The 115,343-nt window shown below is 67.7% G+C and carries 95 protein-coding genes, 1 tRNA gene and 1 pseudogene (1 of these 97 running past the window's edge); 53 read left to right on the plus strand and 44 right to left on the minus strand.

All coding sequences use genetic code 11. From position 1 onward, the window contains the following. Both KIK15_RS11605 and KIK15_RS11610 read right to left on the minus strand, forming a co-directional pair. Nucleotides 1-659 (minus strand): annotated as a pseudogene (locus KIK15_RS11605) (HNH endonuclease); the annotation flags it as partial. Between the two features lie 357 nt (nucleotides 660-1,016). After that, nucleotides 1,017-2,057, minus strand: coding sequence for a PHP domain-containing protein (locus KIK15_RS11610; protein WP_214244642.1), 1,041 nt, complete (start codon nucleotides 2,055-2,057; stop codon nucleotides 1,017-1,019). A gap of 73 nt (nucleotides 2,058-2,130) precedes the next feature. On the opposite strand from KIK15_RS11610, the gene KIK15_RS11615 reads away from it, so the two are divergent. Then, nucleotides 2,131-2,201: transfer RNA gene (locus KIK15_RS11615), tRNA-Gly, on the plus strand. 225 nt (nucleotides 2,202-2,426) lie between these two features. Here the strand turns inward: KIK15_RS11615 and KIK15_RS11620 are convergent. After that, nucleotides 2,427-2,834 carry a hypothetical protein gene (locus KIK15_RS11620; RefSeq protein ID WP_214244644.1) on the minus strand — a complete coding sequence of 136 codons (408 nt, stop codon included), beginning with the start codon at nucleotides 2,832-2,834 and terminating at the stop codon, nucleotides 2,427-2,429. A gap of 176 nt (nucleotides 2,835-3,010) precedes the next feature. Here KIK15_RS11620 and KIK15_RS11625 point away from each other — a divergent pair, with 176 nt between their 5' ends. Genes KIK15_RS11625 through KIK15_RS11635 form a run of 3 tightly spaced genes read left to right on the plus strand, consistent with a single transcriptional unit; the run spans nucleotide 3,011 to nucleotide 5,995 of the window. Further along, nucleotides 3,011-3,349 carry a CD225/dispanin family protein gene (locus KIK15_RS11625; protein ID WP_214244646.1) on the plus strand — a complete coding sequence of 113 codons (339 nt, stop codon included), beginning with the start codon at nucleotides 3,011-3,013 and terminating at the stop codon, nucleotides 3,347-3,349. A gap of 45 nt (nucleotides 3,350-3,394) precedes the next feature. Then, nucleotides 3,395-4,222 carry a hypothetical protein gene (locus tag KIK15_RS11630; RefSeq protein WP_214244648.1) on the plus strand — a complete coding sequence of 276 codons (828 nt, stop codon included), beginning with the start codon at nucleotides 3,395-3,397 and terminating at the stop codon, nucleotides 4,220-4,222. A gap of 48 nt (nucleotides 4,223-4,270) precedes the next feature. Beyond that, nucleotides 4,271-5,995, plus strand: coding sequence for an L-lactate permease (locus tag KIK15_RS11635; protein WP_214244649.1), 1,725 nt, complete (start codon nucleotides 4,271-4,273; stop codon nucleotides 5,993-5,995). A 24-nt stretch (nucleotides 5,996-6,019) separates the two neighbouring features. Here KIK15_RS11635 and KIK15_RS11640 read toward each other — a convergent pair whose 3' ends face one another. From KIK15_RS11640 to KIK15_RS11655, 4 genes are read right to left on the minus strand one after another with little or no spacing between them, the layout of a single operon-like run. After that, entirely contained in the window at nucleotides 6,020-6,772 is a 753-nt protein-coding gene (locus tag KIK15_RS11640) for a class I SAM-dependent methyltransferase (protein ID WP_214244651.1), read from the minus strand. Continuing rightward, nucleotides 6,773-7,849 carry a hypothetical protein gene (locus KIK15_RS11645; RefSeq protein WP_214244654.1) on the minus strand — a complete coding sequence of 359 codons (1,077 nt, stop codon included), beginning with the start codon at nucleotides 7,847-7,849 and terminating at the stop codon, nucleotides 6,773-6,775. A gap of 54 nt (nucleotides 7,850-7,903) precedes the next feature. Then, nucleotides 7,904-8,221 (minus strand): hypothetical protein, encoded by a 318-nt coding sequence (locus KIK15_RS11650; protein WP_214245271.1) that lies wholly within the window; start codon nucleotides 8,219-8,221, stop codon nucleotides 7,904-7,906. A gap of 56 nt (nucleotides 8,222-8,277) precedes the next feature. Further along, nucleotides 8,278-9,852: an amino acid permease gene (locus KIK15_RS11655; RefSeq protein ID WP_214244656.1), complete on the minus strand. Its 1,575-nt coding sequence runs from the start codon at nucleotides 9,850-9,852 to the stop codon at nucleotides 8,278-8,280. A 373-nt stretch (nucleotides 9,853-10,225) separates the two neighbouring features. Between KIK15_RS11655 and KIK15_RS11660 the strand changes: the two genes are divergently transcribed. Beyond that, a complete protein-coding gene (locus KIK15_RS11660) occupies nucleotides 10,226-11,857 on the plus strand; it encodes a GMC oxidoreductase (RefSeq protein ID WP_214244657.1) in 1,632 nt (543 codons plus the stop codon). A 26-nt stretch (nucleotides 11,858-11,883) separates the two neighbouring features. On the opposite strand, the gene KIK15_RS11665 is transcribed toward KIK15_RS11660, so the two are convergent. Beyond that, on the minus strand, nucleotides 11,884-12,459 hold the full coding sequence (locus KIK15_RS11665) for an NTP transferase domain-containing protein (protein WP_307851856.1): 576 nt from the start codon (nucleotides 12,457-12,459) through the stop codon (nucleotides 11,884-11,886). 57 nt (nucleotides 12,460-12,516) lie between these two features. On the opposite strand from KIK15_RS11665, the gene uraD reads away from it, so the two are divergent. From uraD to KIK15_RS11700, 7 genes are all read left to right on the plus strand, one after another. Next, nucleotides 12,517-13,044, plus strand: coding sequence for a 2-oxo-4-hydroxy-4-carboxy-5-ureidoimidazoline decarboxylase (gene uraD, locus KIK15_RS11670; protein ID WP_214244659.1), 528 nt, complete (start codon nucleotides 12,517-12,519; stop codon nucleotides 13,042-13,044). Next, nucleotides 13,041-13,364, plus strand: coding sequence for a hydroxyisourate hydrolase (gene uraH, locus KIK15_RS11675; protein WP_214244661.1), 324 nt, complete (start codon nucleotides 13,041-13,043; stop codon nucleotides 13,362-13,364). Before uraD ends, uraH begins: the two co-directional genes overlap by 4 nt. 7 nt (nucleotides 13,365-13,371) lie before the next feature. Then, nucleotides 13,372-14,280 carry a factor-independent urate hydroxylase gene (gene pucL, locus KIK15_RS11680; RefSeq protein ID WP_214244663.1) on the plus strand — a complete coding sequence of 303 codons (909 nt, stop codon included), beginning with the start codon at nucleotides 13,372-13,374 and terminating at the stop codon, nucleotides 14,278-14,280. A gap of 124 nt (nucleotides 14,281-14,404) precedes the next feature. Further along, on the plus strand, nucleotides 14,405-15,772 hold the full coding sequence (locus KIK15_RS11685; RefSeq protein WP_214244665.1) for an 8-oxoguanine deaminase: 1,368 nt from the start codon (nucleotides 14,405-14,407) through the stop codon (nucleotides 15,770-15,772). Further along, nucleotides 15,772-16,599 (plus strand): FAD binding domain-containing protein, encoded by an 828-nt coding sequence (locus KIK15_RS11690; RefSeq protein WP_214244667.1) that lies wholly within the window; start codon nucleotides 15,772-15,774, stop codon nucleotides 16,597-16,599. The genes KIK15_RS11685 and KIK15_RS11690 overlap by 1 nt, the downstream gene beginning before the upstream one ends. Continuing rightward, complete coding sequence (locus KIK15_RS11695) at nucleotides 16,599-19,325, plus strand: molybdopterin cofactor-binding domain-containing protein (RefSeq protein WP_214244670.1); 2,727 nt, start codon at nucleotides 16,599-16,601, stop codon at nucleotides 19,323-19,325. Before KIK15_RS11690 ends, KIK15_RS11695 begins: the two co-directional genes overlap by 1 nt. 67 nt (nucleotides 19,326-19,392) lie before the next feature. Beyond that, nucleotides 19,393-19,743 (plus strand): DUF732 domain-containing protein, encoded by a 351-nt coding sequence (locus KIK15_RS11700; RefSeq protein ID WP_214244672.1) that lies wholly within the window; start codon nucleotides 19,393-19,395, stop codon nucleotides 19,741-19,743. Here the strand turns inward: KIK15_RS11700 and KIK15_RS11705 are convergent. The 4 genes from KIK15_RS11705 to KIK15_RS11720 all read right to left on the minus strand — a co-directional run bounded on the left by KIK15_RS11705 (nucleotide 19,730) and on the right by KIK15_RS11720 (nucleotide 23,203). Then, nucleotides 19,730-20,281 carry an HdeD family acid-resistance protein gene (locus KIK15_RS11705; protein ID WP_214244674.1) on the minus strand — a complete coding sequence of 184 codons (552 nt, stop codon included), beginning with the start codon at nucleotides 20,279-20,281 and terminating at the stop codon, nucleotides 19,730-19,732. The genes KIK15_RS11700 and KIK15_RS11705 overlap by 14 nt on opposite strands. A 97-nt stretch (nucleotides 20,282-20,378) precedes the next feature. Beyond that, nucleotides 20,379-20,885: an SRPBCC family protein gene (locus KIK15_RS11710; RefSeq protein ID WP_214244676.1), complete on the minus strand. Its 507-nt coding sequence runs from the start codon at nucleotides 20,883-20,885 to the stop codon at nucleotides 20,379-20,381. 7 nt (nucleotides 20,886-20,892) lie between these two features. Continuing rightward, nucleotides 20,893-21,600 (minus strand): response regulator, encoded by a 708-nt coding sequence (locus tag KIK15_RS11715; RefSeq protein ID WP_214244678.1) that lies wholly within the window; start codon nucleotides 21,598-21,600, stop codon nucleotides 20,893-20,895. A gap of 19 nt (nucleotides 21,601-21,619) precedes the next feature. After that, nucleotides 21,620-23,203, minus strand: coding sequence for a sensor histidine kinase (locus KIK15_RS11720; protein ID WP_214244680.1), 1,584 nt, complete (start codon nucleotides 23,201-23,203; stop codon nucleotides 21,620-21,622). Between the two features lie 104 nt (nucleotides 23,204-23,307). Here KIK15_RS11720 and KIK15_RS11725 point away from each other — a divergent pair, with 104 nt between their 5' ends. Further along, nucleotides 23,308-24,672, plus strand: a complete 1,365-nt coding sequence (locus tag KIK15_RS11725) for a cation:dicarboxylate symporter family transporter (RefSeq protein ID WP_214244682.1) — start codon at nucleotides 23,308-23,310, stop codon at nucleotides 24,670-24,672. A 55-nt stretch (nucleotides 24,673-24,727) separates the two neighbouring features. Next, complete coding sequence (locus tag KIK15_RS11730; protein WP_214244683.1) at nucleotides 24,728-25,114, plus strand: PPOX class F420-dependent oxidoreductase; 387 nt, start codon at nucleotides 24,728-24,730, stop codon at nucleotides 25,112-25,114. 22 nt (nucleotides 25,115-25,136) lie between these two features. Here KIK15_RS11730 and KIK15_RS11735 read toward each other — a convergent pair whose 3' ends face one another. Continuing rightward, on the minus strand, nucleotides 25,137-26,282 hold the full coding sequence (locus KIK15_RS11735) for a beta-ketoacyl synthase N-terminal-like domain-containing protein (protein ID WP_307851857.1): 1,146 nt from the start codon (nucleotides 26,280-26,282) through the stop codon (nucleotides 25,137-25,139). Nucleotides 26,283-26,524: 242 nt separating this feature from the next. Between KIK15_RS11735 and KIK15_RS11740 the strand changes: the two genes are divergently transcribed. Beyond that, nucleotides 26,525-28,237 carry a bifunctional diguanylate cyclase/phosphodiesterase gene (locus KIK15_RS11740; RefSeq protein ID WP_214244687.1) on the plus strand — a complete coding sequence of 571 codons (1,713 nt, stop codon included), beginning with the start codon at nucleotides 26,525-26,527 and terminating at the stop codon, nucleotides 28,235-28,237. 10 nt (nucleotides 28,238-28,247) lie between these two features. Here KIK15_RS11740 and KIK15_RS11745 read toward each other — a convergent pair whose 3' ends face one another. After that, nucleotides 28,248-29,627 (minus strand): YibE/F family protein, encoded by a 1,380-nt coding sequence (locus KIK15_RS11745; protein WP_214244689.1) that lies wholly within the window; start codon nucleotides 29,625-29,627, stop codon nucleotides 28,248-28,250. A gap of 86 nt (nucleotides 29,628-29,713) precedes the next feature. Between KIK15_RS11745 and KIK15_RS11750 the strand changes: the two genes are divergently transcribed. Then, nucleotides 29,714-30,274 (plus strand): hypothetical protein, encoded by a 561-nt coding sequence (locus KIK15_RS11750; RefSeq protein WP_214244691.1) that lies wholly within the window; start codon nucleotides 29,714-29,716, stop codon nucleotides 30,272-30,274. Between the two features lie 108 nt (nucleotides 30,275-30,382). Beyond that, complete coding sequence (locus tag KIK15_RS11755) at nucleotides 30,383-31,168, plus strand: acyl-CoA thioesterase domain-containing protein (RefSeq protein WP_214244693.1); 786 nt, start codon at nucleotides 30,383-30,385, stop codon at nucleotides 31,166-31,168. On the opposite strand, the gene KIK15_RS11760 is transcribed toward KIK15_RS11755, so the two are convergent. Beyond that, entirely contained in the window at nucleotides 31,158-32,246 is a 1,089-nt protein-coding gene (locus KIK15_RS11760; protein ID WP_307851892.1) for a phosphatase PAP2 family protein, read from the minus strand. The two genes, KIK15_RS11755 and KIK15_RS11760, sit on opposite strands and share 11 nt — an antisense overlap. 255 nt (nucleotides 32,247-32,501) lie before the next feature. Here KIK15_RS11760 and KIK15_RS11765 point away from each other — a divergent pair, with 255 nt between their 5' ends. The 4 genes from KIK15_RS11765 (at nucleotide 32,502) to KIK15_RS11780 (ending at nucleotide 37,612) form a co-directional block, all read left to right on the plus strand. Beyond that, nucleotides 32,502-34,079 (plus strand): GMC family oxidoreductase, encoded by a 1,578-nt coding sequence (locus tag KIK15_RS11765; protein ID WP_214244695.1) that lies wholly within the window; start codon nucleotides 32,502-32,504, stop codon nucleotides 34,077-34,079. Nucleotides 34,080-34,101: 22 nt separating this feature from the next. Then, a complete protein-coding gene (locus tag KIK15_RS11770; protein ID WP_214244697.1) occupies nucleotides 34,102-34,881 on the plus strand; it encodes a deoxyribonuclease IV in 780 nt (259 codons plus the stop codon). 203 nt (nucleotides 34,882-35,084) lie between these two features. Further along, complete coding sequence (locus KIK15_RS11775) at nucleotides 35,085-36,917, plus strand: acyl-CoA dehydrogenase (RefSeq protein WP_214244699.1); 1,833 nt, start codon at nucleotides 35,085-35,087, stop codon at nucleotides 36,915-36,917. A 44-nt stretch (nucleotides 36,918-36,961) separates the two neighbouring features. Beyond that, complete coding sequence (locus KIK15_RS11780; protein WP_214244701.1) at nucleotides 36,962-37,612, plus strand: SGNH/GDSL hydrolase family protein; 651 nt, start codon at nucleotides 36,962-36,964, stop codon at nucleotides 37,610-37,612. Here the strand turns inward: KIK15_RS11780 and KIK15_RS11785 are convergent. From KIK15_RS11785 to KIK15_RS11800, 4 genes are read right to left on the minus strand one after another with little or no spacing between them, the layout of a single operon-like run. Further along, nucleotides 37,555-39,330: an ABC transporter permease subunit gene (locus tag KIK15_RS11785; RefSeq protein ID WP_307851858.1), complete on the minus strand. Its 1,776-nt coding sequence runs from the start codon at nucleotides 39,328-39,330 to the stop codon at nucleotides 37,555-37,557. The genes KIK15_RS11780 and KIK15_RS11785 overlap by 58 nt on opposite strands. A gap of 2 nt (nucleotides 39,331-39,332) precedes the next feature. After that, nucleotides 39,333-40,805, minus strand: a complete 1,473-nt coding sequence (locus tag KIK15_RS11790) for an ABC transporter substrate-binding protein (protein WP_307851859.1) — start codon at nucleotides 40,803-40,805, stop codon at nucleotides 39,333-39,335. After that, nucleotides 40,802-41,551, minus strand: coding sequence for an ABC transporter ATP-binding protein (locus tag KIK15_RS11795; protein WP_214244703.1), 750 nt, complete (start codon nucleotides 41,549-41,551; stop codon nucleotides 40,802-40,804). The genes KIK15_RS11790 and KIK15_RS11795 overlap by 4 nt, the downstream gene beginning before the upstream one ends. A 59-nt stretch (nucleotides 41,552-41,610) precedes the next feature. After that, a complete protein-coding gene (locus tag KIK15_RS11800) occupies nucleotides 41,611-42,354 on the minus strand; it encodes a dipeptide/oligopeptide/nickel ABC transporter ATP-binding protein (RefSeq protein WP_214244705.1) in 744 nt (247 codons plus the stop codon). Between the two features lie 166 nt (nucleotides 42,355-42,520). On the opposite strand from KIK15_RS11800, the gene KIK15_RS11805 reads away from it, so the two are divergent. From KIK15_RS11805 to KIK15_RS11815, 3 genes are read left to right on the plus strand one after another with little or no spacing between them, the layout of a single operon-like run. Further along, the gene (locus KIK15_RS11805) at nucleotides 42,521-43,564 is read left to right on the plus strand and encodes an iron ABC transporter substrate-binding protein (RefSeq protein ID WP_214244707.1); all 1,044 of its coding nucleotides are present in this window, start codon (nucleotides 42,521-42,523) and stop codon (nucleotides 43,562-43,564) included. Between the two features lie 4 nt (nucleotides 43,565-43,568). Continuing rightward, on the plus strand, nucleotides 43,569-45,098 hold the full coding sequence (locus tag KIK15_RS11810; RefSeq protein WP_214244709.1) for an iron ABC transporter permease: 1,530 nt from the start codon (nucleotides 43,569-43,571) through the stop codon (nucleotides 45,096-45,098). After that, complete coding sequence (locus KIK15_RS11815) at nucleotides 45,095-46,147, plus strand: ABC transporter ATP-binding protein (protein ID WP_214244711.1); 1,053 nt, start codon at nucleotides 45,095-45,097, stop codon at nucleotides 46,145-46,147. Before KIK15_RS11810 ends, KIK15_RS11815 begins: the two co-directional genes overlap by 4 nt. Before the next feature lie 16 nt (nucleotides 46,148-46,163). On the opposite strand, the gene KIK15_RS11820 is transcribed toward KIK15_RS11815, so the two are convergent. Together KIK15_RS11820 and KIK15_RS11825 are read right to left on the minus strand one after the other, a co-directional pair. Further along, on the minus strand, nucleotides 46,164-46,940 hold the full coding sequence (locus tag KIK15_RS11820; protein WP_214244714.1) for an SDR family NAD(P)-dependent oxidoreductase: 777 nt from the start codon (nucleotides 46,938-46,940) through the stop codon (nucleotides 46,164-46,166). 29 nt (nucleotides 46,941-46,969) lie between these two features. Continuing rightward, on the minus strand, nucleotides 46,970-47,785 hold the full coding sequence (locus tag KIK15_RS11825) for an S-methyl-5'-thioadenosine phosphorylase (protein WP_214244716.1): 816 nt from the start codon (nucleotides 47,783-47,785) through the stop codon (nucleotides 46,970-46,972). A gap of 112 nt (nucleotides 47,786-47,897) precedes the next feature. Here KIK15_RS11825 and rutA point away from each other — a divergent pair, with 112 nt between their 5' ends. Genes rutA through add form a run of 3 tightly spaced genes read left to right on the plus strand, consistent with a single transcriptional unit; the run spans nucleotide 47,898 to nucleotide 50,637 of the window. Next, a complete protein-coding gene (gene rutA / locus KIK15_RS11830; RefSeq protein WP_214244717.1) occupies nucleotides 47,898-48,977 on the plus strand; it encodes a pyrimidine utilization protein A in 1,080 nt (359 codons plus the stop codon). A 4-nt stretch (nucleotides 48,978-48,981) separates the two neighbouring features. Next, nucleotides 48,982-49,620 carry an isochorismatase family protein gene (locus tag KIK15_RS11835; RefSeq protein WP_214244719.1) on the plus strand — a complete coding sequence of 213 codons (639 nt, stop codon included), beginning with the start codon at nucleotides 48,982-48,984 and terminating at the stop codon, nucleotides 49,618-49,620. Between the two features lie 9 nt (nucleotides 49,621-49,629). After that, complete coding sequence (gene add / locus KIK15_RS11840) at nucleotides 49,630-50,637, plus strand: adenosine deaminase (RefSeq protein ID WP_214244721.1); 1,008 nt, start codon at nucleotides 49,630-49,632, stop codon at nucleotides 50,635-50,637. Nucleotides 50,638-50,773: 136 nt separating this feature from the next. Here the strand turns inward: add and KIK15_RS11845 are convergent, their stop codons facing one another. Both KIK15_RS11845 and KIK15_RS11850 read right to left on the minus strand, forming a co-directional pair. Further along, nucleotides 50,774-51,604 (minus strand): siderophore-interacting protein, encoded by an 831-nt coding sequence (locus KIK15_RS11845; RefSeq protein WP_214244723.1) that lies wholly within the window; start codon nucleotides 51,602-51,604, stop codon nucleotides 50,774-50,776. A gap of 46 nt (nucleotides 51,605-51,650) precedes the next feature. Beyond that, on the minus strand, nucleotides 51,651-52,955 hold the full coding sequence (locus tag KIK15_RS11850; protein ID WP_214244725.1) for an acetyl-CoA C-acetyltransferase: 1,305 nt from the start codon (nucleotides 52,953-52,955) through the stop codon (nucleotides 51,651-51,653). Nucleotides 52,956-53,087: 132 nt separating this feature from the next. Here KIK15_RS11850 and KIK15_RS11855 point away from each other — a divergent pair, with 132 nt between their 5' ends. The 5 genes from KIK15_RS11855 (at nucleotide 53,088) to KIK15_RS11875 (ending at nucleotide 59,203) form a co-directional block, all read left to right on the plus strand. Next, nucleotides 53,088-54,452, plus strand: a complete 1,365-nt coding sequence (locus tag KIK15_RS11855; protein WP_214244727.1) for a 3-oxoacyl-ACP reductase — start codon at nucleotides 53,088-53,090, stop codon at nucleotides 54,450-54,452. 1 nt (nucleotide 54,453) lies between these two features. Next, nucleotides 54,454-55,338, plus strand: coding sequence for a MaoC/PaaZ C-terminal domain-containing protein (locus KIK15_RS11860; RefSeq protein ID WP_214244729.1), 885 nt, complete (start codon nucleotides 54,454-54,456; stop codon nucleotides 55,336-55,338). Nucleotides 55,339-55,474: 136 nt separating this feature from the next. Next, nucleotides 55,475-56,068 (plus strand): hypothetical protein, encoded by a 594-nt coding sequence (locus KIK15_RS11865; RefSeq protein ID WP_214244731.1) that lies wholly within the window; start codon nucleotides 55,475-55,477, stop codon nucleotides 56,066-56,068. Nucleotides 56,069-56,086: 18 nt separating this feature from the next. Next, entirely contained in the window at nucleotides 56,087-56,998 is a 912-nt protein-coding gene (locus tag KIK15_RS11870; RefSeq protein WP_214244733.1) for an alpha/beta fold hydrolase, read from the plus strand. Nucleotides 56,999-57,145: 147 nt separating this feature from the next. After that, complete coding sequence (locus KIK15_RS11875) at nucleotides 57,146-59,203, plus strand: NAD(+) synthase (protein WP_214245276.1); 2,058 nt, start codon at nucleotides 57,146-57,148, stop codon at nucleotides 59,201-59,203. 16 nt (nucleotides 59,204-59,219) lie between these two features. Here KIK15_RS11875 and KIK15_RS11880 read toward each other — a convergent pair whose 3' ends face one another. Further along, complete coding sequence (locus KIK15_RS11880) at nucleotides 59,220-59,687, minus strand: MarR family winged helix-turn-helix transcriptional regulator (RefSeq protein ID WP_307851860.1); 468 nt, start codon at nucleotides 59,685-59,687, stop codon at nucleotides 59,220-59,222. Nucleotides 59,688-59,769: 82 nt separating this feature from the next. Here KIK15_RS11880 and KIK15_RS11885 point away from each other — a divergent pair, with 82 nt between their 5' ends. Further along, a complete protein-coding gene (locus KIK15_RS11885) occupies nucleotides 59,770-61,866 on the plus strand; it encodes an MMPL family transporter (protein WP_214245278.1) in 2,097 nt (698 codons plus the stop codon). 192 nt (nucleotides 61,867-62,058) lie between these two features. Here the strand turns inward: KIK15_RS11885 and KIK15_RS11890 are convergent, their stop codons facing one another. The 3 genes from KIK15_RS11890 to KIK15_RS11900 all read right to left on the minus strand — a co-directional run bounded on the left by KIK15_RS11890 (nucleotide 62,059) and on the right by KIK15_RS11900 (nucleotide 65,075). Further along, nucleotides 62,059-62,673, minus strand: a complete 615-nt coding sequence (locus KIK15_RS11890; RefSeq protein WP_214244735.1) for a TetR/AcrR family transcriptional regulator — start codon at nucleotides 62,671-62,673, stop codon at nucleotides 62,059-62,061. Nucleotides 62,674-62,728: 55 nt separating this feature from the next. After that, on the minus strand, nucleotides 62,729-63,328 hold the full coding sequence (locus KIK15_RS11895) for a TetR/AcrR family transcriptional regulator (RefSeq protein WP_214244737.1): 600 nt from the start codon (nucleotides 63,326-63,328) through the stop codon (nucleotides 62,729-62,731). Between the two features lie 541 nt (nucleotides 63,329-63,869). Beyond that, complete coding sequence (locus KIK15_RS11900; RefSeq protein ID WP_214244739.1) at nucleotides 63,870-65,075, minus strand: glycoside hydrolase family 3 N-terminal domain-containing protein; 1,206 nt, start codon at nucleotides 65,073-65,075, stop codon at nucleotides 63,870-63,872. A 23-nt stretch (nucleotides 65,076-65,098) separates the two neighbouring features. Here KIK15_RS11900 and KIK15_RS11905 point away from each other — a divergent pair, with 23 nt between their 5' ends. Both KIK15_RS11905 and KIK15_RS11910 read left to right on the plus strand, forming a co-directional pair. Beyond that, nucleotides 65,099-65,299 (plus strand): DUF2613 domain-containing protein, encoded by a 201-nt coding sequence (locus tag KIK15_RS11905; protein WP_214244741.1) that lies wholly within the window; start codon nucleotides 65,099-65,101, stop codon nucleotides 65,297-65,299. Nucleotides 65,300-65,309: 10 nt separating this feature from the next. Further along, nucleotides 65,310-69,533, plus strand: coding sequence for an alpha-(1->3)-arabinofuranosyltransferase (locus tag KIK15_RS11910; protein WP_214244743.1), 4,224 nt, complete (start codon nucleotides 65,310-65,312; stop codon nucleotides 69,531-69,533). Here KIK15_RS11910 and KIK15_RS11915 read toward each other — a convergent pair. Further along, nucleotides 69,449-70,639, minus strand: coding sequence for an acyltransferase (locus KIK15_RS11915; protein WP_214244745.1), 1,191 nt, complete (start codon nucleotides 70,637-70,639; stop codon nucleotides 69,449-69,451). The two genes, KIK15_RS11910 and KIK15_RS11915, sit on opposite strands and share 85 nt — an antisense overlap. A gap of 128 nt (nucleotides 70,640-70,767) precedes the next feature. Between KIK15_RS11915 and KIK15_RS11920 the strand changes: the two genes are divergently transcribed. Continuing rightward, a complete protein-coding gene (locus tag KIK15_RS11920; RefSeq protein WP_214244747.1) occupies nucleotides 70,768-72,105 on the plus strand; it encodes a DUF3068 domain-containing protein in 1,338 nt (445 codons plus the stop codon). A gap of 14 nt (nucleotides 72,106-72,119) precedes the next feature. Continuing rightward, nucleotides 72,120-72,704 carry a hypothetical protein gene (locus KIK15_RS11925; RefSeq protein WP_214244748.1) on the plus strand — a complete coding sequence of 195 codons (585 nt, stop codon included), beginning with the start codon at nucleotides 72,120-72,122 and terminating at the stop codon, nucleotides 72,702-72,704. Here KIK15_RS11925 and KIK15_RS11930 read toward each other — a convergent pair. After that, entirely contained in the window at nucleotides 72,701-73,933 is a 1,233-nt protein-coding gene (locus KIK15_RS11930; protein WP_214244750.1) for a polysaccharide biosynthesis protein, read from the minus strand. The genes KIK15_RS11925 and KIK15_RS11930 overlap by 4 nt on opposite strands. 88 nt (nucleotides 73,934-74,021) lie before the next feature. Between KIK15_RS11930 and KIK15_RS11935 the strand changes: the two genes are divergently transcribed. Beyond that, nucleotides 74,022-75,071, plus strand: a complete 1,050-nt coding sequence (locus KIK15_RS11935) for a DUF3068 domain-containing protein (protein ID WP_214244752.1) — start codon at nucleotides 74,022-74,024, stop codon at nucleotides 75,069-75,071. A gap of 58 nt (nucleotides 75,072-75,129) precedes the next feature. After that, nucleotides 75,130-76,839 carry a hypothetical protein gene (locus KIK15_RS11940; RefSeq protein WP_214244754.1) on the plus strand — a complete coding sequence of 570 codons (1,710 nt, stop codon included), beginning with the start codon at nucleotides 75,130-75,132 and terminating at the stop codon, nucleotides 76,837-76,839. Here KIK15_RS11940 and KIK15_RS11945 read toward each other — a convergent pair. Next, nucleotides 76,796-77,989: a glycosyltransferase family 4 protein gene (locus KIK15_RS11945; RefSeq protein ID WP_214244756.1), complete on the minus strand. Its 1,194-nt coding sequence runs from the start codon at nucleotides 77,987-77,989 to the stop codon at nucleotides 76,796-76,798. The two genes, KIK15_RS11940 and KIK15_RS11945, sit on opposite strands and share 44 nt — an antisense overlap. A 51-nt stretch (nucleotides 77,990-78,040) precedes the next feature. Between KIK15_RS11945 and KIK15_RS11950 the strand changes: the two genes are divergently transcribed. Continuing rightward, on the plus strand, nucleotides 78,041-78,820 hold the full coding sequence (locus tag KIK15_RS11950; protein ID WP_307851862.1) for a class I SAM-dependent methyltransferase: 780 nt from the start codon (nucleotides 78,041-78,043) through the stop codon (nucleotides 78,818-78,820). A 1,149-nt stretch (nucleotides 78,821-79,969) separates the two neighbouring features. After that, the gene (locus KIK15_RS11955) at nucleotides 79,970-81,496 is read left to right on the plus strand and encodes a DUF222 domain-containing protein (protein ID WP_214244758.1); all 1,527 of its coding nucleotides are present in this window, start codon (nucleotides 79,970-79,972) and stop codon (nucleotides 81,494-81,496) included. A 19-nt stretch (nucleotides 81,497-81,515) separates the two neighbouring features. On the opposite strand, the gene KIK15_RS11960 is transcribed toward KIK15_RS11955, so the two are convergent. From KIK15_RS11960 to KIK15_RS11995, 8 genes are all read right to left on the minus strand, one after another. Continuing rightward, complete coding sequence (locus tag KIK15_RS11960; protein ID WP_214244760.1) at nucleotides 81,516-82,223, minus strand: hypothetical protein; 708 nt, start codon at nucleotides 82,221-82,223, stop codon at nucleotides 81,516-81,518. Further along, the gene (locus KIK15_RS11965) at nucleotides 82,216-84,765 is read right to left on the minus strand and encodes an ABC transporter permease (protein ID WP_250324571.1); all 2,550 of its coding nucleotides are present in this window, start codon (nucleotides 84,763-84,765) and stop codon (nucleotides 82,216-82,218) included. Before KIK15_RS11965 ends, KIK15_RS11960 begins: the two co-directional genes overlap by 8 nt. After that, nucleotides 84,765-85,577, minus strand: a complete 813-nt coding sequence (locus KIK15_RS11970; RefSeq protein ID WP_214244762.1) for an ABC transporter ATP-binding protein — start codon at nucleotides 85,575-85,577, stop codon at nucleotides 84,765-84,767. Before KIK15_RS11970 ends, KIK15_RS11965 begins: the two co-directional genes overlap by 1 nt. 58 nt (nucleotides 85,578-85,635) lie before the next feature. After that, on the minus strand, nucleotides 85,636-86,733 hold the full coding sequence (locus tag KIK15_RS11975; protein WP_214244764.1) for an esterase-like activity of phytase family protein: 1,098 nt from the start codon (nucleotides 86,731-86,733) through the stop codon (nucleotides 85,636-85,638). 33 nt (nucleotides 86,734-86,766) lie between these two features. Further along, the gene (locus KIK15_RS11980; protein WP_214244766.1) at nucleotides 86,767-88,590 is read right to left on the minus strand and encodes a phosphoenolpyruvate carboxykinase (GTP); all 1,824 of its coding nucleotides are present in this window, start codon (nucleotides 88,588-88,590) and stop codon (nucleotides 86,767-86,769) included. Nucleotides 88,591-88,732: 142 nt separating this feature from the next. Next, nucleotides 88,733-89,110 (minus strand): DUF6802 family protein, encoded by a 378-nt coding sequence (locus tag KIK15_RS11985; RefSeq protein WP_307851863.1) that lies wholly within the window; start codon nucleotides 89,108-89,110, stop codon nucleotides 88,733-88,735. A gap of 59 nt (nucleotides 89,111-89,169) precedes the next feature. Then, nucleotides 89,170-90,504, minus strand: a complete 1,335-nt coding sequence (locus KIK15_RS11990) for a hypothetical protein (protein ID WP_214244767.1) — start codon at nucleotides 90,502-90,504, stop codon at nucleotides 89,170-89,172. Then, entirely contained in the window at nucleotides 90,501-91,280 is a 780-nt protein-coding gene (locus tag KIK15_RS11995) for a hypothetical protein (RefSeq protein ID WP_214244769.1), read from the minus strand. The genes KIK15_RS11990 and KIK15_RS11995 overlap by 4 nt, the downstream gene beginning before the upstream one ends. A 49-nt stretch (nucleotides 91,281-91,329) precedes the next feature. On the opposite strand from KIK15_RS11995, the gene trmB reads away from it, so the two are divergent. The 3 genes from trmB (at nucleotide 91,330) to KIK15_RS12010 (ending at nucleotide 95,932) form a co-directional block, all read left to right on the plus strand. Next, entirely contained in the window at nucleotides 91,330-92,133 is an 804-nt protein-coding gene (gene trmB, locus KIK15_RS12000) for a tRNA (guanosine(46)-N7)-methyltransferase TrmB (RefSeq protein ID WP_214244771.1), read from the plus strand. Then, a complete protein-coding gene (locus KIK15_RS12005) occupies nucleotides 92,130-92,834 on the plus strand; it encodes an NYN domain-containing protein (RefSeq protein WP_214244773.1) in 705 nt (234 codons plus the stop codon). The genes trmB and KIK15_RS12005 overlap by 4 nt, the downstream gene beginning before the upstream one ends. 122 nt (nucleotides 92,835-92,956) lie before the next feature. Beyond that, nucleotides 92,957-95,932, plus strand: coding sequence for an MMPL family transporter (locus KIK15_RS12010; RefSeq protein ID WP_214244775.1), 2,976 nt, complete (start codon nucleotides 92,957-92,959; stop codon nucleotides 95,930-95,932). A gap of 5 nt (nucleotides 95,933-95,937) precedes the next feature. Here the strand turns inward: KIK15_RS12010 and KIK15_RS12015 are convergent, their stop codons facing one another. From KIK15_RS12015 to KIK15_RS12030, 4 genes are all read right to left on the minus strand, one after another. Further along, a complete protein-coding gene (locus KIK15_RS12015; RefSeq protein WP_214244777.1) occupies nucleotides 95,938-97,890 on the minus strand; it encodes a DUF2339 domain-containing protein in 1,953 nt (650 codons plus the stop codon). Between the two features lie 108 nt (nucleotides 97,891-97,998). Beyond that, nucleotides 97,999-98,643: a response regulator transcription factor gene (locus tag KIK15_RS12020; RefSeq protein WP_214245282.1), complete on the minus strand. Its 645-nt coding sequence runs from the start codon at nucleotides 98,641-98,643 to the stop codon at nucleotides 97,999-98,001. Next, a complete protein-coding gene (macS, locus tag KIK15_RS12025; protein WP_214244779.1) occupies nucleotides 98,640-99,791 on the minus strand; it encodes a MacS family sensor histidine kinase in 1,152 nt (383 codons plus the stop codon). The genes KIK15_RS12020 and macS overlap by 4 nt, the downstream gene beginning before the upstream one ends. A gap of 6 nt (nucleotides 99,792-99,797) precedes the next feature. Beyond that, nucleotides 99,798-101,048 (minus strand): AI-2E family transporter, encoded by a 1,251-nt coding sequence (locus KIK15_RS12030; RefSeq protein ID WP_214244781.1) that lies wholly within the window; start codon nucleotides 101,046-101,048, stop codon nucleotides 99,798-99,800. Between the two features lie 79 nt (nucleotides 101,049-101,127). On the opposite strand from KIK15_RS12030, the gene KIK15_RS12035 reads away from it, so the two are divergent. Then, nucleotides 101,128-102,282, plus strand: coding sequence for a YbhN family protein (locus KIK15_RS12035; protein WP_214244783.1), 1,155 nt, complete (start codon nucleotides 101,128-101,130; stop codon nucleotides 102,280-102,282). After that, entirely contained in the window at nucleotides 102,279-102,692 is a 414-nt protein-coding gene (locus KIK15_RS12040) for a DUF3054 domain-containing protein (protein ID WP_214244785.1), read from the plus strand. The genes KIK15_RS12035 and KIK15_RS12040 overlap by 4 nt, the downstream gene beginning before the upstream one ends. 12 nt (nucleotides 102,693-102,704) lie before the next feature. Here KIK15_RS12040 and KIK15_RS12045 read toward each other — a convergent pair whose 3' ends face one another. Continuing rightward, entirely contained in the window at nucleotides 102,705-104,318 is a 1,614-nt protein-coding gene (locus KIK15_RS12045) for an NTF2-like N-terminal transpeptidase domain-containing protein (protein ID WP_307851864.1), read from the minus strand. Between the two features lie 201 nt (nucleotides 104,319-104,519). Between KIK15_RS12045 and KIK15_RS12050 the strand changes: the two genes are divergently transcribed. The 6 genes from KIK15_RS12050 (at nucleotide 104,520) to KIK15_RS12075 (ending at nucleotide 112,004) form a co-directional block, all read left to right on the plus strand. Then, complete coding sequence (locus KIK15_RS12050) at nucleotides 104,520-106,670, plus strand: MMPL family transporter (RefSeq protein ID WP_214244789.1); 2,151 nt, start codon at nucleotides 104,520-104,522, stop codon at nucleotides 106,668-106,670. Between the two features lie 37 nt (nucleotides 106,671-106,707). Continuing rightward, nucleotides 106,708-107,118, plus strand: coding sequence for a DUF302 domain-containing protein (locus KIK15_RS12055; RefSeq protein WP_214244791.1), 411 nt, complete (start codon nucleotides 106,708-106,710; stop codon nucleotides 107,116-107,118). Further along, complete coding sequence (locus KIK15_RS12060) at nucleotides 107,115-107,384, plus strand: metal-sensitive transcriptional regulator (RefSeq protein ID WP_214244793.1); 270 nt, start codon at nucleotides 107,115-107,117, stop codon at nucleotides 107,382-107,384. The genes KIK15_RS12055 and KIK15_RS12060 overlap by 4 nt, the downstream gene beginning before the upstream one ends. Before the next feature lie 66 nt (nucleotides 107,385-107,450). Continuing rightward, nucleotides 107,451-109,223, plus strand: coding sequence for a hypothetical protein (locus tag KIK15_RS12065; RefSeq protein ID WP_214244795.1), 1,773 nt, complete (start codon nucleotides 107,451-107,453; stop codon nucleotides 109,221-109,223). A gap of 289 nt (nucleotides 109,224-109,512) precedes the next feature. Continuing rightward, nucleotides 109,513-109,962: a hypothetical protein gene (locus tag KIK15_RS12070; protein WP_214244797.1), complete on the plus strand. Its 450-nt coding sequence runs from the start codon at nucleotides 109,513-109,515 to the stop codon at nucleotides 109,960-109,962. Nucleotides 109,963-109,997: 35 nt separating this feature from the next. Next, on the plus strand, nucleotides 109,998-112,004 hold the full coding sequence (locus tag KIK15_RS12075) for a M13 family metallopeptidase (protein ID WP_214244798.1): 2,007 nt from the start codon (nucleotides 109,998-110,000) through the stop codon (nucleotides 112,002-112,004). 1 nt (nucleotide 112,005) lies between these two features. Here the strand turns inward: KIK15_RS12075 and KIK15_RS12080 are convergent, their stop codons facing one another. Next, on the minus strand, nucleotides 112,006-113,322 hold the full coding sequence (locus KIK15_RS12080; protein WP_214244800.1) for a DUF222 domain-containing protein: 1,317 nt from the start codon (nucleotides 113,320-113,322) through the stop codon (nucleotides 112,006-112,008). An 81-nt stretch (nucleotides 113,323-113,403) separates the two neighbouring features. Here KIK15_RS12080 and KIK15_RS12085 point away from each other — a divergent pair, with 81 nt between their 5' ends. Then, nucleotides 113,404-115,343: the 5' portion of a M13-type metalloendopeptidase gene (locus tag KIK15_RS12085; RefSeq protein WP_307851865.1), read on the plus strand. Its footprint extends 31 nt past the window's final position; 1,940 of the gene's 1,971 nt are visible here — the first part of the coding sequence; the start codon lies at nucleotides 113,404-113,406; its stop codon lies beyond the right edge, outside the window.

The following is a 115,343-nucleotide window of genomic DNA, read 5'->3' on the forward strand; positions in this document are numbered from 1 at the left end:
CGGGACCCGGCGTCGAGTCCAGCGATCAATCGTTCCCCGGTGAGGATGTCGAGGTCGAAGTGGCCGTGGAGGCGACCGTCCTCGCCCGGGGTGTAGGTGAACTGGTTCAACGATGAGTCTTCGGCGACCGGAACCGATGCGGGGTCGGTGTCGTCGGCGGGTGGTGTGTGGTCGATGGCGTAGCCGCGGGCGGTGTTGCTGATTTCCGATGGGGTGGCACCTGATAGTGCTGCGGCGACCAGGCGGGATTCGAGGTCGGTGATCAGGTCGGAGCCGATCGGGGCGCGACACCGTGTGGCCGCGTGCCCAACCCCGGAGACCACCGCGGCAACGTGTTCACCGGACAGTAGTGCGTCGCGGGAGTAGCGGGCGGTCATGTCCAGGACATCGATGCCTCGCCCCACACGCATGGCTCGGGCGGCGACAGTGGGTGCACATCCGTTGCGGGTCAACAACTCTGCGGTCCGCATCCCCCACCGTTGAGCAGTCCCGAGGCGTTCACAGTGGCCGGCCGTCGCCGCGAGGAGATGATCACTGACCGAGCGCAACCGGATGGCGGCGCGGATCGTGGTGATCACCTCGTCATCGGTGTCGATGACCAGGCTGGTGGTGATGTCGATCAGGTCGTCGACAGTTGTGATGAACGCTCCCCCGTGCATGTGTACAAGTATACATGCACGGTTCGAACATGCAAGCGAACATTTGGGCCTCTGCCCTGAAACGTGCGCGTCCCGTGCGTCGGCAGGTCAACGCTCTTGTCGGGTGGGACGAAAGCACGTAGTGCGCTTCGGCCCAGCCGACGTAGTAGGGGGTGAGCTGCGCTGTTGACGTGAGCCAGGCGTGGGTGTGTGCCCTGTCTCAGGCGTGGACCCGTCGTCTACTGCGTCGACTGTGCGGAAATCGCCGTCGACTGGGCAGCAGAAAGCGCCGCCCAGTCGACGGCGCTGTTCCACCCACTCGACAAAGTCCCGTTCGGCGGCTGTTCCACCCACTCGACACAACCCATCACCGTCGGGTCAGGTGCGCGCCCAATCGAGTACTCGGTCGACCGGCCAGGTGGTGATGATGCGGTCGGCGGGGATGCCGAGGCGTTGTGCGCGTTCGCATCCCAGAGCTTTGAAGTCGAGTTGGCCGGGCGCGTGGGCGTCGGAGTCGATGGCGAACAGGCAGCCAAGGTCGCGGGCGATCTCGATGAGTTCATCGGGCGGGTCGACACGTTCAGGCCGCGAGTTGATCTCCACGGCCGTGTTGGTTTCCAGGCATGCGGTGAACACGGCTTTCGCGTTGAACGTCGATGGCGGTCGGGTGCGGTTGCCCTCGACGCGCCGGCCGGTGCAGTGACCGAGCACGTTGATCTCGGGGTGGGCAATGGCGGCGATCATCCGTTTTGTCATCGCCAACGATTCCATCCGGAGGTTGGAATGCACTGAGGCCGTGACGATGTCGAGCCGACCGAGCATCTCGTCGGTCTGGTCGAGGGCGCCGTCGTCGAGGATGTCGACCTCGATACCGGCCAGCAACCGAAATCCATCGGTGCGGCCGGTGTTGATGGAGCCGATGACGTCGAGTTGGCGGGTGAGCCGCTCAGCCGACAACCCATTGGCCACTTTCAGCCGGGGCGAGTGGTCGGTGAGTGCCATCCACTGCTGACCCAGCGCGACGGCAGCGGCCACCATCTCCTCGATCGGAGCGCCGCCGTCGCTCCAGTTGGAGTGGGTGTGTAGGTCACCGATCACCGCGGCGTACAACTCGGTGCCGCCGCTGGTCAACGGCGCCTGGGCGTCCTGCAGTGTGGCCAGGTAGCCCGGCAGTTGGCCGCGCACTGCCTCGGTGATGACACCGGCGGTGGTCTTTCCGATGCCGTTGACCGCTCCGATCGACCCTGCGTTCACCCGGGCCCGGACCTCGTCGGCGCCCAGTCCGGCCACGGCGGTGGCAGCCTTGCGAAACGCTTCCACCCGGTAGCTGCCCTCGCGGGCCCGTTCAAGCAGGAACGCGATGCGCAGCAACGCGTCGACGGGGTCGACCGGGGCGCGCAGCGCAGCTACCGACTTCACCCACTCAGTCTCCCACCCGCACACGGGCACCCGCCCGGTCTTGCTAGGCTGACGGACGCGGGCCATCCCGCACGCCGATGTAGTTCAATGGCAGAACATCAGCTTCCCAAGCTGAATACGCGGGTTCGATTCCCGTCATCGGCTCCCTAGCGACTCACGTCGCATCCGAGGCGGCGAGCCTCTACGACGTCACCTATCCGACGGCGAACAATGCTATCGCCCGACTGGTGCGGCTCGGCATTCTGGAGGAGACGACTGGGCGCGGATACGGCCGCGTCTTCCGCTGCCCCCGGGTGTACAACCTGATCGCTGACACGTGAGGTAGATCGACTCCCGCCACCGGCCCCGGACACCCGAAGCACTTCGCGATCAGCACATCGCGAAGCTGAAGTACTCGCTGTCATCGTCGGATTGCGCCACCTTGCGGCCGTTGACGTAGATCGCACAGTAGACGTAGCCACCGCTGTCGGAGCTGATGTGGGTTCCAACGAATCCGCCGTACTCGCCGGTCGAGGTGTCCAACGAGATGCACGTTCGGCCACCGCCGATTGCTTTGCCGCGCAACGTGACACTGCTTCGCGTCGAGGTGTTCCCGTAGGAGTTGGTGTAGGTCAAGTCCACCACTCGACCGATGTCGGTACACACCACCTGCCGCACCGACGCGTAACCATCGGTGATCACCGCGCCAGCCACACCCCCACCGAACAGTGTCGCGACTCCGACCAGCACCGTGGCAACCACCAGGCCCACCACACGTCCCACCTGAATGCGCTTCATCAGATCCTCCGCTCTCGTCTGCGAACGTCGCCGGAATGCGACGTTCGATCTGCGGGGGACGCTACAGATGGGGTCGGACATTTCAGACACCTGGGAACATCGGTGGCCCGAGGCGCATCTGAACGAAGGTCAGCGCACGACAGCGTGCGACCGTTGATCTTCGAGAGCGAGTTCTCATGTCCTACTACGACACCCAGTACGACCGCACCCCCGGCGCCGGTTCGCTCTACGGGCCGCCCGCGTCGGCCCCCAAGACGAACGGTGGCTGGGCCGCGGCCACCCTCATCTTCTTCTGGCCGTTGGCGTTCATGGCTTTCAGCCGGGCCCTCTCGGTGCCGATGTTGTGGTCGCAGGGCCGATACGCCGAGGCTGAGGCCGCTTCACACAGCGTCGCTCGTCTGGGCAAGATCGCCCTGACGCTATGGATCATCCTGGTGGCAGCGTTCATCGTGCTGTACGTGGTCGCCTTCGCCGCGATGCTCAGCATCGGCTCGACGCTGCCCGATCAGCAGTAGGACATCACTCCTACCCGCCGCCCCCAGGCCGTACACTCGTCCACTGTGACCTATCCCCCAGGGCCGCCCCAGCCCCCATCCGGCTCCTCCCCCTACGGTTCCAACCCGTATCCGCCGGGCCAGCCCCAGTACTCGAATCAACCCCAGTACGCCGGTCAGCCCCAGTACTCGGGCCAACCCCAGTACCCCGGTCAGCCCCAGTACTCGAATCAACCCCAGTACCCGAATCAACCGCAGTACCAGGCCCAGTTCGCGGGCCAGGCGCAGCAATACGGCGGGTACTCGACACCGAGCGCGAGCGGATCGAATCTGGTGCGCATCCTCGGTGGCGTGGCCATCGCGCTGCAGCTTGTCATCGCCGGCCTCTGTTTCGGCACCTGGCTCAGCGTCGATGTCAGTCTGTTCAATTCGTCGGGAAGCAAGGCGACCGGGACGTTCAGCGGGTTCGGTCGAGTCGAGTTGGACGGGAAGAAGGTCCCCGGGGCCGACGCAGATTCACCTGCGATCGGCACCATCATCGTCGCCTTCCTTGTGCTCGTGGTGGCAATCGTGCTGGTGATCAGCCGCTCGCCGATGTGGAGCAGGGCGATGGGAGCGGTGGGAGCAGTTCTTGGCCTGGGATCGTTGGGCTGGCTGATCGTCGTCTGGTCCGATCTGCCTAAATACGTTGCTGGCGTATCGAACTCGTCAGGCCCTGGACCGCGCGACTACTCGGCAGGCTGGGGTCTGATCGGATGCGTTGTGTGCCTTGTGCTCACGATCGGACTGTTCGCCTACGCTGCGATCTCGAGCTTCACATCGGCCAAGAAAGCCCCGCCGACACAGCAGCCGCCGCAGTCCGGTTACCCCTACCCGGGACAGCCCTCCTGCTGAACACCAGTTCGTTGACACCGTGATGTGAGTCACACTAACGTTCGGCAGATGTACGTACCCGACATCGCGCCGATCGGCGACAGCCTCGGATTCTCCGCGGCGGTGGCCACGCTCCCGCTCCTGACCGTGTTCGTGACGCTGGGAATCCTGCGCTGGAAGGCATATTGGGCAGGTCTGTCCGGCCTCGCGGTGGCGCTGGTGGTGGCCATCGCCGCGTACTCGATGCCGGTGCATCTCGCATTGCTTTCGGGCACACAGGGTTTCGTGTTCGGCCTGTTCCCCATCATCTGGATCGTCATCAACGCCATCTGGTTGTTCGAGATGACCGTCGCCAGTGGACGTTTCGACGACCTACGCCGCGTGATCAACAACGTCTCCGACGACCCACGCATCCAGGCGGTCATCATCGCGTTCTGTTTCGGCGGCCTGCTGGAGGCGCTGGCCGGGTTCGGCGCGCCGGTGGCCATCACCGGGGTGATGTTGATGGCGGTGGGCTTCACTGCCATGCGGGCGGCGGCAATCGTGTTGTTGGCCAACACCGCTCCAGTCGCATTCGGCGCCATCGCCACCCCGATCCTCACCGCCGGCAAGCTCACCGGCATCGACTACCGCGACATCGGCGCCTACGTCGGACACCAGACACCGCTGCTGGCCCTGTTCGTCCCAGCCTTTCTCGTCATCATCGCCGACGGTCGCCGCGGGCTACGCGAGGTGTGGCCGGTGGTCCTCGCCGTGGGCGTCACCTTCGCCATAACCCAGTGGGTGGCCGCCACCTACATCTCCGTCGAGCTCACCGACATCATCGCCTCGCTGGCATCGCTGGCCGCAGCAGTGGTGATGCTGCGGTTCTGGCAACCGTCCGCGGGCGGTGCGGCCACCGAACGGCTGGTGGGCGAACGTGAGCGGGAACTCCAAACCGTCGGCGCCGTAGACGGACCCGTCGCCGTCGGGGGATCGGGTGACGAACCACCGAAGCCTGCCGAGGCGGGCACCGCCGGCACCTCGAACGACACCGGCCCGATCGGCGTCGGACGCACACTGGCCGCCCTGTTCCCCTACCTGCTGATCATCGCGGCCTTCGCCATCGCCAAGCTGATCGATCCGGTCAAGCAGCTCCTCGCCCGCACCGACATCGTCTTCGGGTGGCCCGGACTCGACGGCAACATCGCCGGTGCGTCGGGAAAGCAATCCACGGCAACCCAATTCGTGTTCGGGTGGCTGTCCACCCCGGGATCCATCCTGCTCATCTGCGGGCTGGGTGTGGCTCTGGCGTTCGGCATCAATCCTGTTCGGGCGGGTGAGATCTGGATTGCGACCATCGTCAAGATGCGGTTCTCCATCCTGACCGTGGCCTCGGTGCTGGCCCTGGCGTATGTGATGAACCTGTCCGGGCAGACCATCACCATCGGCACCTGGATCGCCGGGGCCGGTGCAGCATTCGCCTACTTCTCACCGATTCTGGGTTGGCTGGGCACCGCGGTCACCGGCTCGGACACCAGCGCCAACGCCCTGTTCGCCACCCTGCAACAGACCGCCGGGCAGAAAGCCGGCATCGACCCGACCCTGCTGGTGGCGGCCAACACCTCCGGCGGGGTAATGGGCAAGATGATCAGCCCGCAGAACCTCACCATCGCCGCCACCGCCGTCGGGTTGCTGGGCCGCGAGGCCGACATCCTGCGTCGTGTCCTCGGATGGAGCATCGGCCTGCTATTGGTGTTGTGCCTGCTGATCGGCCTGCAGTCGTCGGTCCTGGAATGGATGTTGCCCTCCTAGCCGACCACGCTTGCCCAGAACCGCTCACCGGTCGGGCAGCACACACTCCAACAACAGGAACAGCGGACGGGTGAAGTTCTCCTGCCACCACCGATCGGCGAACTGCTCAGGCGTGGGCCGGGGTTCCTCCAGCGCGGTCACCACGAACCCGGCCCCGGTGATCATCGCGAAGTAGTCGCTCAACGACGGGATGGGCTGCACCGACGGGGCCGGTGATCGCCGTCCCGCGACCGAGAAGTGTTGCCGTACAACACGCCCGGCAAAGTATTCGTTTACCGGAAGAGCCGCCCGGCCGTCTACCAGGTGCTCGCTACCCGCATAGAAGCACGGGTGCTGCGACAGTGCGATCAGTCGACCGCCGGGACGCAGCACTCGGGCGAACTCGACGAATCGGGCACCGGGATCGGTCGTGGCGTGCGGAATCCGGTTGGCCACCACCAGATCCGCCGTGGCCGAGTCGATGGGCATGGCTGCCGCATCGGCCACCGCGTGGGTGATTGGCGCATCCGCAGGCACCGCCGCCAGCGCCGCGTCGATCAGCGGGGCACAGTTGTCGACCGCGTACACCCTCCCCGCGCCGGCGGCGGCGAGCGATCTGGCCAGACGCCCCTCCCCACAACCCACATCGACGATCACCTGTCCGGGCACGTCGCCGATGCGGCGCAGCAGGGCAGGTTCGGTGATGTCGCGGTGATATGGGTCGAGGTCGCCGCGCACGATCTCCACCCAGTACTCGGCGTTGGCCTCGTAGCCTGCGACGATCGGATCACCACTCACTCACAACAACCTCTCGATCGAGTCGTCCCGCAGACGGGTGGCCAAAAGGTCTGCGGCACTTCGGGTTCGCATCGTCAACGAGTCCCGATGGCGGATCGCGCACAGGCGTGACCACAGCGCCGCCGCCCGACCGCCGAAGGTCGGATCGGTGCGCAACAACTGCGGGATGGCCACCTCCAAAAGGTAGTACACGTAGGCGTCGGCCCGGGTTCCGAGATCGGACAACACATCGGTGGCCGTGCGCTCCAGCGCTGGGATCGCCGAGGGACTTCCCCACGCCGCCGCCACCCCCAGGTCACCGCTGAACGTGCTCAGCGACAACACCTCTGACCGAGCCAGGTCAGGCTGGGCGGCCACGCGCGAGCCGTAGAACTTCACCAGGTCGGCATCCTCGGTGCTGAACAGTGTCCCGATCACGCGGCTGCGGAACTCGAACGGATCGATTCCCTCGGCCGACAACGGCGTCGCCACATCCAGCCAGCCGTTGCGAATACCCTTGTGCACCAGGATGCTGTGGCCCACCACATCGGTCATCTCACCCGATTCGGGGCGCCCGGCATGAACAGCGGCGGCAGCAGCGGTCACCACCGAGTCACAGTCGAGGAACAATCGGGCCGGGCCGCAATCCAACAGGGCATCGACCACCACGTCGCCGCGCACACCCCAGCACTGCCCCAGCCAGCGGTAGGCCTCGGGGAAGCGACCCTGGCGTAGGTGTACCGCGGCATCGATCACGGCCGCGATCGCACTGTTGCCCACGGTTTCTCGCAGCAGCGGTAGCGCGGCGTCGTTGACGGCCAGTCCGACCTGCTGGGCACGGTCCCACGACCGGTCGAGTCGGCGCCGACCAAGCCGTCGGACGACGTGCTGGGCCACCGGGTCGAAGGTGGCCATCAACGCCCGCAGGGTGGGTGCGTCACAGCAGTCCAGCCAGTCCGGGCGATGCCAGACCGGGCTGATGGCCGAGACCGGGACGTCGAGCATGGCCGCGACATCCTCGGCGGACAACCCTGAACCGACCAGCCGGCACAGCGAGATGTCCCGGTCACCCGGGTGCTGCGGGTCGCTGTGGTCCACGCCACAAGGATAGCCACCCGGCGCCCGGTGGCCGGGTCATCCCGACAGCCCAGGTCAGACCCGGTAGTTGCCGTCCTCGAGGCCCGCCTCGATCTCGAACCGATTGGCCGCGCCGGGGTGGCGTCGCTCCTCGAGCAGGTAGCGCACCATGAAGCCCAGACCGTACCGGGCCCACTGCTCGGCATGCACCGACTCGTGTTGCAGCACCCGCCGGGTCGCGGCGCCACCGGTCAGATACACCCCGCCCACACAGGTGCCGCCGCGGGCGAACCCACCGCGCATGTGTTCACACACGATGAGGTTCACCCACGGTTCGAACCGGATCCGGCCACCCCACAGGCGGCCCCACAGCAGCGCGAGCACCGTGACCATCGCCGACTGCAGCCGTCGGCGCGAGGCCGTCCACACCGGGAGCCGTCGACGGTCGGTCACGACGTGGCGACCTCCACCGACCCGACCTTGACCTGAGCGACCGGCCCGGTGAACCACTTCTTCACCGACACATGCCAATACACCCACAGCAGGATCAGCACGCCGCCCACCAGCAACGGGGTGTAGTTGACGAACTTCCACTCGAAGCCGTCGTTCCACGGCACGCCGCCCGGCGAGGTGGGAAACAGTGCCACCACCGACGTCACCAGGATCTCGACGATCGCGACCGGCGCCATCCACCGATGGTGTCCACGCAGGTTCCAGCTGCCGACGGGAAACGAGTCACCGGCGCGCCAGCGGAAATAGATGGGCACCGCGAACGCGAGATAGAGGCCCACCACGCCGATCGAGACCACCGCGTAGAACGCCACCGGCACCGGGGCCCCGTTGATGTCGACCTTGACCAGGGCCGGCAGCGTGATCAGTACCGCGATCACAGCCGACAGGATGACGCCGTTGGCGGGCACCTTGCGCGTGGACAGGGTGGCCCACCATCGATGGCCGGGCACCGCACGGTCTCGACTGAACGCGAACAGCATCCGCGACGAGCTGGTCATGCACGCCACCCCGCAGAAGAACTGCCCGGCGGTGGAGATGAGCAGCACCGTGCCCGCCCACCCCGAGCTCATGGCCTGATCGAAGATGCCTGCCACCGCACCGCCTCCCTTGGAGACGCCGTCGGCGTCTTGAACCGCGAACAGGAAGGACAACAACAAGATCCAGCCGCCGATCGCCGAGTAGAAGATGGATCGCCAGATGCCTTTGGCCGCGCCGTCGGCGGCACTCTTGGTCTCCTCCGACAGGTGCGCGGACGCGTCGTAACCGGTGATCGTGTACTGGGTGAGGATGGCCGAGATGGGCAGCACGAAGAACAACCAGCCCCAGCCGGAGGTCTCGCCGCCGAACAGTCCCGAGTTGTTGATGGTCGTGGCGAACACGTCGGAGAAGCTGGCGTGGCGGTCGGGCACGACGATGAGGATGGCGATCACTGCGGCAGCACCGAACACGTGCCACCACACGGAGATGTTGTTGATGATGGCCAGCAGCTGACTGGAGAAGATGTTGACCAGTGCCGCGATCGCCAGGATGGCCAGGAACAACAGGAACACTCGGTTGAGGCTGTAGCCCTTGAGCCAGCTCTCACTGAAGGTGCTCAGCGTGAGATCGAGGAAGGTCGCACAGCCGTAGGCCACCGACGCCACGATGGCCATGAGTCCGATGAGGTTGAGCCAGCCGGTGTAGTAGCCCGCCTTGGGACCACCCAATCGGGCGGCCCACCAGTAGATGCCACCGGAGGTGGGAAACGCCGAGACCAGTTCGGACAGGCACAGCCCGATGACCAGGATCAGTGCGGCGACGATCGGCCACCCCCAGGCGATGGCCGCCGGCCCACCGTTGTTCCAGCCCAAGCCGAACGAGGTGAAGCAGCCGGCGAGGATGGAGATGATCGAGAACGAGATGGCGAAGTTGGAGAATCCCGACCAGGTGCGGTCCAGTTCCTGGGTGTAGCCCAACGACGCGAGGTGCCGCTCGTCGTCGGTCAACTCCGGCAGATCGTGACCCTCCGGCATGTGCGTCCTCCTCATCGGTGCATGTGAGGGCAAACGCTAAAGCACCCTCGTGGCCACCGAGTCGTTTGTGAATGACGGCTGTGTAACGGAAAGAGCCACCTGCGCACCCCGTTGGTGGACACGCTCGCATGTCAGATGGCCCACAACTGGGAAAGCCTTGTGGCGCAGGCAACTCAGCGCCGGGCCGAGCCGGCCGCCCCGGACTGCGATCGCCAAGGCCTGATCAACGCTGGTTTTGCCCTGTCCGCCCCAGAGGTGACGACGGATTCCGTCGTCACCGCCCGATGCACGGAAGCGGATTGTCGATTTTGCGTAACCGCCTCACCTGACCTTGGATTAAGCTCAGCAAATCAACCCGGGGGGGGTATCGGTAATGGATCGACGTCAATTCTTGGTGCGCGCAGGGGCGGCGAGCGCCGCCATCGCAGGCTCGGCAGCCGTGGGGGCACTGCCTTTCGGTGCGGGCACCGCATCTGCGACCTGGGACGCGGTATCGCGGTACAAGCGACTGGTACCCGAGATCTTCGCGCCGCTGAAGAGTGCACCCGACTTCATCGACTCGGTGGTCATCGGCTCCGGTTTCGGAGGCGCCATCTCGGCGTACCGTCTGGCCAAGGCGGGCGTGGATGTTGCTGTGCTGGAGCGTGGTTCACGCTGGCCCAACCATCCCACCCGGGAGATCTTCGCCAACGACGCGTTCCCCGACGGCCGCGGTTTCTGGCGGCGGACCCAGTTCACCGGCGTCACCGGAATCCCACAGTCAGTGGACAGCTTCGGCGGCGTGCTCGACGCCACCGACTTCGACGGCATCTCGGTGTGGCGTGGTGCGGCGGTGGGCGGCGGGTCGGTGGTCTACACCGGTGTCTCCATCGAGCCGGAGAAGCGGTTCTTCGACCGGGTGTTCGCGGGCACCGGTGTGGACCACGCCGAGATGCACAACGTCTTCTACCCGCGGGCGCGCACCAACCTGGCCGTGAGCCCCATGCCCGACGACATCTACAACTCGCAGGCGTTCCACCACTCGCGAGCCTGGGACGACCACGTGCGCCGGGCCGGTTACACACCACAGAAGATCGACGGCATCTGGCGTTGGTCGGTGGTGCGCGACGAGCTGGCCGGACGTTCACGCGCGTCGGCCACGGCCAGCCTGAGCAACCTGGGCAACTCCAACGGCGCCAAGTATGACCTGGGCCAGAACTACCTCAAGTGGGCGGAGGCCACCGGCCGGGCCACGGTGTACCCGGGCCATGAGGTGCTTGACATCGGCCAGGATGCGGGCGGCCGCTACACGATTCACGTCAACAAGGTGGCTCCCACCGGTGAGGTGCTGTCCACCCGCACCATCTCGTGCAACCGCTTGTTCCTGGCCGCGGGTTCGGTGGGCACCACCGAGCTGCTGCTGAAGGCGCAGGCCACCACCATGTTGAAGAACCTCAACGAGCACGTCGGTCACGGGTGGGGCACCAACGGTGACGCCGCCATCGTGCGCAAGTTCGACTTCGGTGGCCTCACCCAGGGTGCACCGTCACGCAGCCGCATCCTCGACGAGCGCGGCATGCCGGTCACTCTCGAAAACTGGTATGTCCCTGGACTTCCCGCCGATCTCGGCCTCATCGGCTCGCTGGGCATGGTGCTCGACGACACCCGCGGGTCGTTCTACTACGACCGCGCGAGCGCGAAGATGAAGCTGCGTTGGCCTGGTCAGCGCGAGGCGAACGAGGCGATGCGCGCGGTGAACAACCGCATCGCGGCAGCCACGCCCTTCCAAAGCGTCGGCTTCGCCCCGTTCTCGCCCGATGTCAACACCAGCTTCACCGCACACCCGTTGGGCGGCGCGGTGATCGGCAAGGCCACCGACGCCTACGGGCGCGTGGTGGGTCATCGGGGCCTCTATGTCATGGACGGCGCCGCCATCCCGGGCAGCACCGGGACGGTCAACCCGTCGCTGACGATCGCAGCGCTGGCGGAGCGCAACATCGAGGCCATCATCTCTGCCGCCGGCTGAGCCGGCAGAACCAGCGGGCGCGCAATTCATCGTGTATCGCGGTCGCGTCCGACGGCCAGATCGCCGCATTCCACCGCGATCACGTCGCTCCGATTCGCCAGCCAGCCACCTGCGCCTCGGTCCCCCACCAGCGACTGCTGCACCGCATCGAGATGGGCGCCACCGAGGTACACCGGGTGCCCACGACGTCGGTCGAACACCGCTCGCGCCAGCGCGTTCGGGTCACCGCCGACCCGGTCCAGCACGCGCCGCACCACCGATGCGACCATGTCCGGGATGTCGACCGGCAGCAGCAGCACGCCGGTCATCGCCGGGAACCGGCGAGCAGCGGTGATCCCGGCGCGCACCGATGCGCTGAGCCCCTCGGCCCAGTCGGCGACCACCACCGTGGTGGCCGGCGGCGGGACCTCCACCACGGCCGCACCCAGCGTGACCATCACGGCACGGCAGCCGCCGTCGGCCAAGGCGCCGACCGCGGTCCGCAACCAGTCACCGGACTCGGCCGCGACCTTGGGGCCGCCGTAGCGGCGGCCGGCGCCGGCGGCCAACACCACACCGACCACAGCCGAGTCGGGGTGCTCGAGTCGCGCGGCGGCGTCCACGGGTTCATTCTGCTGTCATGGCCGCGACCACCGCACCCGAACCGCTCCGGTGATGTGATGCTGCGCCCCCATTGGCGAGGCATCACGAGCTTCGACGAGCTGACCCCGCAACAGGCGATCCATTCGCTCTACGCGTGCTGCTCGTCGTCGATCTGGGCGCTGCGGGTGGCTGCGGCCCGCCCGTTCGGCGACCCCGAGCGCCTCTACGCCACCGCCGACCGCATCCTCGCCGAGCTGACCGAGGCCGACCTCGACGAAGCCCTCGAGGGTCATCCCCGGATCGGAGAACGTCCCACCAGCGCAGCGTCGATGCGGGAACAGTCCGGGGTGACCGGCGCCGACGAGTCGGTGCTCGCGGATCTGCGCACCTACAACGCGCAGTACGAGGATCGGTTCGGCCACGTGTACCTGGTGTTCGCAGGCGGTCGCCCGGCCGCTGAACTGTTGGCGATCCTGCGCCAGCGCCTGGACAACGACGCCGAGACCGAACGCCGCATCATGCGTGCGGAATTGGCCAAGATCAACCGCAGTCGGCTGGAACGGATGCTCGAACCACGCGGTGAGCCCTACCCTGAGCAGACATGAGCAGCTTGAGCACGCACGTCCTCGACGCCGCCACCGGCACCCCGGCGGTGGGCATGTCGGTGGTGGTGACCGATGCCGACGGGGCCGAGCTCGGGGCCGCGCGCACCGACTCCGACGGCCGAATCGGTTCGCTGGCAACTGATCTCGACGCAGCCACCTACCGCATCCGTTTCGACACCGGGGCCTGGTTCGCCGCCTCGGGCACCGACGGCTTCTATCCCGAGATCGTCATCTGCTTCGAGATCACCGATCGGAGTGCACACCATCACGTCCCGGTGTTGTTGAGCCCGTTCGCATATTCCACCTATCGCGGTAGCTGAGGAGACCATGGCGATCATCCTGGGAGACAACCAGTACGGCAAAGCCGAGAACCGGGTGGTGCGGATCTATCGGGACACCCCACGCCACGAGATCAAAGACGTCAACGTGGGCACCACCCTGCGCGGCGACTTCGCCGCCGCCTACACCGTGGGCGATCAGGCCACCGTGTTGCCCACCGACACCCAGAAGCAGACCGCCTACGCCTTCGCCAAGGAAAAGGGCATCGAGACCATTGAGCGCTACGGCCTGGAACTGGCGTACCACTTCGTGGACAACCATGAACCGGTGCACGGCGCCCGCATCGAGATCGAGGAATACGCCTGGCAACGGGTGTCGATCAACGGGACCGAACACGACCACACCTGGGTGCGCAGCGGACAGGAGGTGCGCACCGCCGAGATCACCGTCGAGGGCACCGGCGCGCAGCAGCAGACGTGGGTGATCGGTGGGCTCAAGGACCTCACCATCCTCAAGTCCACGGGATCAGAGTTCCACGGGTTCCCCACCGACCGCTACACCGTGTTGCAGCCGACAAGCGATCGCGTGATGGCGACGTCACTGGTGGCCAAGTGGCGCTTCTGCACCACCGACATCGATTGGGACAGTGTGTATGTCGGGGTGAAGGCATTGATGGTCGAGCAGTTCGCCACCCTGCAGTCGCTGGCGCTGCAGCAGACGCTGTACGCCATGGGTGCGGCGGTGCTCGAGGCCTACGACACGATCGCCGAGATCCGGCTGTCGGCACCCAACAAGCACCATTTCGTCTACGACCTGTCGCCGTTCGGCCTGGACAATCCCAACGAGGTGTTCAACGCCGACGACCGCCCCTACGGCCTGATCCAGGCCACGGTCACCCGCGACGACGCCCCCGACGCCGGTCCGGCGTGGACGATGCACCGCGGCTGGCTGGGGTAGTCCCGCTGGGCCTGCGGTGACGAGGAACTCGGCCCGCCTGGCCCACGTCGCTGTGGTCGACGGCAGCCTCACGGTCTGATGCGTTCATCCTGCCGCGCCCAGAGCACGGACGTACGGTGAGCAGATGAGCGTCCGCATCGACCACGCCCAGGTGATCACCTGCGACGGCGCCGGCACCGAGTACTCCGATGCGACGGTGGTGATCGACGGCAACCGCATCGCCATCGTCGAACCAGGGGCCGCGGGTACGGCTGCTGCTGCGGCCTTTCCCGACGCCACCGTGATCGACGGCCGGGGCTGCGTGTTGACCCCCGGCCTGATCAACACCCACCACCATCTGTATCAGTGGCTGACCCGCGGGCTGGCCGCCGATCACACCCTGTTCGAATGGTTGACCACCCTGTATCCGGTGTGGGCGGGCATCGACGCCGACGGCGTGCACACCGGCGCCACCGCGGCCCTGGCCACGTTGGCCGCCTCCGGCTGCACCTTCTCCACCGATCATCACTATGTGTTTCCCAGCGGCGCAGGCGATCTGCTGGAGGCCGAGATCGCCGCTGCGACGTCGGTGGGCATCCGGTTCGCCGCCACGCGGGGTTCGATGGACCTCGGCCGTAGTGCCGGCGGGCTACCACCGGACTCGGTGGTGGAGACCATCGACGCCATCCTCGACCACAGTGCCACCGCGATCGACCGATGGCATGACCCCGCCGGTGACGCGATGGTGACGATGGCTTTGGCGCCGTGCTCACCGTTCTCGGTGACCGGCGAACTGCTGCGCGCCAGCGCGGAACTGGCGCGGGAACGCGGTGTCCGTCTGCACACCCACCTCGCCGAGACCACCGACGAGGACGCCTTCTGCGCCGAGAAGTTCGGCTGCACCCCGATGCAATACATGGAGTCGCTGGGCTGGTTGGGTGCGGACGTGTGGTTTGCCCACGGCATCCACTTCGGTGACGCCGACATCGCCACCCTGGCGCGCACCGGTAGCGCGGTGGCGCACTGCCCCACCTCCAACGGACGGTTGGGCGCCGGGATCGCCCGCAGCCGTGACCTGTTGGCCGCCGGGGTGCCGGTGGGACTCGGGGTGGACGGCTCGGCCTCCAACGAGTCGGCCCGCATGCTCGACGAGGCCCACCAGTCGGTGTTGTTCGCCCGCGCCATCGGCGGACCCACCGCATTGAGCACCCGAGATGCGTTGCGGATGGCCACCATCGGCGGGGCCAGGGTGCTGGGCCGGGATGGCGATCTCGGGTCCATCGAGGTGGGCAAGCTGGCCGACCTGGTGCTGTGGGATCTGACCACGTTGGGCCACAGCGGAATCGACGATCCGGTGGCGGCGCTGGTGCTCGGCTCACAACCTCCGATCCGCCACTCCTGGGTCGACGGCGTCTCGGTGATGGCCGACAACACGCTGGTCACGGTCGATGCCGACATCGTGGCCCGCGACGTGGCGCGGGAGCGCGCTGCGCTGGTGGCCCGGGCGGGCTGATGGACCAACACTTCGTCGACGAGGTCGTCCGGCCGCAGAGCCGGGCCGAGCTGGCCGGTCTCACCGCGTTTGACGGTCTGCTGGCCGGGGGTACATCGCTGATGGGCGAACCCAATCCACGGTTGCGGCGGCTGGTCGACCTGACCGCGCTGGGCTGGCCTGACCTCGAGATCAGCGCTGCGGGTCTGACGATCGGGGCCACCTGCACCATCGACCGCCTGATCACCGCGGACTACCCGAGTGATTGGCGCGCAACGCATCTGTTCGCCGAGTGCGCCAATGCCCTGCTGGCGTCGTACAAGATCTGGTACGCAGCCACCGTCGGCGGCAACATCTGCGCCGGATTGGCCGCCGGATCGATGATCTCGCTGTGCTCGGCGCTGGACGCGCAGCTGCTGGTGTGGCGCGCCGACGGCTCCGATGACGTCGTCTCGATCGAGGACGTGGTGATCGACGCCGGGATGATCAGCCTCGCTGTGGGAGATGTGTTGCGCTCCATAATGATTCCGGCCGAGGCCCTGATCGCACCAACCGAGTTGCGCACGGCGTCCTATGCGCGGTTGGGGCGTTCGGGGTCATTGGTGATCGGCCGGGTGACCAAGAGCGGTCTGCTGATCTCGGTGAGCGCGGCGACGCGACGCCCGTACGCGATCACCACCGATCGATCCGATCCGGCGACGGTGGCCGCCGTGGTGGACGCCGCCCTGCCCGAGAGCGCCTTCCACGCCGACGCCCACGGAACCCCGGACTGGCGGCGCGGTGTCACCCGACACCTCGTCGCCGAGGTCGTGACCGCACTGGGCAGGCATCTGGGGGCGCACCGCTGATGAAGGTGAACGGTCGGTCTCTCGACGCCACCCCGCGAGCGGGGCAGTGCCTGCGCACCTACCTGCGCGAACACGGGTGCGTCGAGGTGAAGAAGGGATGCGACTCCGGCGACTGTGGCGCGTGCACGGTGGTGATCGACGGCCGCGCCCAACACTCGTGTCTCGTCCCGGCGTTTCGGGCGCTGGACGCCCAGATCAGCACCGTCGCCGCGGTGGGCACCCCCGAGAACCTGCACCCGCTGCAGCAACGCTTCTGTGCGGCCGCGGGCTTTCAGTGCGGCTTCTGCACAGCCGGATTCATCACCACCGCAGCCACGTTCACCGATGCGCAACGCCTCGACCTCGACCACAGCCTCAAGGGCAACCTGTGTCGCTGCACCGGTTACCGGGCGATCACCCAAGCGATCACCCAGGACGCACAGCCGGAAGAGTCTCCTCGGGCGCCTGCCGGAGCCGCGGTGGTCACCGGCCGGCAGCGCTACACGATGGACGAACTGCCCAGCGACACAGGCCATATCGCGGTGCTGCGCAGCCCGCACGCGCACGCCGACATCGTCGCGATCGACACCACCACCGCGCAGGCGCTACCCGGGGTGCGGGCGGTGCTCACCCACCTGGACGATCCCGGGGTCCTGTTCTCCACCGCACGCCACCACAACCGGGACGACGACCCCGACGACACCCGGGTCTTCGACACCACCGTGCGGTTCGTCGGCCAGCGGGTGGCTGCCGTGGTGGCTGACTCCCCCGACATCGCAGCTCGCGCAATCGAATCCATCGCCGTCACCTATCGGGTGCGGCCGGCGGTGTTCGATCCGGCCGAGGCCCTGGCGCCAGGGGCGCCGCTGGTGCACGGCGACAAGGACGCCGCCGTGCACCGCATCGCCGACCCGCAGCGCAACCTCGTCGCCGAGGTGCACGGCGAGGTGGGTGATGTCGACGCCGGTGTCGCGCAAGCCCGGGCCGTCGGCGGCGCGGTGGTCACCGGCACGTGGAGCAACGCTCGCGTGCAGCACACGCACCTGGAAACGCATGCCGCCGTGGGATGGCGCGACGCGGCCGGTCGGTACGTGGTGCGCAGCAGCACCCAGGTGCCGTTCCTGGTGCGTGACGAGCTGTGCCACGTCTTCGGCCTCGATCCCGATCAGGTGCGAGTGCTGGCACCCCGGGTGGGCGGCGGGTTCGGTGGCAAGCAGGAACTCCTCACCGAGGACCTGGTGCTGTTGGCGCTCATCCGTACCGGCCGGCCGGCCGCCTACGAGTTCAGCCGCACCGACCAGTTCATCGCCGCGCCCAGCCGACACCCCATGCGGGTGAAGGTGACCGCTGCCGCACGCCCCGACGGCACCCTGACCGCCATGGCCGTCGACGTGCTGAACAACGCCGGCGCGTACGGAAACCACAGCGGCAGTGTGATGTTCCACGGCTGCAGCGAATCGGTGGCGCTGTACCGGGTACCCAACAAGCGGGTGGATGCCCGCACCGCCTACACCCACACCCTGCCGGCGGGTGCCTTCCGCGGCTACGGGCTGGGCCAGGTGATCTTCGGGATCGAATGCGCTTTGGACGAATTGGCCCGCGAACTCGGGGTCGACCCGTTCGCGTTGCGGCGGCGCAACGTGATCGTGCCTGGCGACGACTTCGTCACCTGGACGGTCGAGGACGACGACCTCGGCTTCGGCAGCTACGGCCTGGACCAGTGTCTGGATCTGGTGCAGTCCGCCCTCACCGACGGGGCCGCCGATCCGGTCCGCAGCGGCGCCGAGGTGGCCGGTCACCCGGACTGGCGCATCGGGCAGGGAGTGGCGGTGGCGATGATCGCCAGCGTGCCACCGCGCGGACATGTCGCCGAAGCGAGCGTCGAGTTGCGCAGCGACGGAACCTATCTGGTCTCAGTGGGGACCGCCGAGTTCGGCAACGGGACCACCACTGTGCACACCCAGTTGGCGGCCCGAGCCCTGCACACCAGTCCGTCGGCGATCACGGTGTACCAGTCCGACACCGACGCGGTGGGGCACGACACCGGCGCGTTCGGATCGGCGGGCACCCTGGTGGCGGGGACCGCGGTTCACCGCGCGGCAACTGCGCTGGCGGCGCAGGTCATCGCCACAGCCGCGCCCATGCTGGGCGGCGACCCAACGGCCTGCACACTGGATTCCGACGGAGTGCATTGCGGCGCAGCATCATCGACCCTGACCCAGATCGCGCAGACAGCCGGTGGCGGCCTGATCGCCACCGGACGACACGACGGCACCCCGCGCACCGTGGTGTTCAACGTCCACGGGTTCCGGGTGGCCGTGCACACGCCCACCGGCCGGGTGCGCATCCTGCAGTCGGTCCACGCCGCCGACGCCGGGACCGTGCTGAACCCGCAGCAGTGTCGCGGACAGATCGAAGGTGGTGTGGCCCAGGGGATCGGGTCGGCCCTCTACGAACAGATGATGCTCGACGAGTCCGGCGCGGTGAGCACCACCGTTCTGCGCAACTACCACATCCCACGCCTGTCCGACGTGCCCACCAGCGAGGTCTACTTCGCCGACACCCACGACAGCATCGGCCCGTTGGGGGCCAAGTCGATGAGCGAGGCGCCCTACAACCCGGTGGCGCCGGCGCTGGCCAATGCCATCCGGGACGCCATCGACATCCGCCTGTACGAGATCCCGATGAACGCGGCTCGCGTGTGGGCAGCCGCACAGCGCACACCCGACGGTGCCGATCGAACCTGACCGATGGGTCAGCTATATTCCCACAGCCCGTACCCGCGTACGGATCACCCATCGAACAGGGAGACCCATGTCCATCACCTCACGTCGCGTCGCGCTGGCCGCTGCCGCCGCTGTTCTGTACATCGGAGCTGTCGCCGGATGCTCCGACTCAGCCAAATCGGGAGCCAAGGACACCGCGTTCTTGACGACCATCAAAAACGTCGGTGTCTCCCTCGGCAGCGATTCGGAGAACATCTCGAAGGGCAAGCAGGTCTGCGCCGACCTCAAGGCCGGCAAGAGCGTCACGTCGATCACCGCCGACCTGTCGAGCGCATTCTCCGGCGATGCCAGCAAGCCGCTGAGTTTCGCTGCCGCAGCCACCGGTGCCTATTGCAGCGATCAGACGAGCAAGCTCACCTCCGGCGTCACCGGCGGCTGACGCTGGGCAACGTGAACAAGCTGACCACGCTGACCACGATCAGCAGGATCGCACCGAAGATGAGGAAGGTGCCGATCGCCAGACCGGGCAGCGCGATGACGACGACGCCGGCGAGGATCGACACGATGCCGGAGAGGATGATCAGCCATCGCGGTGCGTGGTACCAGCCGGAACGGTCGGTCACCAGGTCGTAGACGCCATCGAAGATCCAGCCGATGCCGATCATCAGCGCGAGCAGGGTGAGCGAAGATCCCGGGTGCACCAGCGCCACGAAGCCGGCCACGAAGATGATCGTGCCGAAGATGGCGAACAGCACTCGGGTCCAGCCGGACACACCGGTAGCTGCGAACGCGCTGACCAGTCGGTAGACGCCCAAGAACAGCAGCGCGACACCGAAGGTGATGGCGACGACGAGAAGGGTGGGCCCGGGCCACACCAGCGCGATGATCCCGAGGACGATTCCGATCACGGCGTTGACGATGAGCCCGGTGCGCACGGCCGAGCGGTATTGGTCTGTGATTGAGGGTGCGTTAGTCATGACCCGATGCTATCTGTGGTCAGATGACCTAGAATCGGCATCGTGCCTGGTCAAGGACACGTCGGCCCGATTTGGGCCCTGAATCGGCACCCGACCGTTACCTGGCCGAAGCTCCCGGCTCGAACTCGGCCGCGATCCCGGCCAGGTTGGCCAGAATCCCCTGCCGCCACACCCCCAGCCGGTAGGCGACGATGCGGCCCTCGCGTTCGGGGGCGTCGTCGATGGCCATGGTGATGCCGGAGAACCCGGTGCCCATCTTGGCGAACTGCCGGACCACGGTGCCGCGACTCGACGGCTCCACCTCGAACCCCCAGTGGGCCAGCGGCTCGGGCTCCGAGCGCACCGCCCACACCCAGCGGCGACCGGGCTCGAGGTCGACCACCTCACACTCGGTGGTCCAGGTGCCCATCTGTTCGCTGGTGTTGGTGCCGCGAAAGCGGGCGCCCAGCGCCACCCGATCGAAACCCGGAACCCACTGCACCCGTTGCAGTTCCCCGTCGAAGCGGGTGGGCAACTCGATGTCGGTCACCAGCTGCCACACCGCCTGCGGGTCGGCAGGCACCAGCACCGTCTCCTCGACGGTGGGTCGATCTCGCAGTCGCATCACATGATCATCGCACCGAACGTCGGTGCTGCCAGCGATAACGCACCTGCGGGCGGCCGGCTCGCCCGTACTCGGTGTGTCGCCCGGCCACCCCGTCCTCGGCCAACCGCTCCAGGTAACGCCACGCGGTGACCCGCGAGACGCCCAACCCGGTGGCCACCTCCCCCGCGGTCAGCCCGTCGGCACTGTCACGGACCAGCCGCGCGATCTGCTCGGCGGTGTGCGGCGCAGTCCCGCTTGGAGCCGACGCACGCTGATCTGAGCCACGCAGCACCGCCATCGCCCGGTCCACCTCAGCCTGCCCGGCCGCGTCGGTTCCCGCGGTCAGGGCGGCGCGGTACCCGCGGTAGCGCTCGAGCTTCTCGGCGAACGCGGCGAAGGTGAAGGGCTTGAGCAGGTACAGCAACACCCCGTGCGCCACGGCGTCACGCACCACCGCGAGGTCACGTTCGGAGGTGATGGCCACGATGTCGGGGACCGGCCGTTGGCCTGAGAGCGCCGAGGCCAACTCCAGCCCGCTGGCGTCGGGCAACCCGATGTCGAGGAGCACCACGTCGATGGGGGCGCCCTCGGCCGCGGCGGACGCGACCTGGCGCAACGCAGCCTGCGCGGTGTGCGCCACCCCGGCCACACCGAACCCGGTCAGCCGTTCGACATAGGTCTGATGTGTCTGGGCGATCAACGGCTCGTCCTCGACGATGAGCACGCGGATCATCGGGGCACCCGTGCCCGGATCACCGGGGCACCCGTACCGTGACCACCGATCCATAGGTCATCTCCGCGCCGATGCTGCCCCCATGGCGGCTGACCACCTGCGACACCAACGCCAGCCCGAGACCTCGACCACCATGCGGCCCTGCCGCTTTGGTGGAGTAGCCGCGTCGACGAGCCCGGTCCAACTCGGCCGGATCCATCCCGGGGCCGCTGTCGGCCACCCGGATCACCAGCTCGGTGGCGTCCTGCCGCACGGTCACCTCCACCCACGGGTCGGCACGGTCACAGGCGTCGAGGGCGTTGTCGATGAGATTGCCTGCGACGGTGACCAACTCCGACCCCGACAGCGCGGGCTCGGCTTCGCTGTCCGACGGCGGGTCCAGCTGGGTCTCTTCGGTGATGGCCAGGGCGATACCTCGCTCGTGGGCTTGTGCGCTCTTGCCCAGCAACAACGCCACCAGGGCCGGTTCGGCCACCGCCGCGGTCAGCCGGTCGACGAGATGTTGCGACAGTTGCAGTTCGGTGGTGGCGAACCGGACGGCGTCGGCAGGCCGACCCATCTCCACGAGACCGACCACGGTGTGCAGCCGGTTGGCGGATTCGTGGGCTTGGGACCGCAGTGACTCTGCGAACACTCGCAGCGAGTCCAATTCGCCGAGTGCACCCTGCAATTCGGTGCGGTCGCGCACCGTGATGACCGCGCTGCGGGTTCCGCGTGGCCCGTGCACCGAGGATCGGTTGACCACCAACACCCGTTCGCCGGTCACGTGCACCTCGTCCCGGATCGACTCGGGGTCGACATCGGGATCGGCTGCAGCCGAGACGAACTCGGGCACATCAGCCAGGCGCACCGGACCGTCACCGAGGCCCAACAGCCGGCGCGCCTCGTCGTTGACCAGCGCCACCGCGCCGTCGTCGACGACGACGAGACCTTCGTTGACCGCGTGCAGCACCGCGTCGTGGTGTTCGTACATGACCCGCAACTCCTCGGGGGCCAGGCCGTGGGTCTGCCGCAGCAGCCGACGACGCATGGCCCAGACACCCACCAGCGAGGCCACCAGCGCCGCGACGGTGATCGCGACGATCACCGGCAGCTGACCCAGCCACCGTTGGGCCAGGGTGGAGGTGGTGATGCCGGCGGCCACCAACCCGATGACGCGGCCGGAGCGGTCACGTACCGGGGCCACCGCCCGCACCGAGGGACCCAGTGTGCCGGTGTAGGTCTCGGTGAACACCCGCCCCGCCAACGCCGGGGCGATGGTGCCGACGAACCGGCCGCCGATCATGGCGGGGTTGGTGTGGGTGAAACGCACCCGGTCGGGACTCATGATGGTGATGAACGCCAGGCTGGTCTCGTCGCGCACCTGCTCGGTGACCGGTTGCAGTTGGGCTGTGGCGGTTCCGGATTCGATGGCCGCAGCGGTCGAGGGTGCGTCGGCCAGCGCCACCGCCACCGCTCGCACCTGATCGCGCGCGGAACGATCGCCGTCGCGTCGCGCGTCGTAGGCCGCCAGCGATCCGGCCGTCACCACCAGCACCAGCACCGCGACGACGTGCACCGTGAACACCTGCCCGGCCAGGCTGCGTGGCCACCACCGCTTCATGCCATGAACGTAATGCAAACAACCGTGACCACCATCACAGCCGGGTCCATGCTGTTCGACAGACCCATCGCCGGGCGCACTCCGGCGTGACGTGAAGGAGCATCATGACCGCAACCGACAACCGACCGACCCACCCCGGAGGGGGCGACGCCGGTGGTCCACCGGCCACCCGCCCGGCGCACCGCGACCGCACCCACTGGCTCTACATCGCGGTGATCATCGCGGTGGTGGCCGGTGCCGCACTGGGCCTGCTGGCGCCGTCCGCGGGCAAGGAGATGGCGGTCATCGGCACGCTGTTCGTGAGCCTGATCAAGATGATGATCTCGCCGATCATCTTCTGCACCATCGTCTTGGGCATCGGATCGGTACGCAAGGCCGCCACCGTGGGCAAGGTGGGTGGGCTGTCGTTCATCTACTTCCTGGCGATGTCGACCGCAGCTTTGGCGATCGGTCTGGTGGTGGGCAACCTGATCCAGCCCGGCAACGGCCTCAACCTCACCTCCGGCCTGGCCGAGAAGGGGCAGGACCTGGCCAAGAACGCCGAGAAGGGCAGTGGCACCTGGGATTTCATCAAGTCGATCATCCCTGACACGCTGGTGTCGTCGCTGACCGCGGGCAGCGTGCTGCAGACGCTGTTCGTGGCGCTGCTGGTGGGTTTTGCCATCCAGGCGTTGGGCACCCAGGGCGAGCCGGTGCTGCGTGGGGTGGAGGCCATCCAGAAGGTGGTCTTCAAGGTGCTCTCGATGGTGTTGTGGCTGGCCCCGATCGGCGCATTCGGCGCCATCGCCGGCGTGGTCGGTCAGACCGGCTGGAACGCCATCACCCATCTGCTGGCTCTGATGCTGGCCTTCTACCTCACGTGCGTGGTGTTCGTGTTCGGCGTTCTGGGTGCGCTGCTGCGCTTCTCGGCGGGCATGTCGATCTTCAAGCTGGTGCGCTACCTGGCGCGTGAGTACCTGTTGATCGTGGCCACCTCGTCTTCGGAGTCGGCACTGCCGCGGTTGATCGCAAAGATGGAGCACCTCGGCGTGGACCGCTCCACCGTGGGTGTCGTTGTGCCGACCGGATATTCGTTCAACCTCGACGGCACCGCGATCTACCTCACCATGGCGTCGCTGTTCATCGCCGAAGCCACCGGCGACCCGCTGAGCATGGGTGAACAGATCAGCCTGCTGGTGTTCATGATCATCGCTTCCAAGGGGGCCGCAGGGGTCTCGGGGGCCGGGTTGGCCACCCTGGCTGGTGGTCTGCAGGCGCATCGACCTGAACTGGTCGACGGTGTGGGGTTGATCGTGGGCATCGACCGGTTCATGTCCGAGGCCCGCGCGTTGACCAATTTCTCGGGCAACGCGGTGGCCACCCTGTTGGTGGGTACCTGGACCAAGACCGTCGACGCCGAGCAGGTGCACCGGGTGCTCGACGGCAAGCAGCCCTTCGACGAGTCGACCATGGTCGGAGACCGGCACTGATCCACCGGTCGGAGACCGGCACTGATCACCAGCCCCCGCAGGTAGTCTGCCCAGCATGACTGCCAACCCGTTCGGCGAGATCGGTACAGCCACATATGTTCTGCTGACCACGTTCACCAAGGATGGGCGGCCCAAGCCGACCGCGATCTGGGCCGCGCTCGATGCGGGCGAACTGCTGGTGTGGACCCAGGCGAAGTCGTGGAAGGTCAAGCGCATCAACAACACCCCGCGGGTCACCCTTGCCGTGTGCGACCGGGCCGGCAACAATGCCGGACCGGCCGTCGAGGCGACGGCGCGGGTGCTCGACGACGCAGGCACCGCTCGCACCCGGTCGGCGATCATCGCCAAGTACGGGCTCGTCGGCCGGGTCGCGGTGACCGCGAGCAGCCTGTTCCGCGGTAAGTCATCGACCGTCGGGATCGCCGTCAGCCCGGTGAGCTGACGGCGATCCCAGCGCTCACGCGTCAGATCTCACCGAGCACCACGGCGGCGTTGTGGCCGCCCATCCCCAGTGAGGTCTTCATCGTCAGACCCGGCTGCCGGGTGGTCACCCCGTCGAGCAGCCGCGGATGACCCGGTGCCACCTGAGGTGATGCCGGGATCACCCCGGCGTCGTAACTCATCGCGGCCACCGCGATCTCTACGCCTGCGGCCGCGCCCTGGCAGTGTCCGACCAGCGGCTTCACCGAGTACACCTGCGGACGGTCACCGAACGACCGCGCCAACACCTCGGTCTCGGCGGCCGTGCACTGCGCGGTGCCCGGCCCGTGTGCGTTGAGGTACCGGATCTCCTCGGGCGCCACCCCCGATGACTCCAAGGCCGAGGAGACGCAGCCGAGGACCTGCTCGTGCGACGGGTCGATGGACACGACGTGGAACGCGTCGTGGGTCATCGCGCCGCCCCACATGCGGGCGTATCGACCGTCGGTGGGTCGGTTGGTGACCACCATCGCCACCGATGCCTCCCCCAGACCGAACCCTCGGCTGCCCTCCTGGAACGGCCGCGAGGCGTCGAGCGGGTCGGTGTCGGCCACCGCCACGCCCATCCGGATGAAGGACTCGATGGTGTCGGGTGTGAGCGACAGATCGGTCGAGACCAAGAGCACATCGTCGACAACGCCGGCGTCGAGCCACATCTTCGCTGTGATCAATCCCGCATTGCCCGATGAACACATGGCGGCCACCGACATCGACGGCCCGTGGAAACCGAATTCCTTCATCATCAGCGCGATGGAGGTGGACGGCATCTGGGTGATGAACCCCCGCGCGGTGTGCAGCGACCGGTCACTGCGGTGGAAGTCCCGCCACGCCTCCACCTCGGGGTAGACCGTGGCGTGCAGCACGCCCACCCGAGCCCCTGGTCGCCAGCCGCGGGCGTGTGCATCGGCCACCGCCTCACGGCAGGCGGCACGCAAAGCCCTGGTGAAGAGGCTGTCGCCGTCGGCGGGGTCGCCGCCGGACGGCACACGCGCCACCCAGCCCTCGTCCCGTCCGTCGGGGCCCAGACCGCCGGTGAGTTCGGCGGCCGGTTTGCCGCTGAGCAACCCGTCCCACAGTTCGGTCGTGGACCAGCCGTAGCCGGTGACCGTCCCGATGCCCGTGATGGACACGGGTGGGGCAGGTGAGTGTTCTGAGGTTCGCGCGATCTTCGATCCTGAAATCATTTCCTTTTCCTTCTGTGCGGCGAGACATCACGGGTTGATGCCCCGTTCGATTAAGCGCTCTTGATCACGGTTGTGTCAGCACTGATCGCGCCGACCGCGACGGAATGCTGTAATGAGAGCCACGGTTTCTTCGGGGGAATCCAGGCTGCGGGCGAGGGTCGGCGGCCACCCATGCGCAAGGAGGCGCCATGACCGAGGACAGGGACGAGCATTGGCTCGACGACCTGCCGGTCAACGACGGTTCCTACGGTCGGCTCGTCGACTACCCCGACGTGATCGTGGTGCACTCCGACGGGGTGATCGTGGCCGTCAACGCGGCGTGTGTGCAGTGGGCCGGCGCACGCAGCGAACGTGAGCTCGTCGGCCGCCCCATCACCGACTTCGTCCACCCCGACTCGATTCCCTCCATGCTGCAGCGCATCTCCACCCTGGTCGGCGAAGGCGATGCGTCGCTGCCCTCGGAGGCCACGATGGTGCGGGTGGACGGTTCGACCATCGACGTCGACGCCACCTCCATCCGCGTCTCGTGGAACGACCGACCCGCATTCCTGGTGATCCTGCGTGACGTGGGCGCCCGCGTGGCCGTGCGCGATGCCCTGCGGTACCAGGAGGCGGTGGTCTCGCACGTGACCGACGCGGTGATCGCCATCAGCCTCGACGGCGAGGTGGCCAGCTGGAATCCCGCCGCCGAGACCATCTACCGCCGCGCGATCATCGACGTGATCGGCCGCCCCCTTTCGTCGGTCATCGGTGTGGAGTTCGATCCGGTGGCGGTACTCGCCGCCGGCGGCACCACTGCCCAGATCCATTGTGCGGCAGATGGTTCCGAGCTATCGGTGGATGTCGCGGTGACCGAGCTCGACGACGGGTACGTGGTGGTCTGTTCGGACAAGACCGCACTGCGCCAAGCCGAACGGCACTTCCGCACCGTGGTGGAGACCATCGCCGAGGGCATCCTGGTGGTGGAGCGTGACCGCGAGATCAGCTCGTTCAACCCGGCAGCCGAACGCATCATCGGCATCGAGCTCAGCTCCATCCTCGACCCCGACTCGGGGCTGCGTGACGCACGTTTCGGACCCGACGGCAACCAGCTGAACTACCTGGGTCTGCGCACGTTCGACGAGGAGGGGCGACCGGTTCCGTTCTCCGAGCACCCGATCACCCGGGTGCTGACCACCGGCAAGCCCGTCGAATGGTGCATCCTCGGCGTCGACCTGCCCAGCGGACGCCGCATCTGGGTGTCGATGAGCGTGCGGCCGATGGATCCCGAGTCGCCACTCACCTCACCGGTGGTGTGTTCGTTCTCCGACATCGGCGAGCAGCGGGCCATCCGGGAGCGCCTGGAGTTCGCCGCCACGCACGATCAGCTGACGCGCCTGCCCAACCGCGACATCGTGGTGGCCCGCTTGACCGAACTGCTCACCGCCAACCCGCGTCCCACCTCGATCGCCACGCTGTTCATCGACATCGACCGCTTGAAGCTGATCAACGATTCGCTGGGCCACAGCGCAGGCGACCGGGTGATCCAGGTGGCCGCGCGGCGGCTGCGGTCGCTGCTGGGCGGGTCGGACGTGATCGGCCGGGTGGGTGGCGACGAGTTCGTTGCGGTGGTGGCCGGGCGGACCGGTCAGGCGGCCATCGAGGAGCTGACCACCGAACTGCATCGCACCCTCAACAAACCCTTCGTGGTCGACGGCGAACTGGTGGAGATCGACGCCAGCATCGGCGTCTCGGTGATCGGGAGTCACGACGACCGCACCGCCGACGACATCCTGCGTGACGCCGACATCGCCATGTACGCGGCCAAGATCGGCGGTCGAGGCTGCACCCAGTTCTACGTCCCGGGGCTGCGCGAACGGATGCGGGTGCGGTTGCGTTCGGTCGATCCGACCACCCGCTGACCCGATCGCCTCACTCGGCGCGGCGGGCGTGGCGACCGGCAACCCCGATCTTGGTGGGGTCCAACGGTGCTCGCAGGTTGTCGGGTCGCTCGTGGCGATGCACCAGCAGCACCGCAATACCGGTGGTCAGCGGTACCGATGCGGCGATGGCGATACCGCCCACGAAGGCCCGCGCCAGCTCGACGGCGACGGTATCGGTGGTGGCCAGATCGGAAAAGGACTGCCCCGCAACGGAGAACAGCAACAGCAGCGGTAGCGCACTGCCGGCGTAGGCGAACACCAGGGTGTAGACGGTGCTGGCGATGTGGTCGCGACCGACTCGCATGGCGGCGGTGAACGATTCGCGCCGGCTGCGCCCACCCGAGGCCAGCTCGAACACGGCCGACGCCTGGGTGATGGTCACATCGTTGAGCACGCCGAGAGCACCGATGATGAAGCCCGCCAACAGGATTCCGTCGGTGGAGATGCCGTTCTGGTACACCTGCAGGTTGGTGGTCTGCTCGCCGGACAGTCCGGTGAGTTTCATGGTGGCCACGGCCAGGTACGACAGGACGGCTGCGGCGGCCAGCGAGGTCAGCGTCCCCAGCAGCGCCGCCGACGTGCGCAGGCTGACCCCGTGGGCGAGGTAGATGACCACCAGCAGGATGGCCGCTGACGCCGTGAGCGCCACGGCCACCGGCGATTCGCCGTCCAAGATGGCCGGCAGCGCGAAGTACAGCAGCACCACGAAGGCCAAGACCAATCCGATCACCGACCGCAGACCGCGCCAGGCGGCCACCAACACCACGGCCAACACGAACAGCACCGCCCAGACGATGGTGGACCTACCGCGGCTGAAGTCATAGAAGGTGTACGACGTCGAACTGCCGTCGGCGCCTGGGGATGCGATGAGGCGCACCTTGTCCCCGATCTGCAGATCAGGTTGTCCGGGTTGAGGTTTGTCCAGCTGCGACCTCGACAGCTCCTGGCGCACCTGCCCGGGCGCGGTGCCCGACTGGGCCCGGTTGGTGGCCACCTCCAGCAGCGTGTAAGCGTCCTTGTCCTTGCCGGAGGTGATGCGCACGGTGCTGTCGATGCACGGACCGTCGGCGGTGGGGGCAACGGCGGCCGCCTCGGCGAGCACCATGCCGGCCTGCTTGTTGAGACAGGCCGCCCGCGACTGGGCCACCACCTCACCGGTGACGAAGTCGATGCGCCCACCCGGGGCCGCCGACTGGAACTGCACCGGGACCTCGTGTTGGCGATGCGACGGCCACAGGACCACGGCGCTGATCGCGACCGCGATGGCACACGCCGCGATCAACCCGACCACGATGCGACTGGCAAACGGCCGCAGCTCCACCGCGATCTCCGACGGGCTGTGGATGTGGTGGTGATGGGGATCGCTCACGTGGCAACTCTAGGCCGGGGTCCGGTGGTGATGGTCAGCCGCGTGATTCCGCCACGTGGCGCAGTCCGGTCGGTCATCATGAGGTGATGATCGACGAGCTGCAGGTGGAGGCTTCGGCGTTGCTGGCCTCGGGTGACTACACCCGGGCGCTGGCCGAGTTCAGCGTGCTGCGTGAGATCCGGTCGCGGCGCGACGGCCCGTACTCGCTGATGTACCTGTCCAACCTGCATGACGCGGTGCGCTGCATGTGCCACCTGCAGCTGTGGGCCGACTCCGAACCGCTCGGCCGCGAGCTGTACGGCAAGTACCGGCGCACCCATGGCCCGGGCGGCGCCGACACCGTCGACGCCGCCAAGCTGTACGCGTGGGCGCTGGTGCACCTGCACAAGATCGATCCGGCGGTGGCCATCTACCTCACCACCGCCGACGCCCTGTGGACCCGTGGGGCCACCGACGAGGCAACCGCGCTGCTCGGCGCTGCGGTGGTCCACCGCCAACAACTGTGCTTCGACGACTGCCGAAACGCCGCGGCGCTGGCTGCCACCGCCGCGACCGTGTGTACGTGTCTACCTGTGGCCACCGACGCCGTCACCATCGACGGGCTGCGGGTGCACTCATGGGACACCGCCAACCCACCACCCTTCTGAACCGTTTCGGGTGCTGAGCACCACCAGACACCGAGCACCACCAGACACCGGGCACCACCAGACACCGGGCACCACCAGACACCGAGCACCACCTGACACCATGACGGGATGAGCGATCCCCGGTATTTCTTCACTCTCGACGACCACGGGCACTACACCCCTGCGCAGATCGCGCGTGGACGCTGGGCGCACGACACGTTGGGTGGTCCGGCCGTGGTAGGCGTGGCTGCCCGAGCGTTGGAGGTCGAGTTCGGCGACGCCGAGTTCACTCCGGCCCGGCTCACGGTCGACCTGTTCAAAGCGGCCAAGACCGAGCCGCTGCAGGTGCAGACACGGACGGTGCGGGCGGGTCGCCGCATCCGCACCCACGAGGCCGATCTGCGGCAGGGCGACGTGCTGGTCGCGCACGCCACTCTGATCCAGCTGCGTCGCGCCGACGCACCACCGGGCACCGAGTGGCACTCGAGGCATGAGTTCACCCCGCCGGTCGACGACCACACTGCTCCTCGCTGGTTCGGCAGCGACGCGGTGGGCTGGACTCCCGACATCCGCAATCACCAGAACGCCAGCCGCAAACGCATGTGGTCACGCGTCATCGACGTGGTCGAGGGCGAGAGGAACTCACCCTTCGTCGACGTCGTGGTGGCAGCCGAGGCGACCAGCCTGATGACCAACTGGGGTGACGACGGCATCGGCTACATCAACTGCGACCTGACCGTGGCACTCACACGGCTACCCGCCGGCGACCATGTTGGCGTACAAGCCGACACCCACCTCACCGCAGACGGGATCGCTGTGGGCACCGCAACCCTCTTCGACCGCTCCGGGCCGGTGGGCACAGCGCTGGTGACCGCGGTGAGCAACGCCGCGGCACAGATCGACTTCAGTCGCTGACCGCGACCCGCTTGCCTAGGTCGACCGCCGGGGTCTGCGCGGACTCCGCCGCCTCGGCAGCCTCGCGTCGCCGGTCGTTACGCCGCACCCACCATCGCTGGGTGGCGATGACCGACGCTGCCAGCGCCCAGCCGATGAGGATGTCGAGCACGTAGTGCTCAGCGGTGTAGACCAGCGTGAACGCCATCGTGAACGCGTACGCCATGAACGCCGTCCTGCCGTACCACCGCAGCCGAGGCCACATGAACAGCGCGACCAACATGGTCAGGCCCGCGTGTAACGACGGAATGGCCGCCACCAGGTTGGCCTTGGACTGGCCGACCTGCAGCATCGACGACGCCGTCTTGAAGCCCAACTTGTCCCACCCACGCGCCGAGATCCGCTCGACGAACGGAGCGGCACCGGCATGGGTGGGCTCGACCGGGCCCAGCAGGCCACCCGACGGCGGCGGGTTGCCGAACATGCAGGGCGCCTCACGCGGACCGTCGGCGATCTCGACCGAAGTGCAACGCGCTGCGGCCCACGGCGGGGCGGCAGGCAGCAGGGTGAAACCGATCAGCGCCAGGAACGAGGTCGCGACGAAGGCGGCGGCAAAACGACGCCAGGCGGTGCGATCGCGCAGCCACAGCAACCCGGCGGTGATGTAGGGCAGCAGGAAGTAGGAGATGTAGACCGAGCTGGTGATGATTTCCCAGAACGGCGGCTTGGCTTCCTTCAGATGGGACTGCAGCCACACCGTCGGGTTGGTGCCGAACAGCCACTTGTCGACGTCGGGGCCCAGGTGCCACTGCGTGGGCATGCCCAGCCACTCGGCATAGCGCCGCACGAAGTCGTAGAGCATCAGCACCAGCACGAACGGCAGCCAGTCGAGGATGACGGTGAACACGTTGCGACGACCGATGCTGGCCGCAGCCAGTCCCAGGCACATCAGCAGGATCAGCCCGCCACGATCGAAGCTGATGCCATCGGTGGAGACCTTGTAGACCACGGCAACGAACCACACGCTCAAGGCGATGCGGCGCCAGTGTTTTGCCTCGAGCCCGAGGAATCTACGGGGCGGTACGGCAACTGACTCCACGGTGTCCACGGTCTCGACGACGGTTTCTGCAGTCTCGCCGGCTCTTACCGGCGGCTCCGAAATCGACACGCACGCACCTTCCCCACAAAGCTGTCTTCCCCGGTGTTCACCCGGGTCGAACCAACAGTTTGACCGAGATTTCCCTCAGAGTCACTTCGACACCGAGCGGTGATCGCATGGTGACCCGGCGCAGATCGCACCGAAACCACCGAATCGGCCATCGTCGGACCTGCGCGAACCATAGGGTCGGTAACCATGAGCGACTACGTGGTGGTGGGTGCGGGATCGGCTGGCGCAGTGCTGGCGGCTCGCTTGTCAGAAGACCCGAACGCCCAGGTCACACTGGTCGAGGCGGGCGCCGAGGACAAGGACAAGTTCATCCACATCCCGGCGGGTTTCGCCAAGCTGTTCCAGGGCGACTACGACTGGAACTACTTCACCGAGTCGCAACCCGAACTCAAGCAACGCAACATCTACTGGCCGCGCGGTAAGACGCTCGGCGGGTCGAGCTCGCTGAACGCGATGATGTGGGTGCGCGGGTTCGCCGACGACTACGACCGCTGGGCGGCCGCAGCCGGACCGCACTGGTCCTACGCCGAGGTGGTCAAGACGTTCCGCAAGATCGAGAACACGCCGTGGTCCACCGACCCCGACCACGGGCACGACGGCCCGCTGCACATCAGCAAACAGCGCAGCCCCAGCCCTCTCAACGGCCGGTTTCTCGACGCGGCGCGCCAGCTCGGGTATCGGCTGGCCCCACCCAACCCGGCCACGCCGGACGGCTTCACCGAGACGGTGGTGACACAGAACCGGGGCGCTCGGGACTCGACCGCCGATGCCTACCTGCGACCGGCCCTCACACGTCCCAACCTGTCGGTGGTGACCCAGGCGCACGTGACGAAGGTCGTGTTCGACGGCACCCGCGCGAGGGGTGTGGAGGCGGTGGTCGGCGGCACCACACGCGTGATCGAGGCCCGTCGCGAGGTGATCCTGTGCGGCGGCGCGGTGAACACCCCCCAATTGTTGATGCTCTCGGGCATCGGCGACGGGGCGCACCTGCGCGAGCACGGCATCGAGGTGCTCGTCGACGCCCCCGAGGTGGGAGCCAACCTGCTGGACCATCTGGCGGCGGGCATCACCCGCACCACCGACGAGCAGACGCTGTACCAGGGCACCAAGATCCCGGCGCTGGCCAACTACTTCCTGCGCCGCCGCGGACTGCTCACCTCCAACGTCGGTGAGAGCTACGGCTTCGTGCGGACCGGCCTGGATCCCGACAGCCAGTTGTCCGACATCGAGCTCATCTTCGTCCCCGGCCCGTTCCTGGGCGAAGGTCTGGTGGAAGCCCAGGAGGACGGCATCACCATCGCCGCGGTGTTGCTGCAGCCACGTAGTACCGGAACGGTGCGGTTGGGGTCGGGCGATCCGTTCGCCAAGGCGCGCATCGACCCGCGCTATCTCACCGATGAGGCGGGCCTGGACCGCGCCACCCTGACCGCCGGGGTCCAGTTGTGCGCCGACCTCTTCGAGGCACCCGCACTCAACGAGATCACCGGCTCGAGATACCTACGCCCGGAGATCGATGCCTCGGCAAGCCGCGACGAGATCGTCGAAGCCGCCATCAACAACGACACCCAGACGCTGTATCACCCGGTGGGCACCGCACGCATGGGCAACGACGATCGGGCGGTGGTCGACGGCGAGCTGCGAGTGCGTGGCGTGCAGGGCCTACGGGTGGCTGACGCCTCGGTGATGCCGACCATCATCCGGGGCCACACCAACGCGCCGGCGATCATGATCGGCGAGAAGGCCGCGGAACTGATCAGCCGGTGAGGGCACCTCTATCGTGGTGGCCATGAAACTGGGAGCGCACGTCCGATCCGACGCTGATCCACTCCGCGCGGCAACCGACCTCGGGGCCGACCTGTTCCAGATGTTCGTCACCGATCCGCAGGACCGGAAAATGCCTGCGCCGCAGGAACATCCAGACGCCGACCGGATCCGTCAGTCACCCATCGACGTGGTGGTGCACTCCAGTTACATCATCAATGTGGCCAGTCTGAACAACCGACTGCGCATGCCCTCACGCAAGGCCGTGGAGGTGCAGGCGGCCGCAGCCGCCGAACTCGGCGCCATCGGGCTGGTGGTGCACGGCGGGCATCTGCGCGACGGCGAGAACGACGCCGAGGGATTCGAGAACTGGCGCAAGCTCTTCGAACGCCAGGCCGACAAGGGCGGGTTCGCGGTGCCGATCTTCATCGAGAACACCGCGGGCGGGGAGCACGCCATGGCGCGCACCTTCGAGTCAATCGAACGACTGTGGGCCGCGGTCGGCGAGTTCCCCGACGCCGGCTTCTGCCTCGACACCTGCCACGCCTGGGCCGGCGGCGAAGACCTCGTCGGCCTGGTGGAGCGGATCCGTGGGGTGACCGGTCGCATCGATCTGATCCACCTCAACAACTCGCGCGACGAGTTCGACTCCGGCCGCGACCGGCACGCCAACCTCGCCGACGGGGAGATCGACACCGACGTGCTGGTGGAGGTGGTGCGCACCGCAGGCGCCCCGGTGATCCTGGAGACCCCCGGCGAAGGCCTGGCCGACGATCTGGCGTTGCTGCGCGAACGCCTGGCCTGAGCTGGGCCGACCCGCCCGATCCCGAAAGTGGCCCACACCCCGCGCACACCCGCCCAGGGACTTTTAACACAAGGCGGGCAAGGGAGTTGTCTCCGGTGTGCGGCGCCGGTATATTCGTCTTTATTACTGGTGAGTAACATCGCGTCTGCTACTCCCACCTGCACTCACCTCCACTCAGCCCCGGGAACACAAAGGAACGCATCATGAGCCACTACAAGAGCAACCTGCGCGACCTGCAGTTCAACCTGTTCGAGGTGTTCGGACTGGAGAAGGTGCTGGAGAGCGGCGAGTTCGGCGACCTCGACCGCGAGACCGCCGAGGACATGCTGCGGGAGGTGGTGGCCCTGGCCGAGGGTCCCATCGCCGAGTCGTTCACCTCATCCGACCGCAACCCGCCGGTCTTCGACCCGGAGACCCACTCGGTGACCATCCCCGAGGCGTTCAAGAAGTCGTACAAGACCTTCATCGACGCCGGCTGGGACAAGGTGGGCATCAACGAGGAGCTCGGCGGCATGCCCGCCCCCCGCACCCTCTACTGGGCATTGGGCGAGCAGATCTTGGGCGCCAACCCGGCCCTGTTCATGTACGCCGCCGGCGCCGGCTTCTCGCAGATCTTCTACGACAACGCCACCGACGAGCAAAAAGAGTGGGCCAAGATCTGCGCCGAGAAGAACTGGGGCGCAACGATGGTCCTCACCGAGCCCGATGCCGGCTCGGATGTGGGCGCCGCCCGCACCAAGGCCGTGCAGCAGGAGGACGGCAGCTGGCACATCGACGGTGTGAAGCGCTTCATCACCTCCGCCGACCAGGACATGACCGAGAACATCTTCCACCTGGTGCTGGCCCGCCCCGAGGGCGCGCGTCCGGGCACCAAGGGCCTGTCGCTGTTCTTCGTGCCCAAGTTCCACTTCGACCACGAGACCGGTGAGCTCGGCGAGCGCAACGGCGTCTTCGTCACCAACGTCGAGCACAAGATGGGCCTGAAGGTTTCGGCCACCTGTGAGGTCACCTTCGGTCAGCACGGCGTCCCGGCCAAGGGTTGGCTGGTGGGCGAGGTACACAACGGCATTGCGCAGATGTTCGACGTCATCGAACATGCTCGGATGATGGTGGGCACCAAGGCCATCGCCACCCTGTCGACCGGCTACCTCAACGCTCTGGAGTACGCGAAGATCCGCGTGCAGGGTGCCGACATGACCCAGATGACCAACAAAGCTGCCCCGCGCGTGACAATCACCCACCACCCCGACGTGCGTCGCTCGCTGCTCACCCAGAAGGCGTACGCCGAGGGTCTGCGCGCGGTGTACCTGCTGGCCGCCACCTACCAGAACGACGTTGCCGCCCAACTCTTCTCCGGCGCCGACTCGGAGATGGCCTACAAGGTGAACGACCTGCTGCTGCCCATCGTCAAGGGCGTGGGCTCCGAGCGCGCCTACGGCGTGCTCACCGAGTCGCTGCAGACTCTCGGTGGTTCAGGCTTCCTGCAGGACTACCCGATCGAGCAGTACATCCGTGACGCCAAGATCGACACCCTGTACGAGGGCACCACGGCCATTCAGGCGCAAGACTTCTTCTTCCGCAAGATCATCCGTGACAAGGGGCAGGCTCTGGCCCACGTCGCCGGCCAGATCAGCTCGTTCATCGAGTCCGAGGCGGGCAACGGTCGCCTCAAGACCGAGCGTGCGCTGCTCAAGACGGCTCTGGAGGACGTGCAGGGCATGGCCGCCACCCTCACTGGCTTCCTGATGGGTGCGCAGGAAGACCCCACCCAGCTGTACAAGGTGGGCCTGGGTTCGGTGCGGTTCCTGTACTCGGTGGGCGACCTGCTGATCGGCTGGCTGCTGCTGCGTCAGGCCGAGATCGCCCTGCAGAAGCTGGACGACGGCGCCACCGGCGACGACAAGGACTACTACGACGGCAAGATCGGCGTCGCGTCCTTTTTCGCCAAGAACATGTTGCCGCTGCTCACCTCGACCAAGACGGTCATCGAGGGCATCGACAACGACCCGATGGAGCTGGCCGAGGCCGCGCTCTGAGTTTCGACTACGACAACCGCACCGGTCGGCCTTCGGGTCGGGGGGTGCGGTTGTTGTCGTTGGTGCTGCCCGGGGTGCGGCGGGTGTTAGCCCAACGCGAGCCCTACGCCCAGCACTGGGTGGCCCGAAATCGGCAGGCGTGGGCCCGCGACCGGCGGCGCTGGGTGGTGTTGGGGGACTCGATGGCCCAGGGCATCGGCGCGGCACATCCCGAGGGTGGCTGGGCCGGACAGCTGGAGCAACGACTACACCGCACCGGCCACCGGCTGGATCTGCTGAACTTGTCGGCCACCGGCGCGCGCACCACCGACGTTCTGGCCCAACAACTCCCGATCCTCGAGTCGGTGGCCCACACCGTCGACCTGGTGACCGTGCTGATCGGCTCCAACGACCTGTTCGGCGGACGCGAGCACAGCGAACGGTTGCCCTCGGCGATGGCCGAGCTGGTGCAACGGCTACCCGACGGGTCGGTGGTGGCCACGCTGCCGCAGCCCCGCGACGCTGCCCAGGCCGCAAACGCCCACATCGAATCGGCCCAGCGTGCCGGTCGCATCCACGTGGTCGACATGCGCACCGCCGGACCGGCGAGCTGGAAAGGCAAACTGGCCCCGGACTTCTTCCATCCCAACGAATCCGGCTACTCCGCGCTCACCGACGCCTTTGAACCAGTGGTGCGTCGCCGTCTGACGGACTGACACCCGGCCAGGCCGGTGGCCGCCACCGACAGCGCGATCAACGACACCAGGGGACCCAACACCACCCACGGCGCCCGCTCCACCACCGGGATGCCGTCGGCCAGGATCAGCCCCCAATCCGGTTGCGGGGGAGCCGAACCCAACCCCAGAAAGCCCAGCGCCGCCAGGGCCAACACCACCCCGGGCAGGCGCAACGCAGCATGGCGGACCACGGCGGGCAGCACCGCGGGCAGCACGGTCTCCCACATAATCCGTACACGACCAGCTCCCAACGCAGGCAACACCCGCACGTAGGGCATGGATCGTTGCTCGTCGATGAGCGCGGCGGTATGGGCCGCCAGCGGAGCCCAACTGGCGATCACCACGGCCACCGCAGCCCCAGAGGTGGACGGACCCGCCACCCCGGCCACCACCAACCCGACCAGCACCGGCGGCAACGCATTGAACACCTCGATCGGACCCCGACCCAGGTGCGCCAGCATCCCCACCACCAGCCCGATCACCAGCGCGGCGACCAGCACCACCACTCCCACACCGATGCTGTGCCACGCCCCGTGGGCCACGCGGGCCAGCACGTCACGGCCCACCGCGTCGGTACCGAAAGGGTGCGACCAACTCGGTGCCGCCAGCCGAGCCCGGGAGGTGGCCAGTGGGTCACGCGCCATTCCACCGGCCACGACCACCGCCAGCAGACCCACGGCCACAGCGGGCACCGCTCGGGCCGCGCCGGCCGTGGCAAAGACGTTCTGCGCCATCGGGAGTGAACCCAGACGACGAGCGCGACCCAGCAGGCCGCGGCGGACCACCTCGGCCATCACGCCCAGGACAACACTCACCCCGAGCAGCAACACGATGCCGATCTGCAGCGCAGGCAGATCCTGCGCCCGCGCATCGTCGAGAAGCTGCCGCCCCAGTCCGGGGATCGCGAACACCTCCTCCACCGCCACCGCGCCGGCGGTGAGACCGACCATCACCAGGCCGATCTGCGGCATGAGGCCCGCCACCGCGCGGCGCAGCACCGCCCGGATGATCGCCCCCGAGCTGAACCCGGCAACCGACCAGGTGGTCACCCAGTGCTCGGTGAACGTGGTGGCTACCGCATCCGACAACAGCCGACCCAACAGTCCACCGGCAGGCAGTCCCAACGCCAACGCGGGCAGCAGCGCCTGGGTGGGTCCGTTCCAGCCGTACGCCGGAAGCGACAACCACACCGCGCCGACCACCAACAGCATCGCCGCCCACAGGAACTCCGGTACCGAGGTCAGGGCCACCGCCGACGCACCCGAACCTCGCCGGGGCCGCCCGGCCAGTCCGTCGCGGACGGTCGGCACCACCAGCAACGCAGCCACCACCACGGCCACCACGAGAGCACATGCCATGAGCGTCAACGACACTCCCAGCGCCGACACCGCGGGTGAGAGCACCGGCTCTCCGGAGATCCACGACCGTCCTGGGTCACCGGACAGCACCCCACCCAGCCAGTGTCCGAAGGTGGACACCGGCCCGCCCTGCAGGCCGAGGTCGTCGCGGATGGCGTCCAGCGCCTGCGGGGTGATGTCGCGTTCGGCCGATCGGGCGCGCAGGATGCTCTGCGCCGGGTCGCGGTCGGACAACAACGGCAGCAGCCCGACGACGACGACCACAGCCGCGACGGTGATCACGCGGGACACCACGACCAGCACCGTCGGCCGATCGAAGTGTCGGAGCGCGGGCGGCACGGTCAGTCGATCGTGGTGGCGTTGGTGATCAACTCCCGCTCGCGGGGGTCACGTGCGACGTTGGCCACCCGCCGCGACTCGCCCTGCAACACCCGCTCGTGCAGCAGCGGCACCGCCACGTCGCGCTCGAGGATCTGCTTTTCCACATCGAGGGTGGCCGTCTGCCGTGCCAGTCCGGCCTCAAGTACGCCGGCAGCGTTCATCGCCGCGTCGACGGCGGGGTCACAGAACTGGGAGATGTTGAACGACCCGGCGCAGGAGAAGTCCGAGCGGAGATACGCCAACGGGTCACCGGTGTCGAGCACCGTGGCCCGCGAGAGGATGAAGGCGTCGAATACGCCTGCCAACATGTCGTTTTCGATGAACTGGTACTCCCGAACCACCTGCTTGACCGTGAATCCTCGAGCGGTGAGCTCCTCGGCGAGCACCGTGGCGACCTCGGGCAGCTCGGGACGGTCGGTGAAGGTGGCCAGCGTGATGGTGGCGCCGGCCGGGTTCCCGGCGGGAGCCTCAGTTCGTGCGGGACGATCCTTCGACCACGGGATCGCCGGGCCCAGCAGCCCTTGTGCCGTGTCGGCCCGACCCTCGTACACCTGGTCGACCAACCGTTGGCGATCCACCGCCGACCGCGCGGCGGCACGCAGGCCCGCCTGGGCGAAAGGCCCCCGCCTGGTGTTGAGGTACAGCGTGTTGGTGCGCGGCATCTGCACCGGATGCAGCAGCGCGCCGTCGACCAGCGAGGCCTGTGACACCGGCACGGCCTCCACCACGTCGGCCGAACCGTTGCGCAACGCAGCCGCCCGCGTCTGCCCCTCGGGGACGAAGTCGACGTCGATTCCGGCCAGTTTCGCCTTGCCACCCCAGTAGCGGTCGAAGCGGTCGAGCTTCGCGCTGGCTCGCCCGTTCACCGAGGTGAGGACGAAGGCGCCGGTGCCGTGCCGGATCGGGTCGACCCGAGCCGGGTCACGGTAGGCGGCAGGAGCCAGGATGGTGAGCTGCGGGCTCGACAAGCGTTGCGGCAGCAGCGGATCCGGGTCCTTTGTGGCGACCAGCACCGCGTTCCCGTCGGCTCGGGCGGTCACCTCGACGCCGTCGAGCACCCGGGGCACCGGCTTGGCACGCGTCGCCGCCGTCAGCGCCCCGACCACCGTCTGGGCGGTCAGCGGGGTGTCGTCATGGAACCGCACCCCCGAGCGCAGCTCGAACCGCCACGTCGTGGGGTCGACCCGTCGCCAGGCCGTCGAGAGGGCAGGCTTGGCGTCGCCGGCGGCATCCAGCACCACCAGAGTTTCACCGGTGGACCACCGCGACAACTTGAAGGCGTCGTCACTGAATGGCGACAAACCCGAGCGCGGAGGTAACAACATGGCAAGCCGCAGTCGCCCATCGGCCGAATCCGACGAGCCCGAGGCGAAGCAACCGGCCGCCACTGACGCGACGACCACGATCATCGCGATGACGGGTATGGACCTCACTGGATACACGGTGTTCCTTTGCTGGTGGTGATGCGCGGCGACGGCGATGCCGCCGGCAGGAGGGGGACGGCGTCGATGAGTTCACGGGTGTGTGGATGGTGCGGCGCGGCGATCACCGCGGCAGTCGGCCCCGACTCCACGATGCGTCCCCGGTGCATGACCAGCAGACGATCGCAGGTGTGGGCCACCACCGACAGATCATGCGACACCATCAGCAGCGCAGTAGTTTTCGGCAGATCGGCGAAGGCGTCGAGGACCTGTTCGCGCACGGTGAGGTCGAGTCCACTGACCGGCTCGTCGGCCAGTAGGTAGTCGGGTCGACACGCCAGCGCTCGCGCGATGACCACGCGCTGCCGTTGACCACCCGAGAGTTCAGCCGGCCGCCGGTCGGCCAGATCTGGGCGTAACCCCATGATCTGCAACGACTCTCGCATCAGTTGGCGATGATCGCCGGCCAGCCGGAGATACCGCAGCGGCGCCATGACCGAATGTTCCACCGTGCGGCGGGGATCGAGCGTGGTGGCGGGGTCCTGCGGCACGAACGCGACGCGCCGCCGAAACCAGCGCACCGACGCCGCCGATCCGGCGAGCACAGGCCGGCCGTCGAGGGTGAGCGCACCCGAGGTGGGCGCATCCAGCGCGAGCAGCAGGCGCAACAGGGTGGACTTGCCCGATCCGGACTCACCGACGAGTCCGATGCGCTCACCCGGGCGCACCAGCACGTCGGCTGCAGCGAGGGTGGTCATCTCACCCCGCCGCGTTGCGCGCACCATCGTCAGCGCGCGCCCTCGCAATCCGTTGTCGGTCACGCCCATCGCCGACCGCCGACTACCGTGCGCTCGGCTCGGCGAGCCCGCTGGATCAGACTGTTGGCTGCGGTCGAGGTCGGAGATTCGAGAAGTGCAGCGGTGCAACCGCTTTCCACCACACGACCCGCGTCGAGCACAACGATGCGATCGCAGACAGCCGCGGCCACGGCGATGTCATGGGTGATGAGCACGAGTGCGGTGGGCAGGGCCCGCAGTGTGCGCAAGATGCCTGCCTGTGTCACCACGTCGAGGGCAGTGGTCGGCTCGTCGGCGACGATCACCGGGGCGTGAGCGGCCAACGCCAACGCGATGCAGACCCGTTGGCGTTGCCCGCCCGACAGCTCGGCGGGCAGGCGTTCGGCACAGGCGGGGACGTCGCCGAGCCCCACGTCGCGCAGAAGATCGGCCACGTCACGCCGGGCCACAGCATGTAGTTGCCGGCCGACGGGGACGAGCGGGTTGAGCGCGGTGGCCGAGTCCTGGAAGACCATCGCCGCCCGCGCACCAGCCGGGCGGGCCCGGGCCGGCCGGGCATCCACACGTAGTCCGTCGATACGGATGGTGCCGTGTGCGGTCAGGTTGGGCGCCAACGCGCCGACGATCGCTGCGGCCACGGTCGACTTCCCTGAACCAGAGGCGCCCACGAGCGCCACCGCCTCGCCGGAAGCGACACGCAACGACACCTCGCGCACCAGCGGGGTGGTGCCGGCCGACACCGAGAGGTCCTCGACGTCCAGCACCCGCCTCCCCCTCCGACCCACGCCTGCAGTTATCGACAACGACTGTCAATAACAGTAACAGGCGGCCGGCGAGGGGTGCGGCCCCGGGCCAGAAGTCAGGCGAGCCTTACCTGACTACGTGCTAGCCTCACCGCGTTGTCCGATCCACCACCAATGCGAGGTTCACGTGTCCTTCCACCGCCGACTGACCGTCGCCGTAACAACCGCACTCTTGCTGAGCGGGGTGACCGCCTGCGGCTCCGCGTCGTCGGGCGAGGAAGGCCGCTCAGCCTCGTCAGCGGGGTCCGAACTCGTCATCTACTCCGGCCGCGACGAGGACCTTGTCGACCCCCTGATCGATCGCATCGGCGCAGGCGTCGGAGTCAGGGTCGAAGTCGATTACTCAGGCAACACCAACGCCCAAGCCGCCAAGATCCTCGAAGAGGGCGACCGCAGTCCGGCCGACGTGTTCCTCGGCCAGGACGCCGGCGCGCTCGGGGCTCTCGACGACGCGGGCGTCCTCGCCACCCTCCCGCAGGACATCCTCGACCGCGTCCCCGAGCGCTATCGCAGCGCCAACGGCACCTGGGTCGCGACGTCGGCGCGGGCGCGCGTGCTGGCGTACAACACCGACGACGTGCAGGCCACGGACCTGCCGACCGGGATCGATGGGATCCTTGACCCGCGCTGGAAGGGCAAGATCGGCTACGCACCGACCAACGCCTCCTTCCAGGCGTTCGTCACCGGGCTGCGCGTTGCGCGGGGCGAAGACGGCGCAGAGAAGTGGCTGCGCGCGTTCTCAGCCAACGAGCCGGTCGCCTTCGAGGGCAACGGCCCACTGATCAGCGCCGTCGACGACGGGCAGGTCGCTGCGGGACTGACGAACCACTACTACTTCTATCCCTACATCGCGGAGAAGGGCGCTACCGCCTCGCTGGCGCTGCACTCGTTCGCGGCCAACGACCCCGGCTCGCTGGTCAACGTGGCCGGCGTCGGAGTACTCGCCTCGGCGGACAACACCGAACAGGCCTTCGCGCTCGTGCGGGAGATGCTCTCGGCTCAGTCACAGCAGTACTTCGCCGACGAGACGGCTGAATACCCTGTCGTCGCGGGGGTCACCTCGAAGTTCGATCTCCCGCCCCTACCCTCAGGTGCATCAGACCTCGACCTGGGACAGCTGGCGTCCCTCGAGCAGACTCAGGCACTGCTCACCAAGGTCGGAATGATCTGAGGCGATGACCCGGCACGCGCTCGGCGCAACCGCGCTCCTCGTGGCCGCGGGAAGCCTGATCCCGCTGGTGTACTTGGTGATCCGCGCTTTCGAACGCGGCCCCGACCCGGTCATCGCGCTGCTCACCCGACCACGCACGGCCGAGTTGGCTCTGGCCACAGTGGTACTCGTCGTGATCGTGACGGCGCTGTCGATGGTCGTCGGCGTCGCTCTGGCGTGGTTGACGACGCGCACCGATCTTCCCGGCAGACGCGGATGGGCGATCGCACTCGCCGCGCCGTTGGCAATCCCCTCGTACGTCTCCGGGTATGTCTGGATCGCCGACTTCGCCGCGCTCGCCGGGCTACCCGGCGCAGTCCTCGTGCTGACCACCGCGTGCTATCCGCTCGTCATGCTGCCCGTGGCCGCGGCGCTGTCGACTGGCGACGCCGGGACGGTCGACGTGGCGCGGACGTTGGGACACAGCGTTCTTCGAACGACGCTCACGGTCGAGATGAGGCGGGTGTGGCCCGCAGCAGCGGCGGGTGGGCTGCTGGCCGCGCTGTACACGATGAGCGACTTCGGGGCCGTTGCGCTCATGCGGTACGAGGCTTTCACCATCGGCGTCTACAGCGCCTATCGAGGAGGGTTCGACCGCACAGCGGCCGCAGTTCTCGGCATGATCCTCGTGGTTCTCGCTGTGAGCGTGACCCTGCTGGAGCGTCGCGTCCGGCGCGGCGCCACCGCACGTGTCGGATCCGGTGTCGACACCTATCTCGCTCCGATCACACTGCGCGGCATGCGATCACCCGCGCTACTGGTGGTCGTCTCTGTGGTGGCGGTCGGGGTGATCTACCCGGCGGTGGGTCTTGTGGGATGGATGGTGAGGTCGCTGCGTCGGTCGCTCGACGTCGCCGATGTCCTCGCGACGACCGCTGCGACGGTCCAACTGTCAGCGATCGCTGCGATCGTCGTGGCGGTGCTGGCGTTCCCGGTGGCGTTGTTCGCAGCGCGATCTACCTCCACTGCAGCACGTTTCGCCGAGTCAGCGACCTATGTGGCGCACGGCCTGCCCGGGATCACCATCGCGCTGGCCATGGTGTTCGTCGGAATCCGGTTGCTCCCGGGGGTTTACCAGACGCAGGGTCTTCTCATCATCGCCTACGCCGTGTTGTTTCTGCCGCTGGCCGTCGGCAGCACCCGCGCGGCGATTGCGGCGTCGCCGGTGGCCCTCGAGGAGGTATCCCGCACCCTGGGACGCGGGGGACTGTCGACGACGCTGCGGGTGACGTTGCCCATCGCCGCGCCGGGCATGATCGCGGGCGCGGCACTCGTCTTCGTCACGGTGGCAAAGGAACTGCCCGCCACCCTGATGCTGCGCCCGCGTGGTGTGGACACGCTCGCGACCGAACTCTGGTCGACCACGCAGGTGCTGCGCTACGGGGAAGCAGCACCGTACGCTCTCGCACTGATCGCCGTCTCGGCCGTCCCGACCCTGCTGCTCACGCGAGTGATGACTCCCCCGGTGCACCGTGCACGGGAGCTCAGGCCGTGAGCCACCAGAATCCACGCACTGCCACCCCCGATGCGGTGCGCCTCGACGAGGTGAGCGTGTCTCACGGTCGGCGGACCGTTGTTCACGCGGTGTCGCTGGCTGTGAGGCCAGGCGCCATCACCGCGCTGCTCGGTCCCTCCGGGTGCGGCAAGACGACTTTGCTACGAGCGATCGCCGGCCTGCACCCCATCGACTCGGGTTCGGTGACCATCGGAGGCGAGGTGGTGGCGAACGGGCGGCGGTCGGTCCCGGCTGAACGGCGGGGTGTAGGACTCATGCCACAGGAGGGAGCCCTGTTCCCCCATCTCGACGTCGGAGCGAACATCGCGTTCGGTCTGCCGCGTGCAGGTCGCCACGCGCGCACAGCGCGGGTGACGGAGGTCGCCGAGCTGGCCGGTGTCGCACACCTGCTCCACGCACGACCCCAGCACCTGTCGGGCGGTCAGCAGCAGCGGGTCGCATTGGCGCGAGCCCTCGCCCCTCGGCCGCGCGTGGTCCTGCTCGACGAGCCGTTCGCTGCCCTCGACGCGGGTCTACGCTCGTCGTTGCGCGACGTCGTCACACTTGCACTGCGGGCGCAGCGGACAGCTGCGATCGTCGTGACGCATGACCAAGCCGAAGCACTGTCGATTGCCGACGACATCGTGGTGCTACTCGACGGGGCGGTTGCGCAGGCAGGCTCTCCACAGGAGGTCTACTCGCGCCCGCAGTCCGGGCACGTTGCCCAGTTCGTCGGTGAAGGCGTCCTCCTCGACGCTGTCGGCAACGGCGCAACGGCCACGTGTGTGCTCGGAGAGGTCGCGGTGCACGGCCACAGCGCAGGGCGTGGGCTCGTGGTCGTGCGACCCGAACAGGTTGTCGCCACAGCGGATGGCACTGGTGCGTTCGCCGTCGACCGCGTCACGTTCACCGGACCAGACACCATGGCAACGATGCGCCACAACGACACCGGAGTGGTTGTCCGCACTCGGATGTCCGGGTCAGCGCCTGCAGTGGGCGGCCGGGTCGGGCTCCGCGTCACCGGATCGGTGATGTTCCTCGCGGACTGAGCCCACGGCTGCGCCGCTACTTCGGTGGCAGCCGGATACCGCCGTCGACGCGCACCACCTCGGCGTTCATGTAGGAGTTGGTGATCAACTCGATCACCATCGAGGCCAGCTCATCGGGCTGCCCGAGGCGCTTGGGGAACAGCACGCTCTCCCCCAGGTGGGCCTTGAACGCTTCAGACTCCGGGCCGCTGCCATAGATCGGGGTGTCGATGAGGCCGGGGGCGACGGTGTTCACCCGGATACCCGCAGCCGCGAGGTCACGGGCGACGGGCAGGGTCATGCCGACCACACCGCCCTTGGACGACGAGTAGGCGACCTGCCCGATCTGACCGTCGAACGCCGCGACACTGGCCATGTTCACGATGGCGCCCTTCTCGCCGGTGTCGGTCGCCTCGGCGCGGCTCATCGCGGTGGCCGCGAGGCGGATGCAGTCGAAAGTGCCGATCAGGTTGATCGCGATGACCTTCTTGTAGATGTCGAGGTTGAACGCCGAGTCGTACTCACCGTCGCGACCGATGGTGCGCTGTGCCGAACCGATACCGGCCGAGTTCACCAGGGCACGAAGCGGTCCCAGCTCCAGGGCCTTGTCCACCGCCGCCTTGATCTGCTCGGTGTCGGTCACGTCGACGCTGACGAACACACCGCCGATCTCCTTGGCCAGGGCCTCGCCCTTGTCGGCCTGCAGGTCGGCGACGACGACCTTGGCCCCCTTGGCGGCGAGCTGGCGGGCCGAGGCCTCACCGATCCCCGACGCGCCACCGGTCACGATTGCACTTGCTCCTGTTATGTCCACCACACCAGCCTAGCGACCTGAATCGTGGTTCAGCCAGGGCCCGTACCCGCGAGCAGCGCGTCGACGTCGTGGTCGCCGGCCGCGCACGTGCACTCGCCGAGACCACCGCTGACGATCACCGCCGCGCGCAGCACGGCCTTCAGCCGGCCGAGTCCCTGCTGGAACACCGCGTAGACCTCCGCCTCGCTCACACCCTCACCTTCGGCCACGCCGGCGTCAGTGTCGGTGACCAAAGCCACTGCGGCGTAACACATCTGGAGTTCTCGCGCCAGCACCGCCTCGGGGTGGCCGGTCATGTTCACCAGGGTCCAGCCCTGGCGGGCAAACCACTGACTTTCGGCCCGGGTGGAGAATCGGGGCCCCTCGACCACCACCATCGTGCCCCCGGCGATCGCGTCGGGGGCGCTGACGCGTGCGGCGTCGCGCAACTGCGGGCAGTAGGGATCGGCGAAGCTGACATGCACTGCGGCAGCGTCGAAGTACGTGTGCGGCCGCCCGGAGGTGCGGTCGACGAGTTGATCGGGGACGACCAGGGTGCCCGGCCCGATGTCGGGGTTGAGGCTGCCCACCGCGCACGGCGCGAACACCCGCTGCACAGCCAACGATCGCAACGCCCACAGGTTCGCCCGGTAGGGCACGGTGTGCGGAGCGTACTCGTGATCGCGACCATGCCGGGGCAGGAACGCCACCGACACCGCATCGCCGGATCCGGTGTCCACCCGTCCGATGGTCACCGGCGCGCTCGGCGGGCCGAAGGGGGTGTCGAGAACAACTTCGTCCACCGGACCGTCGAAGAACGAATAGAAGCCGGTGCCGCCGATGATCGCGATCTGCGCATGCGTCATGGGCTCATGATGCCCGCAACGGCTGCAACAACGGCGACACCGCGACATCATGACCAGGACACGTTCACTTCGTATCGTCTTCACACCAGTCACGGCGGCCCGGGAGCACACCATGGACATAGGCGTCTTCATCCCCATCGGCAACAACGGATGGCTGATCTCCACCAGCGCACCGCAGTACATGCCGTCATTCGAGTTGAACAAGACCATCGTGAGCCGCGCCGAGCACTACGGCCTCGATTTCGCGTTGTCGATGATCAAACTGAGGGGCTTCGGCGGACAGACCGAGTTCTGGGACCACAACCTCGAGTCGTTCACGCTGATGGCTGGGCTGGCCGCGGTGACCTCGAAGATCAAGCTCTACGCATCCACCGCCATCCTCACGCTGCCCCCGGCTCTGGTGGCGCGTATGGCCTCGACCATCGACTCGATCGCACCGGGGCGCTTCGGCATCAACATCGTCACCGGATGGGCGCCGGCGGAGTACAGCCAGATGGGTCTGTGGCCGGGTGAGGAACACTTCGGAAACCGCTACGACCGCGCCGAAGAGTACGTGACGGTGATGAAAGAGCTGTGGGCCGACGGCGTCAGCAACTTTGCCGGATCCTTCTACACGATGGACGACTGCGTGCTGTCCCCGAAACCCAGCGGCCACATCGACATCGTGGCCGCGGGCCAGAGCGGTCGGGGCATGAGTTTCGCCGCTGACCTCGCCGACTACAACTTCATTCTCGGCACCGGCATCAACACCCCCACGGCGCTGGCAGACAGTGTCACCGCACTGTCCGCCGCCGCCGCCACCTCCGGCCGCGATGTGGGTGCGCTGCCGCTGTTCATGATCATCGCCGAGGAGACCGACGAACTCGCCGCCGCCAAGTGGGAGGACTACAACGCCAACGCCGACGCCGGCGCGCTGGCGTGGATGGCTGATCAATCCGCCAGCGACACCACGGCAACCGACGGTTCGACGGCCAAGACCATCTCCCTGCCCGAGGGGGCGGTGAACCTGAACATGGGCACCCTGGTCGGGTCGTACGCGACGGTGGCCGCGATGCTCGACGAGGTAGCGGCCCTCGACGGGGTGAAAGGAATCATGCTGGTGTTCGACGACTTCGTCACCGGCATCGAGAATTACGGCACCCGCATCCAACCGCTGATGACGTGTCGACGCGACGTCGTGGTCGGCGCCTGAGGCGATGCCACGTTTCGCCGGACGCGGCGAGCAGGCCGACGACTACGACCGCGTCGGATTCGGCCAGGAGCTGACGCCCGGGCAGCGACCGGCCCTGCTGGTCGTCGACCCGGCGCGCGCCTACGTGGACCCGCGCTGTCCGCTGTACGCGGGGGTGGAGGATGCGGCCGCGTCGCTGCGCGAGCTTGTCGCAATGTCCAGGGCCGCAGGTATTCCGGTGATCTTCACCGAGGAACGCATCAAGGCCGACGGCTCCGACGCCGGGGTGTTCTTTCGCAAGGTGGACGCGCTGGTCGCGTTCTGCGACGGCAGCCCGTTCGCCGAGCCGATCGACGGCCTCGAGGTGGGGGCCGGGGAGACACTGATCAGCAAGCAGTACCCCAGCGCTTTCTTCGGCACCGGGCTCTCGACGCTGCTGACCACCTTGAAAGTGGACACCCTGCTGATCGGCGGGTTCTCCACCAGCGGCTGTGTGCGCGCCTCCACGCTGGACGCGATGCAACACGGCTACATTCCCATCGTCGTGGAAGATGCTGTGGGCGACCGTGATCGGGCCATCCACGCATCCAACCTGTTCGACATCGCGCAGAAGATGGCCGAGGTGTGGCCCATTGACCGGGTGTCGCAGTACCTGCGGGGTTAGGGTCCATCCATGTCGATCGACGATCTCATCGCGCGTCTGCCCAAGGTGGAGCTGCACTGTCATCTGGAGGGGTCGGTGCCCGCGCCGACCTTCATCGAACTGGCCGCCGGGCACGGTATCGAGCTGAAAACGACTGACCCAGAACATGTCTACGACTTCTTCTCGTTCTTGGAGTTCCTCGACCTCTACTATCAGGTGTGCGATGCGTTGGCGACGCCGGCAGACATCGAACGCGGCGTCTACGACTCGTTGGTGCACGGCAAGGCCACCGGCAACCTGCGGTACCGGGAGATGTTCTTCTCCCCCACCAACCATTCCCAGGTGAGCTACGGGCAGATGGTGGACGCGATGGTGTCCGGTATCAAGGCCGCCGAAGCCGACCACGGCGTGAGTTGCCGACTGATCGCCGACATCAACCGGCGCCAGAGCCCGCAGGTGGCGGTGCAGCTGGTGGAGGCGATGATCGCCCACCCCAGCGAGTACGTCATCGGCCTGGGAATCGACGATGACGAGGCGACCGGCCCACCGGAGATGTTCGTCGACGCATTCACCCTGGCAGGCCGACACGGCATCAGGCGCACCGCCCACGCAGGCGAGCTGGGGGTGGCGGCCAACGTGCGCACATCGCTGGAGCTGCTGGGCTGCGAGCGCATCGATCACGGGTACGCGATGACCCGTGATCCGGAGGTGTTCGCGTTCGCCCGAGACTCCGGGGTCCACTTCACCGGCTGCTGGTTCGTCAACAATTTCCACGAGGGCGTGTTCACCGAGGGGGTGGACCCGGCCACCACCGGTCTGGCGCAGATGATCCGGGCCGGCCTGCCGGTGTCGTTGAGTACCGACGACCCGACGATGATCCCCACCGACCTCAACGCCGAGTACGCATCGGTGGCGGCAACGCTCGGGCTCGACGAGGCCGCCGTCGTGGGGTTGGCACGCGCGGCGATCGACGGCTCCTGGGCCGACGATTCCACCAAAGCCACACTGCGCGCCGAACTCGACGCGGCGGCACGATAAAGGCTCCGACCGAGCTGCCGGGTCGGGGGTCTGGCAGCTCGGCCGGAGCCACACGGAATATCGCTGGACCTTCGACAGGCGTTACAGACTTTTCAAAAAAGTTTTCCGACCGTGAACGGCGGCACAAAACTGCAGCTCACAGCCCTGCCCGTTCAAGCGCCAGGTCGAACTCCTCGGCTGCTTCCTTCTCCGAACGACCCGCCTGCCGCGCGGCGAGATACGCGGCGTAGAGGTCGTCGGCCACCGCTGCGTAGCGGCGATCCCAGGTCTCGGAGTCTCGTCGCCAGTAGCCGATGATGTCGAACTGGGCGGTGTCGAAGCCGTGGTGCGCACGCAGGTGTTTACGGACCTCCCGGCTGGCCGCGGCCTCACCGGCGAACCAGCAGTAGCCGCGGCCTGGCGGGTGGCTGAACTCCCGTGCGCGTTGCGCCAGCACGCTGGGCGCGCGGCCGTTGCCGGTGCCGATCGAGGAGATCATCGACACCGTCGCCGGGGCGGCCAGGTAGTCGAGGTCGGCAGCATCGAGGACTTCGACGATCACCGTCACCGATGACTGCTGGGCAGCACTGAGGCCTTCTAGGATGCGCGCCAGCGCGGGCAGCCCGGTCATGTCGGCCACCAACAACTGCCACTCGGTGCTCGCTTCGGGCTGATACCAACTGCGCGCGTACCCCACGTGCACCCGATCCCCGATCTGGGCCGCGTGCGCCCAATCGGTGGCCACACCCCGCGCGTGCCGCACGAAGTCGACCGTCACCTCGGTCGGTCCCGGCCCCATGCGGCGCACGGTGTAGTTACGGCCGTTGGTCGCGGCCACCTCGGGGTCGGCAGAGAAGCCGATGCCGATGGCGGCATCGGGTCCCCCGGGAATCGCGGGCTCGGGCGACCGGGGTAGGTCGAAGACGATCCGACGCAACCGGGGCGACAGATCGGTGACCGCGGTGACGGCGGCAGGAACAATCAACATGCCGGTTAGGTTAACCTAACCTCATGCGCTCCGCGCCCAGACCCGCCTACGCTTCGATGATTGCGGTGACGCCCTGGCCGCCGGCGGCACAGATCGACACCAGTGCCCGCCCACCGCCGTTCTCGTGCAACAGCTTTGCGGTCTGCGGCACGATGCGGCCACCGGTCGCGGCGAACGGGTGACCAGCCGCCAGCGACGAACCCTTGACGTTGAGCTTGCTGCGATCGATCGACCCCAGAGCCTTGTCCAGGCCGAGGCGCTGCGTGCAGTACTCATCGGACTCGAACGCCGCCAAGGTGCACAGCACCACCGAGGCGAACGCCTCGTGGATCTCGTAGAAGTCGAAGTCGCCCAACGTGAGTCCGTTGCGCTTGAGCAACCGCGGGATGGCGTAGGTGGGCGCCATCAGCAGACCGTCGGGGCCGTTGACGTAGTCGACCGCGGCGGTCTCGACGTCCACCAGATGCGCCAGCACCGGCAACTTCTTCTCCGCAGCCCACTCGTCGCTGGCCAGCAGCGCCACCGAGGCACCGTCGGTCAGCGGGGTCGAGTTGCCTGCGGTCATGGTGGCATCGCCCAGAGCCACCCCGAAAACCGGCTTGAGCTTGGCCAGCTTCTCCACCGAGCTGTCCGGGCGCAGGTTCTCGTCCCGCGTCAGACCCAGGAACGGGGTGATCAGGTCGTCGAAGAAGCCCTCGTCGTAGGCCTTGGCCATGTTCTGGTGGCTGGCCGCGGCGAGCGCGTCCTGGTCGGCCCGCTTGATGCCGAACTCCTTGGCGGTGATGGCGGCGTGCTCACCCATCGACATCCCGGTGCGGACCTCGCTGTTCTGGGGGATCTCGATCCCCAACGCCGAGACCAGCCCGAGGGCCGCCTTGAGCTGTGCACCGGTGCCCTTGGCCCGGTTCACCTCCAGCAACGCCTTGCGCAGCGGCTCCGACACCGCGATCGGGGCGTCGGAGGTGGTGTCCACGCCACCGCCGATACCGGCCTCGAACTTGCCGGTGGCAATGCCGTCGGCGACTGCGGAGATGGCCTGCAGCCCGGTGCCGCACGCCTGCTGCAGATCGAACGCCGGGGTGTAGGGCGAGAGCGCCGAACCGAGCACGCATTCGCGAATCATGTTGAAATCACGCGAGTTCTTGAGCACCGCGCCACCGGCGACCATGCCCAACTGCTCCCCCTGCAAGCTGAACCGGCTGACCAGTCCGTCGAGCGCCGCGGTGAACATGTCCTGGTTGCTCGCCTTGGCGTACGCCTTGTTCTGGCGGGCGAACGGGATGCGGTTGCCGCCGACGATCGCGACCGGACGTACCGTCCGAGCGCTGGACGAACCACTTGCTTTTGCCACTGGAGATCTCCCCGGGGTCGGTTGGACGCTATGCCGTATTCTTACTCGCGAGTAAGTTACTTGTCGAACCCCGCTGCCGTCACTCGTACCTCGCGCAGCACACACCGCAGCACACACCAAGGAGTCTCCGACGTGCCCGCCAACGCCAACCCAGGTCTGTACTCGCAGTTCGTCCGTTCCGCGCCCGGCGCGTTCATCGCCAAGCAGGCCGGCCTGCCCATCCCGCCGCCGCTGCGCCGCTACAAGGCGTCCGAGCCCGCGCTGACCGGTCCGGTGCTGCTCGGCGGATCGGGTCGCATCATCGAACCGCTGCGCGAGATCCTCTCCACGCCCGACTACGAGGTGGTCAGCAACAACACCAGTGGTGCCAGCGCCGACAAGTACGGCGCGGTGGTCCTCGACGCCACCGGCATCACCTCCCCGGCCGAACTCAAGGAGATCTACGAGTTCTTCAACCCGGTGATGCGCTCGGTCACCCCCTGCGCCCGCTTCCTGGTCATCGGCACCACACCCGAGCTGATCACCGACCCGAGCGAGCGGGTCGCGCAGCGCGCACTCGAGGGCTTCACCCGCTCGCTGGGCAAAGAACTACTCAAGGGCGCCACCGCGCAACTGGTCTATGTCGCCCCCGGCGCGCCCACCGGTCTGTCCGGCCTGGAGTCGACCGTGCGCTTCATCCTCTCGGCCAAGTCGACCTTCGTCGACGCCCAGGTGATCCGCGTCGGCACCGGTGACGCCACCCCGCCGGCCAACTGGGATCGTCCGCTGGAGGGCCGTGTGGCCGTGGTGACCGGAGCCGCGCGCGGCATCGGCGCCACCATCGCCGAGGTGCTGGCCCGCGACGGCGCCCATGTCATCGTCGCCGACATCCCGGCCGCCGGTGAGGCGCTGTCGAAGACGGCCAACAAGGTCAACGGCACCGCGTTCCCCGTCGACGTGACCGCAGCCGACGCCGGCGCCAAGCTGGCCGAGCACGTCAAGACCCGCCACGGCGGCCTGGACATCATCGTCAACAACGCAGGCATCACCCGCGACAAGCTGCTGGCGAACATGGATGCGCCGCGCTGGGATTCGGTCATCGCCGTCAACCTCATCGCACCGCAGAAGCTGGTCGACGACCTCGTCGCCGCCGACGCCTTGAAGCCTGGCGGCGCGGTCATCGACGTGTCGTCGATCGCAGGCATTGCCGGAAACCGCGGTCAGACCAACTACGGCACCTCCAAGGCCGGCGTGATCGGGCTGGTGGATGCCTACGCACCGATCCTGGCCGAGAAGGGCATCACCATCAACGCGGTGGCCCCCGGATTCATCGAGACCGCGATGACCGCAGCCATCCCGCTGGGCACCCGCGAGGCCGGACGCCTGATGAGCTCGCTGCAGCAGGGCGGGCAGACCGTCGACGTGGCCGAGACCGTGGCCTACTTCGCCAGCCCCGCCTCCAGCGCGGTCACCGGCAACGTGGTCCGCGTGTGCGGCCAGGCGCTGCTGGGAGCCTGACATGCCCAAAACCATTGCACTGAATGCGCTTCCGTCCACCTCCGAGGTGTACGGCAACGCTGTGCTGGAGATGCTGCCCGGAATAGGCAAGCCGGCAAAGGTGTCGTCGTCGGCGCGGGTCCCCGACACCGTCTACACCGTCTCCGACCTGAAGATCGACGCCGATCAGGTGCGGGCCTACTGCGCGGCAACAGGATTGAAGTTCGGCGAGTACCTGCCGCTGACCTTCCCGTTCGTGTCACAGTTCCCGCTGATGATGCGCACCATGGTGGCGCGCGACTTTCCCTTCGGCGCTGTGGGTTCGGTACACCTGGGCAACCGCATCCACCGGCGACGTCCGATCGCACTGGGCGAGCCGCTGAGCATCGCCACGCACGCACAGAACCTGCGTGAGCACCGCAAAGGCATTCTGGTCGACATCGTCAGCGAGATCCGGGTGGGTAGTGAGCTGGTCACCGAGCAGGTCTCGACCCTGCTCAAGCAGCAGCGCACCAGCCTGTCGGGCGGACCGAAGTCCACCCCGCCCAAGGATCACCGCCCACCGGCGCCGGATGTGGTCCTGGCCGTCGACCTGGGTCGGATCCGCGAGTACGCGGCAGCCAGCGGCGACCGCAACCCCATCCACATGGCCAATCTGACCGCGAAGGCATTCGGTTTCCCCCGCGCCATCGCCCACGGCATGTGGACGGCCGGTGCCATCCTGGCCAACGTCGACTCCTATCTGCCTGACGACGTGACCTATGAGGTGAAATTCGGCAAGCCGATCCTGTTGCCGGCCAAGGTCTACGGCTACGTCGATGCGGTCACCGATGGCGGATACGACGTCTCGGTGCTCAACCGGACCAAGGGCTACCCGCACCTGACGGGCACCTTACGTGGCGCCTGACCTGCAATGATTCGCTGCACGCGCCCCTGTTGTGACCGATGTCACCGCGGGGGCGCGTGCAGTTTCAGCGGCCGCACCGACTACTCAGGTGTCGCTTCAACGGCGTGCGTGACCAAAGACGAAGGAGGGCCACACGATGGCTGCAGACGATTTCACCAACAAGGTTGAGAACAAGGTGGACGAGGCCGCCGAGAAGGCCAAGGACGCCGCCAACACCGCAAAGGACAAGGCCACCGAGACCGCCAAAGACAAGGTCTCCGAGGCAGCCTCAACGGTCTCCGATGCCGCGTCTGACGCCAAGTCGGCCGTCAAAGATGCCGCCAACGACGCGGCCGACAAGGCGAAGTCGGCTGCCGATGATGCCAAGGGCGCAGCCGACAGGGCCGCCGAGAAGGCCAAGACCGCGACCGAAGATGCTCGCGATGCGGTGAAGGACACCGTCGACAAGGTGGCCGACAAGGCTGTCGCCGCCACCGAAGACGCCAAGGCTGCGGTCAACAAGACCGTCGACCAGGCGAAGTCAGCGGTCGATGACGCCAAGACCGCAGTGAAGGACGCCGCCACCGACGCCGAGAAGGCCGTGAAGAGCACCGTGTCGGAGGTGAAGTCGAGCGTTCGTAGCATCGACACCACTGACGTGGAAAAGGCGGCCACCAACCCGGTTCTCATCGGTGGCATCGCTGCCGCAGCCGCCTTGGTGCTGTGGCTGATCTTCCGCCGCCGCAGCTGAGCAGACACACTGTTTTCCATGAGCATCGCCGACGCGCCCGAGAAATTCGTGCACGTCGGCGATGTTCGTCTGGCCTACCAGGCGTCGGGCCGAGATGATGACCCCACCGTGGTCCTCATCATGGGTATCGGCTTGGACATGTTGTGGTGGCGCGACGAGTTCTGCGACGAGTTGATCGCACGGCGGCTGCGGGTGGTGCGGTTCGACAACCGCGATGTGGGCCGTTCGACCATCGTCGAGGGGCCCACGCCCACCCTCACGCAGCTCCTGCGCCGCAGCGCCGCACCCAGCTACATGCTCGAAGACATGGGCGACGACACCGCCGGGCTCATCCACCACGTCGCTCCGCGCGGCGCGCACGTGGTCGGAGTCTCGTTGGGCTCGTTCATCGCTCAGCAGGCCGCCATCCGGCATCCCGACGTAGTGCGTTCCCTGGTGTCGATCATGGGCCGTCCGGGTGATCGCCGCACCGGCAAGTCGTCGTGGCGCTACACGCGCGAAATGCTGCGCGCACCCAAGCCTGATCCGGTCGACGAGATGGTGGCATCGTTCGAGCGCATCGGATCACGGGGCCGCACTGCCGCCGACGAGCGCGACGTACGCACCATCATGCCGCGCTCACGGGCCCGCAGTGGCGACCGCACCGACACCGGTGCCGGACGTCAACTCGCGGCCATCTTCGCCGAAACCGACCGCACGCCCGGGCTGCGCGGGCTGTCGATGCCGGCCCTGGTGATCCACGGCGACATCGACTACGTGATCACCCCGTCGGGTGGGAAGGCAACGGCCGCAGCCATTCCCGGAGCCGAGCTGCTCATGCTCGAGGGGATGGGCCACGATCTGGCACGTCGCTTCTGGCCGGACATCCTTGACGGCATCGAACGCACGGTGCGACGCCGCGACCCGGTACCTTCAGCTGAACACCGCTGACCACCTCAGCGGGTGCGGCCACCGACCCTCGGTGGGCGGCGAAAAGGGCGTCATGGCCAAGTCAGTACCGCCCGCACGACTGTACGACCGGGGATCTACGTGTTCCTTGTGTCGGCGGCCTGCCAAGATGGTGCGGTGAGCACGCAGCTGTCGTTCGAGAGCATCTATCGTCACGGGTTCGCGCGCGTCGCCGCGTGCACGGTGCCGGTGGCCATCGCCGATCCGGCGCGCAATGCCGAGGCCACGCTGGCCGCGGCGCGACGCTGCCACGACGAATCGGTGGCGGTGGCGGTGTTCCCCGAGTTGGGCCTGTCCGGCTACGCCATCGACGACCTGGTGATGCAGGACCCGCTGCTAGATGCGGTGCGCACAGCCATCGACCAGATCGCGCAGGCGTCGGCAGAGTTGCTGCCGCTGCTGGTGATCGGCGCACCCCTGGCGCATCGGAACCGAATCTACAACTGTGCCATCGTGATCCATCGCGGTGAGGTGCTCGGCGTGGTGCCCAAGTCGTATCTGCCCACCTACCGCGAGTTCTACGACCGACGGTACTTCGCCCCCGGGGATGATCAGGCCGGCGAGTCGATCACTTTGGTTAACAGAATGATTCCGTTTGGCCCGGATCTGCTGTTCGCCGCCACCGACGTTGCGGATCTGGTGGTGCACGCCGAGATCTGCGAAGACATGTGGGTACCCATCCCACCGTCGTCGACCGCGGCGCTGGCCGGAGCCACCGTGCTGCTGAACCTCTCGGGCAGCCCCATCACCATCGCTCGTGCCGATGACCGACATGCGTTGGCGGGCAGTCAGTCGCTGCGGTGTCTGGCCGCCTACGCCTACGCCGCTGCAGGCATCGGGGAGTCGAGCAACGACGTCTCCTGGGATGGGCAGACAATGATCTACGAGGCCGGTCTGCGGCTGGCCGAGAGCGAACGATTCCCCGACGGTCCCCGGATGAGTGTGGCCGACGTACATCTGGACCGGTTACGTCAAGATCGCTTGCGCCAGGGCACGTTCGACGACAACCGACGTTCCGTGGCCCCCGCCTACCGCACGGTCGAGTTCACCCTCGACCCGCCCGGTCACGATGTGGGGCTGCGGCGGGTGCTCGACCGATTCCCCTTCGTCCCCGACGATCCCGCCCGACTGGCCCAGGACTGCTACGAGGCGTTCAACATCCAGGTCACGGGTCTGGTCCAGCGGATGGAGGCGATCGGTCGGCCCAAGCCGGTCATCGGGATCTCCGGTGGACTGGACTCGACTCACGCCCTGCTGGTGGTGGCGCGCGCGATGGACCGACTGGGGTTGCCGCGCAGCGACATCCTCACCTTCACGATGCCGGGGTTCGCGACCACCGACCACACGAAGTCCAACGCGGTCGCGCTGTGCGAGGCGATCGGTGCGCCGTGTCAGACCATCGACATCACCGCCGCAGCCACCGAGATCCTGCGCGGCATCGACCATCCCTTCGCGCGCGGCGAGGCCGTGTACGACGTGACGTTCGAGAACGTCCAAGCGGGAATCCGTACCGACTTCCTGTTCCGACTTGCCAACCGGCACAACGGGATCGTCATCGGCACCTCCGACATGTCCGAGCTGGCGCTGGGCTGGGCCACCTACGGGGTGGGCGACCACATGAGTCACTACGCGGTGAACGTCGGTGTGCCCAAGACCTTGATCCAACACGTCATCCGGTGGGTGATCGCACACCGCGAAGGCGTCGACGAGACCGCCTCGCGCACGCTGCAGTCGATCCTCGACACCGAGATCTCCCCGGAACTCGTGCCACCGGGCGCCGACGGGTCGGTGCAGTCCACCCAGGACAGCATCGGACCGTATGCGCTGCACGACTTCACGCTGTTCCACGTGTTGCGGTACGGGCTGCGTCCATCGACGATCGCCTTCATCGCCCACCACGCGTGGCGCGATCCGCAGTCGGGTGCATGGCCGCCGGGATTCCCCGACGACGAACGCATCGCCTACGACCTGCCCACCATCACACGTTGGCTGGAGGTGTTCCTCAAGCGCTACTTCGGTTTTGCCCAGTTCAAGCGCAGCGCCATCCCCAATGGGCCGAAAGTGCTTGCCGCGGGATCACTGTCGCCGCGCGGCGACTGGCGCGCACCGTCGGACGGCAACGCACGGGCGTGGCTGGAGGAGTTGGCCACCGCCTTGCCCGACCTGGTGTCACGACCCCACCCCTGACCCGTCGGGTGGGTGGTCAATCCTCGGTCAGGCTCCGCTCGTAGGCGCGGATCACCTCGGTCATCCGCCCGAAGACGCGATGTGCCGCAGCCAGATCGGCGTCGTCGACGTCGGCGAGGGCCGCGCGGGTCATCGCGCCGAGTGGGCCGAAGAAGGCGCGAGCGACCTGCATGCCGTGGTCGTCATAGCGCAGGATCACTCGGCGCCGATCGCTCGGATCGGGTTCGCGGCGGATGTGACCGGAGGCGATCATCCGTTCCACCAGGTACGTCATCGCCGCCGACGACATACCCAACGAGGCACCGAGTCGCCCCACGGTGAGCGGCTTGCCCTCGACATCGGCCACCATGATGCGCAGCAGCGCCTGAAAGTCGTTGGCGCCCAGCTCGTTTTGGGCGGCGAACACACGACCGAGCTGCTCGGAGGCCGACGCGAACGCGCGCATGTCCGAGGCCATCGCCGATTCGAGCTCACTGCGGTCCACCTGATCATCCTACGTTCGCTGCGGTGCAAAGTCTCACTTGCTTGATAGTCAAAAATCTGAGACTCTTTCCTTCGTGAACAACATCTGGGATCGCATCGCTGAATTGGTCACCGGTCGCCGCTCATGGGTGCTCGGCCTCGTCGTGTTCATCATCGGGGTGGGGGTGATCGGTTCGGCCGGGTCGGGGGGCACCACCAACGACTCACCCAACCAGTTGCCCAGCTCAGCGCAGTCCAAGCGCATCGACGCGTTCCTCGATGACTTCCCCGACGCCAAGATCAACACCGCCATCCTGGTGGTCGACCGCAGCGACGGCGGTGCCCTGTCGCCGACCGAGAAGGCCGCAGTCGGGGACGCACGCACCCGGATGCTCGCAGTGGATCGCAAACTGACCGTCGAGCCCACGTCCACCGGCGCACCGACGGTGATCACCTCGCCCGACTCGAAGGCGGCCATCGCCACGGTGCCGCTGTCGGCAGAGCTCAACGGATTCGATCTGCGTGACGCCGTGGACGCGCTGCGCACGGCAGCCGAGAAGGGCCTGCCCGCAGGACTTTCCGCGCATGTCACCGGCGGTCCGGCATTTGCCGCCGACATCGCCGACTCGTTCTCCGGCGCCAACGTCACCCTGCTGGCGGTGACGGGTCTGGTGGTGGCACTCCTGCTGATCGCCACCTATCGCTCGCCAGTGTTGTGGCTGGTCCCGCTGATCGTCATCGCGGTGGCCGACCGGCTGGCCACCACGGTGGGCGACAAGCTGTCCTCGCCGTTCGGGCTGGCATTTGACGGGTCCACCTCGGGTATCACCAGCGTCCTGGTCTTCGGTGCGGGCACCAACTATGCGCTGCTGCTCATCTCCCGCTACCGAGAAGAGTTGCGCCGCAACACAGATCACCGCGCGGCGCTGCGTATCGCGGTTCGCCGGGCAGGACCTGCGATCGTGGCCAGCAATGTGACCGTGGTTTTGGCGCTGCTGATGCTGCTGCTTGCCGCCCTGCCGAGCACCCGCAGCCTCGGCGCCTTCGCCTCGGTGGGCCTGCTGATCGCAGCGGTGTTCGTGCTGTTCGTGTTGCCGCCGGCGCTGGCGTTGTTCGGCCGGAAACTGTTCTGGCCATTTGTTCCCCAGCCCGATCACACCGATGCCGACGCCGTGGACACCATCGAATCCGGCCCATGGCACCGCGTCGCCGACCTGGTGGTGCGCCACCCGATCCGGTCGGTCGTCTCAGCCGTGGTGGTGTTGGCGGTGTGTGCCCTCGGGATCACCGGCGCGTCCATCGGCCTCACCCAAACCCAACAGTTCCGGGTGTCCGCCGACTCGGTCACCGGGTTCGACGTGTTGGATGAGCATTTCCCGGCCGGACAGTCCGATCCGACGACCGTGGTGGTGGCGACACCGACCGCAGGCGCGGCCGAGGCCACCTTGAAGGCCACCACCGGGGTGCAGTCGGTCACCCAGACCGGGAAATCCACAACAGGTTTCACCCGGTTCAGCGTGGTCCTGACATCGGCCCCAGCCTCATCGGGTGCCTTCGACAGTGTGCGCGACATGCGCTCGGGTCTGTCGAAGATCGACGGCGCGAAGGCCCTGGTGGGTGGCAGCGACGCGAAGGCGTTGGACTCACGCAACGCGGCCGGCGACGATCGCCTGCTGCTCATCCCGCTGATCTTGGCGGTCGTGCTGGCGGTGTTGTTCGCACTGTTGCGCGCGGTGATCGCGCCGCTGGTGTTGATCGCGGTGACGGTCAGCTCCACGCTGGCCGCGCTGGGGTTGGGTGCCTGGGTGAGCAAGAACGTGTTCGACTTCCCGGCCCTGGACAACAATGTTGCCCTGTTCGCGTTCCTGTTCCTGGTCGCGCTCGGTGTGGACTACACGATCTTCCTGGTCACCCGAGCCCGTGAGGAAAGCGCGCACCACGCGATCGCCCGCGCGATGACGCGAGCGGTCTCGGCCACCGGAGCGGTGATCACCAGCGCGGGCATCGTGTTGGCCGCAGTGTTCGCGGTGCTCGGGGTGCTACCGCTCATCACGCTCACCCAGCTGGGCATCATCGTGGGCCTGGGCATCCTGCTGGACACCTTCCTGGTGCGCACCGTGGTGGTACCTGCCCTGTTCACCCTCATCGGTGAACGGGTTTGGTGGCCGTCGCACCCCGGCACATCGCAGCCGAATACCTGACTCTTCCTTCACGCTGGTCAGGTGACGAACGTCCACATCCGGGTATCGAGATCGATTTCTGGACACTCATAGGTGAACGAGTTTGGTGGCCGCCGCACCCGAGCGGCCAGTCGGCGCCGCACTGGGGCTGACTTCCGCCCAACCGACGGGGATTACCGCCCAACCGACAGGGATTACCGCCCAGCCGACGGGTCAGGCGGATTCGGCGGTGACCTTTTTGACGCCGGCCAGACCATGCCAGCCCATGCCGACCATGATGTCGGTGGCGGTGTCGAGGTCGATGTCGCCTTCGGAGATGCGGTCGGCCACCGCCTCGCCTGCCCCGACCAGGGCTACGGCCATCAGCTCGAACTCAGCGTCGGTGGCACCGTCGATGGTGGTGCCGCGCCGCAGCAACTCGGCGATCATCTCGGTCAGCCGCGCTCGGGAGTCCTCGACCAGCGAAGTGAAGTTCGCCTGCCCGATGGCCACGCGGTAGAGCACCCGCCACGACGCGCGATGGGCATCGACGTAGCGAAGGAACTCGTAGATGACGGTGCGTGCCTGGTCGCGCTGCTTGAGCCGGGGATCGAACCCGACGCTCATCGCCTCGATGAACCGGCTGCCCTCACGCGCCAGGCACGCCGAGAACAGCTCGTCTTTGGATCCGTAGTAGAGGTAGAGCATCGGTTTACTGATGTCGGCCGCAGCGGCGATGGCATCCATCGAGGTCTCGCGATACCCGTTCTCGGCGAACACCTCCACGGCGGCATCGAGCATCTGTTGCTCGCGCACGGCGCGCGGAAGTCTCTTGGAACCTCCAGCCACGATTCTCACCGCCCCTCACCAACATCTCTGTCGGTCTAACTTACCAGGCAGTAAGTTAGGGCTGCTCGGCTCCGGCCTCACATCGGCCCACCGCATCGAGCGCGGCAGCCACGGTCACCTCGATCAGCGATGCGTCCACGCCACCGAGATCCGGCAGCAGCGTACGCAGCATCAGCGGGCCGATCAGCAGGTCGAACACGTTCTCCGGATTGCTCGGCGGGGTGATGTCGCCGCGCGCGACCGCCCGATCGAGCGCGGCGCGGACCGCAGCACGGCGCGGAAGCAGGAAATCATCGAACATCCGGGTACGCAGTGTGTCGTTGCGCGCACTTTCCTCGATCAACCCGGGTAACGCGCGCAACACCAGCGGGTCGGAGAAGAAATGGACTTGCTGGCGCTGGAACTCGCGGAGATCATCGGCCAGGGTGCCGGTGTCGGCAGGCGCGAGGCTGCTGCGCGAGGTCATCGCCGCAGCTACGACCTGTGCGAGCGAGGCGTAGCGCCGATAGATGGCGGGGCGGGTGGTGCCGGCGGCGCGGGCCACGGCGTCGATAGTGGTGGCGCCGTAACCGTTCTCGATGACCATTTTCGCCGCCTCATCGAGGATGGCGTCGTCGATCGAAGAATCTCGTGGGCGTCCGGTGTTGACCATCATACATTACAGACTGTAACGTAACGATGCATGAGGGCGACAGTAGCAGTGTGGAGGGACTCCGGTCTCGGGGGGCACTGCTCGGTCGGTCGGCTGGGGCAGTCCGATGGGTGAGGCCTTGATCTGGTCTGTCGGCATCGCAACGCTTGCGGTGTCGCTGGTCGTGTCAACGGTCACCCTCCTTGTGATTTCGCGGCTGAGGGACTCGGGGGAGGATCCGGATGCCGCGGAAAGTCAGGAGTTCCGCATCGACGCGGGGCACCTGACGCGTGGTGACCTACGGGCACTACGGGAATCCGAACGAATTTTACGTGGGGTATTTCGTTCGGATGTGCACCACACGTCGAGTCCGGGGGGACTCGACGCGGATCTTGCAGATCCCGGTGCATTTCCACGTAGTACTCGCTGATACGCGAGCTCTCTGGTCCTCCCGTGCGGGGAGGCACGACGAGGGCCAGAGCTCGCGGCACCACCGGAGTCGACGCGTGGTTCGGGGCCACCGTCACTCCTAGTCTTTGCGTTCACGGGCGCTCGCTGCTGAAACTCAGCAGCGGGCGCCCTGTGCGTTCAGGGTCCGAGCCACCGATGCATCCACCTGAGCCATCGGCAGCCGTTTCGACCGTACCGCCGCCGACAGAGCCGCGAGCACCGGCGGCACCTGTTCTGTGGACAACCACAACGCCAGGTCCGCCCCGGCAGACACCGCCCGAACCACCGCTTCGGGCACCCCATAGCGGGCGCTGATCGCCGCCATGCCACTGAGATCGTCGGTGAACACCGGCCCGTCGAACCCGACGCCCCGATATCCGACGCCTGTGCGCAGCAGGCGCATCGCGGCCGGCGAGATGCTGGCGGGGGTGTCGGGTCCGGTCAGCCCGGGCACGATGAGATGCCCCACCATCACCCCCACCCCGGGGCGATCGGCGCGCGCCGCCGTGTCACGCAGCAGCGACCGGTAGGGCACCAGGTCGTCGGTGACCAGTTGCGCCAACGGCGGGGTGCGCACCGTGCCGGTGTGCGAGTCACCCGAGCCGTGACCGTGCCCGGGAAAGTGTTTGAACACCGGCATCACCCCGGCCTCCCGCAGACCGGCGGCATACGCGGCGGCATATGTCGCCACCACGGCCGGATCATCGCTGAAAGACCGGTCCCCGATCACCTCGTCGGCGGGTTCGTCGCTGACGTCGGCGACCGGCGCGAAGTCGACTGTGATCCCCAACCGCAGCAGCTTCTGACCGGTGGTGAAACCGAGCCGCCGCACCTGCGCCGGGGTGCGGGTGGCCGCCAGGTCACGTGCCGTGGGGCTGTCGATGCCGAACGAACGCAGCCGCGACACCCGCCCGCCCTCCTGATCCACCGTCACCATCAGAGGCCGAGGCGACGACGCCCGAATGGCGGCCAGGCGACCGTCGGTGAGGATCGACTTGTCGGTGAAGCTGCCGACGAAGATGCCACCGACGTGATGCTCACGCACCACCGCAGCCGCATCATCGGGGCCGCTGACCCCCACCACCAGCATCGCGGCCAGCTTGTCGGGCACGCTCATCGACCGCACGGTCTGTGCCACGCAGCTCGACGTCGCAGCTGGGCTGGGCGCGGTGGGCGTCGACACCTGCGACGACCCGGAGGTGTCGACCGAGACCGTCGAGCGTGGCGAAGCGACCTGGGTGTCGCCTCCACAGGCAGCGACCGTCACTGCGCCGACCGTACTCAGCACGAGCGCGACCACCCGACGACATGGTGTGAGCATCACCAGATGGTAGTTTGACCGCCATGACCGACAACCGCCTCATCGCTGGATCCGTCGCGGGCATCCTCGGCGTCATCGTTGCCATCGCGGTGGTGTTCCTTGGCGGGTTCCTGGCCAGCGACGACACCCCGTCGACGTCGCTGAACAAGTTCAACGCCGACAACGGCTTCGTGCAGGGTTCGGTCGACTACGGCACCCGCGACAACGCCGGCACCCAGAACTGACCTTCGCTCCATGACGGGCGCACGCCTGTCGATCCGGGGTATCGGATGGGTGGTCCTGGCCGCAGCTGCGCTGTCCTTTGCGCAGTCACCCGGCCGGGTCGCCGCCGACACCAAACTCGACCTCACCGCCAACCCTGACGGTTTCCTCGCTCGCTCCCTGCACCTGTGGTCCTCGACCGCCCCGATGGGTCAGGTGCAAAACCAGGCGTACGGCTACCTGTTCCCGCACGGAGCGTTCTTCGCCCTCGGTGATCTGCTGGCGCTGCCCGCCTGGGTGACCCAACGGCTGTGGTGGACGGCGCTGCTGGCCATCGGGTTCATCGGCATCGTGCGGTTGGCCGAGACGCTGGGAATCGGTTCGCCCGGATCACGTCTGGTGGCAGCCACCGCGTTCGTGATCAGTCCTCGCGTGCTGTCCACCATCGGGTCCATCTCGTCGGAGACGTTGCCGATGATGCTGGCGCCCTGGGTGCTGATACCGGTGATCGTGGCACTCGATCCCATCGCCGTGAATCGCGCTGCACGCGACATGTCGTTGCGGCGCTTGGCGTTTCGATCGGCGCTGGCCGTGGCGGCGATGGGTGCGGTGAACGCGGTGGCCACCGCAGCAGCATGCACCCTCGCGATCGTGTGGTGGCTGGCACACCTGCCGATCAACGGTCGACCCATCCGACGCTGGCTGACGTTCAGTGCCTGGTGGGCTGGCGCAGTCGGGGTGGCGTGTCTGTGGTGGATCGTGCCGCTGCTGATCCTGTCGCAGGTCAGCCCCCCGTTCCTCGACTTCATCGAGTCGTCGCGGGTGACCACCCGCTGGACCTCGCTGACCGAGGTGCTGCGCGGCACCAGCTCGTGGACGCCGTTCGTCTCCCCCGACCGGGTGGCCGGCGGGCTGCTGGTGTCGCAGCCGGTGGCGGTGTTGGCCACCGGTGCGGTGGCCGCCGCAGGCCTGGCCGGGTTGGCGATGCGGGCGATGCCCACGCGTGGTCGCCTGGTGACCGCCCTGGGACTGGGACTGCTGCTGATGGGCCTGGGATACGCAGGCCAGTTGGGTTCGCCAGTGGCCGAACAGGTTCGGGTGTTCCTCGACGGCTCGGGTGCCCCACTACGCAACGTCCACAAACTCGACCCGCTGATCCGGATACCGCTGGCGCTGGGTATCGCACACCTGCTGGCGCGGGCCCCGCTGCCGGGCGCCGTGCGGTGGTCGACGGTCGGCGCCGCGCTGGCCCGCCCCGAACGGTCGCGGTTGGTGCCGGCCGCGTTGGCCGTCATCGTCGTCATCGTCGGAGCGGGGTCGCTGGCGTGGACGGGGTCGCTGGCCCCACCGGGCACCTACCGCTCCACGCCGTCGTATTGGCAGCAGACCGCCGACTGGCTTCGTGAGCATGCCGAGCCGTCCGGTCATCCGGCGCGCGCGCTGATCGTTCCCGGTGCGCCATTTGCCTTCTCGCAATGGGGGTTGACCCGCGACGAACCCATCCAACCGCTGATGAGCACACCGTGGGCGGTGCGCGACGCCATCCCGCTGGTGCCGCCCGGGGCGATCCGGGCGATGGACTCGGTGCAGCGGCTGATCGCCGACGGACGCGGTTCAAGCGGCCTGGCGCCGACCTTGGCCCAGCAGGGTTTTGGGTACGTGGTGCTGCGCGCCGACCTGGCCCCGGCCGAATCCGACTCGGCCCGACCGATCCTGGCCCAGCAGGCGCTGCGATCCTCGCCGGGCCTGGTTCAGGTGGCCCGGTTCGGTCCGCTGGTCGGGCCCCGACACGTGCGCAACGTGGTGGGCGACGACGGCCTGATCCCGCCGGTGCCGGCGATCACGGTCTACGCGGTACGGCCCGCCGCGCTCAACGGCACCGGACCGACGCTGGTCGACCTCGACACCATGCCCCGGGTGGCCGGGGGCCCCGAATCGTTGGCGCGACTGTCCGAACACGCTGCCCTACAGGGACGCTCACCGCTGGGGCCGGTGCTGCTGGGCGCCGATGCGACCCGCGCCGGGCTACCGGGCGCACCGGTCACCGTCACCGACACCCCCGCCGACCGCGAGACCAACTTCGGGCGGGTCGACGATCACAGCTCGGCGGTCCGAGCGGCCGGTGACCCTCGGCGCACCCAGAACTCGGTGCCCGACTATCCGGTGCCGGACACCGACCGCGTTCAGGGCCAGTGGCTGCTCAACGGTCAACCCGGCCAGGTACGGGTCACCGCATCCGGATCTGCCTCGGATGCAACGCAACTCGGGCAGAGCGTGCCCGCCGCCTCGCCGGTAGCCGCGTTCGACGGCAACCCGAACACCGCGTGGGTCAGCCGTGACCTCGACCGCGCGGTGGGCCAATGGTTGCAGGTCGACTTCACCGCACCGCGTCGTGATCTGTCGGTGAGCGTCACCGTGGGAAAGGGGTTGGGCGCGCAGGTGACCAGTCTGCTGGTGAGCACCGAGGCCGGGACCACCGTCGCCCAGGGTGTGCGCGCCGGTGACCCGGTGACGATCGTGGCCCCCGCCGGTCGCACCCGTTGGCTGCAGGTACGGGCCATTGGTACCGAGAATGGAGGCCCCGGAAGCCAATTCGCCGTCGATGAGCTGTCGTTGACGCAGGGGGGCACTGCTGCACCACTGTCGATCACCCATGCCACGGTGCTCCCGAAGGCAACAGGTGAGGTGGATGCCTGGGATCTGGGCCAGGAACTCGGCGGACGCGGCGACTGCGCGGTCACCGACATCACCCGATGCTCACCGGCGTTGGCGCTGGCACCGGAGGAACCGTCGAGATTCCAACGCACGCTGTCGGTTCCGCAGGCCGGCGCGGTGACCCCATATGTGTGGGTACGAGCGCGGGCGGGCAGCGCGTTGACTCCACTGCTGGCCGATCCCACGCATCCGCAGGCCACCGGCGCTGCGGCCACCACCGACCCGCGCGGCTCGGCTGCCGCCGCCGTCGACGGCGATCCGGGCACCACCTGGGTGGCCTCGGATTCATCGGCCACCCCCGGCGCCCCGCCGCCGACCATCGACATCACCCTGCCCACACCTCGCCGGGTGACCGGTCTGACCGTTGCGGTGCCGCAGGGTCGCTATCCGGCGGCGCCGAAGAGGATCGCCGTGGACCTGGGTACCGGGCGCCAGATCCGGACGGTCAACGCCGGCGGTGTCATCGACCTCGACCCGGCGGTGACCGACCGGATCCGGGTGTCGGTGATCGAGGCCGCCCCCCTGGTCAACGTCAACAGCCTCGGCTTCGCTTCCCCCGCGCCGACCGGGTTGGCTGAGGTGAGCGTGCGGGTCGACGGCCCCGCGCTTGGTGTCCCCGACCCCGATCGGGTGGTGCGGGTGGGCTGCGACGACGGGCTGTCGTTGTCCGTCGGTGCCACCCGGGTGGGTCTGTCGGTGACGACCACGGCCCGTCAGTTCCTCTCTGGCGCACCGGTTTCCGCGGTTGTATGTGCGAGCGGACCGCTGTCGTTGCCGGCCGGGTCGGTGTCGGTGGCGGTCGATCCCGGGTCGGCGCTCACCGTCGACTCGTTGCGTCTGGAGCGGGTCGGCTCCGCAGCCACCGGGCCCAGCCGCGTCAGCGTGCCCCAGGTGACGCGGTGGTCGAACGATCATCGGCGCGTGGTGCTCGCCGCCGCGGACACTGCGAGGGTGCTGACCGTGCCGGAGTCGACGAATCCCGGCTGGCGGGCGCGGGCGGGCGCGACCGCATTGACGCCCATCGTCATCAACGGATGGCAGCAGGGCTGGATCGTCCCGGCCGGGGTGAGCGGTCCGGTCACCATCGCCATGGGTGCCGACGGGGGCTACCGGGCGGCATTGCTGATCGGGTTGACGGCCTTGGTGGTCGTGGTGGCCGGTGCGGTGCTCCCGGCACGAGCACGGGCGGCCGCGCGGCTGGCCACGATGGCCGCGCCGCCCCCGCTGCACGCGGGCTGGGTGAGCACCACAGCAATCATTGCCGCAGCCGGACTGCTCTGCGGGGTAACCGGATTGGTGGTGTCACTGGGCGCGGTGGCCCTGGTGCACCGACTGCGCCGGGACCACCCTCGCGTGATACCCGCGCTCGCCGCGGGCGTTTTCGTCGTGGCCGCGGCCGGACTATCCAGCGGCCCATGGGCCTCGGGGTCGCCGTATGTCGGCTTCAACTGGTGGGTTCAGCTCCCCGCACTGGTCGCGATCAGCGTGGTGTTCGCATCCGCCGCCTGGCCCGATCGACGCTGCGAACGACGAGATTCATAGGCGCGCAACCACTGTCGGGCTGGCTCTTCGATGAAGCCGTAGCTGGCCGCGGCCACCGCCACGCTGAGCACCACGGTGATCGGCCAGATGAGCCAGAATGCGCCCGAGGCGAACCCGAACAGGGCGAAGACCACCGACAGCACCGCCAGGTGCCAGATGAAGATCGCGTAGGACCACCGCCCCAGCGCCTGCATGGGCGCCGACTCCAACCACCGCGATCGGCCCGGCGGGGCCAACACCAGCGGCGCCAACAACGCGAAACCCAGCAGCGCCCCCAGGACCATCTTGCCGACGAACGCCGACGAGGACACCGCGTCCAGACCTGTCGGTCCGGCCAGCGGCGTGCAGGCGGCCACATAGAGCACCAGCGCCACCGGCAGCATCACCCGACGATCCACCAGCAGCCGGTGAACACCGTTGGTGGGCCTGCTCACCCCATGCCAGATCACCGACAACTCGGCCAACACCATGCCCGCGACGAACCACGGCAGATGTCCGGGCAACCACCCGGTGGCCGAGACACCGGCGGTCAGCGGAAATCCGGCTGCGATGGGCGCCCAGACCAGACTGAGCAGCCCGACGCCCAGCAGCACCGGCACCCGCAGCCGCGCACGAGGACCCCGCAGACGCGCGAATCCCAGCGCCACGAACGGCAACACCGCATAGAAGGACACCTCGACGGCCAGACTCCACATCTGGGTCAGCCCACCGGTCAACGTGTAGGGCACGTAGATCTGCACCAGGAACAGGTTGGCCAGCCACACCTGCAGATCGGCCCCGCGGGCCACCGGCAACAGCGACAACACCACAACAACCACCACCACATACGCGGGCCAGATGCGTACCACGCGGTGACGGAAATAGCGGCGAATCGAGGCCGCCGCCGGTCCACCGCGGGCAGCCACCGCGTGCGGACGCCACAGCAAGAATCCCGAGAGCGCGAAGAACACGGCTACCGCCATGTCGAGACGACCGAGCACCGCACCCAGCGGGGAGCCGTCGACGAGGTTGGTTTGGAACGCCACGTGCGTGGTCAGCACCCCGAGCGCCGCCACCGCGCGGACGCCCTCCAGCGCGGGAAAGAATGCGCGTTGCGCTGCAGTCATGGGCCAAAACTACCCGGGCACGCCCGGGGCGAAACGTCGCGAACTGTTAGTCTCCCTGCGAAGGAGGCACCGGGCGGGCTACGTGCGCCCCAGGGTCTCGATCACGACGATCAAGGAGCGTACGCACCATGGCCAGTGGCCGCCTGTCGGTGAAAGAACTCGTGGGGCCGGTGCTCATCTTCGTCGGAGCCCTGCTGTTGGTCGTGGCGATCGCGCTGCCGCTGTACCTGGTGGGTCAGCTGAAGAAGGCCCCGATGGACACCGACTACACCACGGTGTCGGCGGCGCAGCGAGTCGACGGAGTGGGCACCGATGCGTTGCCTGCGCAGATCCTCAACCCGTGTTCGCTGACGTCGGACAAGCCCGAGGTGTCCGACGCCGCGCTGACCCGTCAGCAGCGGGTGGTCGCCGTCAAGCCTGCTGGTTCGTCGAAGATCACCTACCAGGCCGGTACGTCGATCAAGATCGACAAGGTCGCGATCTCCGGTGAGACCGTCACCCCCAGCGCCGACGCCAGCGGCGGCGGCTGCCTGGGTTCGCTGTACTCGGCCACCAAGGATCGTGTGACCACCGACCGTACCTCCGGTGAGGCCAAGGTCAGCGGTGGCGGCAGCTCCGAGGTGCTCGTCGACTCCGCCGACAAGTCGATCACCATCCCCGACCGCAAGGGTCTGCAGTACCGCTTCCCCTTCGACGCCGAGAAGAAGTCGGGTTACCTGTACTTCGACCTGACCACCCGCACCTCGAGCCCCCTGAAGTTCGTCGACACCGCCGAGGTGAGTGGTGTGAAGGTCAACCACTACCGCGTGGAGGTACCCGAGGCCGACCTGGGCAACCAGCAAGGCGCCAACGGTCAGCCGTTGGCCGGGGCCACCCTGAGCAAGCCCGCCGCGTTCTTCGGTGGGTTCCCCGGCATCGACAAGGCACAGGCGTTGACCGCCAACCTGTTCCACAAGGGCACCTACGACCTGTACGTGGACCCCAAGACCGGCACCATCATCAACACCCGTGAGCGGATCGAGGAGTACTACAAGTTCTCCGGCATCAGCGACGACTCCCCCGCCGCCCTGCGTGACTACAAGCTGACCAAGCTCGACGTCACCTTTGCCTACGACCAGAAGACACAGGAGTCGCGCGCATCTGCCGCCAAGGATCAGCAGTCGCCGATCACCCTGTGGGGCCGCTGGTTGCCGATCCTGTTCGGCGTGCTGGGTCTGGTCGCCCTCATCGGCGGCATCGTGGTGCTGTTCCGCTCGCCGGCTACCGCCGGTGGCGGCGCCGACGACGACCCCTACTACCCGGTGGCCACCCCGGACGACGCCAATCGGTTCCGTGACGTGGGCGACGCACCGACCACCACCATCCCGAACCTCAGCAAGGACACCGGCGGAACCGAGGGCGGCTACGACGAGGACCCGACCCAGAACATCCCGCGTCAGGACTGGACCGACCCCGACAAGCGCTAGCGCACCTCGCTGAGGTGGTTCTGCTCGACGTAACCGTCCCCGACAAGTCGGCCGGCTCCCGCCTCGGCGGTGCGCCGCCGAAATGGTTCGACGGCAACGATGTGCTCGACAGTCATCACTACCTGTTGACCCTCGAGTCGGGTCTCACCGAGTGGCAGTGCGGGCGAGAGGCATCGGTGTTCGTCAGGCGGGACTTCGAGTTCGGCGCATCCGATGCAGCGCTCGAGTACCCGGACATCCCGATCCGAACCGTGTTGCATCCGCCTTCACCGCGCAGTTCGCGATCGCGCGGTCGTCACCCAGGGTTGGCGAGCATGGCGTTGACGGTTCGTGATCGCGAGGACGCCCAGGCACCGTTTCTCCGGGTGGGTGAGCCGCGCGTCCTCATCCAGAACGAGCCTTCCTACGCGAGCGCTGTCGAGGCCGACGGACACCGGTTCCTGTTTCAGCTCGACGAAGACGGCTGGCCGGTCCCGCCGTCGCCGGCGGGCGAGGTCGTCGACCAGTACTTGTTCGGATACGGCTCGGTGTACTTCTACGGTTCGCCGGGACCTCGTGGATGCATCGACGACGTCGTGGTCGGCTTCTTCGACTTCTAGGTGCCCTCCACGCCAGGCGAGACGCAAGCAGCGCCGGGTCGCAACGCGAGGGCCACGGTCAGGGTCGCCGAGACCGCCGCGGCACCGGCTGCGATCACCGCGAGGCCGGCCACCGAGTGCGCCAGGGTGAGCATCAGCAGCACCTCGACGACGACCACCACCCAGGCGACCACGGAGATATGGGTGCGGTGGCGTGCGATGGCGGCCAACAGCGCCACCTGCAGCACCGCCAGCGCGGCACCGGTGAGGGCGAACAGCCACAACAGTCCGGCCACCGGTCGGTAGTCCGGGCCGACGACGACCGGAACCAGCGGGCCCCCGATCAGCGCGGCCAGCGCGCTCGCCCCGCCCAACACCACGAGGACCGCGACCGATCGGCGCAGCGCTCGGGGCGAGCGTTGCGCATCGGCGAGGCGGGGGAACACCACCAGCGCGACGGCCTGCGGCAACCAGAACGCCACCTTGGTGGCGATGGTGCCCAGCGCGTACACCCCGGAGTCGTTGGCGCTCAACACTACTCGCGCCATCACCAGATCGATCGACGAAGCCACCACCAGCACCAGCTGCACCTGGGTGGCCTGCACCACCGACACCACCGACATCGCCGCCGACGCGCGCGCTTCCGATATGACGCCCCCGACCGATGTTGCGCCCCCGATTGCCCGCCACCCCACCACCGCGGCCGCCACCGCCGTACCCGTCGCCGAAGCCGCCAACGCACCGGCCGGCCCGGCGCCGGCCGCCAGCACCGCGATCGCCGGTATGGCCCGCACCATCCCGACCATGGCGATCACCCAGGCCAACGTGTGGAACTGGTTGTGGCCCTGCAGGATTCCCTGACCAACCGAGATGAGGACCAGCAGGGGCGCACATGTGAACGCTGCGAGGGTGGCCCAGAACCCGGTGTGCGCGATCGCCATCATCGGCCACAGCGCCACTGCGGCCATCACCGACACCACCGCTGCTGTCCGCAGGCCCAGCGCCACGATCACCCGCACCGGGGTACCGGTGACCATCTCTCGCGCGGCCACCGCCTGTAACGCCAGCGCAGGCACCCCGAGGATGAGGATGGACTGCAGCAGCACCGCGAACTCGCCGTACGCATCCGGCGCCAACCAGCGTGAGGCAGGCAGATGCACCAGGTAGGCGGCCACATTGGCCACCATCGACCCCACTGCGACCTGCCCGAGGGCGGTCAACGTGGATGACGTGCGTGCGGAGGTGACCATCGAGCATCGATGGTGTCAGAAGGTGGCGGTGACGGTGCCGCCAGGCATCCGACCGGCGTCTCGATGGCGCGGACCCTACGATTCGACCATGGCGTCCATGATCGCGGGGCACGACGACGAGACCGGCTCGAACGACGCCACCGCCGCAACCCCGCCGCGCGACACCCGCTGGTCGGCTGCGACGGGTCGCCGCGTGGGCCTCGGCGCGGTCTTCGCGGCGACCTTCCTGATGTCGACAGCGGTCCTGCTGCCCACGGTCACCGTCCCGACTCTGAAGAAGCTCCCCTCAGATCTGGACCGCAGCGCCAACCTCGAGGCCACCGACGCACAGGTCCTCGACATCCCGCGCTTGATCCGAGGGGATCTGCGACCCGACACCGGGGTGCCGTTGCGTCTGGACGCCCGAGTCACCACGGCCGAACCGACCGACGACCGCACGGTGACGTTCGTCGCCACCCAGCGCATGATCCGCACCGACCGCATCGGCGGAGAACGTGTGGTCAACGGTTTCGTCGACTGGGTGACCTTGGATCGTCGCTCGACCAAACCCGTCACCGGCGGCGTAGCACGCACCCAGTACACCGACGACCCTCCGGTGGACCTGCCGCGCAGTGGATATCAATACACGTTCCCATTCGACACGGGGAAACGGGACTACGACTACTACGACCCGGGCGCCCAGGTGAGCACCCCGGCGGTCTACCTCGATGATCGCCGCACCATCGGCGGGTTGCGGGTCTATCACTTCCGGCAGGTCATCCCGGTCCGCGACGTCTCCAGCCCGCAGCGGGCCGGCAGCCGATTGAAGATCCCGGTGGTCATCGCAGGGCGCACACGCGACGTGGACATGAACCTGTCCTACGGCGTCTCCCGCGAGATCTGGGTGGAACCGCGCACCGGGATCATGATGGACCGCACCGAGAACATCGACGTCCGCTATGTCGGAGGCGGGGTCTCGGTGCAGCTGATCAAGGCACGGCTGCACTACACCGAGAAGCAGGCCCGCGACCTACGGTCCACAGCGCAGGAGGCCACACTGCAGCTGGAGTTGGGACGCCGCTGGATCCCGATCGGCCTGGGTGCCCTGGGTCTGGCCTGCCTGATCGGTGGGGGCGTAGTGCTGCGCCGCCCGCGCTGAGCGTCTGCACCAACCGCAGCGTCGCGACCGGCCTGAGCGTCACCTAGGGTCGACACCCATGACCCGCCGTCGTGAGCTGCTCGGGCTGACGGCCATCAGTGTGGGTACCGCCCTCGCCGTCACCGCCCCGCTGCTCGGCGGCGGCTACCTGCTCTACCGCGACGCGGTGTCCACCCCCCGCAGCTACATCACCGACACCGCGTTGGGTATCACCGACTCCCCCGCCCGCGCGGTGCCGCAGGACTGGGTGATCGCGTTGGCCAGCGCAGTTGTCGACGGTGGTGTGGTTGTCGCCGGGTTGACGCTGGCGGCGCTGGTGCTGGCCGGCGTGGGGGCGGGCTGCCTGGCTCGGGTGGTACTGCCTGGGTCGGGGTGGGCGGGCTCGTACGCGGCGGCCATCCTGGCGATCTGGAATCCCTTTGTCGCCGAACGCCTGTTGCAGGGTCAGTGGAGCCTGCTGATCGGCTACGCCGCCCTGTGCCCGATCATCCTGGCCGCCATGGGTTTTCGTCGTAGACCGGGTGTGGTGACCGGCGGGGCCGTGTTGGGGTGGGCGGCGGTGGCCGCGTTCACTCCCACTGGCGGTCTGCTGGCGGTGCTCACGGTGTTGGCGGTGGCAGTGATCCCGCTGCTGCGGGCTCACCGATTCACCGACAGCGCAACAGCTTTCGCACTCGCAGCGATCGTCAACCTGCCGTGGGTGGTGGCCTCGGCTGTCTCGTCGGCGGCACTGACATCCGATGGCGGGGCGGTGGATGCCTTCGCCGCCCGAGCCGAACCGGCGCTGGGCACGCTGGGCACTCTGGCCGGCCTGGGCGGTATCTGGAACGCCGACGCGGTACCGGGCACCCGCACCACCGGGTGGGCCCTGGTGGCCACTGGATGCCTGCTGGCGGTGGTGGCGGTGGGTGCTCCAGGTTTGTGGCGGCGGCGGCATCGTCTACCGGTGGTGGTGGAAACTGCCACGCTGGCAGTGACGGCGCTGCTCGTGATCGCATTGGCCGCCACCGGTCCGGGTCGAATCGTGCTGCGTGCGCTGATCGAGGTGGCGCCCGGTGCCGGCCTGCTACGTGACACCAGCAAGTTCGTGGCGCTGGCGGTTCCGGCCTACGCCTTGGCTGCGGCTGCGGCGGTCGGGGTGCTGGGACAGTTCGTCCCGCGCGGGTTGGGGCTGATCGGGGTGGCCGCGCTGGTGGTACTGCCGCTGCCCGATCTCGCGGGGCTCGGCGGCACAGTGCACACGGTCAGCTATCCCCGCGACTTCGACGCCGTCGCCCGCATCGTCAGCGCCGACGACGGGGACATGCTGGTGCTGCCGCCGGGCATCAACCGGCGGTTCGCGTTCACCGACGGGGTGGTGTCGCTGGATCCGACACCCCGGCTGGTTCGAGCATCAGTGCTGCTCGACGGCGGGCTGCGAGTGAACGGTCGCGTCATCGACGCGCCGGGCGACCGCTCGCGGGCCACCCTGGCGACCCGCGCGGCCACCGCGCCCGCGCCCGGTCGCGCGCTGGCCGCCCTCGGGGTGGGGTGGGTGGTGTGGGAACGCAGCACCTCCGCGCGTCCCACCGGCTTGCCGATCGCCTACCGGGGCACCGATCTCGAGCTGTACCGCGTGCCCGACGCCGCCGATCGCGGCGCTGGATCGGCCGCACGGGTGGCTGCGTGGGCGGCGCATCTGGCGTGGCTGGCGATGCTGGTGGCCGGCGCTGGGTGCGGTGTGCTCAGGGCGCGACGGGTTGCGCCGGTGCCGCCGAGCAGTCGCTGACCGGTCGGGCACACACCTGGTTCACCACGTCGAGCACCACGTCGGTGGTAGCCGCCCACGAATACCGGGCCGCCCGCCGCTGCGCCGCCCGCCCCAGTTCACGTCGATGCTCGGCGTCGAGCAGCAATTGTTCTGCGCTGCGAGTCATGTCGTCGTTGTCGTGCGCCAGCAGCCCGGTCACCCGATCGACGATGGAGTCGGTGAGACCCCGTGAGGCGTGGTAGCCGATGGTGGGCACCCCATGTTGGGCGGCTTCGATGACCGCGAGACCCCAGCCCTCGGTGCGCGACGGCATCAGGTGCACATCACAACCGGCGATGATCTGGTGTTTGCGAACCTCATCGACGTGCCCATGAAAGGTGACGTGCGGAACCACATCCAGCTCGGTGAGCATGGCGCGCAAGCGATCTCGCCACCAGCCGTCGCCGACCACGTGCAGGTGCACGTCGTGGCCGCGACGACGCAACGTGGCCAACGTGGTGATCGCGTCCTCGATCTGTTTGTGCGGCACCAGCCGCGACACCACGCACAATCGCAGTCCCGGCGCACCGGCCAACCCGAGCGGCCCCGGCAGCACGGGGATGGGATCGATGCCGTTGCGGGCCACAGTGATCCGTTCGCCTTCCACACCCAGCGCGCGCAGGTCGGCGGCCGAGGGATCGGAGACGGTGAGGTAGCGGTTGCGGCGGTGCGCGCGCGGGGACACCGTCGACTCCAGGAACCACCCGATGCGGCCCAACAGCCGACCGGCCACCGGCCACTGCGCTCGGTGGCAGTGATGCACCAACAGCACCGTCGGCGCGTCGGCCACGAGCGTGGCGAAGAACGGGATGCCGTTCTGGGTGTCGATGACGGCATCGAAGCGGCGCCCGGCCAGCGGGCCGCGACCGAGTCGTCCGGCGGCGATGGCAAGCAGCGCGCGCGGGTACACCGACAGCCGACCGCCGCCGCGGCTGACGAACATTCCGTCGACGGTCTCGCTGCGCGGCGCGCCTGGGTAGGACGCGGTGCGGTAGGTGACCGCTACGCCGCGGCGGGCCAGCTCAGCGCCCACCCGTTCCAAGTAACGCTCGCTGCCCCCACCCTGGGGGTGCCCGCTGTCCCGCCAGCACAGCAGCAACACCTCGCGGGGTGCGGGCTGCGGATTCACCCCGAGAGGGTATCCCGCAGCGCCGGCGAGTCACCGCAGTAGGGTGCAGCGGTGCCGTCCTCGATCCCCCAGCACGGTGCCGCGCGTTTCGCCCACCGGGCCACTCTGCGTCGGGCGGCGGGCCTGCTGAACGATTTCCGCTATGAGCAACCCGACCCGGACCGCTTCTACTCGGCGTTGGCGCGTGACTCGGTGGAGTTGATCGGCGACCTCTACCCCGGCGACCTGGCCGGCGCGGTGATCCTCGACGTGGGTGGCGGCCCCGGTTACTTCGCCGAGGGGTTCCGGGAGCGGGGCGCGCACTACGTATCGGTGGAACCCGACCCGGACGAGATGCACGCCGCCGCACTGCCGCACCGGGCCACGGTGCGGGCCTCTGGGATGGCGTTGCCGTTTGCCGACGGATCAGTCGACGTCGCGTTCTCGTCGAATGTCGTTGAGCACGTGCGTGATCCATGGCAGATGGGCTCAGAGATGATCCGAGTGACCCGGCCCGGCGGCGTGGCGGTCATCAGCTACACCCTCTGGTACGGACCGTTCGGTGGCCACGAGATGGGGTTGTGGCACTACCTCGGTGGGGCGCGCGCTGCTCGCCGCTACACCCGCATACATGGCCATCCACCCAAAAACCTCTACGGCACCAGCCTGTTCAAGGTGACCGCCACCGACGGATTACGTTGGGCTCGTTCAGTTCCCGCCACCGATGCGCGACTGGTCGCCGCGTTCCCGCGGTACCTGCCGCGCTGGATGTGGTGGGTGATGCGGGTGCCGATCCTGCGAGAACTGTTGGGCAGCAACCTGGTCTTGGTATTCACCCGCTCACACCATTGAGCAGTCGGGCCGGTGGCGATCAAAGGAAATATCTGAACGATATCAAGGGTCAACTACTGTAGGACCGTGGTGCTCCGCTTCTGTACTGATATCAGCCCGGCCGATTGGATCGTGAAGGCATCTATCGCGTGGGAGGATTTGGTGACCCTCGGTCCACCCGGGTTCGAGTGCTACTTGACGGTCCTCCCCGAGCCAGGACCCGATGCCCTGGATCAGGCGGACATTGTCGCGGCCATCTGCAACGCACTTTGCTCGCAGACACAGCGATCTGCGCCTCTCTATTTCTGCCTGTGGGACGGATGGCCCGGCCTGGTCGCACCCGAACCAGGAGGTGCGAGGATCACTGTTTCGCATAGGAGATATCACCTCTTCAGGGGGGATATTCACGATATCGGCCGTTGGCAAACGAAGCGCGGGTACTGTCCGCCTGCCGCGTTCACCTGGCCTGAAGACAAATCGTGGGTTGTGACTAGCGACGTAGATCAGCCCGGGGTGGGGGTCGCTGGCAGGAGAAGGTCACTCCAAGCTTTACAGCCGCACGGAACCACAGTGCAAACAGTGCGGCAAACGGAGCGATAAAGGAGAGGGTGTGGCGAGCCGCCGTACGGGACGAACGAACTACTTGCATCTGGGCAGTCACGCAAAGTGTGATCCCAAATTCGCTGACCTCACCGTCGGCGTCGACCCGCTCGAAATCGCGCAACGCGGTCAGGCCCACTGAGATATACCGCAACGCCTGCGCATGCACCCCCGATCAATCTTCTTCGGCACAACTTCATCCTTCCTGACTCAGAAAGACGCGGCATCAAACCTGGGGTGATTCACCGCAGACCGCAGACCGCAGACCGCAGACCCAGTTTCACGCCAACCACTTTCAGTCGTACCCCCAACCAATCCCCCCGCCGAACCGTACACACCACCAGCAGACACCACCGGCCAAAGACCGCAATGTCGTCGTAAATAGGTGCTTTGCTATGTGAATCCAGGTGTGGACTTCACGGTCGCCGACAGCTGTGCGCCAACGAGTTGGTTCCGGATGAACCGACGCCGCCCACGTTCATCCGGACCTCACCCACCGGAACACCCCGTTTTCCCACGTCAGAGCTGGTTCTTCGATGATTGTCATACCCGTGTCGTAGCGTGCCGGGTATGGCTGGTGGGGGGTGGTCGGGGGTGTCGCGGGAGGCGATGGGGTTGCTTGCTGATCCCACCGCCGCCTCTGATGCTGGGCTGCTGTCTGAGATGCGGCATGCCACGGCCGGGCAGGCGTTTCTGGAATGGCTACGCCTATCCCGCGCAGCCGAGTTGCATGCCCGTCGGGTTGCTCCGACCGCCGAGTCTGATACCCGCCGCTACGACGGGTTCGTGCAGTGCGCCACCTCAATCGCAGCGGTCCACAACATGTCCCAAACCGCCGGGGAACGCCTACTCGACACCGCAGTCACCATGGCCACCCGCCTACCGAAGGTCGGGGCATGTTTGCGGGATGGGCTGATTTCGGGCCGCGACCTCCGTACCATCATCACGCGCACCGACCTGATCACCGACCCCGACACCCACGCGTTGATCGACACCGACATCGCGACCGCCCTGCACCGGCGGGGGTCGTGGTCGACGGCTCGGCTACGGGACATGGTCGATCGGATCGTCTACCGCTACGACTCCTACGCCGTCCGGGAACGCCGCAAACAAGCCCTATCCGAACGTGGGTTTTGGTGTGATCCGCGCCCCGACGGCATGGCCGAGGTCTCAGCGACCATGACCGCCGAAGCAGCCATCGCGATGGCCCGCCGTATCGACGCCCTCGCCCGCGCCGTCTGTAGCCGCGACGACCGGTCGTTGGCGGCGCGGCGTAGTGACGCCCTGTTCTGCCTCACCATGGGAGTCGCCTGGGAATGCAGCTGCAACCAACCCGACTGCACGGCACCCGTTGTCCCCGACGCTGAGGCCGTCACCCGCCGTGACATTCCCGCGACCGCCACCTCCCTGGTCGTGCACGTGGTGTGTGATTTGGAAACCGCCGCTGGCGACGGGGAAACACCGGCATTCATCGACGGCTACGGCGTCATCTCCGCACCCCACCTCACCGACCTACTGACCCGTCCCGGAACGTCGATCCGCCCGGTCGGCGGATCCGACACACCACTCCCGCCACACCTGCCGTCAGACCCCTACCGGCCCTCGACCGCCCTGGACACCATCCTGCGGACCCGTGACCTGTACTGCACCTGGCCCGGCTGCAACCTACGGGCCTGGACCGCTGATCTCGACCACGTCACCGAATACGACCACCACGACCCCGCTGCCGGTGGACAGACCTGCTACCGCGACATGAACACCAAATGCCGCTTCCACCACGGCATCAAAACATTCACCACCTTCCTCGACGACCAAACCGTCACCCACGGCATCACCACACAAACCATCACCACCCCCGAAGGGATCACCCTGGCCGGGCCCGCCTTCACCGGCGACGACCTGTTCCCCGGCCTATCCGACATCACCTTCACCCACCCCGCCCACGCCCCACCCACCACGCCCGCCCCACCAACCGCGGCCACACCAGACGAACCCACCAGACGACAACCACGCCTGGCAGACAAACACGCCCGCCGCCGCACCGAACGCCACCACAACCGCACCACCAACGGCGCCGACGACCCACCACCCTTCTAAAGGTCAGCAGGTCGCGATCTCAGCCGCCGGAGCAGTTGAGCAGGCCGCCGGTGGCGGTGGAGGTGGCGATCACCGAGCCGTCTTTGGTGATGGTGCAGGTGACCTTGCCAGAGATGACCAGCGCACCCAGCGACGGCGCAGCGTCTACCGTGACCGCCACCGACCACGGGGGCGTGATGAGACTGGCCGAGAACTTCGATTGGCTGCCGACGGTGTAGGTGACGCCGAGCACCTTGCCGTCACCGGTCAGCGAGTACAGCACCTGGCCGGGACCTGCGGTGGCCGTGGGCGAGTCGCTGCTCGGCGGCGCCGACGTGGTGGTCGGCTCCGTGGTGGTGGTTTGCGTGGTGGTGGTGTTGGTCTGCGACCCCGCCGGCCCGGCCACCGGGGCGTCATTGTTGCTTCCACCGCCGTTGTCGCTGTTGTTGATCAGGAACACCGCACTCACCCCGATCACCGCGATCAGCAGCAACGCCACCGCCCCCACCAACCACAACGTGCGGTTGCCGTTGTTCTTCGGTTCCGCTTGCGGCGCATCGGGATACGCATTCTGCTGGGTATAGGCGGTGGCCGGATACACCCCGGTCGGATCGACCGGCTCAAACGCCCGAGTCGGCGGGTGCGAGGGCTGCGGATACGACTGGGGGTCCACCCGACGCCACTGTTCGTCGCCAGGGATCCGATCGGTCGGATCGTCTGGGCCACCGGGTCTACGTGGTTCAGACACCCGAGATCGCCTCCAACGGATTGGTTTTCGCCGCGCGCGACGCCGGCCACAAGGCAGCCACCACACCGACCGCGGCCGCGGCCACCAGTGTGATTCCGATCAACGAGTACGGCAGCACCGCGGTGGTGATGCCCAAACTACGGAAGGTGCGCACCACGGCGATACCGATCACGCTGCCCATGATCACCCCGAGGACGGCACCGAAGATGGCGATCAACACCGACTCCACATAGATGGTGCGACGCAACTGAACTCGCGCCATCCCGATGGCACGCAGCATGCCGATCTCGCGGGTCCGCTCGATCACCGACAGCGCCAACGTGTTGACGATGCCGAGCACCGCGATGACCAACGCCAGCCCCAACATGCCGTAGAGGGTGGCCAACATCTGGTTGATCTGCGAACTCGACTGACCGATGAACCCCTGCTTGTCCAAGATCTGCACGGTGAGGAAATTCTTTGTCGCCGTGTTCAACTCATCCTTCAGCGTCGACACCGGGACTCCGGGTTTGGCCTTCACCAGGATCACCACGTCGGATCGAAAAGCCGCCGGCACCAACGTCTCGTAGGCCCCAGATCCCAGCTGCCAGTCGCCCAGCACCTGCGAGTCCTTGTACACGCCGGTCACCCGGACCTGCGCGGTGGTGCCGGAGAAACTGGTGAACGTCAACGTCTTTCCCACCTCCCAGCCCTTGGACGAGCGGGTCTGCTCCGAGACGATGATGCCGTCGGCGGGGATGTCGCTGGACCCCTCGACCATCTTTATGGGCGCCACCTGCGCAAGTGACCCGGTGGGGGCCAGCCCCGTCACCTGCTTGTCGTCCACCTTGGCCGCCACCCCACGAAACGCCACCGCGGTGCCCACGTCGGGTGCCTGGGTTGCTGCGGTGACCACCGAGGTGGGCAGCGACGACCCCTGATCGGAGTTGGAGATGACCAGATCGGCGGTGATGTTCTTCTTCACCTGATCGTCGATCGACCCCTTGAGGCTGGACCCGAAGGTGCCGACCACGGCGACCAGCATCAACCCGAGCGTCAACGCGAACGCGGTGGCCGCGGTGCGCCGCGGGTTGCGAACGGCGTTGGTACGCGCCAACTGTCCCAGCTTGCCGAATGGTCGACCGATCACCTTGCCCAGCGCGTCGATGAACGGCCGCGACATGGCGGGGGCGGCGAGCACCACCGCCAGGATCAGCAGAACCGCACCGCCACCGACGGTCGCCGCGTAGGACGCCCCCTGACCGGAGGTACCGATCCCGATGACGGTCAGCCCGATGACCGCGAGCACCGCACCGGCGATGGTGCGGCCTTTCAGCGACGGCGCGCCGTCGGTCGCGCTCTCCCGCATCGCCTCCACCGGCGACACCTTCGACGCCCGCCGCGCCGGCGCGTACGCCGACACCATCGTCACCACCACACCCACCAGCAGACAACTGATCACCGCGTTCGGGGTGATCTGCAACGGAGCTGAGGGCAATCCGGAGTTGGCGGTGGTGACGGCCTTGAGGATGGCTGCCAGACCCACCCCGACACCCAAGCCCACGACGCCACCGAGCAGACCGACGATGAACGCCTCCAGTAGCACCGAGCGGGTGATCTGGGTACGGGCAGCGCCGATGGCACGCAGCAGCGCGAGTTCACGCACCCGCTGGGCGATGATCATCGCGAACGTGTTGTAGATGATGAACGTGCCGACGATGAGTCCGATCGCGGCGAACGCCAACAGGATGTAGTTGAAGACGGTGAGGAACTGGTTGACGCGGTCCTTCTCCTCGGTACGCACCTGCGCGCCGGTCTGTACCTTGTACCCCGACCCCAGCGCACCCTTGACGCGCGAGGTGAGCTGCGCGGCCGTCACCCCGGGTACCGCCGACATCTCGATGTTGGCCGCGCGCGACCCGTCGGAGAGCAACTTCGGTGCCACCGACGGCGCGAACTGCACGTTGACGTAGCCGCCGGTGTCTTGCGGGAGGATCAAGATCCCCACCACGCGCACGGTCTGCGGCTTACCGTCACCCCGGCTGAACGCCAACTTGGTGGTCGACCCGATGCTCAGCTTGGCGCGGTCGGCGGCGCTGCGGTTGATGACCACCTCGTCGGCGGCCACCGGTGCCCGACTGCCCGGGGTCAGTTTGTCCTCTGTGCTCGACAGGGCGTCGGCGGGCGGGGTGAAGGCCGAGCCGATGCTGGGTGCACCGCCGGTTTGCAACGCCGACCCGTCGGCCTTGGCGATGGTGACCGTGGCGGTGTAGCGGGGCACGATCTTGGCGATGCCCAACTCGGCTTTGCGAGCTGTGAGTTGTTGCAACACAGCGGCATCCACACCGGTCGACTGCCGATCCGATGGACTGACCCGCGCGTCGACGCCCAGCGCCACGCCGTCGAAGATCCGGTTGAACCCCTCGGAGATGGTGGCGGTGAAGGTGAACGACGCGGCCACGAACGACGAACCCAGCACCACCGACAACACGGTGAGGACCAGTCGGACCTTGTGCGCGGCGAGGTTACGCAACGACACCCGACGCATGGCCGATGAGGCCATCAGGACTGGCCCTGACCGGTCGATCCCGCGGTGCGGGCCGGGTCGTCGAGGTCTTTCATGTAGGCGAAGACGTCGTCGGCCGTGGGGTTCTGCAACTCGTGCACGATGCGGCCGTCGGCCAGGAAGACCACCCGATCAGCCCAGCTGGCCGCGCGCGGGTCGTGGGTGACGATGACGACGGTCTGACCGAACTCGTCGACCGCCGCGCGCAGGATGCCCAGCACCTCCCCCGAGGAACGGGAGTCGAGGTTGCCGGTCGGCTCGTCGCCGAAGATGATCTGCGGTCGACCCACCAGCGCGCGGGCACACGCGACGCGCTGCTGCTGACCGCCGGAGAGTTCGCTGGGTCGGTGATCCAGGCGCGGCGCCAGACCCAGCCGGTTGACGACGGCGTCGAACCACTCGGGATCGGGGGTGGTGCCTGCGATGTCCAGCGGCAGGGTGATGTTCTCGCGCGCGGTCAACGTGGGCACCAGGTTGTAGGACTGGAAGACGAAACCGATGCGGTCGCGCCGCAACCGGGTCATCGCCTTGTCGTCGAGGGTGGTCAGGTCGACATCACCGATGCGGATGGTGCCGCTGCTGGCGGCGTCGAGGCCGGCCAGGCAGTGCATCAGGGTGGACTTGCCCGACCCCGACGGCCCCATGATGGCGGTGAACTCGCCGGCAGCGAACGACGCCGACACCTCACGCAGGGCGTGGACGGTGGTGTCGCCGGAGCCGTAGACCTTGCTGACGTCGATCGCCTGCGCGGCGATCGAGGTGGGGGCCGCATGGCGCGAGGTCGGTGGAGCGGGCGGAGTTGGGCTCATTCGACCGATCATCCCTGCCCAACGGACAAACTTCACCCTCCGGGGGTATGAACTTCGTCTAGAAACGCAGCGCCAAGAGATGGATTTTCGTGTGTTGCGCAGGGTTGTTGAAGTTGTCGTCGCTGATCAGCACCAGCGAACGCCGCTTGCCCTCCAACATCGGACCGAACGTCATGCCCTCGACGTTGTCCGGGCGCAGCAGCATCAGCGGTGCGAAGTCGAACACCAACCGTTTGGCCATCGGCGTCTCCCGACCCGACAACGTGTCGACCCCGTTGACGTTGGTGGCACCCCGGGTGGTGGCGATGTAGATCTTCACGCTGTTGCGGCGGGTGGCCGGGTCGTAACCGCGCTCCAGGACCAGGAACTCGGTTGCGTTGACCGCCAACACTTCTGACACCCCGTTGTCGGTTCCCTTGCTCGCGCGCGGCGACAGCGGGTCGGTGCGGTACACGTACTGGCTGGTGCCCTTGGCCCCGGTTATCAGCAGCCGCGACCGGGTGCCTGCTGCCGTGGTGGGTCCACCGCCATCCTGCTTGAGGGCCCACTCGGTCATCGCGACCACCGAGCCACCCGGGGTGACACTGAGGCCTTCGAGACCACGGTTGCTGTCGAGGCCGTGGCGGGGACCGGGGGTGAACGCTCGTGGAAGCCCGATTTCGCGGACGTAGAGGCCCAGCGGGGTGATCTGGCGGATGAACGGGCGTGCGCCCTCGCTGGAGACGATGAGGTCGCCCCCGATGCGGCGGATGCCCTCGAGGTCCATCTGCCCGGGCAGCAGCGGCAGGTTACCGCTGGACAGGACGGTGCCGCCGCCGTTGAAGGCCGGGATGGCGGAGGCGAACGTGCCCTGCGGGGTGATGGGCAGACCGAACCGGTAGAACCGCGCCGGACCGTAGTCGCCCTTGTCGTCGCTGACCGCGACGTAGTTGCCGCCGCCGACGTTGTCGATACCCGAGATGCCGCCGAACCGCAGCGGGGTGGGGATGATCCCGTCGGGGACCACCATCGTGGCGGTGTAGCGCGCAGACACCGGGATCGGTGCCGGACTGGGCGCCGCACCGGCCGGGGCGAGCGCGACGAACCCGGACACGGCCAGCGAACCGACTGCCGCCCCGACCACAAGGCGACGCCCGGCGAAGTTTCGGAAAACCATGGTTGCCGATGCTACCCGGGCATCTCCGAATGCTCAGCCCAGACGCTGTTTGAGGGCAGCGAACTCGTCGGCGATGCCGGTGGGCAACTTCTCGCCCACGAACTCGAACCACTCCTCGATCGAGGGGATCTCCTTGCGCCACTCGTCGGTGTTCACAGACAGCGCCTCGGCGACGTCGTCGACGTTCACATCGAGCCCTTCGAGGTCGAGTGCCTCAGGGGTGGCCACCACACCGACCGGGGTCTCGACCCCGGCGGCGGTGCCCTCGATGCGTTCGACGATCCACTTGAGCACGCGGCTGTTCTCGCCGAACCCGGGCCACAGGAAACGCTTGTCGGCGCCGCGACGGAACCAGTTGACGTAGAACACCTTCGGCAGTTTCGACTCGTCGGCCGACTTACCCAGCGAGATCCAGTGCTGCAGGTAGTCGCCCACGTTGTAGCCGAGGAACGGCAGCATCGCCATCGGGTCGCGGCGGATGTCGCCGACGGTGCCCTCGGCGGCGGCGGTCTGCTCCGAGCCCACGGTGGCACCCATGAACACACCGTGCTGCCAGCTGCGGGCCTCGGTGACCAGCGGGACGGTGGTCTTGCGGCGACCGCCGAACAGGATGGCCGAGATGGGCACGCCCTGGGGGTCATCCCACTCCGGCGCCATGATCGGGCACTGGCTCATCGGGGTGCAGTAGCGCGAGTTGGGGTGCGCGGCCGGGGTGTCGGAGTCCGGGGTCCAGTCGTTGCCCTGCCAGTCGATGAGGTGATCGTGCTCGCCCTCGAGGCCCTCCCACCAGATGTCGCCGTCGTCGGTGAGCGCCACGTTGGTGTACATCGTGTTGCCGGCCTCGATGGTGCGCATCGCGTTCGGGTTGGACGACCAGTTGGTGCCCGGCGCCACGCCGAAGAACCCGAACTCGGGGTTCACCGCGTACAGGCGACCGTCGGCGCCGAACCGCATCCAGGCGATGTCGTCGCCAAGGGTCTCGGCACGCCAGCCGGGGATGGTCGGCTGGATCATTGCCAGGTTGGTCTTGCCGCAGGCGCTGGGGAAGGCTGCGGCGATGTAGTAGGCCTTGTCCTCGGGGGAGATCAGCTTGAGGATCAACATGTGCTCGGCCAGCCAGCCCTCGTCGTGGGCCATCGCCGAGGCGATGCGCAGCGAGTAGCACTTCTTGCCCAGCAGCGCGTTGCCGCCGTACCCCGAACCGTAGGACCAGATCTCACGATCCTCGGGGAAGTGGGTGATGTATTTGGTCTCGTTGCACGGCCACGGCACGTCGGCCTGACCGGGAGCCAGGGGCGCACCCAAAGAGTGCAGCGCCTTGACGAAGAACCCGTCGGTGCCCAGCAGCTCGAGCACCTCGGGGCCCACGCGGGTCATGATGCGCATCGACAGCACCACGTATTCCGAGTCGGTCAGCTCCACCCCCAGCTTCGGGTCCTCGGCGCCGAGCGGACCCATGCAGAACGGGATGACATACATGGTGCGACCGCGCATGCAGCCGCGGTACAGCTCGGTCATGGTCGCGCGCATCTCGGTGGGATCGACCCAGTTGTTGGTCGGTCCGGCGTCGACCTCGTTCTTCGAGCAGATGTAAGTGCGTGACTCGACGCGGGCGACGTCGGCGGGGTCGGAGGTGGCGAGGTAGGAGTTGGGCTTCTTGTCCTCGTCGAGCTTGCGGATGGTGCCGGCCGCCTCGAGCTGGGCGGTCAGGCGCGCCCACTCCTCGTCGCTGCCGTCGGACCAGACGACCTGCTCGGGCTGGGTCAGTTCGGCGACCTCGGCGACCCACGCGAGCAGGCCTGCATGCGAGGTGGGGGCGAGTTCGGGATCCAGCCCGGGAATGGTTGCTGAGGTCATGGGTGGTCTCCTCCAGATGGCCGTCCGCACGGGCGGTACGCACTCTCCACCCGGTATTGCGCCACGGTACTGCGTCGGTATCGCCCGAAGCCAACCAGGTGACCGATCGCACGCTCGGTCGCTGGATCGGAGATGGCTGGGGTCAGTCGAGGCGGCCGGTGGAGGTGCGCTGCCACTGCCCGGTATGGGTGTCCAGACGCCGCGACTCATAGGCACCGTCGCTGTGGACCTCAGTGATCGCGTCGACCTGGCCGTCGTGGTCGGTGTCGGTGTAGACCGTCATCCCGCCATGTGCGCCCATCTGGGTCAGCGAGTCGGCGATGCCGTCGTTGTCGGTGTCGACCTGCGCCGGGCCCAGGTCCCAGATGCGATCGCCCTCCGACACCCACAGGTGATCATGTGGGTTGGTGGCGCCCGGACTGACGGCCGAGACCATGTGCAGGTCGTCGTCGTGGCCCAGCCCGGGGTCGTCGGTGTGCGCGCTGTGATCGGGCAGGTCGAACGGTGAGTTGATGTCCACGATGCGGATCGGCCTCCTGCTGGTGGGTGTCTGCTGTGGTGGCTACCGGTTGGGTGCTGCTATCTGTTGGACGCTGCGGCGCCCGATCCGGTTCCCGTGGGATTTCGGCCCCGCACCTTCGCGTCGATCGCGGCGATGTCGTCACCGATCATCCTCGACCGGCGCTCGTAGTGCCGCATGATCTGACCACCGATCGCGGCGTCGGCTGCGGTGATCTGACCGTTGAGGTCGTGGTCGACACCCACGCGGGCCTCGGCCAGCGCCTCCCCGGTCCACACCCGCAGCTGCTCGCGCACCGCCGATATACGACGCACCCGCATCACCGAGACCGCCAACACCACCCCGACCATCAGCGCCAACGGCATGGCGATCCACTGCAGGGTCTGCACGTGTTCCAGCGGCGCCACCACCAGCCGCCCCGCAGCCAACCCCAGCGAGGCACCGAAGATGATGACGCCGGCGTCCTCGATGCCGCGTCGCCGCACCGCGTGTGGCCGCAACGCCAGCGGGGGCAGGTCGGCGACGGTGGGGGTCGGTCGGGCCGGTTCGATGCCCAGCAACGCGGCCGCCCGCACCCGATCGACCTCGTCGGTGACGGTGACGGTGAGCCGATCGCGTAGGGCCTGCACCGATGCGCGCACCCATTCGGTGTAGTCGTCGATCCCGCGAGAGTCGATGCCCACCAACGCCTCTCGCGCCGTGGTGTTGATTGCCCTGATCCCCGCACCCAGGTCGATGCCGGCCCGGGCGCGCACGGTGGTCAACCCGCCACGCACCGCAGCCAACCGATCGGACCGCCCACGGTCACGCATCCGCACCAACCGGGCGCGGGTCTGCGCCAAGCCGTCGGCGTCGGGCGCGCTGGAAACCGTCGGGGCTGGTGGCGCCGGCATCGACGGTGTCGGGGCTGGTGTCGGGGCTGGGGCTCGTGTCGACGCAGGTGTGGGCTGCGGCTGTGGGCGGGCGTTTTCGGTGATCCACTCGGCGAGGTCCTCGAGTCCGGACTCGTCCACCGCGCCGGCCAGCGCCGCTGCCGCCGACACCGCGAACATCGGCAGCTCACCGCGCGGATCGAGCACCTTGCGGCTGGCCTTGGCGTTGGTGGGCCAGTCCCAGAACGCGTCGACCTTGCTGCACACCACCCCCACCGAGGCCACCCGGGCACGCAGGATGTCCAGCATCGCCCGCTCCTCATCGCCCACGATCGACGACGGGTCGATGACCAACAGCGCCACCGCAGCCTTGCCCAGATCGTCGACGGTGGCCAGCTCGGCGCCGTCGGTCAACGGCAGCCCACCCAACCGCAGAGCGGGATCGACCAGCCCGATCCCCTCGACCAGAGTGCGCACCCCCGATCGGCCCACCCCGGTCACCAACACCGGCCCGGTGGTCATGCGCTCACCAGCGACTGTTCGATCTCCTCGCGCACCGCGGCGCGGGTGTCCGGGTCGTGCTCGCCGACGCCGAGCAGCGCGTCGAGGCGGGCCAGCCGAGCGGTGCGGACCGCCGGGGTCATCGACGCGATCTGCGGTCGCAGATCGTCTACGCCGCCCAGCTGGGCCACCGCCGCGCTGAGCGCGACCCGCTCGAGGTCGGTGCCACGCTCGGCCGCATCGTGCATCAGATCCAGCGCGGTGCTGATGCCGAACTGGTCGAGACGACGCAGCATACCGGTACGCAGCGCCGCCTCCTCACGACCACCGGTGATGAACTCCGCGGCCATCGACGGCACGTCCTCACCGTCACGCAGCATCTGCGTCAGCAGGTCGAACTCGTCGTCGGCGATGTCGGCGCAGGCCAGCAGAGGCATGATCGCGGTCACCGGCCGACCCAGAGCCTGCGACATCTCCGCCGCGGTCTGCTGGGCCAGCTCGAAAGATCCCAGAGTGTCGGCCTTGCCCAGCACCACCACGCTGCGATCGGTGGGCAGCGCAGCGATCAGCTCCCGGTCGACCCGCCGCGGCCAGCCCACCACCACGTGGACCCAGATGTCGGCGTCGCTGTCATCATCGCCGGGACCGATCGGCGTCAACGCCAACCGAACCCGCAGTGCGCGCGCCACGGTGTCGCGTCCGGTACCCGGGCGACCCCGCACCGCGACCCGAACCGGTCCGGTGAAATCTCGGCGCAGTCGGGCACGCTCGACCGGTGAGGTCAGGTCGAGCTCCATGCGTCGATCCCCTTCCGAATAGTCGCTCGCATTGGGTCATACGCGACAGATGCGCCACCATGGCAGGGTGAACGACTCCCTGCTGCCCACGCCGAGCACTCCGTCCGAGCGGGCCCGGCTGTACCCGAGGGTGACCAGCTTCCGTTCGCGACGCGGCTCGCTGACACCGGCTCAGCAGCGCAACTGGGAGTCATTGTGGCCGATCGTCGGGCGTGATGCCACGACGCCCACCACCGAACCGCCCACCACCGCACCGCCCACCACCGAACCGACCAGAGGCGACACCGGCGCTGCCCGCATCGACACGAGCGCCTGGTTCGGTCGCACCGCACCACTGATTCTGGAGATCGGCAGCGGCACCGGCACCTCCACTGCGGCGATGGCCACCCGCGAGCCGGAGTTCGACGTGATCGCCGTCGAGGTCTACCGGCCGGGCATCGCTCAGCTGGTGGGTTTCATCGCACGCGAGGACATCACCAACATCCGGATCGTGCGCGGCGACGCGGTGGTGGTGTTGCGCGAGATGCTCGAACCGGCATCGTGCACCGGGGTGCGGGTATTCTTCCCAGATCCGTGGCCCAAGGCCAGGCATCACAAGCGCCGTCTGTTGCAGACGGGAACTCTGGCGTTGATCGCGGACGTTCTCATCGATGGGGGCGTGTTGCACGTCGCCACCGACCATGCCGAGTACGCCGAGTGGATCGCCGAGAAGCTCGCCGAACAGGACCAGTTGGTGCCGCTGACCGGGGCGGCACCTTTCTCACTGGACCGACCGGTGACGAAGTTCGAGGGACGCGCGGAGAAGGAGGGCCGGTCGGTGACCGAGTTCGTACTACAGCGGGTGCCACGATGACCGAACCCGTGATCGCCCCCGACATCCGCACCAGCCCACCGGGCGGCGGTGCGCGTCGGGTCCTGCTGATCTGGGATGCCCCCAACCTCGACATGGGACTGGGCGGCATCCTCGGTGGCCGACCGACCACCGCCCATCGGCCCCGGTTCGACGCGCTGGGTCGGTGGCTGTTGGGTCACACCGCCGAGATCACTGCTGCCGAGTCGGCCGCCGCGGGTACCGCGGTGACGGTGGAACCCGAGGCCACCGTGTTCACCAACATCGCCGCCGGCAGCGCCGAGGTGGTGCGACCGTGGGTGGATGCGTTGCGCAACGTGGGGTTCGCGGTGTTCGCCAAGCCGAAGATCAGCGACGACTCCGACGTCGACTCCGACATGCTCGATCACATCGAGCTGCGCAGGCACACCGTCGGGCTGGCCGGGCTGGTGGTGGCCTCGGCCGACGGCCAGGCGTTCCGTGAGCCGATCGAGCAGATCGCCGCCGAGGGGACCCCGGTCACGGTGCTCGGTTTCCGTGAACACGCCAGCTGGGCGGTCACCTCCGAGGCGATCGACTTCCTCGACCTCGAGGACATCGCCGGGGTGTTCCGAGAGCCGTTGCCACGGATCAGTCTCGACTCGCTGCCCGACGACGGTGCCTGGCTCATCCCGTTCCGCCCGCTCTCGGCGCTGCTCAGCAACCGCAACCCGACGAACGGGTGAGTGTGACCACCGTCACCGCCGACACGCCGCACGTGCCCACCTGCACGTTCAGACCTGGAACACTGGTGGCGCACGCTCCACGATCGACGAGCCGACCTGGGCTCGCAGAAGGGATGTGACCGGTGTTCGGAGCCATAGGCACATTCGTCTTCCGAATGCGCTTCGCCGTCATCGCGGTGATGATCGCCCTGATGGCCGGACTCGGCATCTACGGCCTCGGCCTGGGCAAGAACCTGAGCCAGAGCGGGTTCTTCGACGACTCATCGCCCTCGGTGCAGGGGTCGAAGCTGGCCGACGCCACCTTCGGACGTGACCACCGCTCCGACGTGATCCTGCTGATCACCCCGCCTGCGGGCACCACCGTCGACGACCCGGCGTTCGGCGCGAAGGTGGAGAAGTTCGTCAACGACCTCACCGCCAAGCACCCCGACGTGGTCAACCGCAACGATCCCGGCCTCATCGACCCGTTCACCCCGGTCACCAACGCCACCACCGAAGTGGCCCAGCAGAAAATCCGCGAGCAGACGTTCTCGGCAGACAAACGCAGCGCGTTCATCAGCATCGGCATCAAGGGCAACGACGACACCACCGTCCTCAACAACTTCAAGAAGACCGAACCGTTCTTCGACGACATCGCCGGCCGCTACGACCTGCCCGGGACGAAGTTCCAGCTGGCCGGCCTGCAGCCCATCGCCAACGCGATGAGCAACGGCATGGCCGAAGACGTCAAGCGGGCCGAGCTGATCGCGCTGCCGCTGGTGGCGGTCATGCTGTTCTTCATCTTCGGCGGCGTGGTGGCGGCCATCCTGCCGGTGCTGATCGGTGGGCTGACCATCGCCGGTTCCACGGGCATCGTCAACGCCCTGGCCCAGGTCACCGAGATCAACGTGTTCGCCCAGCCGGTCATCTCGTTGATCGGCCTCGGCATCGCCATCGACTACGGGTTGTTCATCGTCAGCCGGTTCCGAGAGGAACTCGCCGAGGGATACCCACCCACGCTGGCAGTGAAACGCAGCGTGATGACCGCCGGTCAGACGGTGGTCTTCTCGGCGACCATCATCATCGCGGCCCTGGCCTGCCTGCTGCTGTTCCCGCAGGGCTTCCTCAAGTCGGTGGCCTACGGCGCGGTGGCCTCGGTGGGTCTGGCCGCGCTGCTCTCGATCACGGTGCTGCCTGCGATCTTGGCGATCCTGGGCACCCGGATCGACATGTGGGGCTTCAAGTTCCTCAAGCGCACCAAGACCCGCAAAGAAGTCGAAGAGGGTTTCTGGGGCAAGCTCGCCAGCTTCGTGATGCGCCACCCGGCGAAGACGGCGATCCCCACGGTGCTGCTGCTGCTGCTGCTCATCATCCCGTTCAGCAACATCAAGTTCGGCGGCATCACCGAGAAGTACCTGCCGCCGGGCAACAGCTATCGGGCCGCCCAGGAGAACTTCGACCGACTCTTCCCCACTCAGCGCACCGAAGAGGTGAAGCTGATCATCCGATACGACACCAACAACAGTGACGACTCGGTGAAGCTGTCGCAGATCGCCGACGAGGCCAACAAGATCCCTGGCTTCACCAAGCCGTTCAGCCTCTCCAGTGACGACGGCGCGTTGTCGAACACCATCGGCAACTCCACCATCGGTGTCATCCAGATGTCGGCGGGCCTGGTCAACAAGGACATCGCCGGCGACGCGGTGAAGGCGCTGCGCGGCATCGACACCAAGGGACTGACCACCTATGTGGCCGGAACCCCTGCGCTGACCCAGGATTCGATTGATGCGCTGCTCGATCGGCTGCCGCTGATGGCGGTGCTGCTGATCCTGGTGACCAGCCTGCTGATGTTCCTGGCGTTCGGTTCGGTGGTGCTGCCCATCAAGGCTGCGCTGATGTCGGCGCTGGGGCTGGGCTCCACCCTGGGTGTGCTCACCTGGATCTTCATCGACGGCCACGGCGCCTCGCTGGGCAACTTCACCCCGGGCCCGTTGATGTCGGCAGTGCTGGTGTTGATCATCGCGATCGTCTACGGCCTGTCCACCGACTACGAGGTGTTCCTGCTGTCACGCATGGTGGAGGCACGGCAGAAGGGCGCCACCACCACCGAGGCGATTCGCAGCGGCACCGCGCACACCGGTCGCATCATCACCGCCGCGGCCGCCATCCTGGTGGTGGTCACCGGCGCGTTCGGTCTGTCGGAGATCGTGATGATGAAGTACATCGCCTACGGCATGATCGCCGCACTCATCCTCGACGCGACCGTGATCCGGATGCTGTTGGTGCCGGCCATCATGAAGCTGCTCGGTGACGACTGCTGGTGGGCGCCGAAGTGGATGCAGGCCGTGCAGCGCAGGATCGGCCTGGGTGAGACGGTGCTCGACGACGAGCCCGGACGTGCCACGGTCGCCGGCACCAACCGGGAGGCCGGCACCGTGGCTGCGCTGGCCCCGACCAGCGCGTTGGCCGTGCCGGGCGGGATGGCCGCCGACCGTATCGCCGGCCGACCGCTCACCGGTCCGCAACGGGTGGCCCCGGCGCGGGTCGGTCCCCCGCGTCCCCCGAATCCCCAGCGACCCGACCCCCAGCGACAGCAGCCGCCCCGTCGCTCTCCGATGCCCGAGGGACGGCCGATCGACCGCAGCTCCGACGATCTGCGACCGGTACCTCCGCCTCGCCCCGCGGCTGCGGGTGTGCGTCCGGCCGTGCGTCGGGTCGAGCCTGCGCGCGAGACCCCGCGTGAGCCGGTGCACGTCGGTGCGTCGGCTGCGGCCGGGATGCCGAGCATGCGTCAGACCCGGCCGCGCACCACTGCGGCAGCCGGTCCCGACACCGGCGGATGGAGCCTGGGCGACAGCGGGATCCGGCTGGGCGGGGCCATCACCAACGGCCGCGCCGCCGCCCGGGCCGAGCGAGCTGCCGGTGGCTCGCCGCCGCCCGAACCGGTGCCCGCCAACGGCGCGCGTCGCGGACCCACCGCCATGCCGGTGTCGGAGGATCGCCCGGTCACACCTGCGCGTGTCGAACCGGACGACTCCAACGGGCGTCGGCACGAGCGAGGCGACGGTGGCCAGATCAGTGTTCAGGAACTGTTGCGCCGCAACAACTCCGACCGCTGAGCTGATCACGCGAGGGCGCGGGCGTAGCGGGCCCCAAGGCCCAGCAGCAGCAGCCCGACCACGATGAACGCACCCACTCGGAACGCTCCGTCGAGGGTGGCCAGGTCGAAGAGCACCAGCTTGGCGACCGCAGCAGCGGCCAGGCCCAGACCGATCCCGATCGGCGCCATCCGCGCGTTGCCTGCGGGCACCCGGGTGGCCCGGAACAGCGCCACCCCACCGGCGACGGCCCAACAGATGGTTGCCACCATGTGGCCGGCCACGAAGCCCATCTCCGGTCCGCCGACCAAGACACCGGTGAACACGCACACCACGGTGGCGGCGTAGAGGCCGACCAATCCGCCGACCGCCGACACCAGTTGCGCGGTGGCGACGGTGTCATCGAAGCGGGTGCGCGCCAGTACCACCACCAGCCCGATCAGCAGCAGGCCGGCGAAGATGATCGCCGGTGTGGCGGCACGGTCGACGGTGCTGGCAGCGAGAAGACCATCCACCGGTACCAGCGCCGCGAAGCCCAGCACCCCGAGGCCGCCGAGAGTTGTCCCGATGGCACGCGCCGCGGTGTCGCGGCCGCCGACGACCAGGATGCTCGCCGCCAGGGCCAACACCGCCGACACGGCGATCGACCCGTCGAGCAACGACACCAGACCGATCAGGGCGGCCGTCGCCGACAACACGCCCAGGCCGCGCGCGACGGTGCGGTCCAGACCAGGCCAGGCCGACGCGGTGAGCACCAGCACCAGCACCGCTGCCGCCAAGCCCAGGTTCAGCGTCCCCGCGAGCCCCGAACCCACAGCCAATCCGCTGAAGAGCACCGGCGCACAACCCAGCGTCGAGGCCACCACGACGGTGACGTCACCGGGCAGCCGCCGCAGCATCACCGTCATCGACCCCAGCGCGATGACCGCGGCGACCAGGGTGGCCGTTGCCAGGGCGATCCGGTCGGTACGGCCGACCTGCTCGACGAAGCCGTCGCAGGACAGGATCAACGCCACGAACAACCACCCGCTGGTGGCCACCATGCGGGCGATGTGGACACCGCGCCAGGTGGTGCCGATCGTGACCCCGACGGTGGCCGCACCCAACGCCAACATGAACCCGACGAGCAGCAGGCTGATGCCGCCGGCGACCACCGGCGCCAACGCGATGAGTGGCACCAACACCAACAGGGCCAGGTTCTGCGAGTCCCACCGACGGGCGATGGCCATCCCGGCACCGGCGACCGCGGCGGCCAGCAGCAGACTCACCGGTCCGGGAAGCCAGCGGTAGATGGCCGACACGGCCACCACATCGAGGTAGGCGGCACCGAATCCGGTGGCGGTGACCGCGATGGCGCCGAGGTGGTTCTCGACGCGGCGACGCATCCGGACACCCACACCCACCAGTACGAGCGCCAGGACACCGCCGGCGCCCACCCTGACCTCGGGACGCAAGATGCCGGCCTGGGCGGCCAGCACCAGCAGCAACACCACCCCGACCAGTGTCACCGCGACCCCGGCAACGGCCAGGATGGATCCGACCAGCCTGCCGTCGGCGGCTGCGGCGGCGCGCTTGAGCAGCCCGGGCCGGGGCGCGACCAGGTACGCCGGCGGTGCGGAGTTCGGTGCTGGTGCCGGGCGGTACGGCGGGGGTGCCGGGCGGTACGGCGGGGGTGCCGGGCGGTACGGCGGCGGGACGGGCACGTAGGGCGGCGGGATGGGCACGTACGGCAGCGGGGCCGCGACGTACGACGGCGGGGCTGGTTGGGGAATCGGGGCGGGCCGGGGAATCGGGGCAGGCTGGGGAATCGGGGCGGGCTGGGGTGCAGGGGCCGCGACCGAGGCTGCGGCCTGGTCCAACACCCCTCGCAGGTCGGCGAGTCCAGCGGCCGTGGTGGCCAGTTGTCGCGCCAGCGCGTCGAATTCGGTGCTCACCCGGGTCAACACCGTCGACGGGGTGGATTGCTGTGGAGTGGTCATGGGCGCAATCCTCGCGGCCGGCGCCCACCAGCGGATGCGTAGCTCTACTCACTCCCACCACGGGTTTCACCGTGCGCGGCGCTGCCCCGACTCACTTCTCCGGGGCGCTCACTCGTCGAGGCCGTGTTCGATCGCGTAGCGCGTCAGCTCCACCCGGTTGGCCAGTTGCAGTTTGCGCAGCGTGGACTGCACGTGGTTTTCCACCGTGCGGTGACTCAAGGTCAGCCGGGTGCCGATCTGCCGGGCGCTGAGGCCCTTGGCCACCAGCCGCAGCACCTCGGTCTCCCGGGTGGTCAGCGCAGGTAACTCCGGATCATCGCCGCCGCCGTCGGTGGCGATCCGCCGGAACTCGCCCAGCACCAACCCGGCCAACCCGGGGGTGAACACTGCCTGCCCGTCGGCGGTTGCGCGCACGGCGGCCACCAACTCCTCCCGCGAGGCGCTCTTCACCAGATACCCGCTCGCGCCGGCCTTCACCGCCGCCAGCACGTCGTCGCGTTCAGCCGACGCCGACAACACCAACACCCGGCTGCTCGGCGACGCCTGGGCCACGGCGGCGGTGGCGTCCACACCGGTGCCGTCGGGCAGCTGCATGTCCATCAAGACCACGTCGGGGCTCACCGCGCCCACCCGTGCGGTCACCGCCCGCACGCTCTCAGCGGTGGCCACCACCTCGAAACCCTCGTCGGTCAGGTCGCGCGCCACCCCGTCCCGCCACATCGGATGGTCGTCGACCACCATCACCCGGATCATCGCGGCACCCGCAGTTCCCACTCGGTCCCCGCCCCCGGTGAGCTCTCCAATGATGCTGTGCCACCCAATGCTTCAATCCTTCCCACGATCGACTGCCGAATACCCAACCGTCCGGCGCGAGCCGCCTGGGCCACCCGGCCCGGCGCGATGCCCACCCCGTCGTCACGGATGCTCACCACCACCGCCTCACCGAGATCTTCGACCAGGACGTAGGCACGCGCGTCGGGTCCCGCATGACGGGCCACATTGTCGATCGCGTTGTCCACCGCCGCTGCCAGCTCGGCGGCCACCTCCGGTGGCAACGTCACCGGGTCGCCGGGCCCACTGATCACCACCGCGTCGGACTCCCGCCGGCGCACCGCCGCCATCAGATCCACCGGGCCGTCGCTGACGGTGACCGGTGTCAGCACGGTGTCACTCATCAGCGCCCGCAACGCGCGTTCCTGGTGTGCAGCCAATTGCGCCAACTCCGCTGTGGGACCGCCGATCTCACGGCCGCGACGGGCCATCAGCGCCAGCACCTGCAGCACCCCGTCGTGCACCTGACGAGAGAGTCGTTCCCGTTCGGCGGTGGCTGCGGCCACTCGGGTGGCCTCGGCCAACCGCGCCTGCGCGCTGCGGTTGACCTGCGCGGCGATCCCCAACACCAGACCCGCCGCCAGCAGGATGATCACCCCGGCGCTGCGGGCGAGGTCGATGTTGACCGTCCCCTTCACCGCGATGCTCGACGCGCCGACCGCAGCGGCCGAGACCAGCCCACCCACCCAGCCGAAAGCGATGGCCGCCGAGATGACGGCGTTGCCCGCCCACAGCGTGGTCGGCACCGATTGGTTGTCCGCCCGCCACTGCGGGTCGGTGACCGCCAACGTCGAGAGCACCAGCGCACAGGTGATCACCACCTCGGTCACCACGAAAGCCGTGGTGCGACCGGCCCCACCGAGATAGGCCACGGTGGCCACCCCGGTCCAGACCGACAGGGCCGCGAACACCACCGCACCCCCGGTCGGTGACCGCAGGTCGTCGTTGACCACCAACTGGTAGCCCAGCGCGTAGAGAAAGCTCAGCAGTCGGAACAGTTGGGCGGCGCGCCACAGCGGTGCGTCGGTCTGGCTGCGGCCCGCGCCACGGTCGTCGATCAGACTGCGCATGGGCGGTCAGTCGGGTCGATCCGCGGCGGGCAGGGTGCCGTCCTCGGCGTCGGCCCGAGCCGCCGCGTCGGCGTCGATCGGCCCATCGCGGCCCGGTGCCTCGGGGTCATCCCACAGTGGCGCATCGGGTTTCGCGGTGAACATCCCGATCCGTGCTGCCTCCCGATCTTCGTCGAGGTCGTCCTCGGCGCTTTGGTGATGCAGCGACCGGATGGCGGTGTTGAGGAATGCGATCAGCGGGACCGCGAGCAGACCGCCGATGATGCCGGCCGTCACGATGCCCGCCGCGATGCCCAGCACCACGGCCACCGGATGCAACCGAACCGAGCGACCCAGCAGGAACGGTTGCAGCACATGGCTTTCCACCTGCATGACGGCCACCACGATGATCAGCGAGATGGCCGCGGCCACCAGGCCCTTGGTCACCAGCGCCACCAACACCGCCAGCGCGCCGGTCACCAGGGCGCCGACGATGGGCACGAACGCACCGATGAACACCAGCGACGCCAACGGCAGGGCCAGGGGCACCTGCAGGATGGCCAGGCCGATCCCGATGCCCAATGCGTCGACCAGGGCCACCGCCACGGTGGCTCGCACGTAACCGACCAGCGTGCCGAACCCGGCGCGCCCTGCCTCCCACACCTTTGCCCGCGACGCGCGCGGCACCGCACGGGTCAGGAACGTCCAGATCTGTCCGCCACCAAAGAGGAAGAAGATCATCAGGAACAGGGTCAGCAGTGCCCCGGTGACGATCTGGGTGACGGTGGTCGCCGTCGCGATGGCGCCGGAGGTGATCTTGTCCTGGTTGCGCTGGATCATCTCGGTGATGTCGTTGCCGACCTTGTCGATCTGGGCCTGTTTGAGATGCAGCGGACCGTCGACCAACCAGTCCTTCACCGAGTCGATGGTCTTGGTCACCTTGTCCGACAGGTCGGGCAGGCCGGCGATGAACTGGTCGACGACGAAGGCCAGGATGCCGCCGAGTGCGCTGACCGCCACCACCATCGTCACCGCCACGGCCAGTCCGCGATGCACGCCGCGGCGGTCCAGCCAGTCGACCGCGGGAACCAACAGCGCCGTGCCCAGCACCGCCAGGGCGACCGGCACCACCACTTCCTCGAAGTGCAGGGCCACCCGCGCCAGCACGTAGACGGCCACTGCGATGACGATGAGGCGCCAGGACCACTCGGAGGTGGCGCGCACCAGGGGGTGGACCTTGAGCCGATCGTCCGTGGTGGACGCGGTCTGGTGTTTCACGCCGTCACCCTAGCCCCGGCGGCGCCGTTGTGGGCGTTGGTTCTTCCCTGGTGACCTGCACTGGCTACGCTGATGACCCATGACGTCTGACCACGACGGCTCAGACACCGCCGAGCCGCGCGTCCCCGAGGACGCCGTGCCCTCGCCCGCACGGCGACGGTTCTGGTGGGTTCGGTGGGCGGTGGTTGCCGTCGTGGTCGTGGTGTTGACCGTCGAAGCCGTGCTCGTGTGGCCCAAACTCGAAGAAGCCTGGCGCAGCATGGGCGGGCTCAACTACGCGTGGGTGGTGGCCGCGATCGTGGCGGCGGGTTTCTCGATGGACAGCTTCGCGCAGGTGCAGCGCACCCTGCTGGCCTCGGCGGGGGTGAAGGTCAGACAGTGGCAGTCGTTGGCGGTCATCCTGGCTTCCAACTCCATCAGCCAGACCCTGCCGGGCGGCAACGTGTTGGCCCCGGCGTTCACCTATCGACAGACCCGCCGCTGGGGTGCCACCGCGGTGGTCGCGTCATGGCAGGTGGTCATGTCGGGGCTGTTGATGGGGGTCGGCCTGGCCGTTTTGGGGCTCGGGGGTGCGCTGCTGGCGGGCGCCAGCACCAGCCCGTTCTCGATCATCTTCTCCATCGGCGGGTTCGTGGTCTTCCTGGGTCTGGCGCAGTATCTGGCTGGACACCCCGACGCGATCAGCGGACCGGGAGTGCGATTCCTGCACCTGGTCAACCGATTCCGCAACAAGCCCGACGATCACGGGGTGGCGCGCTGGCAGGAGATCCTGCAGCAGCTGCGGGCGGTACAGCTCAGTGGCCGCGACACCTCCCTGGCGTTCGGCTGGTCGATGTTCAACTGGGTCGCCGATGTCGCCTGCCTGGCCTTCGCCTGTTACGCGGTCGGCGGTGAACCGAGCATCGCCGGTTTGGCCGTCGCCTACGCGGCGGGCAAGGCAGTGGGTACCGCGTTCCCGCTGCTGCCCGGCGGCCTGGGTGTGGTGGACGCGGTGCTGGTGCCTGCACTGACCTCGGCTGGGATGAGCGCAGGTCAGGCGGTCACCGGCGTGTTGGTCTACCGCCTCATCAGTTACCTGCTGGTGGCCGTCGTCGGCTGGGTGGTCATCGGCGTCTACTACCGCCGGGCCCTGCACGACACCGAAGAGGACGTGGAGCGTGAACTCGACGCTCGTGCCCTGCGTGATCGCGACGATCCGGGCCCCGATGCTGGACCGGCTACCGTGGCCCCATGAGCACCACCACCACCGCGACCCGCCGCTCCATCGGCGTGAGTGCCGTCTTCGATGCGGTGACCGTCGCCGTCTTCGTCACCATCGGACGGTCCAACCACCACGACGGTCTCAGCGTCAGCGGGATCGCCTCCACCTTCTGGCCGTTCGCGGTGGGAGCCGCCGTCGGCTGGGCCATCACCTACGTCCTGGGCACCGTTCGGGCCGGCGGCGTGGACAAGCACCACTTCCGCCCGGCACGGGTGGTTCCGGCCGGCGTGATCATCTGGGTGTCGACGGTGGCGGTCGGGATGTCGCTGCGGGTGGGCTCCGGTCAGGGCACGGCGGTCAGTTTCATCATCGTCGCCTCGGTGTTCCTCGGCGTGTTCTTCCTCGGCTGGCGTACCGTGCGGGCGTTGCTCACCAAGTCCTGACCACCCGCGGTCTCACCCGACCGAGCGCAGGAACCGCTGCATCACCTGCAGGGCGGCCGAGCCGGATCGCTCACCGGCGCAGTGGATCACCACCACCTGCGATCCGACGATGCCGACAAACCAGCCCGGCCCCATCGGGCCGTTGGTACCGACCAGGGCCCGTAGTCCCGGTGCACCCACCAGATCGCTGGCGTCGCCGGTGCGGGCCGTCGCGGTCATCGCTGCGTTCACCGCATCCCAGATCCTGCGATCGACCGGGCCCAGTGCGCCACCGCTGACCTTGGTGGGCAACCCGGGGAGGAAGAACGGCGCCACCGACGACCCCCTGGCCATGGCCACCCCGAGGGCCCCCATGGACAGCGCGGTCACCTTCTGGGCGGCCGGATCGAACGCCATCGTCTGCACCGTCGCCGTGCCGGGCCGCGACTGTGGCGGCATCACCCCGGGCACCGCGAAGTCCACACCCACGCCCAGCTGGTGCAGCAATGTGGCTGCAGCCGAGGCACTTCCACCGGCCGCACCGTTGACTGCGGCCAGCACGGGCCCCAGGGTGGAGCCGGGCGTGTCAGGGGTGGTCAGCGACATCCCAACCGCGGTGGCGGCATCGTTGTCGGCGGCGGCGAGCAGGGCGCCGCTGGTGGCGTCGAACACCGCGAGGGTGGCAGGTTGGGCCACGTCGACCACCGAATCGTTGACGCGCAGTTGCACTCCCGGGTCGAGGGTGGACGGCACGTTGGGCGCGGGGGGACCCTGTTCGCCGGCCAACGGCCGGACGGTGCCGTCGGCGTCGATCATCTGCACCTGCCAGCCCGCGGTGGCGTCCCGCAAGGCCTGCCAGTAGCCGGTGGCCCCGAGGGTCAGCGGCGAACTGATGCGACGATCAGTCACCAGCAGCGCGCCGCCACGACGCGTGCTCACCCCGGGCACGGTGTTCGGATCACCTGCGAGCGTTCGCATGTCGGCATCACGCAGGGACACCACGGTCAACGGCTTGGACCCACCTGCGGCGAGTCTCGCGTCGATGACCCGCTCGGTGACAAACGGTGCGATGGGCGCGATGATCCGCGCCAGGTCGCCGACCGACCGGCGACGATCCGGGGTGCGGGCGGGGTCGATGATGATGTCGTTGACCGGCTGCAACGTCATCCAGGGCCGACCGAACCGGTCGAGGAGGGCTGGCGCGGGGGTGGCGTCGGTGCGTACCGCGGCCAGCCGACCACCCACGGTCAATCCCGCGGCCAGCAACGCCGGCTCCCACTGGATTCGCCATCCACTGCTCAGCTTGCGTGCGCGTCCGGAGGTGTCGGAGATGAAGGTGCGGCCCCGACCGAGATCGTAGGTGGTCGAGAGGTCGAATGTCGCGGTGTCATCTGAGTATTCGACGAGATGGCCGGCCTTCACCGACACGGCCGCAGCCCTGATGGAATCGAAGGTGTCGCCGATCTGCGTGACGGCCGCCCCCTGGGCAGAGGTCAGCGACGCGGCGGCAGCAGCGTCCTGTTTGGTGATGGCGGCCGCAAACGAGTCCAGCACCCGTCGCGCCTCCGATGGCGGGTCACTGCTCACCACGCCACACGACGCCACCCCGGTCGTCGCGATCAGCAGCGCCGCGCACCAGGCAAGCACGTGTCGATTCCCCCGAATGTTCACAAGGTGATACTCCACCCTGTCGGCATCACAGATGGCCAATCCGGGGCTCGCGATTGACTCACGGTCGGGCAACGAAGCGATAACACGCCCACGGCCTGCGGGCTTGACGACATCACCGGGCGAGGTCCATGCTGTTCACATACCCCCATGGGTATGTGAACCAAGGAGTTGAAATCGATGGCCCTGCGCGACGCCACCTCAACCACCCCCGTCCCCGCACCCGCCGCCACGGGCGTGTTGGGCCGCCTCGGCGGCCGAGTCACCGATCACCGTCGACTCGTGTTCGGCATCTGGGCGCTGCTCGTCATCGGCCTCGGCGCACTGGCCCCGTCGGTGTTCTCGTCCCTGGCCGGCGCCGGCTGGCAGGCAAACGGGTCGGAATCGGTGGCGGTCCGCGAGCTGGCGCAGCAGCACTTCGGGGGCAACTCATCAGCTGCCGTGCAGGTGGTGCTGCACTCGGATGACGCCGCCATCTCCGCGGCCACCATCACCGATCGCGTCGCCGCGATCACCCGTGAGCTCGCCGGCGACGATCGGTTCGGTGCCATCGTGGCCCCGCAGCCGGGCATGACCATCAGCCGCGACGGTCGCACCGCCATCGTCATCGCCGGCGCCAACGCCTCGACCGACGACATGGTGGCCGCCGTAGACGAACACAAATCGGACCTGAAAGCACTGTCCGGCAACGGGATCAAGGTCTACACGACCGGCGCGTCGGCTCTGTGGTCAGATTTCAACACGGCCAACCATGACGCCATGATCAAGGCCGAACTGTTCTCGTGGCCCGTGACCCTGGCCATCATGGTGCTCGCCTTCGGATCGTTGGTGGCCGCGGGTCTGCCGCTGTTGCTGACCGTCGCGGGCCTGGTCGCCTCGGCCGGTGGACTGGTGGCGCTCAATGCCGTGACGCCGATCTCGGTGTGGGCCATGAACTTTGCCATGATGTTCGCCCTCGCCCTCGGCATCGACTACGCCCTGTTCATCGTGGCCCGATTCCGGGCGGGCCTGAAGTCGGGTCTGTCTCCGCGTGCGGCGGTGATCGAGACGATGGACACCGCAGGCAAAGCCATCGTGCTGTCTGGTTTGACCGTTGTGGTCAGCTTGTCGGCCGTGCTGCTGGTTCCCGCACCAGCAGTGCGCACCATGGCCGTGGGCATCATGCTGGCCGTCACGTTCGTGCTGCTGGCCACCATGACGCTGTTGCCGGCTGTGCTGGGCACACTCGGCAGCAGGGTCAACGCGGCGGCGCTGCCGTACGCCAAAAAGCAGCAACACCATTCGCCTGCCTTCGCGCGCTGGGGACAGCTGCTGCACAACCACCCGTGGCCGTTCGCGGTGAGTGCGCTGGGCCTCCTGGTGGTGTTGGCCATCCCGGTGTTCGGACTCAAGGTGGCCATGCCCTCGATCGAGGTGGTGCCCGCCGATGCCTCCGTACGCCAGGGCTACGAGCTGGTGGCCGATCAGTTCGGTCCCGGCGCGCCCGGTGCCCTACAGATCGTGGTGCCTGCAGCTCAGGCCGAGGCCACGGTCACCGCCGCCCGTGGGACCGGGATAGCGATGGTCACCCCGCCACAGAACGCCACCGATGGCTCCGGATACGCACTGCTGCAAGCAATTCCGACCGTCGATCCCTCGAGCTCGGCCATGGGCGGGATTCTCGACGACCTGCGGGATCGTCTACCCGCCGATGCGAAGGTGGGCGGCGCAGCAGCCGAGAACCTGGATCTACAAACCGCATTGAACGACTACCTGCCGATCGTCGTGGGCATCATCTTGGCCCTGGGCTTCCTGCTCCTGCTCATCGCCCTGCAGGCCCCGCTGATCGCACTGATCGGCACGGTGGTCAGTCTGCTGTCCACGGGAGCCGCGTTCGGAGTGGCCAAGCTGATCTTCCAGGACGGCCACGGCGCCGGGCTGCTCGGTTTCACCCCGCAGGGCTTCCTCGACGGCTGGGGGCCGGTGTTCTTCTTCGCGATGATCTTCGCCATCGCGATGGACTACACGGTGTTCTTGCTGGCCACGGCCAAGGAACACTACGAGAAGTCGAACTGCCCGAAGACCGCGCAGATCGACGGGCTGGCGCATTCGGGTCGAGTCATCTTCGCTGCGGCTGCGGTGATGGTGGCGGTGTTCTTCACCTTTGCCTTGTCCGACCCACTGCCCCCCAAGGAGATGGGCATCGTCCTCGGTGTCGCCGTGCTGTTGGACGCCACTCTGGTCCGGTTGGTGTTGCTGCCGGTGATGCTCCGACTGACCGGACACGCAGCCTGGTGGTCACCGGCGTGGCTGCGTAAGGTCCTGCCCACCATCTCCTTCTCCCACGGCTGATCCCGTCCGAAATCCAAACGAGAGAACGGAACACCAGATGTCCTCCACCTTGGCGTTGTCCACCAGCTTGACCGGAGTCGACTTCGACACCGCGATCGAGAAGACCACTGCAGCACTGGCTGATCAAGGGTTCGGGGTGCTCACCGAGATCGACGTGACGGCCACGATGAAGAAAAAGCTCGACGCCGATGTGGAGCCGTATCGGATCCTCGGTGCATGCAACCCCACCCTTGCGCATCAGGCCATCGGGATCATGCCGCAGATCGGACTGCTGCTGCCGTGCAACGTGGTGGTGCGCGCCGATCGGGACGACCCCTCGGGCCAGAAGATCCTGATCGAGGCGATGAACCCTGACCTGATGGTCCGGGTGACCGACGAGCCCGGTCTGGCACCGGTGGCGCAGAAGGCGGGCGAACTCCTCGCCGCGGCGATAGCGTCGATCAGATGACAGGTGACGAGCAGACAGCGGCCCAGGTTCTCAATCGACTGCGGCGTGCGCACGGGCAGCTGGCCGGGGTGATCGGCATGATCGAGGACGGCCGCAACTGCAAAGACGTGGTGACGCAGCTGGCCGCAGTCTCCAAGGCGTTGGACCGGGCCGGGTTCAAGATCGTCGCCTCGGGGATGCGTGACTGCCTGACCGGCGAGAGCAAGGACGGTTCGGAACCGCTCACGCAGGACGAGTTGGAGAAATTGTTCTTGGCCCTGGCCTGAGCCCCCGGTCACAGGTCACCTGCTGTTCGTTACCTGCGAGCGATCGACAACTGTCATTATCGTCCAGTGACAGTCGGGGAGCTCACAGATGTCGAGCGGGGCGTGGCGCGGGCACTGCGGACAGAGTCGGGGTTGGTGAACCTCGTCGGCGCGTTGGGGACCGGCAAGAGTACGTTGATCGCTTCCCTGCCGAATTCACAGGTCATCGACATGGATCGGGCACACGCCGGCGCCGACATCCGGCGCGCACTGTCGCGACCTGACATCCGGGTGGCCATCGACAACGTCGACGGCCGTCGGCGCCTGGGGGTGGCGCTGGCCGCCATCACCGCGATCCCGCACCCCAACGTCATCGTGGTGACCCGTCGACCGGTGGTGTCGCTGCCCGGGTGGTCGAATGTGTCCACCATCCGACTCGAACCCACCTGCGACGAGACGATCGCCGAGCTGGCGGCCGAGCTAGGTGTCGGCGACCGCGCTCTGCCCGCAGTGGTACGCATGGCCGCGGGGGTGCCGTTGATCGCGGTGGCCGCGGCACGCGCACTGGCCCAGGACATTCCACTGCGCCCCGACGGTCCGCTGGCTGATCATGTTGCCGGCGAGATACTCTCGCGCCTGGGCCGTGAACTCCCGGGCTGGAAGTGGCAGTTCCTGTTGCGTGGGCTGGCCACCATGGGCGCCGGTGACGAGAAGATGTTGCGCACCCGACCCGACCAGTTCGACGCGCTGGCCGATCTCACCCTGGTCAATCGATCCACAGCGGGTTTGGTTGTGGCCGAACCGTTTCGGTGGGTGCTAGAGACAGCGTACCGTTGGCGCGATCCCAGCGGCCACCAAGCGGTACGCAGCAAGGCGGCCGCCTACCGACGCGATCGCATGGTGAGTGCCACCACCGCAGCCGAGCGGGCACCGCAGGTGGAGCAGGCACTGTTCCTGCATGGCGACAACCAGGTTCGTGAGACGTTCTTCCCGCCCGGCCGTCCGTTCCTACCGATTCGCGCGGCTCGTACCGAGGACTCCGGTGCCATCGGTGAGCTGATGCAGGGTTGGGCCGTACACAACGGGTTCGACCGCAAGCAGTGTGATCGCCTGGCCGAGCAGTGGGTATCCGACGACGTCACCGGTTTTCATCTGATCGAGGATGCTGCCGGCCCGGTAGGCCTGTTGCGGTTGGTGATGGTGGGCGATCGCACCATCGACGGGGTGGAGCCGCTGGTGCAGCAGTACGGCGACACCCTGCTGGGCCGCAGCAGACGCACCCTGTTCCTTGGCGCGGCGTTCTGCCCGCACCCGGTGGCGCACGCACAGCTGTTGCGGCACATCATCGAGAACGCGCTGACCGCCGATCGGCTGGTGGTGTCGACCGCTGGGCACGACTACCAGCAGATCCTGTCGGCGTTACGCTTCGCCACCCACGGCGACATCCGCGACGACACCTTCCGCTGCGGCAAGCCGCCGGTGGTGTTCAGCAACCAGTTCACCGCCGCCGCGTTGCCGGGGTGGATCGGGCGGCTGGGCGGGGCTGATGACGACCACGTGCAGGCCACGGCGTTCGCCCTGGCCCGACTGCGGGAGCCGGCGAGCAAGCCGGGTCTGCGGGCTGTGGCGGTGGACGAGTTGCGGGAGCGGATGACTTCGGCCATCGCAACCCTGACCGCAAGCCCCGATCCGGTAGACGCCGAATCCGGTCGCATCCTGACCGCCTACTACCTGGGTGGTCAGCGCACCCACGTGCAGGTCTACCTGCAGTTGCACCTGAGTCGGGCCACCTATTTCCGGCGGCTACGTCATGGCCACGCGGCGGTGGCCAGGATTCTCGGGCAGACCACAGCCGTGTGAGACCCGATCTGAGACGTTCGTGAGACTAGCGACCATTGTCTCGGTCCTACGCTCAGAGGCGTCGGAGATTGTGCGTCTCCGGCGTCACCACTGGTCACCGGCTACGCCCCTAACCGGCGACACGGAGCAACCCCGTTCGTCCCCCGCGACGATCGGGGTTTCTTCGTTTCTGGGTACGACGATTTCTGAGACTTTCGTGAGACTATCGAACGATAAGCCGCTCCTACCGTCAGACGTGCCCGGTCTACGACCAGGCTCCATCACGAACACCACGGCAAAGGAGTGCGAGATGAAAAGGCAGATCATCAGTTGGGGCACTGCAGCCCTGATCGCCGGCGCAATCATTACCAACGCCACCGGAACCGCGTCTGCGGACATATTCACCAAGGTCGGCTCCAGGCCGGGCGGAGCGGACGGGGCTGTCATTTACGTCTACGAGTCCCGAGAGGGCGTCCGGATGTACACCGACGTCGATTGGGGCCCGACATATGACACCGACCGGCCCTACATTCCCATCCAGCCGACACCGCCACCGGCCCCAACACCGACTCCCCCGCCCACGCCCGCACCGGCGCCTCCCGCCACCGGTGGCGGCGGTGGTGGTGGCGGTGGCGGATTCGCGGGTGGCGGCGTCGACCTGCCTGGCGGGTCCTTTGGTGGTGGCGGCAGTGACGGGGGTAGCGGCACCGTGACCGTCGGCGATCCCGACCCCGTTCGGCCACCGACTGACGCGGTGTAGGTCGCTCCCGGTTTCTGGCACGAGCTGACGCTGCGATGCAGGATGGACGGGTGACCGCAATCGATGACACCCGCGCTCCCCGTCCATCCGGCATCGATCTTCAGTGGGTGAACTCCACCACTCGCCCTCAGGACGACCTCTACGAACACGTCAACGGTGCCTGGATCGCCGCGCATGAGATCCCCGCCGACCGCCCCATCGACGGATCCTTCCTGGCGCTGCGGGACCGTGCCGAGCAAGACGTCCGCGTGATCATCGAAGAGTGTTCGACGGCAACGGAATCCGAGCCGGGTAGCGACGTCCAGTTGATCGGTGACCTGTACCGCTCGTTCATGGACGAAGCGCGCATCGAGTCCCTCGGCATCACACCGGTGCAGCCATATCTCGATGCCATCGACGCGATCACTGACACCGCAGGGTTGGCCCGCGAGATCGGGCGGTTGCAGCGCAACGGGATCGGCGGTGCGGTGGGGTTCTACGTCAACACCGACGCCAAGCAGTCCGATCGCTACCTGGTGCACCTGTCCCAGTCCGGGCTGGGCCTGCCCGATGAGTCGTACTACCACGACGACAAGCATGCGCAGACGCTGGAAACCTACGTCGCGCATGTGCAGGCCATGTTCGCCCTGGCCGGGTTCGACGATGCCGCAGTTCGGGCGGAGTCGGTGGTCGAACTGGAAACAGCGTTGGCCGAACACCATTGGGATGTGGTCGCTCGCCGGGACGCCGACAAGCGCTACAACCTGCGGACGCTTGCGCAGGTGCGCACCGAGGCAAGCGGTTTCGACGTGGACGCGTGGATCGACGGCTTGGGTGCACAGCCTGAGGCGTTCGGTGAAACCGTGGTCGGTCAGCCGTCGTTCCTCACGGGGCTGGGGTCGCTGATCGCCGAGCGTGAACTGGCACAGTGGAAGACTTGGTTGCAGTGGCGGGTTTTGGCCTCGGCGGCCCCGTATCTGTCGTCAGCGTTCGTCGATAAGCACTTCGACTTCTACGGGCGCACATTGAGCGGAACGCCCGAGAACCGGGAGCGGTGGAAGCGCGGCGTCAGCCTGGTGGAGGCGGCGGTCGGCTTTGCCGTGGGCAAACTGTATGTGCAGCGGCACTATCCGCCGGCGGCGAAGGCGCGGATGGATGAGTTGATCGCCAACCTGGTCGAGGCGTATCGCCGCAACATCACCGATCTGGAGTGGATGAGCCCAGAGACCAGGGAACGTGCCCTGACGAAGTTGTCGAAGTTCACCCCGAAGGTCGGCCACCCAGCGTCGTGGCGCGACTACTCCGGTTTGGTGATCGAAGCCGACGATCTGATTGGGAACGTTGCGCGGGCAAGTGCTTTCGAGCAGGACCGCGAGATGGCCAAGCTGGGTGGGCCGGTGGATCGTGACGAGTGGTTCATGACGCCGCAGACGGTGAACGCTTACTACAACCCGGGCATGAACGAGATCGTGTTCCCGGCAGCGATCTTGCAGCCCCCGTTCTTCGATCCCGACGCCGACGACGCCGCCAACTACGGCGGAATCGGAGCGGTCATCGGACACGAGATCGGGCATGGCTTCGACGATCAGGGTGCAAAGTATGACGGCGACGGCAACCTCATCGACTGGTGGACCGAGTCCGATCGCACCGAGTTCGGCAAACGGACGGCGATGCTGATAGAGCAGTACAACGGGTTCACCCCCGCCGGGCTGGACGCCGAACACACTGTCAACGGCGCATTCACCATCGGGGAGAACATCGGTGACCTCGGTGGGCTGTCGATCGCGTTGCAGGCCTACAAGATCGCCACCGAGGGCACCGAGCCGCCGGTGTTAGACGGACTGACAGGGCTTCAGCGGGTGTTCTTCGGCTGGGCTCAGGTGTGGCGCACCAAGACCCGCGAGGCAGAAGCCATCCGACGCCTGTCGATCGACCCGCACTCACCGCCGGAGTTTCGCTGCAACGGTGTGATCCGCAACGTCGACGACTTCTACACCGCTTTCGACGTCAGACCCACCGACGCCTTGTACCTGGAACCTGATCAGCGCGTGCGGATCTGGTAGCTCACGCAGCCAGCAGTTCCATCAGCCGCAGCTCGACGCGGCTGGTCTTGTGATCCTCGAATCCCGGCAGTGGCGGCGCCGTGGACATGTGGGTGGCCCCGGTCGGGGTGCTCACCACTGCGGTGTGCCGCCCACCCGGCGGGTCGTGAGTGGTCACGTTCCAGCCTGGATTCTGTTTGGCACGGTTGTGGGTTGCGCACATGCCCAGGCCGTTGTGAGCCGACGTCGGGCCACCACGTGAATGTGGTTGCGCATGATCGTATTCGACGATCGGGGCATCACAGTACGGCAGCCGACACAGCCCCTGATCGCGCGCGTCCAGCACCCGCTGCAGACCGGACGGGAACAGCCGGGCCCGCGATTCCATCGCCACCACTGCGCCGGCCGGTGAGGCGAACACGCGCCGCATCTCCACCCGGGCGTGGGCATCGAGAGCTGATGCCATCAGGCTGCGCGCGGTGTCGGCCGGGATGGGACCGTAGCCGTCGACCTGCGCGGCCGCATCGGAGTCGCGAGCCAACACCGCGGCGGGCACGGTGACGTTCACCGCGATCGGTGTCGCCGTTGCCGTCTGCTGACCGGTGCACCGCTGCACCAGGGTGTCGGCCATGATCTGCGCGCGAGTCCGTTCGTCAGCACCCACCGTGGCATCGGCATGTGCCTTCAGCGCGGCGAACACCGAGATCCCCTGCGCCAGCGGCAACAACGCGCTCAACCGCACCATCGCATCGGGCGCCGGGCGGGTGGACACGTAGCGATCCTTGGGGGCTGAGGCATTGCGCGCCACCACCGCATGCGGATCGAGCTCGTAGGCAAGCCGTTTGACCCACGCATCCAATTCGGCATCACCGACGCCGTCCAGGCTGTCGGCGTCCCCGCACACCCGGCGATCGATCTCGATCCGATCCGCCTTGGTCAGGTAGCCGGTCTCACGCACCAGGATGGTCGCCCGCCACTCCGAGAGGACGCCGGATGTCAACGCCGCCAATGTGAACGGCATCTCGGAGGTCAACGCCCTAGCGAAGCCGAGGTGCCGCGCGCCCTGGCCTGCCGACACCCGGCGCGCCAACGCGACCTCGGCCGCCAACCCGCGGCCCCGACGAGACGCAGGGACCCCCGCGTGAGCCTCGGTGTCGGTCCGCAGCTGATCCCATCGCATCGTCACCCGCGCCTGCGCGGCCGCGCACGCTGACTTCAACGCCTCGAGTCTGGTGACCAGATCGGCGGCCTCGACCTCGGTGTCGGGCAGTTCCCAACCGGTGATCTGAGCGCACAACTCACCCACCGCAGAGGCGGGTAGAGCTGTCGCCGATGTCATGCCTGAAGGCTATCGGGGGGGTATGACATTCATGATCGCCGCAGTTCAGCCAAGCGAGAGCAGATGGTGTAAGAACAAGTCGTGAGCATTACAAACGACCGAGACTCCGGGCTGGAACTGCACTGGGTCGACCCCGACATCAGACCTCAGGACGACTTTTACGGGCACGTCAACGGCACCTGGCTACGTGAGACGACCATCGCGGCCGACGAGTTCATGGCGAGCCCGGGTGTGGTCAGCGAGAAACGCAAAGAAGGGCAGCTCGCCGCCATCCTCGACGATGCTGCCAGTGATCCGGCAGCGCAGGGTGATCGGCGTCGCATCGCCGACCTCTACACGTCGTACACCGATGTCGAACGGGTGAACGCGCTCGGTCTCGAACCGTTACGCACGGTGGTCGAGCGGATTCAAGCCACCACCGATCGCACCGAATTGTGCTCAGTGCTGGGCGATCTCACTCGCACGCTCAACACACCAACCGGGCCGCTGATCTGGTTGAACCAGGACGAGCGCGACTCCAGTCGCTATCTGGTGCACCTGCTGCAGTCGGGTCTGTCGCTGCCCGACGAGTCGTACTACCGCACCGATACCCACGCCGACCTACGGCACGCTTTCGCCGCACACGTCTGCGCCTCGCTCGCCCTGCTGGAGCTACCTGACGCCGACACCGCCGGCGCACGCGTCCTGGCTGTGGAGTCCGCGATCGCGGCCCACCACTGGGAGCCGGCCCGAACCCGCGATCTGGACCAGACCTACAACCTGCTCAACTGGGCCGAACTGCGTTCCATCGCAGGTGGATTCGACATCGGCGCCTGGATTGCCGGCCTGCAGGCCCCGGCCGGGGCGTTCGACGAGGTGGTCGTCAACGAGCCGAGCGCACTGGCGGGCTTGGGCAAGGTCTTCACCCAGACTGCACTGGCCGATCTACAGACCTGGGCCATCTGGCATGCCTTCCACTCCGCGGCGAGCTGGCTGGGCGATGACATCGCCGACCACGATTTCACGATGAATCGCTTGGTGTACGGAACGCAGCAACGTGCACCGCTGCCGCGGCGAGCCTGCTCGGCGGTGACCAGGCTGCTCGGTGACGCCCTGGGCCGCCTGTACGTGCAGCGACACTTCCCGCCACACTCCAAAGATCGCATCGACACGCTGGTTGCCAACCTGATGGCGGCGTATCGCTGCAGCATTGCAGCCGCCGACTGGCTCACCGAATCGACTCGGGTACAGGCATTGTCGAAGCTCGCCGCATTCCGGCCGCAGGTCGGATACCCGCAGAAGTGGATGGACTACAGCGGGTTGCAGCTCGACCCGAACGATCTGTTCGGCAACGTGCAACGCTGCCGCGCCTTCGAGATGCATCGGCAACTGAGCAAGGTCGGGCAAAGCGTCGATCGTGACATCTGGATCATGCCCGCGCACGAAGCTAACGCCTACTACGAGCCCGGAATGAACGAAATCGTTTTTCCAGCAGGCTTTCTCCAGTTTCCCATGTTCGATGCCGACGCCGACGACGCCCTCAACTACGGCGCCATCGGTGCGGTGATCGGCCACGAGATCGGCCACGGCTTCGACGATCAGGGCGCCAAGTTCGACGGCGACGGCAACCTACGCAACTGGTGGACCGACGCCGACCGCGCCGCCTTCGCAGCCAAGACCGCAGTCCTCATCGAGCAGTTCGACACCTTCACCCCACGCGATCTCGACGAGGGAACGGTGAACGGAGCGCAGACCGTCGGCGAGAACATCGCCGACCTCGGTGGGCTGTCGATTGCATTGAAGGCGTACGCGATTGCCACCGAGGAGACCGGCGCACCGGTGATCGACGGGCTGACCGGTGCCCAACGCGTGTTCTACTCCTGGGCGCAGAACTGGCGGATGAAACTCCATCCCGAAACCACACAGATGGTTTTGGCGATGGACGTTCACTCGCCAGCCGAATTCCGTGTCAACGGCATCGTGCCCCACATCCCGGAGTTCTACGCCGAGTTCGACGTACAACCCGGTGACGCCATGTATCT

The sequence above is a fragment of the Williamsia sp. CHRR-6 genome, assembly GCF_018474015.1.
Classification (GTDB): Bacteria; Actinomycetota; Actinomycetes; order Mycobacteriales; family Mycobacteriaceae; genus Williamsia_A.

Bases quoted from the DNA above. Each gene is read 5' to 3' on its own strand.
- KIK15_RS11705 (WP_214244674.1), bottom strand. From the start codon at position 20,281: ATGACTAACGCACCCTCAATCACAGACCAATACCGCTCGGCCGTGCGC.
- KIK15_RS11970 (WP_214244762.1), bottom strand. From the start codon at position 85,577: ATGAGCCCAACTCCGCCCGCTCCACCGACCTCGCGCCATGCGGCCCCC.
- KIK15_RS11940 (WP_214244754.1), top strand. From the start codon at position 75,130: ATGACCCGCCGTCGTGAGCTGCTCGGGCTGACGGCCATCAGTGTGGGT.
- KIK15_RS11895 (WP_214244737.1), bottom strand. From the start codon at position 63,328: ATGATGGTCAACACCGGACGCCCACGAGATTCTTCGATCGACGACGCC.
- KIK15_RS11810 (WP_214244709.1), top strand. From the start codon at position 43,569: ATGACCCGGCACGCGCTCGGCGCAACCGCGCTCCTCGTGGCCGCGGGA.
- KIK15_RS11685 (WP_214244665.1), top strand. From the start codon at position 14,405: ATGAGCGTCCGCATCGACCACGCCCAGGTGATCACCTGCGACGGCGCC.
- KIK15_RS11910 (WP_214244743.1), top strand. From the start codon at position 65,310: ATGACGGGCGCACGCCTGTCGATCCGGGGTATCGGATGGGTGGTCCTG.
- KIK15_RS11860 (WP_214244729.1), top strand. From the start codon at position 54,454: ATGCCCAAAACCATTGCACTGAATGCGCTTCCGTCCACCTCCGAGGTG.
- KIK15_RS11710 (WP_214244676.1), bottom strand. From the start codon at position 20,885: ATGCGACTGCGAGATCGACCCACCGTCGAGGAGACGGTGCTGGTGCCT.
- KIK15_RS11740 (WP_214244687.1), top strand. From the start codon at position 26,525: ATGACCGAGGACAGGGACGAGCATTGGCTCGACGACCTGCCGGTCAAC.
- KIK15_RS12015 (WP_214244777.1), bottom strand. From the start codon at position 97,890: ATGACCACTCCACAGCAATCCACCCCGTCGACGGTGTTGACCCGGGTG.
- KIK15_RS11900 (WP_214244739.1), bottom strand. From the start codon at position 65,075: ATGCTCACACCATGTCGTCGGGTGGTCGCGCTCGTGCTGAGTACGGTC.
- KIK15_RS11715 (WP_214244678.1), bottom strand. From the start codon at position 21,600: ATGATCCGCGTGCTCATCGTCGAGGACGAGCCGTTGATCGCCCAGACA.
- KIK15_RS12040 (WP_214244785.1), top strand. From the start codon at position 102,279: ATGAGCACCACCACCACCGCGACCCGCCGCTCCATCGGCGTGAGTGCC.
- KIK15_RS11660 (WP_214244657.1), top strand. From the start codon at position 10,226: ATGGATCGACGTCAATTCTTGGTGCGCGCAGGGGCGGCGAGCGCCGCC.
- KIK15_RS11825 (WP_214244716.1), bottom strand. From the start codon at position 47,785: ATGACGCATGCGCAGATCGCGATCATCGGCGGCACCGGCTTCTATTCG.
- KIK15_RS11695 (WP_214244670.1), top strand. From the start codon at position 16,599: ATGAAGGTGAACGGTCGGTCTCTCGACGCCACCCCGCGAGCGGGGCAG.
- KIK15_RS11655 (WP_214244656.1), bottom strand. From the start codon at position 9,852: ATGCCGGAGGGTCACGATCTGCCGGAGTTGACCGACGACGAGCGGCAC.
- KIK15_RS11720 (WP_214244680.1), bottom strand. From the start codon at position 23,203: ATGAAGCGGTGGTGGCCACGCAGCCTGGCCGGGCAGGTGTTCACGGTG.
- KIK15_RS11955 (WP_214244758.1), top strand. From the start codon at position 79,970: ATGGCTGGTGGGGGGTGGTCGGGGGTGTCGCGGGAGGCGATGGGGTTG.
- KIK15_RS12020 (WP_214245282.1), bottom strand. From the start codon at position 98,643: ATGATCCGGGTGATGGTGGTCGACGACCATCCGATGTGGCGGGACGGG.
- KIK15_RS11750 (WP_214244691.1), top strand. From the start codon at position 29,714: ATGATCGACGAGCTGCAGGTGGAGGCTTCGGCGTTGCTGGCCTCGGGT.
- KIK15_RS11865 (WP_214244731.1), top strand. From the start codon at position 55,475: ATGGCTGCAGACGATTTCACCAACAAGGTTGAGAACAAGGTGGACGAG.
- KIK15_RS11725 (WP_214244682.1), top strand. From the start codon at position 23,308: ATGACCGCAACCGACAACCGACCGACCCACCCCGGAGGGGGCGACGCC.
- KIK15_RS12070 (WP_214244797.1), top strand. From the start codon at position 109,513: ATGAAAAGGCAGATCATCAGTTGGGGCACTGCAGCCCTGATCGCCGGC.
- KIK15_RS11795 (WP_214244703.1), bottom strand. From the start codon at position 41,551: ATGACCACCCTCGCTGCAGCCGACGTGCTGGTGCGCCCGGGTGAGCGC.
- KIK15_RS11775 (WP_214244699.1), top strand. From the start codon at position 35,085: ATGAGCCACTACAAGAGCAACCTGCGCGACCTGCAGTTCAACCTGTTC.
- add (WP_214244721.1), top strand. From the start codon at position 49,630: ATGTCGATCGACGATCTCATCGCGCGTCTGCCCAAGGTGGAGCTGCAC.
- KIK15_RS11625 (WP_214244646.1), top strand. From the start codon at position 3,011: ATGTCCTACTACGACACCCAGTACGACCGCACCCCCGGCGCCGGTTCG.
- KIK15_RS12080 (WP_214244800.1), bottom strand. From the start codon at position 113,322: ATGACATCGGCGACAGCTCTACCCGCCTCTGCGGTGGGTGAGTTGTGC.
- KIK15_RS12055 (WP_214244791.1), top strand. From the start codon at position 106,708: ATGTCCTCCACCTTGGCGTTGTCCACCAGCTTGACCGGAGTCGACTTC.
- KIK15_RS11935 (WP_214244752.1), top strand. From the start codon at position 74,022: ATGGCGTCCATGATCGCGGGGCACGACGACGAGACCGGCTCGAACGAC.
- KIK15_RS12035 (WP_214244783.1), top strand. From the start codon at position 101,128: ATGACGTCTGACCACGACGGCTCAGACACCGCCGAGCCGCGCGTCCCC.
- KIK15_RS11835 (WP_214244719.1), top strand. From the start codon at position 48,982: ATGCCACGTTTCGCCGGACGCGGCGAGCAGGCCGACGACTACGACCGC.
- KIK15_RS11990 (WP_214244767.1), bottom strand. From the start codon at position 90,504: ATGACCACCGGGCCGGTGTTGGTGACCGGGGTGGGCCGATCGGGGGTG.
- KIK15_RS11920 (WP_214244747.1), top strand. From the start codon at position 70,768: ATGGCCAGTGGCCGCCTGTCGGTGAAAGAACTCGTGGGGCCGGTGCTC.
- KIK15_RS11690 (WP_214244667.1), top strand. From the start codon at position 15,772: ATGGACCAACACTTCGTCGACGAGGTCGTCCGGCCGCAGAGCCGGGCC.
- macS (WP_214244779.1), bottom strand. From the start codon at position 99,791: ATGCGCAGTCTGATCGACGACCGTGGCGCGGGCCGCAGCCAGACCGAC.
- KIK15_RS11995 (WP_214244769.1), bottom strand. From the start codon at position 91,280: ATGGAGCTCGACCTGACCTCACCGGTCGAGCGTGCCCGACTGCGCCGA.
- KIK15_RS11770 (WP_214244697.1), top strand. From the start codon at position 34,102: ATGAAACTGGGAGCGCACGTCCGATCCGACGCTGATCCACTCCGCGCG.
- trmB (WP_214244771.1), top strand. From the start codon at position 91,330: ATGCGCCACCATGGCAGGGTGAACGACTCCCTGCTGCCCACGCCGAGC.
- KIK15_RS11975 (WP_214244764.1), bottom strand. From the start codon at position 86,733: ATGGTTTTCCGAAACTTCGCCGGGCGTCGCCTTGTGGTCGGGGCGGCA.
- KIK15_RS11620 (WP_214244644.1), bottom strand. From the start codon at position 2,834: ATGAAGCGCATTCAGGTGGGACGTGTGGTGGGCCTGGTGGTTGCCACG.
- KIK15_RS11765 (WP_214244695.1), top strand. From the start codon at position 32,502: ATGAGCGACTACGTGGTGGTGGGTGCGGGATCGGCTGGCGCAGTGCTG.
- KIK15_RS11650 (WP_214245271.1), bottom strand. From the start codon at position 8,221: ATGGTCACGGTGCTCGCGCTGCTGTGGGGCCGCCTGTGGGGTGGCCGG.
- rutA (WP_214244717.1), top strand. From the start codon at position 47,898: ATGGACATAGGCGTCTTCATCCCCATCGGCAACAACGGATGGCTGATC.
- KIK15_RS11700 (WP_214244672.1), top strand. From the start codon at position 19,393: ATGTCCATCACCTCACGTCGCGTCGCGCTGGCCGCTGCCGCCGCTGTT.
- KIK15_RS11845 (WP_214244723.1), bottom strand. From the start codon at position 51,604: ATGTTGATTGTTCCTGCCGCCGTCACCGCGGTCACCGATCTGTCGCCC.
- KIK15_RS11870 (WP_214244733.1), top strand. From the start codon at position 56,087: ATGAGCATCGCCGACGCGCCCGAGAAATTCGTGCACGTCGGCGATGTT.
- KIK15_RS12050 (WP_214244789.1), top strand. From the start codon at position 104,520: ATGGCCCTGCGCGACGCCACCTCAACCACCCCCGTCCCCGCACCCGCC.
- KIK15_RS12075 (WP_214244798.1), top strand. From the start codon at position 109,998: ATGCAGGATGGACGGGTGACCGCAATCGATGACACCCGCGCTCCCCGT.
- KIK15_RS11905 (WP_214244741.1), top strand. From the start codon at position 65,099: ATGACCGACAACCGCCTCATCGCTGGATCCGTCGCGGGCATCCTCGGC.
- KIK15_RS11755 (WP_214244693.1), top strand. From the start codon at position 30,383: ATGAGCGATCCCCGGTATTTCTTCACTCTCGACGACCACGGGCACTAC.
- KIK15_RS11635 (WP_214244649.1), top strand. From the start codon at position 4,271: ATGTACGTACCCGACATCGCGCCGATCGGCGACAGCCTCGGATTCTCC.
- KIK15_RS11730 (WP_214244683.1), top strand. From the start codon at position 24,728: ATGACTGCCAACCCGTTCGGCGAGATCGGTACAGCCACATATGTTCTG.
- KIK15_RS11980 (WP_214244766.1), bottom strand. From the start codon at position 88,590: ATGACCTCAGCAACCATTCCCGGGCTGGATCCCGAACTCGCCCCCACC.
- uraD (WP_214244659.1), top strand. From the start codon at position 12,517: ATGCTGCGCCCCCATTGGCGAGGCATCACGAGCTTCGACGAGCTGACC.
- KIK15_RS11930 (WP_214244750.1), bottom strand. From the start codon at position 73,933: ATGGTCACCTCCGCACGCACGTCATCCACGTTGACCGCCCTCGGGCAG.
- pucL (WP_214244663.1), top strand. From the start codon at position 13,372: ATGGCGATCATCCTGGGAGACAACCAGTACGGCAAAGCCGAGAACCGG.
- KIK15_RS12005 (WP_214244773.1), top strand. From the start codon at position 92,130: ATGACCGAACCCGTGATCGCCCCCGACATCCGCACCAGCCCACCGGGC.
- uraH (WP_214244661.1), top strand. From the start codon at position 13,041: ATGAGCAGCTTGAGCACGCACGTCCTCGACGCCGCCACCGGCACCCCG.
- KIK15_RS11965 (WP_250324571.1), bottom strand. From the start codon at position 84,765: ATGGCCTCATCGGCCATGCGTCGGGTGTCGTTGCGTAACCTCGCCGCG.
- KIK15_RS11915 (WP_214244745.1), bottom strand. From the start codon at position 70,639: ATGACTGCAGCGCAACGCGCATTCTTTCCCGCGCTGGAGGGCGTCCGC.
- KIK15_RS12060 (WP_214244793.1), top strand. From the start codon at position 107,115: ATGACAGGTGACGAGCAGACAGCGGCCCAGGTTCTCAATCGACTGCGG.